The 115,343-nt window shown below is 37.8% G+C and carries 122 protein-coding genes, 1 pseudogene and 2 riboswitches (1 of these 125 running past the window's edge); of the genes and pseudogenes, 52 read left to right on the forward strand and 71 right to left on the reverse strand.

Features of this window, described 5'->3' with window-relative positions:
• Positions 1-455: 455 nt before the first annotated feature.
• Genes ACWM35_RS20665 through ACWM35_RS20680 form a run of 4 tightly spaced genes read right to left on the reverse strand, consistent with a single transcriptional unit; the run spans position 456 to position 2,884 of the window.
• A complete protein-coding gene (locus ACWM35_RS20665) occupies positions 456-992 on the reverse strand; it encodes a GNAT family N-acetyltransferase (RefSeq protein ID WP_454820780.1) in 537 nt (178 codons plus the stop codon).
• Positions 989-1,462: a hypothetical protein gene (locus ACWM35_RS20670; protein WP_454820781.1), complete on the reverse strand. Its 474-nt coding sequence runs from the start codon at positions 1,460-1,462 to the stop codon at positions 989-991. The genes ACWM35_RS20665 and ACWM35_RS20670 overlap by 4 nt, the downstream gene beginning before the upstream one ends.
• 33 nt (positions 1,463-1,495) lie before the next feature.
• Positions 1,496-2,164, reverse strand: a complete 669-nt coding sequence (locus tag ACWM35_RS20675) for an alpha/beta family hydrolase (RefSeq protein ID WP_454820782.1) — start codon at positions 2,162-2,164, stop codon at positions 1,496-1,498.
• Positions 2,165-2,176: 12 nt separating this feature from the next.
• The gene (locus ACWM35_RS20680) at positions 2,177-2,884 is read right to left on the reverse strand and encodes an MOSC domain-containing protein (protein WP_454820783.1); all 708 of its coding nucleotides are present in this window, start codon (positions 2,882-2,884) and stop codon (positions 2,177-2,179) included.
• A 164-nt stretch (positions 2,885-3,048) separates the two neighbouring features.
• Here ACWM35_RS20680 and ACWM35_RS20685 point away from each other — a divergent pair, with 164 nt between their 5' ends.
• A complete protein-coding gene (locus tag ACWM35_RS20685; protein ID WP_454820784.1) occupies positions 3,049-3,414 on the forward strand; it encodes an SCP2 sterol-binding domain-containing protein in 366 nt (121 codons plus the stop codon).
• Between the two features lie 86 nt (positions 3,415-3,500).
• Here ACWM35_RS20685 and ACWM35_RS20690 read toward each other — a convergent pair whose 3' ends face one another.
• Both ACWM35_RS20690 and ACWM35_RS20695 read right to left on the reverse strand, forming a co-directional pair.
• A complete protein-coding gene (locus ACWM35_RS20690; RefSeq protein ID WP_454820785.1) occupies positions 3,501-3,635 on the reverse strand; it encodes a hypothetical protein in 135 nt (44 codons plus the stop codon).
• 143 nt (positions 3,636-3,778) lie between these two features.
• Positions 3,779-4,801 (reverse strand): phosphatidylglycerol lysyltransferase domain-containing protein, encoded by a 1,023-nt coding sequence (locus ACWM35_RS20695; protein WP_454820786.1) that lies wholly within the window; start codon positions 4,799-4,801, stop codon positions 3,779-3,781.
• Positions 4,802-5,049: 248 nt separating this feature from the next.
• On the opposite strand from ACWM35_RS20695, the gene ACWM35_RS20700 reads away from it, so the two are divergent.
• The 4 genes from ACWM35_RS20700 to ACWM35_RS20715 all read left to right on the forward strand — a co-directional run bounded on the left by ACWM35_RS20700 (position 5,050) and on the right by ACWM35_RS20715 (position 8,924).
• Entirely contained in the window at positions 5,050-5,193 is a 144-nt protein-coding gene (locus tag ACWM35_RS20700; protein ID WP_454820787.1) for a hypothetical protein, read from the forward strand.
• A gap of 196 nt (positions 5,194-5,389) precedes the next feature.
• Positions 5,390-6,139, forward strand: a complete 750-nt coding sequence (locus tag ACWM35_RS20705; protein WP_454820788.1) for a DeoR/GlpR family DNA-binding transcription regulator — start codon at positions 5,390-5,392, stop codon at positions 6,137-6,139.
• A complete protein-coding gene (gene pfkB / locus ACWM35_RS20710; protein WP_454820789.1) occupies positions 6,136-7,059 on the forward strand; it encodes a 1-phosphofructokinase in 924 nt (307 codons plus the stop codon). The genes ACWM35_RS20705 and pfkB overlap by 4 nt, the downstream gene beginning before the upstream one ends.
• Positions 7,056-8,924: a PTS fructose transporter subunit IIABC gene (locus ACWM35_RS20715; protein WP_454820790.1), complete on the forward strand. Its 1,869-nt coding sequence runs from the start codon at positions 7,056-7,058 to the stop codon at positions 8,922-8,924. The genes pfkB and ACWM35_RS20715 overlap by 4 nt, the downstream gene beginning before the upstream one ends.
• Positions 8,925-8,967: 43 nt before the next feature.
• Here ACWM35_RS20715 and ACWM35_RS20720 read toward each other — a convergent pair whose 3' ends face one another.
• Positions 8,968-9,798: an MBL fold metallo-hydrolase gene (locus ACWM35_RS20720; protein ID WP_454820791.1), complete on the reverse strand. Its 831-nt coding sequence runs from the start codon at positions 9,796-9,798 to the stop codon at positions 8,968-8,970.
• A 197-nt stretch (positions 9,799-9,995) separates the two neighbouring features.
• On the opposite strand from ACWM35_RS20720, the gene ACWM35_RS20725 reads away from it, so the two are divergent.
• The 5 genes from ACWM35_RS20725 to ACWM35_RS20745 all read left to right on the forward strand — a co-directional run bounded on the left by ACWM35_RS20725 (position 9,996) and on the right by ACWM35_RS20745 (position 14,562).
• A complete protein-coding gene (locus ACWM35_RS20725; RefSeq protein ID WP_454820792.1) occupies positions 9,996-10,598 on the forward strand; it encodes a DedA family protein in 603 nt (200 codons plus the stop codon).
• A gap of 186 nt (positions 10,599-10,784) precedes the next feature.
• The gene (locus ACWM35_RS20730; protein WP_454820793.1) at positions 10,785-11,894 is read left to right on the forward strand and encodes an ABC transporter ATP-binding protein; all 1,110 of its coding nucleotides are present in this window, start codon (positions 10,785-10,787) and stop codon (positions 11,892-11,894) included.
• Complete coding sequence (locus ACWM35_RS20735) at positions 11,884-12,687, forward strand: ABC transporter permease (protein ID WP_454820794.1); 804 nt, start codon at positions 11,884-11,886, stop codon at positions 12,685-12,687. The genes ACWM35_RS20730 and ACWM35_RS20735 overlap by 11 nt, the downstream gene beginning before the upstream one ends.
• Position 12,688: 1 nt before the next feature.
• Entirely contained in the window at positions 12,689-13,492 is an 804-nt protein-coding gene (locus ACWM35_RS20740; RefSeq protein WP_454820795.1) for an ABC transporter permease, read from the forward strand.
• The gene (locus ACWM35_RS20745; protein WP_454820796.1) at positions 13,489-14,562 is read left to right on the forward strand and encodes an ABC transporter substrate-binding protein; all 1,074 of its coding nucleotides are present in this window, start codon (positions 13,489-13,491) and stop codon (positions 14,560-14,562) included. The genes ACWM35_RS20740 and ACWM35_RS20745 overlap by 4 nt, the downstream gene beginning before the upstream one ends.
• 18 nt (positions 14,563-14,580) lie before the next feature.
• On the opposite strand, the gene add is transcribed toward ACWM35_RS20745, so the two are convergent.
• From add to ACWM35_RS20765, 4 genes are all read right to left on the reverse strand, one after another.
• Positions 14,581-15,576: an adenosine deaminase gene (gene add, locus ACWM35_RS20750; protein WP_454820797.1), complete on the reverse strand. Its 996-nt coding sequence runs from the start codon at positions 15,574-15,576 to the stop codon at positions 14,581-14,583.
• Positions 15,577-15,630: 54 nt separating this feature from the next.
• Positions 15,631-15,730: riboswitch (purine riboswitch) on the reverse strand.
• Between the two features lie 55 nt (positions 15,731-15,785).
• A complete protein-coding gene (locus ACWM35_RS20755) occupies positions 15,786-16,238 on the reverse strand; it encodes an SRPBCC family protein (RefSeq protein ID WP_454820798.1) in 453 nt (150 codons plus the stop codon).
• Positions 16,235-16,579, reverse strand: a complete 345-nt coding sequence (locus ACWM35_RS20760; protein WP_454820799.1) for a MerR family transcriptional regulator — start codon at positions 16,577-16,579, stop codon at positions 16,235-16,237. Before ACWM35_RS20760 ends, ACWM35_RS20755 begins: the two co-directional genes overlap by 4 nt.
• Positions 16,580-16,838: 259 nt before the next feature.
• Entirely contained in the window at positions 16,839-17,273 is a 435-nt protein-coding gene (locus tag ACWM35_RS20765) for an Rrf2 family transcriptional regulator (protein ID WP_454820800.1), read from the reverse strand.
• Positions 17,274-17,467: 194 nt separating this feature from the next.
• Between ACWM35_RS20765 and ACWM35_RS20770 the strand changes: the two genes are divergently transcribed.
• Both ACWM35_RS20770 and ACWM35_RS20775 read left to right on the forward strand, forming a co-directional pair.
• Complete coding sequence (locus tag ACWM35_RS20770) at positions 17,468-18,109, forward strand: NAD(P)-dependent oxidoreductase (protein WP_454820801.1); 642 nt, start codon at positions 17,468-17,470, stop codon at positions 18,107-18,109.
• A 237-nt stretch (positions 18,110-18,346) separates the two neighbouring features.
• Positions 18,347-18,892 (forward strand): GNAT family N-acetyltransferase, encoded by a 546-nt coding sequence (locus tag ACWM35_RS20775; protein ID WP_454820802.1) that lies wholly within the window; start codon positions 18,347-18,349, stop codon positions 18,890-18,892.
• A 22-nt stretch (positions 18,893-18,914) separates the two neighbouring features.
• Here ACWM35_RS20775 and ACWM35_RS20780 read toward each other — a convergent pair whose 3' ends face one another.
• From ACWM35_RS20780 to ACWM35_RS20790, 3 genes are read right to left on the reverse strand one after another with little or no spacing between them, the layout of a single operon-like run.
• Positions 18,915-19,463, reverse strand: a complete 549-nt coding sequence (locus ACWM35_RS20780; protein ID WP_454820803.1) for a flavodoxin family protein — start codon at positions 19,461-19,463, stop codon at positions 18,915-18,917.
• Positions 19,464-19,486: 23 nt separating this feature from the next.
• Complete coding sequence (locus ACWM35_RS20785; RefSeq protein WP_454820804.1) at positions 19,487-20,275, reverse strand: GNAT family N-acetyltransferase; 789 nt, start codon at positions 20,273-20,275, stop codon at positions 19,487-19,489.
• 22 nt (positions 20,276-20,297) lie between these two features.
• The gene (locus ACWM35_RS20790; RefSeq protein ID WP_454820805.1) at positions 20,298-20,768 is read right to left on the reverse strand and encodes a DinB family protein; all 471 of its coding nucleotides are present in this window, start codon (positions 20,766-20,768) and stop codon (positions 20,298-20,300) included.
• 503 nt (positions 20,769-21,271) lie between these two features.
• Here ACWM35_RS20790 and brnQ point away from each other — a divergent pair.
• Together brnQ and ACWM35_RS20800 are read left to right on the forward strand one after the other, a co-directional pair.
• A complete protein-coding gene (gene brnQ / locus ACWM35_RS20795) occupies positions 21,272-22,597 on the forward strand; it encodes a branched-chain amino acid transport system II carrier protein (protein WP_454820806.1) in 1,326 nt (441 codons plus the stop codon).
• A 179-nt stretch (positions 22,598-22,776) separates the two neighbouring features.
• On the forward strand, positions 22,777-24,027 hold the full coding sequence (locus ACWM35_RS20800) for a dicarboxylate/amino acid:cation symporter (RefSeq protein ID WP_454820807.1): 1,251 nt from the start codon (positions 22,777-22,779) through the stop codon (positions 24,025-24,027).
• A gap of 39 nt (positions 24,028-24,066) precedes the next feature.
• Here the strand turns inward: ACWM35_RS20800 and ACWM35_RS20805 are convergent, their stop codons facing one another.
• The 7 genes from ACWM35_RS20805 to ACWM35_RS20835 all read right to left on the reverse strand — a co-directional run bounded on the left by ACWM35_RS20805 (position 24,067) and on the right by ACWM35_RS20835 (position 29,446).
• On the reverse strand, positions 24,067-24,780 hold the full coding sequence (locus ACWM35_RS20805; RefSeq protein ID WP_454820971.1) for a response regulator: 714 nt from the start codon (positions 24,778-24,780) through the stop codon (positions 24,067-24,069).
• Positions 24,777-26,384 carry a DcuS/MalK family sensor histidine kinase gene (gene dcuS, locus ACWM35_RS20810; RefSeq protein ID WP_454820808.1) on the reverse strand — a complete coding sequence of 536 codons (1,608 nt, stop codon included), beginning with the start codon at positions 26,382-26,384 and terminating at the stop codon, positions 24,777-24,779. The genes ACWM35_RS20805 and dcuS overlap by 4 nt, the downstream gene beginning before the upstream one ends.
• 142 nt (positions 26,385-26,526) lie before the next feature.
• Entirely contained in the window at positions 26,527-26,787 is a 261-nt protein-coding gene (locus tag ACWM35_RS20815; RefSeq protein WP_454820809.1) for a hypothetical protein, read from the reverse strand.
• Between the two features lie 123 nt (positions 26,788-26,910).
• Positions 26,911-27,393: a DMT family transporter gene (locus tag ACWM35_RS20820; RefSeq protein ID WP_454820810.1), complete on the reverse strand. Its 483-nt coding sequence runs from the start codon at positions 27,391-27,393 to the stop codon at positions 26,911-26,913.
• A 29-nt stretch (positions 27,394-27,422) separates the two neighbouring features.
• Positions 27,423-28,121, reverse strand: a complete 699-nt coding sequence (locus tag ACWM35_RS20825) for a Crp/Fnr family transcriptional regulator (RefSeq protein WP_454820811.1) — start codon at positions 28,119-28,121, stop codon at positions 27,423-27,425.
• A gap of 37 nt (positions 28,122-28,158) precedes the next feature.
• Positions 28,159-28,584, reverse strand: a complete 426-nt coding sequence (locus tag ACWM35_RS20830) for a DMT family transporter (protein WP_454820812.1) — start codon at positions 28,582-28,584, stop codon at positions 28,159-28,161.
• Positions 28,585-28,813: 229 nt separating this feature from the next.
• Positions 28,814-29,446, reverse strand: coding sequence for an FMN-dependent NADH-azoreductase (locus ACWM35_RS20835; protein ID WP_454820813.1), 633 nt, complete (start codon positions 29,444-29,446; stop codon positions 28,814-28,816).
• Positions 29,447-29,850: 404 nt separating this feature from the next.
• Between ACWM35_RS20835 and ACWM35_RS20840 the strand changes: the two genes are divergently transcribed.
• The 5 genes from ACWM35_RS20840 (at position 29,851) to ACWM35_RS20860 (ending at position 34,595) form a co-directional block, all read left to right on the forward strand.
• Entirely contained in the window at positions 29,851-30,615 is a 765-nt protein-coding gene (locus tag ACWM35_RS20840) for an ABC transporter ATP-binding protein (protein WP_454820814.1), read from the forward strand.
• A complete protein-coding gene (locus ACWM35_RS20845) occupies positions 30,590-32,455 on the forward strand; it encodes an FtsX-like permease family protein (protein WP_454820815.1) in 1,866 nt (621 codons plus the stop codon). Before ACWM35_RS20840 ends, ACWM35_RS20845 begins: the two co-directional genes overlap by 26 nt.
• 123 nt (positions 32,456-32,578) lie before the next feature.
• Positions 32,579-33,337 carry a class I SAM-dependent methyltransferase gene (locus ACWM35_RS20850; RefSeq protein WP_454820816.1) on the forward strand — a complete coding sequence of 253 codons (759 nt, stop codon included), beginning with the start codon at positions 32,579-32,581 and terminating at the stop codon, positions 33,335-33,337.
• Positions 33,338-33,558: 221 nt separating this feature from the next.
• Positions 33,559-33,837, forward strand: a complete 279-nt coding sequence (locus tag ACWM35_RS20855) for a CD3324 family protein (protein ID WP_454820817.1) — start codon at positions 33,559-33,561, stop codon at positions 33,835-33,837.
• 107 nt (positions 33,838-33,944) lie between these two features.
• Positions 33,945-34,595, forward strand: coding sequence for a FusB/FusC family EF-G-binding protein (locus ACWM35_RS20860; protein WP_454820818.1), 651 nt, complete (start codon positions 33,945-33,947; stop codon positions 34,593-34,595).
• Positions 34,596-34,694: 99 nt separating this feature from the next.
• Here ACWM35_RS20860 and ACWM35_RS20865 read toward each other — a convergent pair whose 3' ends face one another.
• Together ACWM35_RS20865 and ACWM35_RS20870 are read right to left on the reverse strand one after the other, a co-directional pair.
• Positions 34,695-37,070: a M14 family zinc carboxypeptidase gene (locus tag ACWM35_RS20865; RefSeq protein ID WP_454820819.1), complete on the reverse strand. Its 2,376-nt coding sequence runs from the start codon at positions 37,068-37,070 to the stop codon at positions 34,695-34,697.
• Positions 37,071-37,490: 420 nt separating this feature from the next.
• A complete protein-coding gene (locus ACWM35_RS20870; protein WP_454820820.1) occupies positions 37,491-38,489 on the reverse strand; it encodes a LacI family DNA-binding transcriptional regulator in 999 nt (332 codons plus the stop codon).
• 367 nt (positions 38,490-38,856) lie between these two features.
• Here ACWM35_RS20870 and ACWM35_RS20875 point away from each other — a divergent pair, with 367 nt between their 5' ends.
• A complete protein-coding gene (locus ACWM35_RS20875) occupies positions 38,857-39,810 on the forward strand; it encodes a carbohydrate kinase family protein (RefSeq protein ID WP_454820821.1) in 954 nt (317 codons plus the stop codon).
• 11 nt (positions 39,811-39,821) lie between these two features.
• Positions 39,822-41,291, forward strand: a complete 1,470-nt coding sequence (gtfA, locus tag ACWM35_RS20880; RefSeq protein ID WP_454820822.1) for a sucrose phosphorylase — start codon at positions 39,822-39,824, stop codon at positions 41,289-41,291.
• A gap of 69 nt (positions 41,292-41,360) precedes the next feature.
• On the opposite strand, the gene ACWM35_RS20885 is transcribed toward gtfA, so the two are convergent.
• Positions 41,361-42,374 (reverse strand): LacI family DNA-binding transcriptional regulator, encoded by a 1,014-nt coding sequence (locus ACWM35_RS20885; RefSeq protein ID WP_454820823.1) that lies wholly within the window; start codon positions 42,372-42,374, stop codon positions 41,361-41,363.
• A gap of 160 nt (positions 42,375-42,534) precedes the next feature.
• On the opposite strand from ACWM35_RS20885, the gene ACWM35_RS20890 reads away from it, so the two are divergent.
• The 7 genes from ACWM35_RS20890 (at position 42,535) to ACWM35_RS20920 (ending at position 49,804) form a co-directional block, all read left to right on the forward strand.
• Positions 42,535-43,839, forward strand: coding sequence for an ABC transporter substrate-binding protein (locus ACWM35_RS20890; protein ID WP_454820824.1), 1,305 nt, complete (start codon positions 42,535-42,537; stop codon positions 43,837-43,839).
• Positions 43,840-43,931: 92 nt separating this feature from the next.
• Positions 43,932-44,813, forward strand: a complete 882-nt coding sequence (locus ACWM35_RS20895) for a carbohydrate ABC transporter permease (protein ID WP_454820825.1) — start codon at positions 43,932-43,934, stop codon at positions 44,811-44,813.
• A complete protein-coding gene (locus ACWM35_RS20900) occupies positions 44,813-45,649 on the forward strand; it encodes a carbohydrate ABC transporter permease (protein WP_454820826.1) in 837 nt (278 codons plus the stop codon). Before ACWM35_RS20895 ends, ACWM35_RS20900 begins: the two co-directional genes overlap by 1 nt.
• A gap of 112 nt (positions 45,650-45,761) precedes the next feature.
• Complete coding sequence (locus ACWM35_RS20905; RefSeq protein WP_454820827.1) at positions 45,762-47,432, forward strand: glycoside hydrolase family 13 protein; 1,671 nt, start codon at positions 45,762-45,764, stop codon at positions 47,430-47,432.
• Positions 47,433-47,545: 113 nt separating this feature from the next.
• Positions 47,546-48,034 carry a hypothetical protein gene (locus tag ACWM35_RS20910; protein ID WP_454820828.1) on the forward strand — a complete coding sequence of 163 codons (489 nt, stop codon included), beginning with the start codon at positions 47,546-47,548 and terminating at the stop codon, positions 48,032-48,034.
• The gene (locus tag ACWM35_RS20915) at positions 48,015-48,518 is read left to right on the forward strand and encodes a hypothetical protein (RefSeq protein WP_454820829.1); all 504 of its coding nucleotides are present in this window, start codon (positions 48,015-48,017) and stop codon (positions 48,516-48,518) included. The genes ACWM35_RS20910 and ACWM35_RS20915 overlap by 20 nt, the downstream gene beginning before the upstream one ends.
• A 461-nt stretch (positions 48,519-48,979) precedes the next feature.
• Positions 48,980-49,804, forward strand: a complete 825-nt coding sequence (locus ACWM35_RS20920; protein ID WP_454820830.1) for a sugar nucleotide-binding protein — start codon at positions 48,980-48,982, stop codon at positions 49,802-49,804.
• 41 nt (positions 49,805-49,845) lie between these two features.
• Here ACWM35_RS20920 and ACWM35_RS20925 read toward each other — a convergent pair whose 3' ends face one another.
• Positions 49,846-50,199: a hypothetical protein gene (locus tag ACWM35_RS20925; protein ID WP_454820831.1), complete on the reverse strand. Its 354-nt coding sequence runs from the start codon at positions 50,197-50,199 to the stop codon at positions 49,846-49,848.
• A gap of 315 nt (positions 50,200-50,514) precedes the next feature.
• On the opposite strand from ACWM35_RS20925, the gene ACWM35_RS20930 reads away from it, so the two are divergent.
• The 4 genes and pseudogenes from ACWM35_RS20930 (at position 50,515) to ACWM35_RS20945 (ending at position 52,914) form a co-directional block, all read left to right on the forward strand.
• A complete protein-coding gene (locus tag ACWM35_RS20930) occupies positions 50,515-51,243 on the forward strand; it encodes an amino acid ABC transporter ATP-binding protein (protein ID WP_454820832.1) in 729 nt (242 codons plus the stop codon).
• A gap of 18 nt (positions 51,244-51,261) precedes the next feature.
• Positions 51,262-52,068 carry a transporter substrate-binding domain-containing protein gene (locus ACWM35_RS20935; protein ID WP_454820833.1) on the forward strand — a complete coding sequence of 269 codons (807 nt, stop codon included), beginning with the start codon at positions 51,262-51,264 and terminating at the stop codon, positions 52,066-52,068.
• Positions 52,069-52,160: 92 nt separating this feature from the next.
• Positions 52,161-52,514: pseudogene (locus ACWM35_RS20940) on the forward strand (ABC transporter permease subunit); the annotation flags it as partial.
• A 1-nt stretch (position 52,515) separates the two neighbouring features.
• Complete coding sequence (locus tag ACWM35_RS20945) at positions 52,516-52,914, forward strand: amino acid ABC transporter permease (protein WP_454820834.1); 399 nt, start codon at positions 52,516-52,518, stop codon at positions 52,912-52,914.
• Positions 52,915-52,977: 63 nt separating this feature from the next.
• On the opposite strand, the gene ACWM35_RS20950 is transcribed toward ACWM35_RS20945, so the two are convergent.
• The 4 genes from ACWM35_RS20950 to ACWM35_RS20965 form a co-directional block, all read right to left on the reverse strand.
• On the reverse strand, positions 52,978-54,138 hold the full coding sequence (locus ACWM35_RS20950; RefSeq protein WP_454820835.1) for a DUF4317 domain-containing protein: 1,161 nt from the start codon (positions 54,136-54,138) through the stop codon (positions 52,978-52,980).
• 117 nt (positions 54,139-54,255) lie between these two features.
• Positions 54,256-55,710 (reverse strand): DHA2 family efflux MFS transporter permease subunit, encoded by a 1,455-nt coding sequence (locus ACWM35_RS20955; protein ID WP_454820836.1) that lies wholly within the window; start codon positions 55,708-55,710, stop codon positions 54,256-54,258.
• A gap of 288 nt (positions 55,711-55,998) precedes the next feature.
• A complete protein-coding gene (locus tag ACWM35_RS20960) occupies positions 55,999-56,454 on the reverse strand; it encodes a MarR family winged helix-turn-helix transcriptional regulator (RefSeq protein ID WP_454820837.1) in 456 nt (151 codons plus the stop codon).
• A 95-nt stretch (positions 56,455-56,549) separates the two neighbouring features.
• The gene (locus ACWM35_RS20965) at positions 56,550-56,975 is read right to left on the reverse strand and encodes an organic hydroperoxide resistance protein (RefSeq protein WP_454820838.1); all 426 of its coding nucleotides are present in this window, start codon (positions 56,973-56,975) and stop codon (positions 56,550-56,552) included.
• Between the two features lie 218 nt (positions 56,976-57,193).
• Here ACWM35_RS20965 and ACWM35_RS20970 point away from each other — a divergent pair, with 218 nt between their 5' ends.
• Entirely contained in the window at positions 57,194-57,928 is a 735-nt protein-coding gene (locus tag ACWM35_RS20970) for a MerR family transcriptional regulator (RefSeq protein ID WP_454820839.1), read from the forward strand.
• A gap of 54 nt (positions 57,929-57,982) precedes the next feature.
• Here ACWM35_RS20970 and ACWM35_RS20975 read toward each other — a convergent pair whose 3' ends face one another.
• Genes ACWM35_RS20975 through ACWM35_RS20985 form a run of 3 tightly spaced genes read right to left on the reverse strand, consistent with a single transcriptional unit; the run spans position 57,983 to position 60,206 of the window.
• Entirely contained in the window at positions 57,983-59,251 is a 1,269-nt protein-coding gene (locus ACWM35_RS20975; protein ID WP_454820840.1) for an FtsW/RodA/SpoVE family cell cycle protein, read from the reverse strand.
• A 6-nt stretch (positions 59,252-59,257) separates the two neighbouring features.
• Complete coding sequence (locus tag ACWM35_RS20980) at positions 59,258-59,668, reverse strand: PadR family transcriptional regulator (RefSeq protein ID WP_454820841.1); 411 nt, start codon at positions 59,666-59,668, stop codon at positions 59,258-59,260.
• 4 nt (positions 59,669-59,672) lie between these two features.
• A complete protein-coding gene (locus ACWM35_RS20985; protein WP_454820842.1) occupies positions 59,673-60,206 on the reverse strand; it encodes a sigma-70 family RNA polymerase sigma factor in 534 nt (177 codons plus the stop codon).
• Between the two features lie 154 nt (positions 60,207-60,360).
• Here ACWM35_RS20985 and ACWM35_RS20990 point away from each other — a divergent pair, with 154 nt between their 5' ends.
• The gene (locus tag ACWM35_RS20990) at positions 60,361-60,939 is read left to right on the forward strand and encodes a DUF2087 domain-containing protein (protein WP_454820843.1); all 579 of its coding nucleotides are present in this window, start codon (positions 60,361-60,363) and stop codon (positions 60,937-60,939) included.
• Between the two features lie 84 nt (positions 60,940-61,023).
• Entirely contained in the window at positions 61,024-62,235 is a 1,212-nt protein-coding gene (locus tag ACWM35_RS20995) for an MFS transporter (RefSeq protein ID WP_454820845.1), read from the forward strand.
• Positions 62,236-62,340: 105 nt separating this feature from the next.
• Here the strand turns inward: ACWM35_RS20995 and ACWM35_RS21000 are convergent, their stop codons facing one another.
• The 4 genes from ACWM35_RS21000 to ACWM35_RS21015 form a co-directional block, all read right to left on the reverse strand.
• Complete coding sequence (locus ACWM35_RS21000; protein ID WP_454820846.1) at positions 62,341-63,576, reverse strand: MDR family MFS transporter; 1,236 nt, start codon at positions 63,574-63,576, stop codon at positions 62,341-62,343.
• Between the two features lie 358 nt (positions 63,577-63,934).
• The gene (locus ACWM35_RS21005) at positions 63,935-64,060 is read right to left on the reverse strand and encodes a hypothetical protein (protein WP_454820847.1); all 126 of its coding nucleotides are present in this window, start codon (positions 64,058-64,060) and stop codon (positions 63,935-63,937) included.
• 233 nt (positions 64,061-64,293) lie between these two features.
• On the reverse strand, positions 64,294-65,262 hold the full coding sequence (locus ACWM35_RS21010; RefSeq protein ID WP_454820848.1) for an NAD(P)-dependent alcohol dehydrogenase: 969 nt from the start codon (positions 65,260-65,262) through the stop codon (positions 64,294-64,296).
• Between the two features lie 402 nt (positions 65,263-65,664).
• Positions 65,665-66,462 (reverse strand): lipid II flippase family protein, encoded by a 798-nt coding sequence (locus ACWM35_RS21015; protein ID WP_454820972.1) that lies wholly within the window; start codon positions 66,460-66,462, stop codon positions 65,665-65,667.
• A gap of 329 nt (positions 66,463-66,791) precedes the next feature.
• Between ACWM35_RS21015 and ACWM35_RS21020 the strand changes: the two genes are divergently transcribed.
• From ACWM35_RS21020 to ACWM35_RS21035, 4 genes are all read left to right on the forward strand, one after another.
• Positions 66,792-67,154, forward strand: coding sequence for an epimerase (locus tag ACWM35_RS21020; RefSeq protein ID WP_454820849.1), 363 nt, complete (start codon positions 66,792-66,794; stop codon positions 67,152-67,154).
• Between the two features lie 37 nt (positions 67,155-67,191).
• Complete coding sequence (locus tag ACWM35_RS21025; RefSeq protein ID WP_454820850.1) at positions 67,192-67,731, forward strand: hypothetical protein; 540 nt, start codon at positions 67,192-67,194, stop codon at positions 67,729-67,731.
• Between the two features lie 96 nt (positions 67,732-67,827).
• Positions 67,828-68,343 (forward strand): GrpB family protein, encoded by a 516-nt coding sequence (locus tag ACWM35_RS21030; RefSeq protein ID WP_454820851.1) that lies wholly within the window; start codon positions 67,828-67,830, stop codon positions 68,341-68,343.
• Positions 68,344-68,529: 186 nt separating this feature from the next.
• Positions 68,530-68,997 (forward strand): GNAT family N-acetyltransferase, encoded by a 468-nt coding sequence (locus ACWM35_RS21035; protein WP_454820852.1) that lies wholly within the window; start codon positions 68,530-68,532, stop codon positions 68,995-68,997.
• Between the two features lie 256 nt (positions 68,998-69,253).
• Here the strand turns inward: ACWM35_RS21035 and ACWM35_RS21040 are convergent, their stop codons facing one another.
• Positions 69,254-70,033, reverse strand: a complete 780-nt coding sequence (locus ACWM35_RS21040; protein WP_454820853.1) for a Cof-type HAD-IIB family hydrolase — start codon at positions 70,031-70,033, stop codon at positions 69,254-69,256.
• Positions 70,034-70,261: 228 nt separating this feature from the next.
• On the opposite strand from ACWM35_RS21040, the gene ACWM35_RS21045 reads away from it, so the two are divergent.
• Positions 70,262-70,822, forward strand: a complete 561-nt coding sequence (locus ACWM35_RS21045; protein ID WP_454820854.1) for a CBO0543 family protein — start codon at positions 70,262-70,264, stop codon at positions 70,820-70,822.
• A 52-nt stretch (positions 70,823-70,874) separates the two neighbouring features.
• Positions 70,875-71,258, forward strand: coding sequence for a DUF1398 family protein (locus tag ACWM35_RS21050; protein ID WP_454820855.1), 384 nt, complete (start codon positions 70,875-70,877; stop codon positions 71,256-71,258).
• A gap of 70 nt (positions 71,259-71,328) precedes the next feature.
• On the opposite strand, the gene ACWM35_RS21055 is transcribed toward ACWM35_RS21050, so the two are convergent.
• From ACWM35_RS21055 to ACWM35_RS21095, 9 genes are all read right to left on the reverse strand, one after another.
• Entirely contained in the window at positions 71,329-71,871 is a 543-nt protein-coding gene (locus ACWM35_RS21055) for a DUF1697 domain-containing protein (RefSeq protein ID WP_454820856.1), read from the reverse strand.
• 155 nt (positions 71,872-72,026) lie between these two features.
• The gene (locus ACWM35_RS21060; RefSeq protein ID WP_454820857.1) at positions 72,027-73,076 is read right to left on the reverse strand and encodes a DUF3231 family protein; all 1,050 of its coding nucleotides are present in this window, start codon (positions 73,074-73,076) and stop codon (positions 72,027-72,029) included.
• A 103-nt stretch (positions 73,077-73,179) separates the two neighbouring features.
• Complete coding sequence (locus tag ACWM35_RS21065; protein ID WP_454820858.1) at positions 73,180-73,914, reverse strand: ABC transporter permease; 735 nt, start codon at positions 73,912-73,914, stop codon at positions 73,180-73,182.
• Positions 73,914-74,624, reverse strand: coding sequence for an ABC transporter permease (locus ACWM35_RS21070; RefSeq protein ID WP_454820859.1), 711 nt, complete (start codon positions 74,622-74,624; stop codon positions 73,914-73,916). Before ACWM35_RS21070 ends, ACWM35_RS21065 begins: the two co-directional genes overlap by 1 nt.
• Positions 74,621-75,532, reverse strand: coding sequence for an ABC transporter ATP-binding protein (locus tag ACWM35_RS21075; RefSeq protein WP_454820860.1), 912 nt, complete (start codon positions 75,530-75,532; stop codon positions 74,621-74,623). Before ACWM35_RS21075 ends, ACWM35_RS21070 begins: the two co-directional genes overlap by 4 nt.
• Positions 75,533-75,627: 95 nt before the next feature.
• Positions 75,628-76,998 carry a histidine kinase dimerization/phospho-acceptor domain-containing protein gene (locus ACWM35_RS21080; protein ID WP_454820861.1) on the reverse strand — a complete coding sequence of 457 codons (1,371 nt, stop codon included), beginning with the start codon at positions 76,996-76,998 and terminating at the stop codon, positions 75,628-75,630.
• Positions 76,995-77,663 (reverse strand): response regulator transcription factor, encoded by a 669-nt coding sequence (locus ACWM35_RS21085; RefSeq protein ID WP_454820862.1) that lies wholly within the window; start codon positions 77,661-77,663, stop codon positions 76,995-76,997. The genes ACWM35_RS21080 and ACWM35_RS21085 overlap by 4 nt, the downstream gene beginning before the upstream one ends.
• 33 nt (positions 77,664-77,696) lie before the next feature.
• Positions 77,697-79,184, reverse strand: a complete 1,488-nt coding sequence (locus ACWM35_RS21090) for a PH domain-containing protein (RefSeq protein WP_454820863.1) — start codon at positions 79,182-79,184, stop codon at positions 77,697-77,699.
• The gene (locus ACWM35_RS21095; protein ID WP_454820864.1) at positions 79,181-79,675 is read right to left on the reverse strand and encodes a PH domain-containing protein; all 495 of its coding nucleotides are present in this window, start codon (positions 79,673-79,675) and stop codon (positions 79,181-79,183) included. The genes ACWM35_RS21090 and ACWM35_RS21095 overlap by 4 nt, the downstream gene beginning before the upstream one ends.
• A gap of 216 nt (positions 79,676-79,891) precedes the next feature.
• On the opposite strand from ACWM35_RS21095, the gene ACWM35_RS21100 reads away from it, so the two are divergent.
• From ACWM35_RS21100 to ahpF, 3 genes are all read left to right on the forward strand, one after another.
• Positions 79,892-80,401 (forward strand): hemerythrin domain-containing protein, encoded by a 510-nt coding sequence (locus ACWM35_RS21100; protein WP_454820865.1) that lies wholly within the window; start codon positions 79,892-79,894, stop codon positions 80,399-80,401.
• Between the two features lie 164 nt (positions 80,402-80,565).
• Positions 80,566-81,129 (forward strand): alkyl hydroperoxide reductase subunit C, encoded by a 564-nt coding sequence (gene ahpC, locus ACWM35_RS21105; RefSeq protein ID WP_454820866.1) that lies wholly within the window; start codon positions 80,566-80,568, stop codon positions 81,127-81,129.
• Between the two features lie 15 nt (positions 81,130-81,144).
• Complete coding sequence (gene ahpF, locus ACWM35_RS21110; protein WP_454820867.1) at positions 81,145-82,674, forward strand: alkyl hydroperoxide reductase subunit F; 1,530 nt, start codon at positions 81,145-81,147, stop codon at positions 82,672-82,674.
• Positions 82,675-83,284: 610 nt separating this feature from the next.
• Here ahpF and ACWM35_RS21115 read toward each other — a convergent pair.
• From ACWM35_RS21115 to ACWM35_RS21160, 10 genes are all read right to left on the reverse strand, one after another.
• A complete protein-coding gene (locus tag ACWM35_RS21115) occupies positions 83,285-83,791 on the reverse strand; it encodes a MepB family protein (RefSeq protein ID WP_454820868.1) in 507 nt (168 codons plus the stop codon).
• Between the two features lie 28 nt (positions 83,792-83,819).
• The gene (locus ACWM35_RS21120; RefSeq protein ID WP_454820869.1) at positions 83,820-84,917 is read right to left on the reverse strand and encodes a DUF418 domain-containing protein; all 1,098 of its coding nucleotides are present in this window, start codon (positions 84,915-84,917) and stop codon (positions 83,820-83,822) included.
• On the reverse strand, positions 84,910-85,500 hold the full coding sequence (locus tag ACWM35_RS21125; protein WP_454820870.1) for a TetR/AcrR family transcriptional regulator: 591 nt from the start codon (positions 85,498-85,500) through the stop codon (positions 84,910-84,912). Before ACWM35_RS21125 ends, ACWM35_RS21120 begins: the two co-directional genes overlap by 8 nt.
• Before the next feature lie 106 nt (positions 85,501-85,606).
• A complete protein-coding gene (locus ACWM35_RS21130; RefSeq protein ID WP_454820871.1) occupies positions 85,607-86,578 on the reverse strand; it encodes an alpha/beta hydrolase in 972 nt (323 codons plus the stop codon).
• A 112-nt stretch (positions 86,579-86,690) separates the two neighbouring features.
• Positions 86,691-87,848: an FAD-dependent monooxygenase gene (locus ACWM35_RS21135; protein ID WP_454820872.1), complete on the reverse strand. Its 1,158-nt coding sequence runs from the start codon at positions 87,846-87,848 to the stop codon at positions 86,691-86,693.
• A gap of 360 nt (positions 87,849-88,208) precedes the next feature.
• Positions 88,209-89,240 (reverse strand): S66 family peptidase, encoded by a 1,032-nt coding sequence (locus ACWM35_RS21140; protein ID WP_454820873.1) that lies wholly within the window; start codon positions 89,238-89,240, stop codon positions 88,209-88,211.
• 87 nt (positions 89,241-89,327) lie between these two features.
• Positions 89,328-89,843 (reverse strand): hypothetical protein, encoded by a 516-nt coding sequence (locus ACWM35_RS21145; RefSeq protein WP_454820874.1) that lies wholly within the window; start codon positions 89,841-89,843, stop codon positions 89,328-89,330.
• Between the two features lie 18 nt (positions 89,844-89,861).
• The gene (locus tag ACWM35_RS21150; RefSeq protein WP_454820875.1) at positions 89,862-91,166 is read right to left on the reverse strand and encodes a WD40/YVTN/BNR-like repeat-containing protein; all 1,305 of its coding nucleotides are present in this window, start codon (positions 91,164-91,166) and stop codon (positions 89,862-89,864) included.
• Between the two features lie 12 nt (positions 91,167-91,178).
• Positions 91,179-92,366 (reverse strand): hypothetical protein, encoded by a 1,188-nt coding sequence (locus ACWM35_RS21155; RefSeq protein ID WP_454820876.1) that lies wholly within the window; start codon positions 92,364-92,366, stop codon positions 91,179-91,181.
• 236 nt (positions 92,367-92,602) lie between these two features.
• A complete protein-coding gene (locus tag ACWM35_RS21160) occupies positions 92,603-94,354 on the reverse strand; it encodes a methyl-accepting chemotaxis protein (RefSeq protein ID WP_454820877.1) in 1,752 nt (583 codons plus the stop codon).
• 182 nt (positions 94,355-94,536) lie between these two features.
• Between ACWM35_RS21160 and ACWM35_RS21165 the strand changes: the two genes are divergently transcribed.
• On the forward strand, positions 94,537-96,339 hold the full coding sequence (locus tag ACWM35_RS21165; protein ID WP_454820878.1) for a dihydroorotate dehydrogenase: 1,803 nt from the start codon (positions 94,537-94,539) through the stop codon (positions 96,337-96,339).
• Positions 96,340-96,417: 78 nt separating this feature from the next.
• On the opposite strand, the gene ACWM35_RS21170 is transcribed toward ACWM35_RS21165, so the two are convergent.
• On the reverse strand, positions 96,418-96,918 hold the full coding sequence (locus ACWM35_RS21170) for a phosphoribosylanthranilate isomerase (protein WP_454820879.1): 501 nt from the start codon (positions 96,916-96,918) through the stop codon (positions 96,418-96,420).
• A 31-nt stretch (positions 96,919-96,949) separates the two neighbouring features.
• The gene (locus ACWM35_RS21175; RefSeq protein ID WP_454820880.1) at positions 96,950-97,441 is read right to left on the reverse strand and encodes a magnesium transporter; all 492 of its coding nucleotides are present in this window, start codon (positions 97,439-97,441) and stop codon (positions 96,950-96,952) included.
• Between the two features lie 401 nt (positions 97,442-97,842).
• Here ACWM35_RS21175 and ACWM35_RS21180 point away from each other — a divergent pair, with 401 nt between their 5' ends.
• Positions 97,843-98,634: an HAD family hydrolase gene (locus tag ACWM35_RS21180; RefSeq protein ID WP_454820881.1), complete on the forward strand. Its 792-nt coding sequence runs from the start codon at positions 97,843-97,845 to the stop codon at positions 98,632-98,634.
• 159 nt (positions 98,635-98,793) lie between these two features.
• On the opposite strand, the gene ACWM35_RS21185 is transcribed toward ACWM35_RS21180, so the two are convergent.
• The 4 genes from ACWM35_RS21185 to ACWM35_RS21200 all read right to left on the reverse strand — a co-directional run bounded on the left by ACWM35_RS21185 (position 98,794) and on the right by ACWM35_RS21200 (position 102,092).
• On the reverse strand, positions 98,794-99,786 hold the full coding sequence (locus tag ACWM35_RS21185; protein ID WP_454820882.1) for a zinc-dependent alcohol dehydrogenase family protein: 993 nt from the start codon (positions 99,784-99,786) through the stop codon (positions 98,794-98,796).
• Between the two features lie 373 nt (positions 99,787-100,159).
• Entirely contained in the window at positions 100,160-101,005 is an 846-nt protein-coding gene (locus ACWM35_RS21190) for a metallophosphoesterase family protein (protein WP_454820883.1), read from the reverse strand.
• 48 nt (positions 101,006-101,053) lie between these two features.
• On the reverse strand, positions 101,054-101,503 hold the full coding sequence (locus ACWM35_RS21195; protein WP_454820884.1) for a hypothetical protein: 450 nt from the start codon (positions 101,501-101,503) through the stop codon (positions 101,054-101,056).
• 88 nt (positions 101,504-101,591) lie between these two features.
• Positions 101,592-102,092, reverse strand: a complete 501-nt coding sequence (locus ACWM35_RS21200) for an NUDIX hydrolase (RefSeq protein ID WP_454820885.1) — start codon at positions 102,090-102,092, stop codon at positions 101,592-101,594.
• A 302-nt stretch (positions 102,093-102,394) separates the two neighbouring features.
• Here ACWM35_RS21200 and ACWM35_RS21205 point away from each other — a divergent pair, with 302 nt between their 5' ends.
• Complete coding sequence (locus tag ACWM35_RS21205; protein ID WP_454820886.1) at positions 102,395-103,309, forward strand: class I SAM-dependent methyltransferase; 915 nt, start codon at positions 102,395-102,397, stop codon at positions 103,307-103,309.
• 4 nt (positions 103,310-103,313) lie between these two features.
• Here ACWM35_RS21205 and ACWM35_RS21210 read toward each other — a convergent pair whose 3' ends face one another.
• The 4 genes from ACWM35_RS21210 to ACWM35_RS21225 form a co-directional block, all read right to left on the reverse strand.
• Positions 103,314-103,562: a hypothetical protein gene (locus ACWM35_RS21210; RefSeq protein ID WP_454820887.1), complete on the reverse strand. Its 249-nt coding sequence runs from the start codon at positions 103,560-103,562 to the stop codon at positions 103,314-103,316.
• A gap of 14 nt (positions 103,563-103,576) precedes the next feature.
• The gene (locus tag ACWM35_RS21215; RefSeq protein WP_454820888.1) at positions 103,577-103,717 is read right to left on the reverse strand and encodes a hypothetical protein; all 141 of its coding nucleotides are present in this window, start codon (positions 103,715-103,717) and stop codon (positions 103,577-103,579) included.
• A 75-nt stretch (positions 103,718-103,792) separates the two neighbouring features.
• Positions 103,793-104,047: a hypothetical protein gene (locus ACWM35_RS21220; protein WP_454820889.1), complete on the reverse strand. Its 255-nt coding sequence runs from the start codon at positions 104,045-104,047 to the stop codon at positions 103,793-103,795.
• 76 nt (positions 104,048-104,123) lie between these two features.
• On the reverse strand, positions 104,124-105,665 hold the full coding sequence (locus ACWM35_RS21225) for a histidine kinase N-terminal 7TM domain-containing protein (RefSeq protein ID WP_454820890.1): 1,542 nt from the start codon (positions 105,663-105,665) through the stop codon (positions 104,124-104,126).
• A 216-nt stretch (positions 105,666-105,881) separates the two neighbouring features.
• Here ACWM35_RS21225 and ACWM35_RS21230 point away from each other — a divergent pair, with 216 nt between their 5' ends.
• Positions 105,882-106,514 carry a LysE family translocator gene (locus ACWM35_RS21230; RefSeq protein ID WP_454820892.1) on the forward strand — a complete coding sequence of 211 codons (633 nt, stop codon included), beginning with the start codon at positions 105,882-105,884 and terminating at the stop codon, positions 106,512-106,514.
• Positions 106,515-106,612: 98 nt separating this feature from the next.
• Here the strand turns inward: ACWM35_RS21230 and ACWM35_RS21235 are convergent, their stop codons facing one another.
• Both ACWM35_RS21235 and ACWM35_RS21240 read right to left on the reverse strand, forming a co-directional pair.
• Positions 106,613-107,053, reverse strand: coding sequence for a cell wall hydrolase (locus ACWM35_RS21235; RefSeq protein ID WP_454820893.1), 441 nt, complete (start codon positions 107,051-107,053; stop codon positions 106,613-106,615).
• Positions 107,054-107,140: 87 nt separating this feature from the next.
• Positions 107,141-108,091: a glycoside hydrolase family 43 protein gene (locus ACWM35_RS21240; protein ID WP_454820894.1), complete on the reverse strand. Its 951-nt coding sequence runs from the start codon at positions 108,089-108,091 to the stop codon at positions 107,141-107,143.
• Between the two features lie 249 nt (positions 108,092-108,340).
• Positions 108,341-108,426, forward strand: a riboswitch (ZMP/ZTP riboswitch).
• 52 nt (positions 108,427-108,478) lie between these two features.
• Here ACWM35_RS21240 and ACWM35_RS21245 point away from each other — a divergent pair.
• The 4 genes from ACWM35_RS21245 (at position 108,479) to ACWM35_RS21260 (ending at position 112,714) form a co-directional block, all read left to right on the forward strand.
• A complete protein-coding gene (locus ACWM35_RS21245; RefSeq protein WP_454820895.1) occupies positions 108,479-109,318 on the forward strand; it encodes a bifunctional 5,10-methylenetetrahydrofolate dehydrogenase/5,10-methenyltetrahydrofolate cyclohydrolase in 840 nt (279 codons plus the stop codon).
• Between the two features lie 215 nt (positions 109,319-109,533).
• Positions 109,534-109,578 (forward strand): erythromycin resistance leader peptide, encoded by a 45-nt coding sequence (locus ACWM35_RS21250; RefSeq protein ID WP_115648277.1) that lies wholly within the window; start codon positions 109,534-109,536, stop codon positions 109,576-109,578.
• A 365-nt stretch (positions 109,579-109,943) separates the two neighbouring features.
• Positions 109,944-110,816, forward strand: a complete 873-nt coding sequence (locus ACWM35_RS21255; RefSeq protein ID WP_454820896.1) for a putative RNA methyltransferase — start codon at positions 109,944-109,946, stop codon at positions 110,814-110,816.
• 773 nt (positions 110,817-111,589) lie between these two features.
• Positions 111,590-112,714, forward strand: coding sequence for a GerAB/ArcD/ProY family transporter (locus ACWM35_RS21260; RefSeq protein WP_454820897.1), 1,125 nt, complete (start codon positions 111,590-111,592; stop codon positions 112,712-112,714).
• Between the two features lie 142 nt (positions 112,715-112,856).
• Here ACWM35_RS21260 and ACWM35_RS21265 read toward each other — a convergent pair whose 3' ends face one another.
• The 3 genes in view from ACWM35_RS21265 to ACWM35_RS21275 are tightly spaced (at most 51 nt apart) and all read right to left on the reverse strand, a layout consistent with a single transcriptional unit that may run on beyond the window.
• Complete coding sequence (locus ACWM35_RS21265; protein ID WP_454820898.1) at positions 112,857-113,957, reverse strand: GerAB/ArcD/ProY family transporter; 1,101 nt, start codon at positions 113,955-113,957, stop codon at positions 112,857-112,859.
• 51 nt (positions 113,958-114,008) lie between these two features.
• Positions 114,009-114,248, reverse strand: coding sequence for a hypothetical protein (locus ACWM35_RS21270; RefSeq protein WP_454820899.1), 240 nt, complete (start codon positions 114,246-114,248; stop codon positions 114,009-114,011).
• A 3-nt stretch (positions 114,249-114,251) separates the two neighbouring features.
• Positions 114,252-115,343, reverse strand: partial view of a Ger(x)C family spore germination protein gene (locus ACWM35_RS21275; RefSeq protein ID WP_454820900.1) — the 3' portion only. 99 nt of this gene lie beyond the right edge of the window; only the last 1,092 of its 1,191 coding nucleotides appear in the window; the start codon falls outside the window, past its right edge; the stop codon is at positions 114,252-114,254.

Here is a 115,343-nt window from a genome sequence, read left to right on the forward strand (position 1 = left end):
GGTTCGGGCATTATGGACCTCTCATAATGACCGGTTCATCTTTGTCTTTCGGGTTTCGGGCATTATGGACCTCTCATAATGACCGGTTCATCTTTGTCTTTCTTGATTCGGGCATTATGGACCTCTCATAATGACCGGTTCATCTTTGCCTTTCGGGGTTCGGGCATTATGGACCTCTCATAATGACCGGTTCATCTTTGCCTTTCGGGGTTCGGGCATTATGCACCTCTCATAATGACCGGTTCATCTTTGTCTTTCGGGGTTCGGGCATTATGAATCATTTTACGTGACCGGTTATACGAATTATTTCTATCCTTGGGCACGTAGGGGCCCTTTACGTGACCAGCAAAATCATTTTTACCAATCCTCGGTCACCTATCCCCTCTTTACGTGACCGTGAAATCCATTTTCGCCAATCCTCGGGCACGTAGTAGACCCCTTCTGCATAACTTCAATTAGTCATTCGGATTAATAATCGCTAACATCTGATGGTCTTCCCACTTTCCGTTAATCTTCACATTCTTAACGGAGATTCCTTCTTTATGAAAACCTGCTTTTTCAAGCACGCGAATCGATCCGATATTATGCGGCATGACCCCCGCTTCGATTCGATGCAGCTTTAAATCATGAAACGCATAGTTGACCAATAGCTTCGCCGCTTCGGTTGTGTAGCCTTTTCCGTTATGTTCTTGATCTAAAAAATACCCGATGAACGCACCTTGAATGGCGCCGCGTAATACTTGAAAGAGATTAATCGTCCCAATTAAAGTGCCATCATGTTTAAAAATGCCAAAGTTATAGCCCTCATCGTTTTTTCGATCAGCTTCCGACTGCTTAATCCGCTTCAACTGGGTATCGAGTGTATAAAACTCTTCGGTACGGTCCATCGCAAATTTTTGAAAAAAATCACGGTTTTTCAACTGCAATTCTAGTAAACTTGCAGCATCTTCCGTCGTAAATGGTCTTATGTAAATATTTTCGCCTTTTATCATCGTAATCTCCCTCTCCTCAACGTAAGTTTCCAAATCAATAATCCGAGTTCTAACAAAGCATTGTTAAGATTAACCCAGTCTTGGAAACAGCTTATTTCTATCTTTTTCTCAGAAAACTTTGCAGCCTCATCCTGAAGTATTTTCTCCTCAGATAACGTTGGCCCCTCATCCTCAAGTCCTGACATCGACTGTTTCGCCTGAGAAATCACTTTCACAAGTGCATCCTCTGAAAACTCTCTGATTGAAATCCAGCCCCGAGCATCAACCTTATACTCATTTTCTCTAATTGTTTCTTCCAACATATACTTTCCGATCACGTAGCCGTTCCCACTTGGATGTAATTGCGTTGCCAGAACCTGTCCCCTTTGTTTACTTTCCGGATAAACATAACTAACTCTTCCATTACTAATTTGCTTTTCTACTAAATTAAATGATCGAAAAATAGCCTTCTTATCCTCAAAAGATAACATCTGTCCAACTCCCCTTCCCATCCAATTCAGTGGTTAGAGTTCATGTAAACCCATAAAATCCTCAATACTTTTCATAACCACCATAATAGCTTCCAATGTATCAGCTAGATCACCTTTAACTTCTAAACCATGATCGGCATTTGGGATCAGGATCGTGCTGATCAGTGGATTATTTTTCAAAGAAGAAATTCGTTCTTCCAAGAAATGATGATCATGGTCTCCGATGACACAAAGGGATGGTATTTCCGTATTCAAAAGTGCCTCGTAAACGTTGTCATCTTTGATCAATGGTGTCAGCCAAATCCCAAAAGCGATTTGATTAATATGTCCCGCTTTCCATTCCATCGCCATTGGGATTGTACCAATCGACTTACTTAGAAGAAAACATTGTTCATAAACGTTTTCTTCTAAAACATCATCCAAAACTGCCTTTACATCCTCATACATCCACCGTTCTTGTTCTAGTTCGCTAAGCTTGGAAAAATGTTCATTTTTCACAAACTGATAATTCACATGGAGAATATCAACTTCATGTTTCATGCACACTCCAGTTGCATAATGAAAAAGCGGGCGCTGAGTGGTATAACCAAGCCCTGGAAGCATGATACAAAGGGTTTTATTAGGATTTCCGCCTCTGAATAACTGATAAGGAATGGTTGAAAATTCATTTCGTACCAATTCCTTTTCAAAAATTTGATACATCGTGTTCACCCCTTATTCATTAGGTCCATAAACTCGTTTTTTTATATTCGGAGTTTCTCTCGTCTTTATCCGTTTTTCTAACGTATCTCTTAATTTTGGTGCCAAGAATTCACAGGCGGCAAGCTCACGCATTTCCTCAAGATTCGGCGTTTTCGTATGTAAAACTTCATTGCATTTTTCGATGGTCCATTGCGGGTATGGACGATCCACCAGCAACAGCGGCATGCCTGCTTCAACATTCCCCTCTTTTAAAACACGAAAATACCAACCGGTTCGACCAGTATTTTGGATTAACAGCGCTAGGTTTTTGGTTTGGAAACGACGCGCTGGCTTCCAACAGGGTTGTCTTGGCTGGGATACTTGGACCACCGCCTCGCCAATTTGAAAGGTGTCACCAATCGAAATCATTCCTTCATTTATATGGTCAATAACAAAGTTTTCACCCATACCGCCTGAAGCAATCTCAGATATCCCATGTTCCTGTTGCCAGTAGCGATAGTGTTCAAGTGGATAAGCAAAAACGGCTTTTTCAAGCCCGCCATGATTCTCCAGATCCGCTTGGCCATCACCTGCTAATTTGGTTTTGCTAAGCCAGACGTGTCCTTCCACTGGCTCTTTAAATATTCCACTCGTCCATTCCCGTTCCATTGGATTTGCCGCCGTCTTTGTACCAACCGTTTTCGGCAAACCAGTAAAAACTTCTTTTAATAAAAAGTCCATCTTATTCCCCTCCCAGACTATTAATTTTATTATATCAAATTTGAGTAATTTTCCTAAAACAATGAACAATCGAAAAAGTTCAAAAAGATTTCACTCTCTTATTTTCGTAGCTGCTAGTATTATTAAATTATAGGAAATATTTTCATACTAAGGGGGTTATGTTCATGAGCAAAGCAATAAAAGAGTATGCTTTAGCAGATTTGATGAATCGAATTGAAGAGATTTTCAATGCAAACCCAAGACCAATTCAAGGCTTTAACGCGGTTGTTCAGTATGATGTTCTCGGGGAAGAAAACGGAACATACCAACATTTTTTTAAAGATGGAACGTTGACGATTAAAGAAGGGGTAACAACCACTCCCCACTGTACAATGCAATTGTCGTATGACAACTTCAAAAAATTTGTTTTAGGAAAACAAAGCGGCACGATGGCATTACTGACCGGTAAAGTTCGAGTATTAGGGAATCTCAGTACAGCGATGAGGATTGAAACGATACTTCGAGCCTACAATATTCGAGAACCATTTTAATAAGTAGAGGACGAAATCACCCGTGATTTCGTCCTCTTTATTTCACAAACAAATAGCCATGTCCTCTCGACATGGCCATGCTTTTTCTACTTATTCTTCCTGCTTTCCCTTGCTGCTTGTTTTCTTGCTTTCTTGCTAAGCCCTGTCTCTGCTCCAAACTCCGTATCTGCTTTACTTCCTCCAGTATGGGGCTGGTTTCGGTTGTCATTACGGTTTGTCATTGCCTCGGCTCCTTTTTATGTATTCATCATGATAATAGCTACCGGTTAAGAAACATCTTAACCGTAGCTATCCTTAGAATGCTCTGTAGTTCACTAACTATTCCGATATAAAGGAGAAAAGGACTGGTGAAAAATAGCAATCCTTAACCTGCCTTACTAAATAAATATTTGATTTTTTTCACCACATATTTCGGATGCGGCTGACTGTTGATGAGTAATACTAATTGAAGTAAAACAACTGGAAGCAACGTTTTTTTATAGGCTAAATACTTTGGTTCCCAGCCGCAGGCAAATTTGCTCTTAAATTCTTTTAGACCTTTGAAATTATAGAGTGAATTACCATGTTGATAGGCCATGCGAATTAATTTTTCACTCATGAAAGAATGTTTGCATTCTCCTACATTGGACAGTGGTGCCATACCTAAACTGCAGCTATGATAACCTCTTTCTTTTGCCCATTTAAAAATGTGGATAAATAACACATCCATCGTTCCATGAGGAGCATTAGCAATTTTCCTCATCAAATCAATTGCAATCGATGCTTTGTAATCTGTCGCTAAGGATGCAAAGGCCATGATCTGTCCGTTCTGATCTGATAAAAGTGCAATCGGAAAGTTGGATACATATTCCTCACTGAAAGAAACGACCGAGAAACCTTTCTCCTTCTGGTTTCCAAGCCATGAATCAGAAATTTCCCGTAGCTCTTTAAGAAGATCCTGAGAATAAGGCGGTTGAATAACTGAGAATGTGAAATTGTTCCGAGTAAATTTATTTAGCCTTGTCCGTAATTTGGCACCTTGTTTACCTTCTAACGTAAAGTTGGACAAATTAACAGTACCCTCTTCCCCTAACTTTAGAAAGCGAAAACCTGTTTCGTGATAGTAATGCATGTTTTGAGGACTTATTTGATAAAATACCGGTTTTAACCCTCTTGTTTCACTATATTCATTAAATTCTTTAATCGCGGCATGAATCCATTTTTCTTCACCAATTGGGTCACCGAGCACAATCAGTTTGTTGCCTATTTTTTTATAAACAATCAAAACTTTTTCTTCTTGAGCCCAGTACACATCTTTATCTTGCAATAGGATTAAATGCGAAATATGATTACCGCCATTGGCAATTAAAAAGGCGAGAATTTTATCCAATTGGATGTCTATGTCCATTGGAGATAAATCCTGATTATTCCTATATTGAAAATAAATAATGCCACAGACAAATAGGAAAATATATAAATAAATGAAATTAGTAGCTAACATAAAACAGCAGATACCCCCTGTTAAGAATTCATCCTCAATAAAGATACCATAAACGCTAGTGAAGAAACATAAAAATTCTTTTCCAATTTGCGAAATGACTAAAATCGAGAATTAGCTTTTTTTTTTCATCCAAACTAATAGATGGAGGTGACACAATGGCAAATAAAAATCCGATTGAGTATAACGGCAATGTTCTAGATCAAAGGAATACCCTTACTGGGCCAGACGATTCAGGTAAGACTTCCTACCCGAATAGACCGAAACATGTGGCTATTCAGCAAGCAAATAGAAAAAAATAATCCTATTAACAAGAGCAACGCTTTGCGGCGTTGCTTCTTTCATTACTTTCACAAAAAATTAGTCAATATCGTGAAGTTTTGTGAATGTAATTGAATGTAATTGAATGTTTTTGAAATTTTATGATTGATTTTTAGGTCTTTTGGCTGTAAAATGAAATCAATCAATAGAAATGAAAGCGTTTTAGGAGGTGATCGTTTGTTAGAGCCCGAACGCCATCAAATAATTTTAGAAGCACTGAAGGTAAAGAATTCAGTTAAACTTCAGGAACTCGTTGAATTAACCGATTCGTCTGAATCGACGATTCGCCGTGATCTCATACAATTAGAACAAGGGAAATTTTTAAAAAGAGTGCATGGCGGTGCTGCAAGGCTCCAGGGGAAACTTCAAGAACCAAGCATGACTGAGAAATCTTCCAAAAACCTTCAAGTAAAACGTCAAATCGCTCAATATGCTGGAGGTTTAGTGGAAGAAGGCGATTGTATCTATTTAGACGCAGGATCAACGGTTTATGAAATCATTCCATTTCTTCCTGAAAATATCGTAGTAGTTACTAATGGTCTTACACATGTAAACGAGTTGCTAGAAAAAAACATTAAAACCTTTTTAATCGGTGGCTATGCAAAGCCGACAACCAAAGCCATGATCGGCCGCGGGGCATTAGACAGTCTGGAGCATTATCGCTTTGATAAATGCTTTTTGGGAGTAAACGGGATTCATCCCCAGTTTGGCTATACAACACCGGATCCCGAAGAAGCGATGATTAAACAACTGGCCATCTCATTAACGCGTGAGGCCTTTATAGTAGCAGACGAATCCAAATTTTCGGAAATTGCTTTTGCCAAGATAGCAGATCTTCATCTGGCAACCATTATTACCAGTGAGTTAGACACTGATATGAAGGAGCAATTCCATAGTAAGACAAAAATTAAGGTGGTTACCTCATGATCTATACATTAACTTTAAATCCATCACTTGATTACATCGTTGAACTTGATCAAGTCTCGCTTGGCGAATTAAACCGAACAAAGAATGAATCTAAATTTCCTGGCGGAAAAGGAATCAACGTCTCCCAAGTACTCAAACGATTAGACGTTGACAGTAAAGCACTTGGTTTCATAGGTGGATTTACCGGTGATTATATAGAAAGTTTCTTACATTCACTTGAAATCCAAACAGATTTTGTCAGAGTGAACGAGGATACTAGAATTAACGTAAAGCTAAAGTCTGAAAATGAAACAGAAATTAATGCAAAAGGTCCTAACATTACAAAAGAGAATTTCGAAACATTAAAGACAAAAATCCGTGCACTGACAAGCGAAGACATTCTTGTATTAGCTGGAAGCATTCCTTCTACAATGCCGGCAAGTACGTATGAAGAGCTTGTAAAAATATGCAATGAAAATGGAACAAAGTTTGTTGTGGATGCTGAAGGAGAATTATTAAAGAAGGTACTCCCATTAAGGCCATTCCTCATCAAACCAAATCACCATGAGCTTGGAGATTTATTTGACACAGAAATCAATACCTGTGAAGAAGTCATCCCGTATGGTCAAGAGCTTATTAAACAAGGAGCTCAAAATGTGATTGTTTCTCTGGCTGGAAATGGAGCTGTCCTCATTAATAAGGACATCGCCATCATTGCCACTGTTCCTAAGGGAGAAGTGAAAAGCTCCGTTGGGGCAGGAGATTCCATGGTAGCAGGTTTTATTGCAACTTATAAAAAAACAAAATCCATTGAAGAAGCATTTCGATTCAGTGTTGCAGCTGGAAGTGCTACTGCTTTCTCGATCGGCTTATGCTCTCGTGAAAAAATGGAAAGTTTATTACCACAAGTAACATTAGAAATTAAGGGGGAATCAAGATGAGAATTACTGAGTTATTAACGAAAGCTACGATCAATCTTTCATTAAAAAGTACTCAAAAAGCAGATGCCATTGAAGAATTAGTATCGGTATTAGATGCTGCAGGAAAATTAACAAATCGCTCGGAATTTAAAAAAGCGATTTTAAAGAGAGAAGAACAAAGTACAACCGGTATTGGCGAAGGGATTGCAATCCCTCACGCCAAAACATCTGCAGTAAAGCAAGCAGCGATTGCCTTTGGTCGATCTAAGGCAGGAGTAAACTATGAATCACTTGATGGTCAACCATCCCATTTATTCTTTATGATTGCCGCTCCCGAAGGGGCAAACAATACTCATTTAGAAGCACTATCTCGTCTATCTACGATTCTTTTAAAAGAAGAAGTTCGTAACCAACTTTTAGCGGCAGCTTCTGCAAACGAAGTATTAAAGATTATCGACAGCTATGACAATGATGAAAAAGAAGAAACTCAGTCCATGTCAGGGAAGAAACAATTTATCGTTGCAGTCACTGCCTGTCCAACAGGAATTGCTCATACGTACATGTCTGCTGACTCTTTAAAAGCAAAAGCAGCAGAAATGGGTGTCGAAATCAAGGTAGAGACTAACGGATCCGGTGGCGCTAAAAACGTGCTGACTGCTTCAGAAATTGAAAACGCTGTCGCTGTCATTGTTGCTGCAGATACAAAGGTTGAAATGAATCGTTTTAATGGCAAGCATGTCATTGAAGCAGCGGTTGCAGATGGAATTCGCAAACCACAGCAGCTCATTGAAAGAGCATTAAAGCAAGATGCGCCAATCTATCGTGGAACTGGATCTAGTAATCAAAGCGAACAATCTGGCAGAGGTGTCGGAGCTACAATTTATAAGCACTTAATGAGCGGTGTTTCCAACATGCTTCCGTTCGTTGTCGGAGGTGGTATTTTAATCGCTATCTGCTTCATGTTCGGCTTTAATGCCTTCAAGCCTGATGATCCTACCTATCACCCTATCGCTGAAGCGTTAATGACAATTGGCGGTGGAAATGCCTTTGCATTAATGGTTCCAGTATTAGCAGGATTTATTGCGATGAGTATTGCTGACCGTCCTGGTTTTGCAGCAGGTATGGTAGGAGGTATGCTAGCTACTAGCGGTGGCGCTGGTTTCTTAGGTGGACTTGTTGCAGGTTTCTTAGCAGGCTATATCGTAGTTGGATTAAAGAAAGTATTTGCGGGAATGCCTTCATCTTTAGAAGGAATTAAAACGATCTTATTATATCCATTATTAGGTATTGCAATAACCGGATTTATCATGCTATTTGTTATTAATAAGCCAGTTGGCGCATTAAATACAGCGATTTCTGAATGGTTATCAGGCCTTGGAACAGGAAATGCCATTCTACTTGGGATTATTTTGGGATTAATGATGGCTTTTGACATGGGTGGGCCAGTCAACAAGGCCGCTTATGTATTCGGAACTGGGCTTTTGGCCAATGGTGTTTTCGAACCAATGGCGGCGATTATGGCAGCTGGAATGGTTCCTCCACTAGGAATTGCCCTTGCTACTACGTTATTCAAGAAAAAATTCAGCAAACAGGATCAAGAAGCAGGTAAAGTAAACTATATTATGGGATTATCCTTTATTACAGAAGGAGCGATTCCATTTGCAGCAGCAGATCCACTTCGCGTCATCCCTTCCATTATGGTTGGTTCTGCCGTTGCCGGTGCCTTATCGATGATGTTCAGTATTGGTCTTCGTGCTCCACACGGCGGAGTATTCGTCATCCCGCTCGTGGACGGCAGCTGGTTGCTTTATCTGTTAGCCGTTGTCATCGGTGCGATTATCTCTGCATTATTAATGGGTGTATTGAAAAAGCCAGTAACAGAATAAGTAGAAAAGCCCAATTTCCTTCCTCGAAGGAATTGGGCTTATTTTATACCACGTTTGAATTTCTCTGATGCTCTTGAATAATCGAATGGATGATATGCGAGGAGTCCCATTCCCTCGAGGAAAGAAAGGTGATGGGATATTTTTTTGGAAAAAGTGTTGTGGTAATTTGACTTGGTGATTGTCCCTCTTCGTGAAGCTTGATGATTTTTCCTTGGAGATCTGACAAGTAATCTAGCTTTCTTTGTAAAGCTGCACGTCCATCCTCTAAATAGCCAGCATGGCAGCAAAACACATCCCCAAAATCATAGGTTAAGACTCTCTTTAACGATGCAATCATCGATGGCATGCTTTCTTCACGTAAAACCACCTTCGTCTTTTCCTGACAATACAAATCTCCTGTAAAAAGCTGGCCAGTTTCTCGATTTAAAAATGCTAAATGATCAATCGCATGACCAGGGGTTTCAATTACGTCCCAAATTGCCTTACGAGATTGAAAGGTTTTGCCAATTGGCTTCGCATGGAACGGGCTCCGCTTACCCCAGAACAACTTTCGATACAGGGGATAATCAGGCTTTTTCTGACAATACTCTAACATAATTTCACTCATATAAATCGGCAGCTGCCGTTCTTTTTGTAAAAAAGCCGCACAGCCTGTATGATCTTCATGAAAATGGGTAATCACTACTTGATCGAGATCCTGTTGTTTAAAAAATGGGATAAATTCTGTTTCGATTGATTTTGCTCCGGTATCAATTAATACCCCATCCACGACAAAGCAACGAACATTTAAACTAACCCCAGGTAATGCTACAGACCCTTCCCCAATTTGAACTCCATTAATTGTCTGCTGGATAAACTTCTTCTTAGCCCTCATCCGCGTTCCCCTCCACTTAACCACCTTTGTTAAATATTAACACAAAATGAATGGTTATTCATTGTTATATTTTTGAGATAGCGAGAAAGTAAGTTGACTACTCAACATAGTTAGCATGGTAGATGATTGGATAAAAGTAATGAAATTAGGTAAAATAATTATTTAATAGAAATAGAATTCAGTATGGAGAAATTGTAATGGAAAATTTGATTATTAATGTAATGGAGCAATTTGGGTATCTCGGGATTTTCTTATTGATTATGGTGGAGAATTTATTTCCTCCGATTCCTTCAGAGGTTATTTTAACGTTTGGCGGGTATATGACGACACATACAAATTTGACAGTTATTGGGGTCATCATTACTTCCACAATTGGATCTGTGCTTGGGGCGATCATTCTTTATGGAATTGGATATCTCATAGATTTAAAGCGAATTGAAAATATCGTTGAGAAATATGGTCGGATCCTCAGACTAACGAAAAATGATGTTCATAAAGCAAACGATTGGTTTGCGAAATTTGGAGTATGGACCGTCTTCTTTTGCCGCTTTATCCCATTAATTAGAAGTTTAATTTCTCTGCCTGCAGGAATGGCCAAAATGAACTTTGGTGTATTTCTATTATTATCGACGTTAGGGACGTTCATTTGGAATGCGGTTCTTGTAAGTATTGGTGCCGCCGTTGGAGACTCTTGGGAAACCATTGTTGGTTATATGGATGTTTACTCCAATGTTGTGTATATAGGTTTAGCAGCGCTTGCTGTTGTGTTCATCGTACTATTTATTAGAAAAAAGAAATAGGTATGATGTAAGCCCAATTTCCCGATATGTTTGGGGAATTGGGCTTTTTTATTACAAAATTTGACCGTTATCGCAGAGATGATTGAATTTTACCTCGATTCATGTATAATTGTTCCGAATCTACCTTAAATCACGAGGATTTCCTTCGATAAAGCAAGTTAAATGAAGAGAAAAGGAGGCAACATAATGACAAATGCCACAATCATACATTTTAAAAATGTAACCAAACAATATGACAACGATCCCGTTGTTCTTGACGACGTCAGCCTAGAAATTGAACGGGGAAAATTTTATACCCTTCTTGGCCCTTCAGGCTGCGGAAAAACGACGATTCTACGTTTGATCGCAGGATTTACAGAAGCAACTTCTGGAGAAATCTATTTTAATGGAAAGAAAATCAATGAGGTCCCTGCCAATAAACGCCAGGTAAATACCGTTTTCCAAGATTATGCCCTTTTCCCTCATTTAAATGTATTTGAAAATGTTGCCTTTGGACTTCGAATCAAAAAGATGAAGAATGCCGACATCAAGGCGATGGTGAAAGAAGCACTCAGCTTCGTTAACCTTGAAGGCTATGAAAACCGCGAAATCAGAGATATGTCTGGCGGTCAAAGACAGCGAGTCGCAATTGCCCGGGCGATTGTCAACGAACCCGAGGTCATTCTCCTCGATGAACCATTGTCAGCACTCGATTTAAAGCTGCGGACCGAAATGCAGTATGAATTACGTGAACTCCAGCGTCGACTTGGGATTACCTTTATTTTCGTCACCCATGATCAAGAAGAAGCACTCGCGATGTCTGATGAAATTTTTGTCCTTAATAAAGGAAAAATTCAGCAGAGCGGCACACCAATCGATATTTATGACGAGCCGATTAACCGCTTTGTCGCGGATTTTATTGGCGAATCGAATATTGTCAACGGAAAAATGCTGAACGACTATCACGTTGAATTTGTGGGCAGACAGTTTGAGTGTGTCGACAAAGGCTTTCACCCGAATGAACCGGTTGAGATTGTCATTCGTCCGGAGGATTTAGAAATCACAACCTTAGAGCGCGGCAAGCTCCAGGTGCGGGTTGATTCACAATTATTCCGCGGTGTGCACTATGAAATCTGCTGCTATGATAAAGACGGGAATGAGTGGCTTGTCCATTCAACGAAAAAGGCAACTGTCGGCGCTGAAATCGGGCTTTATTTTGACCAAGAAGCGATTCATGTCATGCGCATTGGGGAAACAGAAGAAGAATTTGACCGCCGCTTAGAAACGTATACGGATGGAAATAAAGATGGAGAATAAATGGACCCAAAACCTATATCGAATCCCCTATCTCGTTTGGATTCTACTATTTGTTATTGCGCCTATTGCCCTTGTACTCTATTATTCCTTCTTTTCAATTGAAGGAAATTTCTCGTTTGAAAACTATCAAAAGTTTTTCACACCCGTTTATTTAAAAATGACCTTAAGCTCGTTTTGGTATGCTTTTTTAATTACCGCGATTTCCTTACTGGTCTCCTATCCGACTGCCTATTTATTAACGAAAACTCGTCATAAACAGCTTTGGCTCTTATTAATTATTGTTCCTTCATGGATTAATTTATTGTTAAAAGCCTACGCCTTTCTTGGTATCTTTGGTACCTATGGAATTGCGAACAGCTTTTTAGAGGTCATCGGAATTGGCTCCAAACAGATTTTGTTTACTGATTTCAGCTTTATCTTTGTATCGGTTTATATTTTTATCCCGTTTATGATTCTACCAATCTTTAATGCGTTAAATGAACTAAATCCAACATTGATCGATGCAGCTAATGATCTTGGGGCAACGCGCTTGATGACGTTCCGCCGGGTTATTTTTCCCTTGACGCTAGATGGGGTGAAATCTGGTTGCCAAGTCGTGTTCATTCCGGCACTTTCCTTGTTCATGCTGACACGATTAATTGCAGGAAACCGTGTTATCACTCTGGGTACCGCCATAGAACAGCACTTCTTGGTCACACAAGACTGGGGCATGGGAGCAACGATTGCCGTCTTTTTAATCATTATTATGGTGTTGATCATGTTTGTAACCAATACTAGAAAGCGAGGTGTGTAAGATGGATCGAAAAATAACGCCAATATCAAAGTTGTTTTTGCTGCTGATCTTTTTTATCCTTTATGCACCGATATTCTTTCTAGTTTTTTACTCCTTTAATAGTGGGGACACGATGTATGACTTTGAAGGATTTTCCCTTGATTGGTATCGAGAGCTATTCCAAGATACTCGGCTATTAATTATCGTCCTGAATACGCTGGTGGTTGCGTTATTATCTGCACTCATCTCAACAGTGATCGGCGTCCTTGGAGCTTTGGCGATTCATAATGCTAAAAAAAGACAAACGAAAAACACGCTGCTTTCATTAAACAATGTCTTGATCGTTAGTCCTGATGTCATCATCGGTGCTTCGTTCTTAATTTTGTTCACGATGGCTGGAATTAAGCTGGGCTTCTATTCCGTGTTATTATCCCATATCGCCTTTAGTATTCCGATTGTTGTTCTAATGGTACTGCCAAAACTATCGGAAATGAGTCCAACATTAATTGATGCGGCCCGTGACCTTGGCGCAAGCTCCTTAGATGTGCTGACCAAGGTTATTCTCCCGTATATCACTCCGGGAATTTTTGCTGGTTTCTTTATGGCGTTAACGTACTCATTCGATGATTTCGCTGTTACGTTTTTCGTAACGGGCAATGGATTTTCAACCCTTTCCGTTGAAATCTATTCCTTAGCCCGTCGGGGAATTGCCCTCAATATTAATGCCTTGTCTGCCTTGCTTTTCCTATTCACAATGATGCTTGTTGTCATTTACTACTTCATTACCCAGCGCAACAAGCCTAATGGAATGGGGGTTCGCAAATGAACAAACTAGTTCGGCTTTTCATCATGATTGCCGTTGCCTCAGCGGTTCTATTATTCGCAATTTCGCGGCTGAACGCCTCTCAAGGCTATTCTGGCGGCAATACGTTAACCGTGTATAACTGGGGCGATTATATTGATACCGATTTAATCGATCGTTTTGAAAAAGAAACAGGAATTAAAGTCATCTATGAAACATTTGATTCCAATGAAGCGATGATGACCAAAATCCAACAAGGCGGCACCAATTATGATATCGCCGTCCCGTCTGAATATATGATTGATAAAATGCGTAAAGAGAAATTGCTTATTCCTTTGGATCATTCCAAGCTTCCTAACTTGCAATATATCGATGAACGATTTATGGATCTTTCCTTTGATCCGAAGAATCTTTATTCTGTTCCTTATTTTTGGGGAACGGTCGGGGTTGTCTACAATCCTGAAATGCTAGACGGGAAAAAAATCACCAGCTGGAATGATTTATGGGACCCTTCATTGAAAAATGAAATTTTATTAATTGATGGTGCCCGTGAAGTTATTGGCATGGGCCTGAATAGCTTAGGTTATTCTCTAAATGACACCAACAAAGAGCATTTACAAGCGGCAAAGGAGCATCTCGATACCCTGACACCGAATGTGAAAGCAATTGTCGGCGATGAAATTAAAATGTTGCTCGCCAACCAAGAGGCCTCAGTCGGACTTGTATGGTCAGGAGATGCTTCGGAAATCATGTCGGAGAATGAGAGTTTAGATTATGTCGTCCCAAAGGAAGGCTCGAATCTTTGGTTCGATAATATGGTCATCCCGAAAACAGCGAAGAATATTGATGCGGCCCATCAGTTTATCAACTTTATGCTCGATCCTGAGGTGGCTGCGCAAAACACAGAATACGTTGGCTACTCGACACCTAATAAGGAAGCCCTCAGCTATCTGCCAGAGGAAATCGTTGAGGATGAGCGATTCTATCCATCACCGGAACTAACTGAAAAACTGGAAGTCTACGATAATCTCGGCAAAAAGAATCTTGCCTATTATAACGAGTTATTCCTACAATTCAAAATGCACCGCAAATGATGCGGTGCATTTTTTTATTTAAAAAATATATCTCTTCAATATCTCTTTCGTGGCTTCATCTGCAAAGGTTGCTTCCACGCTATTTAAGTAAATTTGCTTATAATCCTCAGCACTCATTTGGAATTCGTCACTTACTAAACCGCATTCCTTCGCCATCGTTGTATCCGATACTGTTCGATTGTCAGTATTTACGGTTACTTTTATTCCATCCTGGTGGAACGCATTGATTGGATGATCACTTAATTGATTTACGGCCTTTGTTTGAACATTACTTGTTGGGCACATTTCAAGGACAATTCCGTTTTCCTTCACGATGTCGTAGGCTTCCTCACAATCCCTGATAAACACACCATGACCAATTCTTTCTGCCCCTAACAACTCAACCGCTTCTAAAACATTTTTACCGATTCCGGTTTCTCCTGCATGAATGGTAACTCTGTATCCATACTCTCTCGCTAAAGCGATAGGTTCTACAAAATCATGGCAGAATCCCTCTACTTCAGAAGCACATAAATCGATGGCGACGACTCCTTTTCCAAGGAAGGCTCTCCCCTTTTCCACGACTTCAAATGCATCTTCCGCTGACATAGTTCGCATACATGAAAGAATGATATTTCCTTTTATATCAAATTGCGCTTCGGCTTCTCTCATCCCATCAATTACACTTTGAATGATTTCTTCGACCGTTAAACCCTTTGCCGTATGAAGTAATGGAGCAAATCGCACCTCCATATATTTCACATTTTCCTTGGCCGCATCTTCAAAAAGTTCAAACGTAATTCTTTTTAAATTTTCTTCTGACTGCATGACTACATTCGGTAACGCGAATCTTTTCAAATACTCATCAAGAGATTCACATTCCAGTGGAGCGATCAGATCCTTTTTAATCTCTTCCTTATCAAACGAAGGAAGTTCAATGCCCGCTCTCTTCGCAATATCTATAATCGTTTCCGGTCTAAGACTCCCATCTAAGTGGCAGTGAAGTTCTATTTTTGGTAATTGAGTAAAATTCATCTTATGATTCCTCCTAAATTTTCCATAAAAAAAATTCCTGATTACGAAGAAAATACAATCTTGTATCTTCTTCGTAATCAGGAATTATTGGTTCCTGGTAGAGACCTCCAAACCATATCATTGGAGTTATACGAAAAATGCTATATTTATTTACTTGCTATATTAGTATATTAGTAAAAGGGGTTTTCATTGTCAAGAGGAGACCACTTTTAAAGATGCAAGGCTTCCTCTTCCACTTTTTGCATAAATTCTTTCACAACCACATTATTACTCTTTTCACTGCCAAGCTTCAACATCGCTCTCCCGACAAAATTAACCCCTTTGTTCTGCCCTTGATAAATAAACCTTGTCTGTGTCTCATCAATTTTAAGTAAGGTAAATGTTAAGCTGATTTCAAAAGCTCTTCCCAATACAAATTGAATGGTCTTTAGCTTTTTGTTTGGTAAATTCTCATATGCTAATGTTTCAACAATGTAGGTTTCCACGCGCTTACCTTCACGATATTTTTGTTGATGCTTGGCTCCGACTTCTGCTTCCGTCTTTTCAATTAAGATATGTTCCTCCACTTTCGGCATTATTTTCTTAATATTTTCATCTAAAAACAAACTCCACACCGTTTCAATATTTGCTTTTATCGTCGTTTCTTCTTTCCATTGAATCATTCAGATTCCTCCTTCCCTGATGCAAGAAATTCATCGATCTCCTCCGTTTTCTGGTGAAGTTCTTCTATTTGCATCTGTATTTTCTCTCGTTTTTGGATCAGTAAAGCTTCTAAATTCGCGAAGGATTCATCCTCCATGACAGAAACCATTTCCTGTATCGTAAAGCCGAATCTTCGCAGTTTCACTAAGAGGATAGCGAGAAAATAACTTCCATCATCATAATAGCGGTAATTGTTCTGTGGATGAATGTACGCTGGTTCAAGTAGTCCTACCTCTGCGTAATATCTTAAAGTTTCTTTACTTAATCCCGTCATCTCAGCAAATTCACTAATCTTGTACATTTTCTCCCCTCCGCCTTTATCATAAACCGTGGGGTGCACCACACGGTCAATTATTTCTTTTCTATTTATTTTTACCATTATCCGATTTAAAAGAACCCTAGGCATAGATATCATATCCATGTCTAAAGATTTATTAAATAAAGCAAATCATATTGCAAGATAAATAAAAATAATTTTAAAGCCTGAATCCATGATTACTTGGTAATCTGGGTTTCAGGCTTTACTTTTTGGTAACTCATAATGTTTTAGAGTGTCTCATTCAACAGATATTTTCTTTAGTAGCAATATCCTTCACAACATCTTCTAATGTAACATTTTTTAAAACCTTCTCCATTGCGAATTGCGCCGAAGTGAATACTTGTTCTACTGTTTTCTGGATGTTCCTTCCTACTTTACAATCAGGATTTGGATTTTCATGTATGCTAAACAATTCTTTCTCTTGCACAACATCCACTGCCTTATAAATGTCGTACATTGTAATTTCAGTTAAGCTCTTTGCGAGTTTAGCCCCTGCTATACCTGGATGTACCTCAATCAGGCCCGCTTTTTTTAACATTCCCATTAGTTTTCTAACAACAGCTGGGTTTGTATTTATACTTGAAGCTAAGAGCTCAGAAGATGTTACTCCATTTTTATTTTCCTCAATTAGAGTCAGAATATGGATTCCGACAGCAAATCGGCTACTGATGGACATGTTGGTCACCCCACTATTAACAAATTGTTATATATTTTTTATTTTTTATCATGTAATTAGTTTGATTACAAGTTAATTATACCAAAACACTAATGAAAAATTAAATAGCACCCAATCTGTTGACAACTCAGTTACCTGTAACTATAATGATTACATGTAACTGAGTTAGTTACAAAACAAGAGGAGGAATAGAAATGAAAATTGGAATCATTGGTGCAAGTGGGAAAGCAGGAAGCTTAATTTTGAAGGAGGCTGTTAGTCGAGGCCATGAAGTGACAGCTATTGTAAGAGATGCGTCAAAGGTTGAAAGTCAAAACGTTGCCGTATTAGAAAAGAACATTTTTGATTTACTATCACTAGATATTAAAAAGTTTGATGTTATTATAAATGCTTTTAATGCTCCATTTGGTGAAGAACATCTTCATGTTGAAGCAGGGAAAGTTTTAATAGAAGCTCTTAAAGGTGCTGAGGAAACAAGATTAATTGTTGTAGGTGGTGCAGGAAGTTTATTTATCGATGATACAAAGACAGTACGAAAATTCGATACTCCTGAATTCCCTGAAGTATTTCTGCCAACTGCAAAAAATATGGGTAAAAACCTTGAAGAACTACAAACTACGAGTGGAATCCAATGGACGTATATAAGTCCAGCAGCATTTTTCGATGCTGAAGGTAAACGTACTGGAGCTTATCGAAAAGGTTCGGACCATTTAATCTTCAACTCAAAATCTCAAAGCTATATAAGCTATGCAGATTATGCTATTGCAGTAATTGACGAAATAGAAAATCCACAGCACTTAAACGAACGTTTTACTGTTGTTGGTGAAGCAGAGTAAGTTGTTTATAGTTCAGCTAATGAAAGATCAGGTCCTTTGAAAGGGAGTTTGATACTTTGAAGATAGGAATATTACGATATTATTCACCTTCGGGATGGGACCACTTATACAATTATTTTACTCAAAAATTCAATAGCTCTCAGGATCTTATCTAAACTGACTTATAAAGATTTCATTTCAACTTAATTTTGATACACTTGTTGAAGATAAATAACCTGTTATGAAAGGGTGTCAGGTGTGCTCAATTTTGAAATAAGAAGGCCACAAATCGAGGACAAGATTGCGTTAAATGTCTTTTTTAGAGCGGTTATTATAGATACGTTCACAAGAGAAGGAATTGGTGAGAAACTCGATGATATTGAGGCTGAAATTAACATAAAGAATCATTACCTAGAAACGGATTTCGCGAGTAATGGAGAGAAGCGATATTTCCTAATTGCCTTAACTGACGAGCAAATTATTGGTTCCATTGAATACGGACCGGCAAGCGAGCTGATTAATACTTGTACAAATAATGCTTTAATGGAGCTGCCGGAAATTGGTACCGTATTTGTCCACCCCGATTTCCAGAAAAAAGGAGTCGGGAATCAACTATTGAAGGCCATGTATGCTAGGTTACAAAATATAGGCATGGGTGAATTTTGTCTGGATAGCGGCTATCCCAGAGCACAAACCATCTGGAAAAAGAAGTTCGGTGAACCTGATTACCTTCTAAAAGATTATTGGGGCGAAGGGTTTGACCATATGATTTGGAGTGTCAGGTTCAACGGGATCAAAAAATAAAAAAGAGGGACTCAGCCCCCTCTTATATTTGGTCTTTAAGTTGTTGGTGAAGTTGCTCTGCAGCGAACAGTGCTTGTTTATCCTGAAGAATGTCACCTGGTTTGCTGCCTTTACCAATAAGGTAGCCGCCATATTCCATCCCCATAAAATCAAAGATATGCTTAAATTGCTGAATCATCGGCAGTCCTTTCAAATACGGCTGGTCACCCCCCACTGCAATGACATAGGCTTTTTTCGCAGCCATCGTTGCTTTGAAATCAGGGTAGTTGGCATCCCTCAATGACTGCGACCAGCGATCAATAAAGTTTTTCATCGACCCAGACATTGTGTACCAATAGATAGGCGTAGCAAATAGTAAAATGTCATGTGGCAAAATCCGATCAATGATGGAGTTATAATCATCGTTTCGATCCTGAAATCCCTCTGGTGAGTGGCGCATATCGATAATCGGCAGGATCGTATGATCTTTCAAGTAAATTCTTTCAGCGTCCATTCCTTGGATGACGTGATCTGCTAGCGTTTCCGTATTACCATTTGGACGGGTCCCCCCGTATAGAACAGCAATGGTCATTAATCATTACCCCTTTTCTGAATTCATGACTCCCGAATTTCTAAAATACCTCTTCCTCCTAAGTAGGCATGCCCCGTTCTTAGCGTTTCTATTGTTTGGAATCCATATTTTTGATAAACTTTCTCAATTTTTTCGTTAATCGGGAACACCCAAAGGTTTTCATAACCTTTCGCGACCGCCTCTATTTGTATATGACGAATCAGCTCTCCAATTAACCCTTTTCCCCGAAATTCCTCCAAGGTGGCGACACTTTCCATTCGCGCCTGCTTGCCATTGGCAAAAATACAGGCAGTGGCACAAGCGACTCCCTTATAGCGCAGGAGATAATGGATAAAGCTCGGATGATGAAATTCATGGTCAAAAGCTTTCTCCCTGACCACTCTTCCACCAAACTCCTTGATGCTGCATTCGATTTCCAGCGCCTCAGTATAGTTTTTTTCCACAACCATTTCAATCGTTACATCCTCATTATGTCCCTTTTCAATCACCTTGTGGTCCCACATTTGAATGGGGCTAACGAGCTCTTCGAAACCAAAATGATTAGCTTTTAATTGGGCAATCAATTCACGCTGTTCATCTAGGTTATAGAGATAAAATCTTGGAATAAGGCCTTCGGTTTGATAAAAATGAACCACTTCATCAATCACAACCTGTGGCTCTGGATAAAAATTTCGAATATGAGCATGATTGGCATCATAATAATCAGGTTGGTTTTCATTGCAAAATAAGCTTCCCCATCCCATGTCTGTTCGCGTCGTGAATGTTTCCAAATAAGCAAAATCCAAATCAAATATTTCATTTAACCGGTTCAACCAAGTTTCCCCCTTTATCTGTCTATTCAAATAATACTATATTTGGATCTTTCCTCATACTATGAACAAGCATAGCATGCAACTGTCCTCTATGATGATAGACATGAGATAATATTTCTAGCAGCCATTCCAATTTTGTATAGGTCGTACCCCAATAAGAAGGAAACGGTTGGTTCAGTTCCGTTTCATTTAATTTCAAATAATGGGTTTCTAGGGCCTGAAAATTTTCTAGCATCACAGCCTTGATCTCTGTTCTACTTTTTAAAGATACTGTCGAATAGAAATCTTGCATTTCCGTTTCTGTTCCCCCGTTTGAAATCAGTAAATCTGCCTTACAAATAACCGCAATATGGGCTAACAACTCCCCAACTGAGTGTTTATTGACGGTAGGTCTGACTTGTAAATCGGCTTCTTCTAAGGTATCGATCATCTGAATGGTTGTAGTTAAGGCGAATTTTATTTGATGCAAGACGCTTTGACAATACTTATCCATAGGTCCCCCTTTTTCTTACCTTGGTGAGATGACTTCCCATAACACTTCTTCATAAGAATGGCATCTCCTTCTTAAACTTCCTGGGCAATTATCAAAATTTCCTCATATAATTTAAAATGCTCATGGATCGTATCGCAGAATACACAGGAAACTGGCACTTTGAAAAATACATATAAGACGAGCAGTACATGGTAAAGGCGTCTACGTGACCCTTACTAGATATATTTTTATAAAACGGGCGCGTACAACTCCTCTACGTGACCTTACCTAGATATATTTCTATAAAACGGGCACGTTCAACTCCTCTACGTGACCCCTACCTAGTTATTTCTTCAAAAACGGGCACGTATAACTCCTCTACGTGACCCCTACCTAGTTATTTTTTCAAAAACGGGCACGCACAGTACCACCGCCCCCTTATGAAATGTCAATTTCACCCTTTTGATAAGTTATTTTGTTTTGTTATAATAGACTAATATTTTTTACAACTAAGGAGTTTTTTCATGAATTTTTCTGCCAAACAGATTGTCTTCATTAGTTTAATGTTATTTTCGATGTTTTTCGGGGCAGGGAACCTTATCTTTCCGCCATTTCTCGGGCTGTCAGCCGGGGAAAATCTATGGCCGGCACTAGCTGGATTTATTATTTCTGCCGTTGGTCTCCCGATTTTAGGTGTCATTGCTGTTGCGAAGGCGGGAAGTTTTCATCAGCTAAACCTACGAGTTCATCCCATTTTCGCCGTTATTTTCCCGTTTTTGATTTATATCGCAATCGGTCCTGGACTTGCCATTCCACGGGCAGGAAGTCTAGCTTTTGAAATGGGCGCAGCTCCATTCCTACCAGAAACTCTGGTAACATCACCTTTTACTTTGTTCGTTTATAGTATCGTCTTTTTTGGACTTGTTACATGGTTATGTATGTACCCTTCCAAGCTGATTGACCTTTTTGGAAAATTATTGACTCCGATTCTATTGGCTTTGATTGCGATTATTTTTGTAAAAAGCTTAATCGATCCTATTGGTTCCTTTAAATCAGCCACTGGGAACTATGAAGCAAACCCATTATTCCAGGGTGTGTTAGAGGGTTATTTAACAATGGATGCTTTGGCCGCTCTGGCATTTGGAATTGTCATTGCCAATACCTTGACCTCACAAGGAGTAGACGATGGTAAAAAAAGATCGTTATATATGATGTATGCCGGTCTAGGTGCAGGATTATTACTAACCGTGATTTATCTTATTTTAGGCTATTTAGGAGCTTCTAGTTCTTCCTTAGGACAAGCTGAAAACGGGGCAATTATTTTGTCCAACGTTATGACTTACTTGTTTGGAAAAAGCGGAACAGTGATATTAGGTGTTGTCTTTACGCTTGCCTGCTTCTGTGTGTCGATTGGTTTAGTGACATCCTGCAGCCAATTTTTCAACAATATGATACCTAAAATCCCCTATAAAATGTGGGTTATCATCTTAGCGGTCGTGAGTACAGCCATCGCTAACTTAGGATTAACACAAATCTTGCAAATTTCAGTTCCGATTCTTGGGATGATTTATCCAATTGCCATCGTTGTCATCTTCTTAGGACTATTTGATGATTTAATCAAACAAAATCGCTATATATATCGTACAGTAATCGGTATTGTCGCTATTTTTAGTATCGTGGATACAGTGAACAAATCATTCTTTGGAAATAGCATGCGCGGGGTCTTTGAAATCCTTCCTTTTTATACCGAAGGGCTAGGATGGATTCTTCCAGCACTGATCGGCTTACTGGTTGGATATTTAATTGGGATGGGAAAAGGGTCTTCCATTGTTCCTAAAACAAATAATTAGCAAATACGCCACAAGGGCATTTCCCTTTGTGGCGTATTTTATTAAATGCCTTCTCACTTACTTTAATTACAAAACGATTTATAAAGTTTCATTAACTATTTTCAATGTTCAAAAAATTGTAACATGTAAATAATTCAAAAATGAAATCGTTTTCAAAAGTAGAATGGGAGGAAGGCGAAATGAAGTTTAATATTAAAAGTCTTACAACTCAGGTCATTCTCGGAATCTTTCTTGGTATTTTGGTCGGCTTTGTGTTTCCGGAGATTGGCTCTCAGCTAAAGGTAATTGCAGATATTTTTATTAAACTAGTAAAAATGGTGATTGCTCCGATTATTTTCCTGACGATTGTCATTGGGATCGCGGGAATGGGAGACTTGAAGAAGGTAGGGAAAATCGGTGGGAAAGCGTTGCTCTATTTTGAGATTGTCTCCACAATCGCGTTAGCCATCGGAATTATTGTTGCCAACGTCATCAAGGCTGGGAAAGGGATTGATGCGGAAGCAGGCAAAGGCGATATCTCACAGTATACAGAGAAAGCAGCTGAAACCAGCCATGGTTTTATGGACTTTGTCCTATCCATTATTCCCGACAGCTTTATCGGTGCTTTTGCGAAAGGTGAACTCCTTCCAGTTCTCTTGTTGGCTATCTTATTCGGAGTTTCGCTCGCTCACTTAGGGAAAAAGGGCAAACCCGTTATCGAATTTTTTGAAAAGGTCGCTGATGTATTCTTCGGCATCGTCAATATTATTATGAAAGTTTCTCCTTTTGCGGCATTTGGTGCCATGGCTTATACAATCGGTGAGTTCGGACTAGAGTCATTATTCTATCTAGGTAAATTAATGGGCTCTGTTTATATTACAATGGCATTGTTTATTGTCTTAGTTCTTGGTGGAATTGCCAAAATGTTTGGATTCAGCATTTTCAAATTCATTGCTTATATTAAAGAAGAAATCCTCTTGGTAGTTGGTACTTCTTCCTCTGAAGCAGCCTTGCCAAAGATGATGGAAAAGCTTGAAAAATACGGCTGTTCGAAGCCTGTGGTAGGATTAGTGCTTCCAACTGGATATTCCTTTAATCTTGATGGAACTTCGATCTACCTTTCGATGGCAGCCTTGTTCATTGCTCAGGCTTACGGTGTTGACCTTAGTATAGCGCAGCAAATTACCCTGCTTGCTGTATTGATGCTAACATCAAAGGGTGCTGCCGGCGTAACGGGATCAGGATTTGTTACCTTAGCCGCCACTCTTGCCGTTTTCCCTTCGATTCCGGTAGAAGGAATGGCGCTGATCTTAGGTGTCGACCGCTTCATGTCCGAAGCCCGTGCAATCACAAACCTCATCGGTAACGGTGTCGCAACGGTAGTCATTTCAAAGACCGAGGGAGAATTCAATCCTGTTCATGAAGTTACTAAGAATAAAATTACTGCATAAAAGAAATGTGAGCCAGACTTAAATTTGGCTCACATTTTTTTATAGGAAACTATTTACTAGGTTGAGTTTGGCTTCCTTCAATTGATAGAAATAGACAGGTCTTCCAATCCCATAGGTTAAGGATTCTTCAAGGACACCCAAATCTGTTAAGAATTTCAAATACTTCCGGACGGAAACTCTTGATATATACGTACTCTCGGCAATATCATCCGTCGAAAATGGATTACTTCCTTTCGCTTGAATCACGTTCATAACGACCTGCAAAGTGCTGCTCGTTAATCCTTTCGGCAATGCACTCAAGTTTTCACCTATCTGTTTTGAATCCGTGCTAAGAATTCTTTCATCAAGACCCTCTTGAGTGACAACCGCACTTTGGGTAAAAAAGTGATATTTCTTTTGATACTGCATTAACGCTTGATTAAACCTTTCAAACTCAAATGGTTTGATTAAATAGTCAACTGCACCAAACCTTAATGCCGTTTGGATTTTATCTTTATCTGAAGCAGCGGTTATCAGAATGACATCGGTGTTGAGATTTTGTTCTCTAATAAATCGAAGCAATTCCAGCCCATTCGCCCCCGGCATATAGACATCTAGTAATATGAGTTCAACTTGCTCTCGTTTAAGATACTCCATTGCATCCTTTACGGTATGAACAAGACCGGCTAAACGGAATTCCTTTACTTCTTGAAGAAAACGCTTATTAAACTCAGCTACCATTGGATCATCTTCCACAATCAGCACCCGAATCATCTTTTCCACCCCTTCGCCTCATAAGGTATTCGTATATGAAATTCTGTTCCTAGTAAAATTTTCGAATCAACCTCGAACTCGCCGCCAAGCCTATCAATACTTTTCGAAACCAAATAGAGTCCAAAGCCGCGATTTTCCCCTTTTGTTGAATAACCTTTTTCAAAAATTTGCGTTTGTAATTCCGGAGAAATACCAGGTCCAGAATCTAGGACCTCGATTGTTAACCATTCATCTGTATAGTGAAGATTCACATCCAGCGTTTTTTCCTCTGTGTCAACCATTGCTTCCATCGCGTTGTCGATTAAATTACCGAGAATGGTAATTAATTCATGAGTGACCTGAGAATCCGCCGGCTCTGGAATGATCGTTTCACTATCAATCGAAAGCTCAACCTGTTCTTCCCTCGCATAGCTTAGTTTTCCCATCAGAAACCCTGCCAGTGCCGGGTCTTTAATCGACTGTGTAATCGTGCCGAGCTCTTGATTTCGATAGTTTACCAACGTACGAATATAATCTGATAGTTCATCATACACCTTCATTTGTACCATCCCCAGGATAACATGAAGCCGGTTCAAAAACTCATGAGATTGTGTACGAAGCGCCTCAGCATAAGTTCTTACCCCTGTTAATTGTTCTGCCAATTGATTAACCTCGGTTTTATCTCGGAAGGTGGAGATCGCGCCGACCACCTGGCCATTAACGACAAGTGGTACTCGATTGACGAGGATGGAAATCCCATTTATATTCTGTTCTTCATCCAGTTCAGGATTACCTGTTTGTATGACTTGATCCAACCGGGTTGATGGCAAATAATCATGAATATTCATTCCAACCGGCTCCTGAGTAAGACCAGCCTTTTGGAGAATTTGTAAGGCTGATTTATTAACTAAGGTAATCGTTGAATGTTGATCCACAGCGATGATTCCCTCATGAACAGACTGAAGCATCGTACTCCGCTCCTCGAGAATCTTGGCAATCGCAAACGGTTCGAGCCCAAGCAATATTCTTTTTATATACCTTGCAAGAATAATCGCACCGATGATGCCAATCAGCAACCCAAATGCCGTTACGACGAGAATGCTTTGATTACTCCGCCCAAGCGCTTTTTCAACACTTTCGAGTGAAATCCCAACAGCGGCAACACCTATTTGTTCACCTGTATCATTGTAGATTGGGGTAAAGGCACGGATCGATTCACCTAATGTTCCGCGAGAGGCTGAAATGTACACTTTTCCCTTAAGTGCCTCTTTTTCGTCTCCACCAACAAAATGCTCACCTATCTTTTCAGGATCGGGATGAGTCTTCCGTATTCCATCCATATCCATCACTACTATAAACATCATATTGGTAGAAGTTTGAATATCCATGGTATATTCTTGTAGTTCTTCTGCTTGGTGAGTGTTCTCGAACGCATTAATGACAATATGAGACTTTGCAACCGTTCTTGATACAATCTTCGCCTTCTCCTCTTGGTTAGCTCGAATATTTTCACTGACATCCCTGCTGATTAAATAGTCGGTAAAAATGAGCGAAGCAAGTACTACTAAACAAACGAAGAATATGATCACAGTACTTAATTTAAACTTGAACCTCGTATTGTACACGCGAAAACCCCCGGCATCCATATTCGCTTTTCCCTATTTACTTATTTTATCCTATTATTGCTAGTAATTTAAAAGAATGATTGTCTGTAATAGATAAAAAAAGTGGATGCCCCTCAAGTAAGGACACCCACTTCAAATTCTATTAAGAAAACCCTCCAACAAAAAGAGCCACTGCCAATGCGATTAAGATGAAAAGAATGATATAGCCAATTATGCTAATAATCGTAACAATCCATCCGATCAGTTTGCGGTCTGTTCTGATTAAATAAATCCCCATCGCAATCGCCCCAAAAAAGAAGCCAAGAATTCCCCATAGGATGGGGCTTTTTCCATGTTTGCGAGAATCAATCACTAAATAAACAGTGATGATAATATTTAAAGCCAGTCCAAAAAAACTTTCCAAATTAAACTCCCCTAACTAATAATGATAGTATTAAAATGAAATTATACCAGAAAATTCGGAGTTTAATGGGAAATTTTTTTATAAAATACAAGTTTTGGGGTAACCAGTTCATGCTTATAGACGTCATTTTGCTAGTTTCACAATATCCGTTGGCACTTTCTCTTTTTCCCTACTACCGCCTAATTTAAAGACGATGATGCCTGCAACAAATACCAACACCCCTGCCAGCCCGTTCAACGTAAAAGGGATCTTGTCTAAACCGAGCCAGCCAAATGAGTCCAATAATAAAGCTAATCCTAACTGGGATGTCATCGCAATCGATACGGCATACGTCGGACCTAACAGCCTGATCCCCTTGACGAAACAAGTAACGATTCCGACCCCGATAAAACCGCTAATCCAGTACCATGGCTGTATTTTTTCAAGAATAAAAAGTTGCTTCCCTTCAAACAGGAGTCCCATCATTAAAGAAGCCAGGAATCCTAACCCTAATACCAAGGTCGTCGTGGTCCACGAACCTACTCGCTCATTCACTTTACTATTAAAAATATTTTGCAAACCTACCAGCGAGCCTGCAGCAAGGGCAAACATGAAGCCAATCATCATATGCATAACTCTCCCATTCGGACAAAATTTTATTCATAAATATTCTCACGGGCACGCATCCTTAATCCTTCCGGGTCCTTAACAAGGATCATTCCTTTATTCCGCTCAAGTAGGCCCTCATAACAGAATTGTTTAATCACACGATTCAAATGCCGGTAACTGGTTCCAATTAAATTGGCTGTATCCATTAAACTATTTGTGTTGAGTTGCCCTTTAAAAAGAGAATCCTCTTCATCATAGGACATGGCTACTAGATAACTGGCCAAGCGGACTTCTACCGGATAGAACAAATGGAAGCTTAACGAATTAGATTTAGCCGATAACTTCCTCGTGATGATGTCCAATAAAAATTGCAGCAGTGGTGCATGATCACGTCCATATAGGTGCAACCACCGATATTCGATCCCAATCATCTGGATAGACGATATTGCTTCAACGGTGTTAATAATGTTGATATCTTGGACGTATTCTATATCTCCAATCACCTCAAGCGGTGTCTTGAACGAGAGAATGATCGTCCTTCCTTCCTCCGAGGTCGTGTAAATCTTAACCTTCCCCTTCACGAGCACATACAAAATCTCAGGACAATCTCCCTGGGAACAAACAAATTCTCCTGGTTCAAAGCTATAAAGGGATAGATACGGTAATAGTTGTTCATTAAAAATAGATCCAATTTGATGTGTGTGCAAATAATGATTTAATTTCTCCCGATCTTTTATTTCTTTCATTATTCTTTGACACCTCCGGTTGAACATCTTCAACCTATTAATACCTTAAAATGACCACACCCGCAATCATCATTCCGATACCAATGATTTGAGGCAGCTTCATTTTCTGCTTCTCTAGTCCAAACCATCCTTTACTATCGATGATAAAGGTCAGACATAGCTGGGAAATCAAAATCACAGAAACAGTTAGCGTGACACCAATCTTTTGAATGGCGATGATATTCCCAACAATAACAATTGCTGCATAGGCGCCGCCACTCAAATATAATGGCTTCACCTGCTTCATACTTTGCCAGTTACCATCACGGGCAATCAGTAATATAACCATAGCCAGGAGGAATCCAGCCAACTGGGTAATTGTTGTCGCTTGCCAAGTACCAATGTCTGCACTAATTCGAGCATTTACTACACCTTGGAGCGTAATAAAAACTCCTGCAACTAATGCAAAGAAACTCCCCTTCATACCTTCCACCTCAACTGAAAATATCTTTCTTTTATTAAAAGATATCTTTAGTTCCCTTGGAAAGGACATATGTCCTCAGCGGAAAAGTCAGACCTTTGTGGTAGTTAGTTTAAGTTTGATAGGCAGGATTGTTGATTAAGATTGTATGTTTGTACTCCATGCGGGCCAATTCCATTGGGAAAACGGAACAAATCAAAAAAGAAGCTTGGAATCCAAGCTTCTTTTCTTATTAAACAGCGACTGATGATACTTTCTTTGCAGCTTCTTTTACTTTTTCTAGACCTTCTGCAATAATCTTTTCTGCTTGATCCGGCATAGCATTATGACCTTCAATAATAACTTCGTCTACGATTTCCATACCGAATACTCCGCCAACAACGTTTTTAATATAAGTGGCTGCCATTTCCATTGGTGCTGTTTCTGGCGTTGAGTAAACTCCGCCTCGTGCACTAAGGATGATCGCCTTTTTGTCTGTCATTAATTGTACAAGCTGACCCTGCTCATTATATTTGAAGCTGAATCCAGCTTGGTAAACATAATCAATAAAGGTTTGTAATGGTGCAGGAATCGTTAAGTTCCATAGAGGGAATGCAAAAACAACTAAGTCAGCGGCCTTTAGAGCATCCATTGCTTTTTGTTTGGCAGCAAGAATTCTTTTTTCTAAATCTATCATTTCTTCACCAGATTGAGCTTTAGCAAAGGCGTTGAATAAATCTTGGCCAAAATAAGGCATGTCCTCAGCGAAAACATCAAATGTTGTTACATTCGTACCTTCAATATGCTCCATAAAAGTCTCATACATTTTACTTGATACAGCATCAGAAGCTGGTCGGTTGTTTGCTTTTACTACTAATACATTCATTATATATAAATCTCCTTTATCTTTAATTAAAGTATCTCGAACAAACAATATATTAATCTAATATATATTTCAACAATAATGCTCAAAACACAATTAAAGACCTAGATAGTCTATCAAACTATTATTCTGGACAAACTTTAGAACCATAGATAAAAGTAGTTCCATTTTCCTACTCTCCAGTCTTGTGATCAATTTAAAAAATAAACTATCGTATTATACGATGTAAGAAATTGTTAAATAACTAACAATATCTAACGGGTTGAAGGAAACACCTTTCGATTAATTTTCGGAACAACGCAAAACCTTACAACACTGTAAGGAAAGTGAAAGAAAACTCGATTTTTTGGAGATGAATTAGAGGATATACTAGTCACAAGTCAAAGGAATCGAAAGGAGTACTTGTAATGCTAACAGTGAAACAAGTAAGTAAGATTTATGAAGGAAAGATCGCCTACCGGGCGTTAACGGACATAGATTTAACGATTGAAGCCGGTGAATTTGTTGGAATCATGGGCCCATCGGGAAGCGGGAAAACCACGTTGCTGAATATGATTGCAACCATTGATGAACCGACCACAGGAGAAATCCTGATCAACGGCAGCAATCCACATACATTAAAAAAAGAGGAATTGGCAAAATTTCGACGACGCGAATTAGGTTTTGTCTTTCAGGACTTCAATTTACTTCATACCTTAACAGTGGAAGAAAATATTGTCTTGCCATTAACATTAGACGGGAAAAAAGTAAGAGAAATGAAGGAAAAAGCGTATGCAATAGCTGAAAAATTAGGGATAACAGGAATCCTAAAAAAACGGATATACGAAATATCGGGTGGTCAAGCGCAAAGAGCTGCTGTGGCAAGGGCGATGATCCATACACCTAAGCTATTATTAGCGGATGAACCAACAGGAAATCTTGATTCCAAATCCTCCAAAGATGTAATGGAAATGCTTGAATCCATCAATAAAAATGAGAAGGCAACGATGATGCTCGTCACCCATGATGCCCAAGCTGCGAGCTATTGTAATCGTGTGATCTTTATTCGTGATGGAAAGTTCTATTCCGAGATTCACCTTGGTGATAATCGCCAAGCCTTTTTCCAAAGGATCATTGATACACTTTCATTACTGGGAGGCGATGCACGTGACCTTTCGACAGTTCGCGTTTAATAACGTCATCCGTAATAAACGATTATATGCCGCTTACTTTCTTAGCAGTTTATTTACAGTCATGGTCTTTTTTACTTTTTCTATTTTTGCCCATCATCCGGTTCTAAGTGGTGAAGGTATGAACTTAAGTGTAACGAAAGGAATGAATGCGGCAGCGGGAATCATTTATGTATTTTCGTTCTTCTTTGTCCTATATTCGATGAGTTCATTTTTACAATCTCGAAAAAAAGAATTTGGCTTATTAATGATGCAAGGAATGTCAATGAAACAAATCAGGTTAATGGTGTTTTTAGAAAATATGTTCATTGGTTTTTTCGCCACATTAGGAGGAATTCTCCTCGGAGTTGTGTTTGCAAAGGCAATCTTACTATTAGCTGAGACTGTATTGATTATAGAAAGTGCGCTTCCATTTTATTTTCCAATGAAAGCCATCCTGATCACCTTTGTTTCCTTTATTATCTTATTTTTCTTTATTTCCTTATTCGTTACGTATATCTTGCGTAGTAAAAAGCTGATTGAATTAATTAAAGGGAATAAAATGTCTAAGGGTGAGCCAAAAGCAAATCTTTTCCTAACCGTAGCAGCCGTCCTCTTATTAGCAGGGGGATATACCGTATCCTTTCTCGTCAAAGGAACATTGGTTGTAGTGGCAATGGTACCAGTGATCATCGTTGTTTGTATCGGAACCTACCTGTTATTTACGCAATTAAGCGTGTTTATTATTAGAAGGTTAAAGAAGAACGAAAGTGTTTTTTGGTTTAAAACCAATATGCTGCTGTTTTCTGATTTAGCCTTTCGGATGAAGGATAATGCGCGGACTTTTTTCATGGTCGCGATGGTTTCCACTGTCGCCTTTTGTGCGATTGGTTCCTTATTCGGATTTCAAACCGTCCTGACTTCAGGCATAAAAAATGTGAATGCTACTGCACTTTCCTATAAAACCTATGAAATAGAAAATGAAAAACAGAATGTTGCGTTTATCAATCAGACATTAAAAGAAGAAAAGATTGAAACGGCTTCAGAGCATACTGTGCTCCGCTACTATAAATTTGGCGGGGACACCATTCTTATTAGTAATCAAACCGATTTTAATCGCTTTGCCGCACTCATTGGCGAAGATCCCATTGATTTAAAAGCTGGGCAAGCAATGGTAGTGGAATTCGAAGGGACTAACTTCGGGCAGCAAAAGGACTTACTGAATGAAACGATTCCACTTACTTCAGGTTCACCATTAAAACCAAAAGAAGTCATTCATTCAAAAGCCTTACCAGCATCAAGTTCGTATTTTATTGTGTCCGATGAAGACTTTAAAAAGCTTCCTGAACCAGAGGATCAACAAAGCTATTATGCTTGGGATATAATTGATGGAAAAGAAAGGTTAATGTCTGCCTCTGAAAAGTTATATAAGAAATTACCTAGATATGAAATTACCTCAGTAGACTATGAAATATATGAAATTATGAAAGTCTATGGCCCTATTTTATTTGTTGGATTATTTATCGGGATTGTCTTTTTTGTATCTGCTGGCAGCTTCCTATACTTCCGACTTTACATGGACTTGGATGAGGATAAACAAAAATTCAAGTCGATAGCCAAAATGGGGCTTACCAATAAGGAGCTGAAAAAAGTATTAAACAGACAAACCATGATTCTGTTTTTCGCACCAATACTCGTTGCTCTCATTCATGGAGCTGTAGCCCTAACTGCGCTGTCTAACCTGTTCTATTTCAACCTATTTAAAGAATCCGTTATGGTTCTAAGTGTTTTCTTAGCCATCCAGATTGTTTACTTCTTTATTGTACGCTTTTTCTATACGAAGCAGATTAGAGCGTCGATTTAAGAATACTAAGAACGAAAGGGCCAGACAGATCTGGCCTTTTTTTTATACTGTCTTTCATTTTCCACTTTCAAAAAATGGAAAAAAAGGGTAAAATCAAACACAATATAAAGGAGGGGTTAAGTGATGAACACACCAGACCAATGGAATCCAGGTTTATATGATTTGAAGCATTCATTTGTTTCAAAGTTTGGGAACGATTTAGTAGAGTTACTATCTCCTCAGAATGGTGAGCACATCCTTGACCTTGGCTGCGGTACAGGAGACCTTGCCAATAAACTGGCGGCACTCGGAGTAAACGTCCTTGGGGTCGATAACTCCGCAAATATGGTTCACCAAGCACAGCAGAAATACCCTAGCGTGAACTTTCGCGTTGCTAATGCACTGGAACTAAATTTCAACGAAGAATTTGATGCTGTTTTTTCTAATGCTACTCTACATTGGGTGAAGCCTCCAAGCCAAGCTTTAGCGGGAATTTATCGTAGTTTAAAGCCTGGCGGAAGATTTGTGGCGGAATTCGGCGGGAAGGGCAATGTCCAAAACATCACGGATGAGCTTATTCTGCAATTGAAAAATCATGGTCATACACCACCGTTTCCATGGTATTATCCGAGCATCGGTGAATATACCTCTTTGATGGAGCAGGCTGGTTTTCATGTTACCTTTGCCCACCACTTTGATCGGCCAACACCATTAGAAGGAGATCGCGGGCTGCGAAATTGGATTGAGATGTTTGCCAGTGGGTTCTTTGAAAGCGTGTCAGAGGCCAAGAAGGAATTTGTCCTCACAACAGTCGTAAACAACTTAAAGCCTCTTTTATATAAAAATGGAACTTGGCTGGCGGATTATAAGCGAATTCGCGTAATTGGCATCAAAGCCTTATAATTAAAATAGAAACAGCCTTTTAAGGAGGTGCTGCAAATTGAGAAATCAGTCTAGATTTCTGGATACTTCAGCCACTCATGCAAAGCCAAGTATTGGAAAGGCGATACTTTGCATGGGGCGAACTTTTTATTAATCAATCGCCCAGGTAAGTTTTTCATACATTTCTAATATGCGGCTTTGCACCTTATTTTCTCTATTTTAAAAATAAGGAGCTGGCAAGCATGAAATATGTAAATGCAAATAACATTCTACCTGAGAAACTAATTGAAGAAATTCAAAAATATATTCAAGGAGAGACCATCTATATCCCCAAGCCTGAGACTACCTATCGCAAATGGGGAAGCTGTTCTGGAGGCAGGAAATTCATTGACGAGCGTAACGCCTCGATTCGACGTGCTTTTAAAACGGGCAAAAGGATATCAGAATTAGCGGATGAACATTTCCTCTCCATCGAAACGATTAAGAAAATTGTCTATTCGAATAAGCAGAAGCACGGATGAGTTAAATCATCCGTGCTTTTTATGTAGAAATTGTTTCTCACCTATTCTCTACCTATAAAATGCTAAGATATTTCGATAAAATATTGTTGTGTAAGGAGGAATTTCTAATGACTGAAAAATTCATTAAAAATGATCAATATAATTTTATAAAAAACCAAGTCGCTTTAATCAAGGATAGCCAAAAGAAAAATTCCGACCCCACGGTGATTAAGGCAGTAAGAGAATTAGCGATTGCCAAGATCTATGAACTTTTTCCCACTTTAACCGCGGAACAAACCGAGCTGCTCGACCTTTCTAAATCGAAAACGGATGGTGAGCTCGATCAATACCTTCAACAACTTTCTCATCTTCTGATACCATTCGGTAAAATCACAGAACAGCAAGTGAAAAAGCTTTTTCCAAAGGTAAAGAAATTGAAGGTGCCAGATTTATCCTCATTTCAGGATATACCGTCCACCTACTTGAGTTGGACCGATATAAGTACGAATAAGAAGTTTATCGTATATGAACTCCATGAAAAAATGGTGGGTATTGAGTGCAAATACTCGTTGTTAAACAAAGACAATATCTGTTCGTTTTGCAATCGTTTCGGAAAGGTAGCTTTTATTTCAACAGTTACGAAAGCCAAAAAGAAGAAAAATCCCGATTACTATAAGGCAATTGGAAATTACATTTGCTTCGACAGCGAGGAATGCAATAAACGGATAACAGACGTATCCAATTTGACTACATTTTTAGAAACCTCTCTTCAGGAATAGCAAAAGCACGTTAGGTTAAATTGTCCTATTATGAACTCTTTTCGATATGAAGATAAAAAGCCTGATTCCATCGCGGAACCAGGCTATTATTCTTCCTATTTATTTTTCAAAAATCGCATTGGATAGGAGGCGGAATAGATAATCCGTATGATCACGGAAGCCTGCTTCTAGTCCAATCAAGGTAACGTCTTTATCCTTTTCTTTCACGATGACAGCCTGGCCCTTGGCATTACTGTTATTTCTCCAATGACCGGCAACAAAGAAATCATCTGCGTTTGCGATATTGGCGACTACTTCATCATTACTTGTACCTGTATACCAGACTGGGCGGTAGACAAAACCTAGGTCATTCTGATGATAACCAGCTGTTAAGCCAGATTCCTGATAGTTGACCTTAACAATGCCGTTACTGTTAGAGCCGCCAGTATTAATGATGTCATCCGTCAGCCCAAGTGTTTTCGTGGCTCTGGATGCTCCAGCACCAACTGCAATATATTTACCGCCACTGCTCACAAAGCTGGTAACATTGGCTTTGAAATCATTGAGTTGAGCGGCATTTTGGAAACCAAATTCTTTATTGGCTGCAGGTAAATTTGTGGAAATAAGACTTTCGGTTCCACTATAGACAAACACATCAAAACCAGCAAGACCGTTTTGAGCAACTTCAACCGGTGTCAGCTCTGTCACGTCATAACCAAGTCTTTTTAGTGCAAGCTTTGTGCCGCTGTGAGATTGGACTTTCCCCATGCCTCCATCCTTCAAAATGGCTACCTTTAATGTAGTAAGTTCTACCGCATCTGAAGCTGCATTCGCTACGGACTCGACCTTCAAGCCAGATGCTTTCACTGCCGCTGAAATGTTGTTGGCTGCAGCTTCAACTAAGAAATCGCCATTCGTGTCCCTCTTGACAGTTACTCCTTGCTTAAGCAAAGTATTGACTAGGTTGACTGCTTTAACAGAACTGTTTTGGATCAAGAATGGACCCTTTCCAGAAATCGATCCCTGCTCGCTAATTTGGTTTACCTTTGTCGCTGTAACTTTAACCGAACTTTCTACAGCTACCGCCTCAAAGCCCCAAAGCTCTGGCAGGCTCCATGCGGAAATATCGTACATTGAAGTTGTGTCGTTCGAGATGTCTTCTCCATCCCATAGCATCGTATTGGCTAACCCTGCCTTTGCTTGGTCCATTTTTACAAGATAAGTACCTTTCGGATAGGTTTTCCCTTCGGCTTCAAAAGCTTTTGCAGCCTGAACGACTTCAATATCATTGTTTAGTAAATGATTAACTGCCTTGTGTGTAACAGTTGGGTCTTTCTCATCTACTGGCAGGATATAGGCATTCGGGAAGAAGCCCTCTTCATGGTATGGATGATCAAAGTTGATTCCGCGTTTAAACATTTCAATTTGGTCGGCAATCATTTCCTGCTTGTTTTCTGTGGCAAACTTCAATGCACCCATTATGGCATTATACTGCCAGCGAACTCCATCCCAATCATTGGTTGGTGCTTCAAGTGTATGACCGTAGGCACCATGATACATCGCATACATTGGGGTGAAAATTGGCGGATAATCGTCCCAGCCTTCAGCATCATCGCGCTGTGGAACATAGGCACCGACCATATCTTTATAGAGGCTGCCTGTATAGCTTGCCTTATCTCCCATGATTTCTGCTTCCATCGCTTCAGCTTGGCCATAAGCCCACTTATTGTAAAGATCGTACTCATAATTTGGATTATGCGGCGGAGTACATGGCTCAATCAATCCCTGCATATTCGGTGCATAATTTTTAACATATCCGTGTGTATCAAGAAACACCATCGGGTTCCATTCTTTAATCAATTCAACGGTTTCTTTCGTTTCCGGCTGTGACTGCGTGATAAAATCACGATTCAAGTCGATTCCCTCACCATTAAAACGGGTTGCATCAACACGCCCGTCAGGATTTTGCACGACGTTAAAAATTAAAATGTTATTGGCTAAAATGTTTTTTGTTACTTCATCATTTTGGGTCGCAAAACGTTCAATCAGTTGAAGAATGGCATCGCTTCCTACGAACTCCGTTCCATGAATCGAACCATTGATCATGATTGGTACTTTAAAGTCCGAATTGCTGGCAATCCAATCCTGGGCTTTGCCCGGATTTTTAAACATTTGTTTTCTTAAAGACTGGATTTTTCCAAATTTCCCTTGTGTGGTTGGATCCGCAATCGTAACAACATACAGCGGATGACCATCGGCGGACGTGCCTCGCACTTCCACTTTCACACGGTTAGATTGTTTCTCTATCTCTTTCAATTTTGCATTGATTTGCGAGAATTTGACAAAGTCATAGTTTTCACTATTAAACAAGCTTCCGTCCTGTTCCTCGTAGACATTGACGTTTGTCCACTTTGGCGACTCAGCAAAACCAGCAGTCAAAGGAACAGAGGTTAATAATCCAAATACCAAAAGACCAGCAACCTTATTCTTTTTCATCTTTTCCCCCACCTTTTCATAGATATAAAATTACTAACTTTTGCGAGACTATCTTTTCATTTCTATGTATGGTCATTCCAGCCTTCATTTTAGCAAACTATTACAAATCGATAAAACACAAAATTCCGACTATTCAAGATATATTTCGACGCAAATTTCAATTAATCTTCCTTTAACATCCCCTAAAGCCCAAAAGGTTTAAGAAACTAATTAAAATAAACGAAAACAATGTCGTATAAGAAAGAATAATATATGGCATATGTGAACTTCATCATGTTGTATTTGAAATCACCATTCCGAACTAATACCAAAAATTGCAAAAACCCTATCCTATCCTATATGGGACGATCGATTAACATTGAAAGAAAAATAAAACATGAGCCAACGATTTCGCTCATGTTTTTACCATTTTAACATTCCTTATATTCTTTTGGTGGTGTCACCCTGGATTAACTCCACATCCACGATAGTGTTATTGATTTCCTCTTTATCCTTTTTTTCAATCAAGCCCAATAATGTGTTCATTAGGACTTTCGCCATTCTTTGAATAGGTTGCGCAACGGTTGTTAATCGAGGAATTTGTAACATTTTCGTAAAAGTATGATTGTCATAACCTACGATTTGCAATTGATCGGGTACTTTCATTCCATTCTGAGTTGCGTAAATATAAAGAGCATAGGCTACAATATCATTACTACAAAATACTCCGTCAAAATCGTTTAAATATCTTTTGACATCTTTATTAATAAAATCCCAATAATAATCGAACGTTAAACCATTCAGGGCTCCCTCTATCATTTGGTAAGGGACGTCATATTTCATACAAGTATGCCTGAAACCATCCGCGCGTCTATTTGACAGAACATCAAGCTCCAATGGACCGGATATATGAAGTAATCTCTTACATCCCCGCTCAATTAAATGCTTAGCAGCTATTTCACCACCGCGAAAATTGTCCGACCCCACATATGGATGATCATTAGAAATGACTCGATCAAATGAAACAATGGGTAAGGAAATATTTTTATAAACCTCAACATCCAGAGTATGACTGCCCATGATAATCCCATCTACTCTGTTTTGCCTAAGCATATTCAAGTATTTCTCCTCTTTTTCTGCATCTCCTAAAGAGTTGCATAGCAGGATTTTATAATCAAGTTCATTTGCATACGTCTCAATATATTTAATTAAGTCAGAAAAAAAAGGATGATTAGAATCCGGTACGATAACCCCAAGAAGATAGGACTGATTTTTTTGTAGTGCTCGGGCAAGCTGATTGGGCTGGTAATCGATTTCAGCCATTGCCTTAAGGACCTTATCGCGAGTTTCTTTGCTTATATAACCTCTATCATTAAAAACTCGTGAAACAGTTGTTACTGAAACACCTGCTTTTTTTGCAACATCCTTAATATTTGCCATTGTTTTACTCCTTCTGAACTACAAATGTCAATATAAGTTTATTGCAAATCGCTTTAAGAAGAAAGTGATTTATTATTATTTCTCCACTCATATAGGAAAACGTTAACACAAAAATTAGTGCATTTTATAAAAAAACGAATGTATACTCTCTACTCTTTACCAAATAGAGGAGTTAAAACATGAAAAAATTAGGATTTGATAACTAAATGTAACAAAAAATTTGAATTTTTCAATATGAAAACGTTTGACATATCATTCAGGTAAGGAGTAAAATCTGATTGTAAATACTTTCTAATATCCATGTAATTAACAACGCATCAAAACAACTGTGAATTAGTAGAAACATAGACTGTGGAGGAAAAAGAAGTTGAAGTTTAATCAGCAGCTAGATATTCCGATAAAAAATTACGACATCTTAACAGTTGGGGAAATTCTTATTGACATGATTTCAGCTGATTATGATGATCACATCCAATGTAATACGTTTCATCGATTTTTCGGGGGATCACCCTCCAATATTGCGATGAACGTTAAAAAATTGGGAATCAAACCTCTTGTTGCCTCGGCTGTGGGGAATGATGGTTTCGGAACTTTTTTACTCAACCAATTACAAAATGAAGGCATTGATACAAAATTAGTCCAGCGAGTAGATGAACCAACAAGTATGGTAGTCGTATCAAAAAGCAAAGCAACCCCGGTCCCTATTTTTTATCGTGGGGCAGATTATCATTTATCCTATACACCTAAGCTTGAAGAAGCTATACATCATTCCAAAATTCTACATCTTTCCTGCTGGCCGATTTCAAGGCTGCCGATTCGTCATACGATTGAAAGACTCTTGGTAGAGGCAAGAAAAAGTCATTCCTTGATTTGTTTCGACCCAAATTATCACCCTATGATTTGGAAAAAAGGCGAAGATGGTGTTGAATATGTGAAATCCATCATACGAAAAGTGGATATTGTTAAGCCCTCTGAAGATGATGCTGAGAGATTATTTGGAAAAGATACGCATGAAAAGCAAATTCAAAAGTTCCTACAGCTTGGAGCAAAGCTTGTGATCATGACAGTTGGTAAAGATGGCTCTATCGTTTCCAATGGTGCCGAAACACTCAGATTTGACTCATTAGCAACAGAAGTAGTGGATACGACAGGTGCAGGAGATGCATTTTGGTCCGGCTTTTATACAGCCGTCATAAAAGGCTATACCATTAAAGATGCCTTAAACTTAGGAATGGCAGTCAGTGCCTATAAATTAAAATTTTTTGGTGCAGTTGTCGATCTTCCAAAGCTTGAAACAATTAAAGACTTGTATGGACTGTAGGAGGCAATAAAATGGCAGTGAAGAATCAAGTTCAGTTAATTACCTATCCAGACTCTCTAGGTGGGGATTTAAAGGCACTCAATCAAATTCTATTACAATATTTTTCTGATATCTTTAAAGGCGGAGTTCATATATTACCTCCCTTCCCTTCCTCTGGGGATCGGGGTTTTGCACCAAAGACTTACTTAGATATTGAGCCCACCTTTGGTACTTGGGATGATATTCGAAACATTGGTGCCAACTTCGATGTTCTAGTAGACTTAATGGTCAATCATATTTCCCAGCAGTCTGTATATTTTCAGGACTTTCTTAAAAAAGGCAGAACATCCGAATATGCTGATCTTTTTATCACCTTAGATAAGCTTTGGGAGGATGGGAAACCTCTTCAAAACGATATTGATAAAATGTTTCTACGAAGAGCTGTGCCATATTCTACCTTTACTATTGAGGAAACAGGAGAAACAGAAAAAGTTTGGACTACCTTTGGTAAAACCGACCCTTCTGAACAAATTGATTTGGATATTCATTCAGAAAGGGTAAAACAGCTGCTCACGGATTTCTTTATCAATTTTAAAAAGCAAAATGTAAAAATCGTAAGACTAGATGCGGTCGGGTATGTGATCAAGAAACTGGGGACGAGCTGCTTCTTTGTCGAGCCTGAAATTTATCAGTTTCTAGATTGGATCATAAAGCTAGCCAAATCAGTAGATATCGAATTACTCCCTGAAGTCCATAGCCATTACACCCTTCAATATAAGTTAGCTGATTATGGTTGCTGGATTTATGACTTTATTCTTCCCTATCGTGTTCTTGAAACCTTATTTAACAAGAATAGTAGGCATCTAGTTTCTTATTTAAAGAATCGCCCACACAAGCAATTTACGATGTTGGATTGTCATGATGGTATTCCAGTAAAACCTGATCTCGATGACTTGATTGACGAGAAGGAAGCAAGAAAAATAGTCGATACCTGCCTAGAAAGAGGATCAAACCTTAGTTTGATTCTATCTGAGGAGCACAAGGCAGATGATGGTTTTGATGTTCACCAAATTAGAGGGACTTTCTATTCCATCCTTAATCATGATGATGATGCCTATCTAGCTGCTAGGGCTATTCAATTTTTTGCACCAGGAATACCGCAAGTCTACTATGTAGGTCTGCTCGCAGGAGAAAATGACTACGATCGGGCTGAAGTAACGGGAGATGGGCGTGAACTCAACCGTCACAATTATGATATGGAAGAAATTGAACAATCGCTAAAGAAAGAAGTCGTACAGCGCTTATTAACTCTGATTAGATTTAGAAATGAATATGATGCTTTTAATGGGGAGTTTAGCGTTCTGGATTCTGCTGAGGATAGAATTCAACTTTCATGGCAAAAAGAGAATAGCAACTGTACATTATTTATTGACTTAAATACATACAAGTCAGTTATAAGCTATATCAATGAAGTTGGGGAAACAGTTCAATATATTATTTAACCATATAAAAGACCTAATCTTACAACGGATTAGGTCCTGAATGAAAAACGGCCAACACTGCCATTCAATCTAATTAGGTTTGATAGCCCGGGTGCTTTCGCGTGTAACCAGATGATGTAGCACATTGGTATGGTTCGCAATTTGATCCTGTTCACCTTTGCTAAGTTTTATCAAATTTCGTGTAGCAGTCATCCCAATTTCCACCGCGGAGTATTCGATTGTAGATAACCTTGGTCGTATAAGTTTTGATAACTCTATACCATCAAAACCAAAAACGGATATATCATCTGGAACTTGATAACCTTGTTCGGTGAGATAATTGATAGCACCAATGGCCATTGCATCCGTGAAGCAAAAAACAGCCGTTGGAAGGGTACCTCCTTCAAGGATGGCCGCCATTGCGCTTCTTCCACCTTCAATGGATAAATCGCTTTCTACAACTAAACTTTCGTCCATTGAGATACCAGCATCGGTAAGAGCGTTTTGGTACCCTCTATAGCGATCTTCCTTTATGGTTTCACCTGTATCTCCACGAATCATCGCTATTTTCCGGTGACCATTTTGAATGAGATAAGTGACTGCTTCATAAGAGGCAGTAATATTATCAACATGTACAGATGGGGTGGATGGAGAGAACGAGACTTGCCCAACCAGGACAACCGGGATAAAATTTTTCCTGGTGATTTCTAAGTGTTGTTCATTCCACTTATTTCCCATAAAGATGATCCCTTGGACAGACAAATTACTAAATAAATTCAGATAATGCAGTTCATTCTCGACTGTATCATCTGATAAACCAATTACCGTATCATATCCATACAATTTACAGACTTTATTAATGCCCACCATTAGGTCGTCCAGAACCGTATTGCTGTACTGCGGGCATATAACTCCTATTAATTGAAGGTTTTGCTGTACTGGAATGTTTTGTGCAACATAAGGAAGATAATTTGTTTCCTTTAACACATTCAAAACGCGTTTGCGAAGGTCCTCATTTACATGCTTACTATTGTTTATGACCCTCGAGACAGTTGAAGTTGAAACACCTGCCATAGCGGCAATTTCTTTGAGTGTTACTTTCATATGATCACATCCTGTTAATCTAAAGATATCACTAAACTTATTATATTTCTAAATAAAAAATATTACTATTGACCTAGGAAATATTTTTTCATATAATCTGAATATAGGCAAGAAATTTTCCTGAACAGGAAACTTTTTTCTTAAAAAAGGAGATGATTTAATGAATATCAAAGGTCTTATGAAAAAGTCTGCAGTTATTGGAGCTGCTGCTGCCTTAACACTATCATTAGCAGCTTGCAGCGGAAAATCAACTGACGAAGCAAATGGTTCCAAAGATGGCAAGGTTAATATTATCGTAACAAATGCTAAAGGTGAAATTGACGCCCAGTTCAAACAAGCAGCAAAGGATTTTATGAAAGCGAATCCAGAAATTAATCTTCAAGTAAATTCAACTGCTGTTGGGGATACATTAAATGTATTTGATAAACTAACATCTTCTGGTAAAACAGTTACATTAGCAATGTTTGAGCCATATGCTGCTCAAAATAAATACAAAGATGTTGGCATTGACCTTTCAGACGAGAAATGGAATGCAGATACAGATGTTGCACTCAAAGATGCTGATGGTAAAGTTGTAGGCTTCCCATTTGCCGTTGAAGGTATGGGATTAGTTTATAACGAGAAAGTAGTAGAAAAAGCAGTTGGTGGAGAATTTGACCCGTTCTCCATTAATACAAGAGATAAATTTAAAGACCTTTTAGATAAAATTAAAGAATCTGGTGTTAAGTTTCCAGTAGCTTATCAGTCAGAAGCATGGTCTGTCGGTAACCACTACAGCTCATTATTCTTAAACCAGGCTGAAAATCTTAATAGTTATGTAGATGAATTAAAAGCTGGCAAAGAGGACCTTGCTAAGAATGATGTTTGGAATGGCTACTATGATACTATGGATCTATTAGCCTCAAAAGATTATAACAAGTACGGTGACCGTCCAGTTGGACAATACTATGATGCAGCACACGTTGCTGTAGGTAACGGTGAATCGGCTATTCTTTTCAACGGAAACTGGGCATTTGATTCTTTAAAGGCGCTTGAAGGTTCTAATTTCGGATTTATGCCGGTACCAGTCGACAACAATCCTGACAATGAATTAAACAATAAGATCGCTGCTGGTCCTACACAAGTATTTGTTATTAACAAAAAGGCTTCAAAAGAACAGCAAGATGCAGCAAAGAAATTCCTTGAATGGCTTGTATATGATGAAGCTGGTCAAGATTTTGTCGTAAATGAAGCGCAAATTATTTCTGCATTCAAGAACAATTCAAATAAAGTAACCAACCCACTTGGTATTGCAATTGGTAACGCTATTGAACAAGGTAAGACAGTACCATTTAGCACCAACTATATTAATGCTTCCGAGTGGTCTACAACAGTGGGACCTGAAGTTCAAAAGTATATTGCAAAGGAAACAACAAGAGCAGATTTGGCAAAATACCTTGAAGAGAACTTCAAAAACCAAAAATAATTTTTGATCTGATGTTACATTAGTAAACCACTAAAGTGGGCGAGTAGTGATATCTCGCCCACTTATTAATTTAAATTTAGGATGTGAAAGAAATGAAGCGTGGAAGCAAATTTGCTAACTGGGGCAATTCGCTGTTATTCTTGGGACCAACAACATTGTTTTTTGCGATTACCGTGATCATTCCATTCCTGTATGGAATTTACCTGACATTCTTCAAAATGGATAGCCCAATTGACCCGATGGTATTTTCTGGTCTGGAGAATTATGTAAGTGCGATGCAGGATACTGATTTTTGGGTGTCACTCTGGCTAACACTTAAATTTGTTTTAGCGACTGTCTTACTTGTAAATATTGTTGGTTTTGGATTGGCTTATCTGGTTACCTCCGGAATGAAAATTCAAAACTCCTTGAGAACCGCCTATTTCACTCCTAATCTAATTGGTGGATTATTACTAGGATATATTTGGCAGTTTGTATTTGTCCAAACTTTACCTGCAATTGGTGAAAAGTTAGGAATTAGCTGGTTAGAACTTGGCTGGCTTGGCGATCCAGACCTAGCATTTTGGTCGCTTGTCATTGTAACCATTTGGCAAACATCCGGTTATATGATGATTATTTTTATTGCTGGGTTAATTAGTATTCCAAAGGATTTGATGGAAGCAGCAACCATCGATGGTGCTGGTCCGTTTAGAAGACTGCGTAATGTGACACTGCCGTTAATGGTTCCATCTTTTGTCATCACCATATTCTTGTCACTAAAAAATGCCTTCATGGTATATGACTTGAACTTTGCCCTCACGAAAGGCGGTCCGTTCGACAGCACGAAGATGGTCTCTATGCACGTGGTAAACAAAGCCTTTGTTGAATCCAATTATGGAACCGGACAAGCAGAGGCGATTATTCTTTTCGTGATTGTTGCGGTAGTTACAGGTATTCAGGTTTTTTCTAGTAAGAAAATGGAGGTTGAGGCATAATGGCTAAACGAAAAATACTCTCATCTACCTTCACTTATATTGTAGCGATTATTGCATTAATTTGCTTTATCTTTCCATTCTATCTACTCATTATCAATTCATTTAAAGATAATGGAGAAATCTTGGTAAATCCTTTCTCCTTACCAACAAGCTGGGATTTTTCTCAGTTTGCAGATGTAATCGAGAAAATGAATTTTTTAGTCACCTTTAAAAATACGTTTCTGATTACAACCATTAGTACGCTTTTGATTGTATTCTTTTCAGCAATGGCGGCCTATCATCTTGTGAGAAAACCATCGAAATTCAATAAACTGTTTTTTACTATAATAGTAGCTTCCATGGTTATTCCGTTTCAATCGTTGATGATTCCGCTTATGCATATTTATGGGGCAAAGCTTCAAATCATTGATGTGATCCCGATTCCGTTGTTAATTGCTTTTTATATTGGCTTCGGCAGTGCACTGTCGATCTTTATGTATCATGGCTTTATAAAATCTATTCCGCTTGAGATTGAGGAAGCAGCAAAAATTGATGGATGTAACACACTCCAAACATTTTTCCTGATTGTTTTACCAATGCTTAAGCCTATTACAGTAACCATTGCGATTTTAAATGTACTATGGATCTGGAATGATTACCTCCTTCCTTCCCTAGTCTTAAATAATGAAAATGTCTATACAATGCCTGTGCAAATGAAAGTTTTCAACGGGACATATATGAACAACTGGGAATTGCTTATTCCAGCGATTCTTCTTACAGTCATTCCAATCTTAATTATGTACATGCTTGGTCAGAAACAAATTATCAAAGGTGTTATGCAGGGATCAATCAAATAATTAAGATCACAAAGGAAATGAAAAGCCGGAAATACAGGAGTTCAGCTAGGAACATGTATTTCCGGCTTTTTAATAGAGTAGAGATAATGAATATAGTACTTAGAGGTGCATTATGACAAAAAAATGGTGGAAAGAAAGTGTTGCCTATCAAGTGTATCCACGTAGTTTTATGGATAGTAACGGCGATGGGATTGGAGATTTAAAAGGAGTTACCAGCAAATTAGATTACTTAAAAGACTTAGGAATTGACGTCATCTGGTTGTCTCCTATGTATAAATCCCCTAATGATGATAATGGTTACGATATTTCAGATTATCAAGATATTATGGATGAGTTCGGCACAATGGCTGATTTCGATGAACTCCTACAAGAAGTACATCAACGCGGGATGAAATTGATCCTCGATCTAGTAATCAATCATACCAGTGATGAGCATCCCTGGTTTATCGAGTCGCGTTCTTCAAAGGACAATCCAATGCGTGACTGGTATATTTGGCGGGACGGCAAAGATGGGAAAGAACCGAATAACTGGGAATCCATTTTTAATGGACCTGCTTGGAAATATGATGAAGAAACCAAGCAATATTTCATGCATATTTTTTCTGAGCGCCAGCCCGATTTGAATTGGGAAAATCCAGAAGTAAGAAATGCTTTACACACAATGGTCAATTGGTGGCTGGATAAAGGGATCGACGGTTTCCGAGTCGACGCCATCTCTCATATTAAAAAAGAGCCAGGTTTCCCAAATATGCCGAACCCAGAAGGCCTAGATTATGTTCCTTGCTATCCTTACATGATGAATGTTGATGGAATTGATGAATTCCTTACGGAGCTCTCCAATAAAACAATCAAAAATTATGATGTGATGACCGTCGGTGAAGCGAATGGTGTGGGAATTGATGGCGCCGAAAAATGGGTTGGAGAAGAAAATGGCTATTTTAATATGATTTTCCAATTTGAGTTCCTTGGCCTTTGGAAAAAAAATACCGAAGAAAAAGTGGATGTACCGGCACTTAAAAAGAATTTAACAAAGTGGCAGCTTGCCTTAGAGGGTTCAGGCTGGAATGCCCTATTTATTGAGAACCATGACCAGACACGCCGGGTTTCTAGTTGGGGAAATGATAAAGAGTTCTGGAAAGAAAGTGGCAAAATGCTTGGTGCCCTTTACTTCCTGATGAAAGGAACGCCATTTATCTATCAGGGCCAAGAAATCGGAATGACCAATGTCCAGTTCGCTTCCATTGAAGATTACGATGATGTCGGTATGGTTAATTACTATAACATCGAAACTGCTAAAGGCCGTCCTCACGAAGAAGTAATGAAAGTGATTTGGGAAACAGGTCGCGACAATTCTCGTACTCCAATGCAGTGGGATGCCAGTAAGATGGCAGGTTTCACAACAGCCGACCATACTTGGCTGGGAGTGAACCCTAATTATCGGGAGATTAACGTCGAGGCGCAATTAAACGACTCTGATTCCATTTTATCTTTTTATAAAAAGTTAATTCGCCTGCGAAAAGAAAACCCTTTGTTTGTGTATGGTACCTATGAATTGTTATTGGCAAATCATCCCAAACTCTTTGTTTACACACGAAAGATGGGCAGTAAAAAAGCCATCGTTATCAATAATTTTAGCCAGAAGCCAACTCGTTTTAAGGTTCCATCCAGTGTATCCTACACAGCATCTAACCTAGTTCTTAGCAATTATGATGTGGAGGATCAGAAATTAAGAAAAGAATTCACCTTAAAACCTTATGAAACAAGAGTATATCTGTACAGATAACCTAAGAAAAATTAAGCATGAGCGCAATTTATGTCGCTCATGTTTTTTATTTTTACATATGTATAACATCAAAACCCAGCGAAATACTATGAAAAAAGTGATAGGTGATTTCTATGGTATTAGTTATCTTCACCATTCTATCCTGGCTGGTATTATTGGTATTTTATTTATTGCCAAACAAAATGCCACCAATCGTAAATTTCCTAACCTATATGGGACTATCGATTATCGATATTAATAAATGGACATTATTATATTCGAAATATCACTTTTTTCAACTAAGTACAAATAAAGCAGCATTCCTTTCTTATATTCTACATCGTGATATTGTTTTTTCATTTATTCTTCTAATAATGGTCAATCTTTTTTTTAATGTAAAGAATCGAATCATGAAGTTCGGAATACTACTTATTTCCTATATCATGATATTTACTTCCATTCAATTGTTAAGAAATTTTAAGGTTATTACCTTTTTAAAATGGAACACCTATAACGAACTCCTTCTACTATTAGCGATGATTTTTATTACTCTAGGTTTAGGATCTCTTTTTCGAAAAATTTATAAGAAAAAGGACACGCAGAATGAAAAACATTATCTATGATACCGGTTTTAATTTAAATGAATGGTTAGTAATTGGGTTTATTGTCGTAGGATTTGCCGTAGTCCTCTTACTTCCTAAAATCTTTTCGTCAGCAGCAGCATTATTTTGTCTTATGTTTGGTGTTACCACCGGTTTAATGTTTGATCATACGATTGCCGTTCCCCCCTTTGATTATTATGATGTTGGTGATTTATCGGATTATCAATACTTTGACATCTTTAGTTACCTGATGTATGCTCCTTTTGGATACATTTTCATTTTTCTCTATTTAAAACTAAATGTTACTGGCTTCAAGATTGTCTTCTATATCATCTTATGGACAGCTATTGGTATTGGCATTGAATGGGTATCAAAAGAGGCTGGCATCTTCCATTATAAACATGGATATAGACTGCTCTACTCCATTCCCATCTACTTATTTGTTCAAAGTATTCAACTTGTTATATTTCAAACCTTATTTCAAAAAAGAACAACTACACTTTAATAAGTGCGATGCGGGATCATGATGCATCGCACTTATTTATTTTGGCTGTCTTCACAAATTTTGTTGTTTTTCCTATCTACCATCTACATTATCGTTTCTGCACTTAGTAGAACTGATTTATCAGGTTTAATTGGGAATCATGTGGGACCACTGATGCCCATTCACATACTTTTCCTTGTAAAACGGGAATCAGACGTCTTCTCTGTTGCCCGCCCATGTACTTTTTCTTGTAAAACGGGAATCTGATGTCTTCTCTGTTGCCCATCAAAGGAAATTTTGAGTTCCACTGGAATCACTCTGGAAAATCTACAAGAACGTGCTTTTTTGTATTTATCCGGTGAATCCTCGAGAAATAATTGAAAACAACATTCTTTTAGAAAAGAGCCTTTATTTTTTTCACCCGTATCTTTTTGAAGTGGTCATTCGTTTATAGAAAGAGATGAGTGATTGGGGGAATTTTTATGGAAAAAGTACTTATACTTGGCGCAAGCGGTCTTGTAGGCAAACCTCTAGTGGAGGAATTAAGAAATCACTTTGACGTTTATGGAACATATTTTTCGAGGAAAACCACACTCCCTGATGATAAGCAGTTTCCATTAGCTGTTGGTCAAATTGATAAACTAAAGGAAAAAATGCAGCTAATTAAACCGGATATTGTGATTTCCTGCCTGCGAGGGGATTATCCACAACAGCTCCAATTTCATCGGGAATTGGCATTGGAATTACGTAATACCAATGGTCGTTTGTACTATTTTTCAACCACGAACGTATTTGATGGTGATTTCTCAAAGCCTCATATCGAATCCGATCTGCCAATTTCTGAAACGGATTATGGGAAATTCAAAATTGAATGTGAGCATATGCTAACCGAAATTCTTGGCGAGCAAGCGATGATGATTCGAATCCCGGCGATATGGGGAAAGGATTCACCACGATGGAACGCTGTTAATGAAAGTATTCGAGAGAATAAAGTCAACGAAGTTTACAGCAATTTAGTTTGTAACCATCTATTAGATGTTCAGCTAGCCCGTCAGTTGCGACACATCATTGAGAATAAGTTAACCGGCATCTTCCACCTTGGCTCTGTTGACCATATGACGCAAGCTGAATTTTATGAGATCATTTTGACCCAACTCGGCAGCACCAATAACCTGCTAAAATATCAACTGTTAGAAGATGACCCTGCTACATGTTACTTTACTTTGGATTCAACCCGTGATGATCTTCCAGCCTCGCTCAAAACGACGAATCAAGAGATCATTGATTATTTGCTAGGGAAATCGTAAGAAAAGCTGCCTCGATTGGCAGCTTTTCTTACTGAACAAATTTAATTAATGACAAATTCATCAATTGTTTCTTTATTATCTCCGATGGAAAAGGTTGTAAAAGTGACCGTACTTCCAATCTCCACTTCTTTTGCATCCAACTGCTCTTTCGCCTTATCAGACAGACGGTATTGGACATCTTGACCGTCCACTGTGACCATAACTTCGTCTGCTTCAATATTCTCTATTATCCCAACGATTTCAGGAGCTTTTTGTCCCGCGAGTACAATTCCACTTGCACCATCCGATACTCCTCCCTCTGTTTCTACTTTCAATTCCTTCGTACCCCCGCACGCAGCTAAGATGGATAGGAACAAGCTACAAACAACCATTAAAGCAACTTTCCTTATTTTCAACACGAAATCCACCTCCTAATTTATTCCACATACTAAATTAGTCGATGGAAATTTTGTTTTCGTTACAAGCTTTCGATCTATTCTATCTGTATGATTCATGCTGAACCAGGATATCCAACTGTGAGGACAACTTATAAACCCCCTAGTCCAATAATCTTACTCCATTCTACAAATCACGATAAAATACCCACATTGAAAGAGGGTATTTTGTCACTAATTGACTATTATGACAAAATATGACTATAATTTACTTAATTCTGAAAATTTTTAAAAGTACATCTACATATTTATAGGTTTTAGATCAGGAGGTCAAGAATGATTGTATTTGATCATGTAAATAAGTTTTATGGGGATTTTCAAGTTTTAAAAGATATTAATCTCACAATCAATCAAGGTGAAGTAGTTGTGGTAATAGGACCATCAGGTTCAGGAAAAAGTACCTTACTGCGCTGTATCAATCATCTAGAAACCATCTCCGACGGGACTCTCACTGTAAGTGGTACATCCGTAGGGGATAAAAAAACAGATATCAATAAGCTAAGACGCAATATTGGGATGGTTTTTCAGCATTTTTATTTATATCCTCACAAAACCGTGCTTGAAAATATCACACTTGCACCAATGAAAGTACTGGGCCAATCCGAAAAAGAAGCAAAGGATACAGCCCGACACTATCTTGAAAAAGTAGGGATTTTAGATAAGGCTGATTCCTATCCTTCCCAGCTTTCTGGGGGGCAGCAGCAGCGGGTTGCGATCGCCCGTGGTCTTGCCATGAAACCGGAGATCATGCTTTTTGATGAACCAACCTCAGCTCTTGATCCCGAAATGATCGGAGAGGTCCTAGATGTTATGAAGACCCTCGCCAAGGAAGGCATGACAATGGTGGTCGTAACCCATGAAATGGGCTTTGCCAGAGAGGTTGCTGACCGAATTGTATTTATGGATGGTGGTCGTATTTTAGAAGAAGCAGTTCCGGCTGAATTTTATGAGAATCCGCGTGAAGAACGGGCTCGTTTATTTCTCAGCCGTATATTAAATCATTAAACAAGGGGGAAAAAAGAAATGTTCAAAACTAAAAATTTCGCAAAAATGGCAATTGTATCTGCCATGGCTGCCCTAATTCTTGCTGGGTGTGGCGGGGATAAGACTTCTAATGAGAGCAGCAAAGATGTACTTGCCCAGATCAAGGAAGATAAAAAAATCGTATTTGGTGTAAAACATGACACTCGTTTATTTGGATTAAAAAATCCATCAACAGGTGAAGTGGAAGGATTTGATATCGATCTTTCCGCTGCGCTGGCAGAAGAAATGTTTGGTGAGGATGTTAAGCCTGAGTACGTAGAGGTTACTTCAAAAACGAGAGTAGGACTCTTAAACAATGGTAAAGTGGATGCGGTTGTCGCAACCATGACTATCACGGAAGAACGCAAAAAAGAAGTAGATTTTACCGATGTATATTTTGATGCTGGGCAATCCTTGCTTGTGAAAAAAGGCAGCAAAATCCAGAGCATTGATGACCTGACAAAAGGCACTACAGTGCTTGCGGTTAAGGGCTCCACATCTTCGATCAATATTCGTGAGAAAGCTCCAGAAACAACCGTACTTGAATTTGAAAACTATGCAGAAGCCTTTACAGCCTTAAAGGCTGGCAAGGGTGACGCCCTTACTACAGATGATTCTATCCTTTATGGTATGGCAGAAGAAGATTCTTCCTTTGAACTAGTTGGTGGAACCTTCACGGAAGAGCCTTACGGAATCGCTGTGAAAAAAGGCAACCAAGAGCTTGTAGATGAATTAAATAAAGCATTAAAAAGCCTAAAGGATTCAGGAAAATACGATGAGATTAAGGATAAATGGATTAAAAAATAATTTTTAATATCAGGTTTCTCATCAGGATGGGTTGTAATCCGTATGCAAGATTTTCGGAACTGCTCATCCTGATTATTTAGGAGGAGAAGATTTTGCTGGATTTCTCGATACTAACAACGAATATGGACTCATTTTTGGAAGGATTAAAGATAACAATCATTGCTAGTTTAATAGCTTTATTTTGCAGCTTTATTTTAGGGACACTCCTTGCGATCATGCGCATTGCCCCATTTAAACCTCTTAACTGGTTAGGGACGGCATATGTTGAATTTATTCGTAATATTCCTGTGCTGGTTATTGTGTTCTTTGTTTACTTGGCAGGTAACTTTGGCGGGATGTTTGCAGGTACCATCGGCTTAACCATCTATACAGCGGCTTTTATTGCCGAAGCCATCAGGGCCGGAATTCTCTCTGTACCTAGAGGGCAAATGGAAGCTGCCCGCTCGAATGGAAATAACGACAGCAGCCATTGCAGCATTGACGGTTTTTGAATCAGCAATGCTTGCAGAAATAATCCGAAGCGGCTTAAATTCCATTGAAAAAGGTCAAATTGAAGCAGGACGAGCGTCTGGCCTGAATTATATCCAGACATTACGTTATATCATCTTACCACAGGCACTGAGAAGAATGGTTCCTCCAATCGTCAGTCAATTTATTTCATTGCTTAAAGATACATCGTTAGCTGTTGTAATCGCACTTCCTGATTTATTGCACAATGGACAAATTATTTACGCACAAAAAGGATCTTATGTAATACCAGTATTTGTTATTGTAGCGTTGATGTACTTTATTGTTAATTATGCGTTATCACTTGTTGCACGAAGGTTAGAATTAAAACAGGCATAATTGATATATATTCTCCTGTTAACAAAAAAATCCGGCCCATTCATTGAGCCGGATTTTTACAATTTAGAGTGTTGCTGATTCTAGTCGGAATCCTTCTACTACCACTTCCTCATCGACCTCCAACAAGAGGCAACGTTTTCCTTGGTAGGTTATATATTTTACATTTTTCAGGTCTTTCGGATTGATTTTCACTTCTGCAATCTTCGTATCAATTTTAATTGATTTAGGAACTAAACTGCTAGCTTTGAATTCATGTTTTTCATCATCGATAATTGATTTAAGTGCATGTTCGACTTTCGCGGTATCGACATTTTCGACTCCGCTTACCGTTAAGATCCGTTCGATGTCCTGAGAATCTAATGTCGGAATTTCACTTTCTTCCTCTTCCTCGTTCACCTGGACAATCTTATCGATTTCCTCATAAACATTGGCAATGACCTGGGTATCCACTTCGTCTCCCATGACCTTATTTAAAATCAACCCAAAGATTTCCTTATCTTCCTCGGAGGTAATAATGCTTTCACATGTGAGAACCTCTTCGATAAATGAATAATTTGGCTGATTCGCTTTCCCTGCACAATAAAGGATATGGTTCACATCTGCTGCATTATCATTAAAGGCCGGAAACAAAAAGCCGGATAATGGAGAAGTTAAATTAATAATCGGATCAAAAACCGTATTCGGTTTGAATTCTTTTTGGATATAATCAAATAGCAACGCCTTTTTTGGCTGATCCATTTTATTCACACTGCAAAGGATTAACTGGCTAGAATAAACCTCATCATCCCCGCCCTCTTCCGAATCAGCATCACGTTTTCTTGTAGGCTTTTGGTACTCCCCGCGGATGAACGTCACCATCGTATCAAATTCATAGACTGTTTGTGCAAACATCTTCCCAACAATCTCCAGCATTGATTCAATCCAATCTTCAGTATCCTCCTGTTGTATCCCTTCAAAGAGGATCGTTTGCGTACTCTCCGGAACATCGCGTCTGAATTTCAATTCAAAAAGCTTGCTATCGAGTTGACCAGTTAACACCTTTTTGAAGTTGATCAAAAATAACTCCTGTGTTTCCTGCTCTAGCATTTGGAATGGTTGACAGACATGATGATAGATCTCACCAGTTTCCCTCTTCACATAAACATTGAAGATTTCACGGATTTGCATATTGTGATTGTCTAATTTAAATTGCTTTCGTATATTCGCAATGTCATTTTTATTCATTCGTATCAACTCCCATTCCTGATTATACTGTTCAGATAGAAAAAAGAGAAATACTAGATAACTTCTACATTAGTAAAAAAACAGCGAAATTTCCTTTTCGTATCACTAAATATTCTACTAACTGCGTACAGCTTCTGCTGCTTTCACCACAGCTGGAGATTTTTCCTTAACTGGGCTTGAATTTTTAACAAAGAAAGAAGAGAGTAAGCCAATTACTGAAACCGTTGTAGTAAAGTAGAACGCATATTTTATTCCTGCAGCTAATACTTCTTGCTGGGTGGCATCAGGAAATTCCATTGCATAACTGTTTTGACCACTTGTAAACAGTGTAATCGCGATGGCCGTACCGGCTGCCCCAGCTACTTGATTCAATGTATTCATCGCTGCTGACCCGTCCCCATATAATTCACGTGGTAATTGATTCATCGCATTGGTTTGTGCTGGCATCATTACCATCGTTAAGCCAAAGAATAAAATCATAAACGCCACGACAACTTGCCATGCAGGTGTTTCACTTGAAAGGGTTGAAATAAAAACGATATTCCCAATTAAGACAAAGATGAATCCTGTAATTCCAAAACGACGTGCTCCAATTTTATCAAATAGCCCACCAACAATCGGTGATAGAATAAAGTTAACGGCATTACCAGGAAGTAAGAGTAAACCAGCTGTCGCCGCACTAAATAGTAAAGTACCTTTTAAATACATCGGTAATAAAATTCCTGAAGATAAAATGATTGATATCCCAAGGAACATGGTTAACGTTCCTAATGTGAACATTGGATATTTAAAGACACGTAAATTAACCATTGGCTGCACCATTTTCGTTTGACGAACACCAAATACTATAAGAGAGATAATCCCTGCAAATAATGGTGCCCAAACTTTAGGTGATGAGAAGGATACTTCTGCCATCGTTGCTAATGAATAAATTAATCCTCCAAATCCGATTGTTGATAAAAGAATTGAAGCAAGATCCATTTTTGGTTTCGTAATTTCTGAAACATTTGTGATTTTTGCAAATGCGACCAAGATCAATAACACATAAGCAATAGCGCTAAACCAGAAAATATAAGGCCAGCTTAACGTACTTATAATGACCCCAGAAAGAGTTGGTCCTAAAGCTGGTGCTAATGTAATCACCAGACCCATCAGCCCCATAACCACTCCACGTTTCTCAATAGGAAAAATGAGCATCATTACACTTAGCATAACCGGTAATAAAAGTCCTGTTCCGATCGCTTGTACGATACGCCCCAACAATAAAATTGGGAAATTTAAAGATAACGCTGCTAAAACTGCTCCCATCAGGGAAATCATTAAACCCCCAATTACTAACTGTCTTGTCGTAAACCATTTCATCAAGAGGGCTGAAACCGGCACTAAAATCGCCAATACCAATAAATACCCCGTTGTCAGCCACTGCCCAGTAGCTGCTGTGATCGAAAATTCTACCATTACATTCGACAATGCCATGTTTAAGGCGGTTTCCCCAAATAATCCAATAAAGGCACCTAACATTAAAATAAAGGCCATTGTTTTTGGACTTTTCACTTGAATTTGTGTACTCATATAAATCTCCATTTCCCCTTGTTTTCTGCTTAAAAAAATATGTCGTGCTCTCGGAAGTCAACGATAAATCCATTCCCGCAGCATACCTCCAATGCACGATTTGTTTACTATATCAAAAATTTTTCTCTAACGTCAACTAGGTTGACAAAATATTTTTCTCGGGTTATTATCAACTTAGTTGACGATAATTTTAAGGGCGAAATTAATAGCAATGGGGATTGGGTCGTCGTCTATAGAAATAGGAAAAACCCCTGCTTCGTCAATTTGTCAGAGACTAAGCGGGGGTTTTTAAATATCCCAATCTAGTTTTAAAATTTCTTTGATTATCTTTACTTGCTCAGTGCCGATTTTTTGGGCAATTTTATTTTCAAGTTGGGCTTTAAGAGCTTCGTTCTTTTCATAACACTCTTCGCCTAATGCGGTAAGTTGAATACATTTTTCCTTCTTATTGTTTTCCACATTGCTGATTTCGACTAACCCTTTTTCCGAAAGCTTTTGGATAAACTTATGGATTGCCTGCCGGGAAATCTCTACATTCTTTGTGACATAAGAAATGGTCGGCTGCTTTTTATAAATTCTCGCCATAATATACCATTCAGAAGTGGAAATATAAATCTCACTTTGATCATTCCATGCCTTCTCCGAGATCTTTCGCATCAATCCATGCCGCTCACTTAATAGGTCAATCAAATCTAAATTTTGTAATTCAGCGTTTGAAATCAAACGATTCACTCCAATCCTCATCTTCGCCCTTACTATACAAAATCAGGTTTTAGATGTCAATTTGGTTTACTATTTATAAAAGCAAAAGGTGCCAATAAAATTGGCACCTCATCTATTTATTCTACGACCTCTAATGTAACCTCAATATTTCCTCTTGTTGCTTTTGAATATGGACAAACATGATGTGCTTTTTCCACAAGTTCTTCTAACTTCACACGCTCAATCCCAGTTCCTCTTACTTGTAGCGTAACGCCTAATTTAAATCCTTGATCGGCTTCATCTTTTAAAAGACTAACGTTTGCAGTTACTTCAGATTGGAAGGATACACGTTCTTTTCTGGCTACCAATTGTAAAGCAGAATCAAAACAGGCGGAATATCCAGCTGCAAATAATTGTTCTGGATTTGTAGCTTCTGGTACTTCTCTCTTTCTAGGAGTACCCGGCATAGCGATATCAAGAACAAGATTTCCCTCTGAAGATTGAACCTTTCCTTCTCTGCCTCCAATTGCTGTTACTGATGCAGTAAATAGTGCATTTGCCATCATTGATCTCCTCTTTCACCATTTTATTTTTCTGTAATTAGGTTGTGCACAATTTAATTTTATAAAATTAATTAGTTTTTAGCAACCATTTTGTTTATGAAAAACTTTTCTTTAATATCTCCCCCAATGGACGTTATTTTAAAGGTAAAAATAGATAATATAGTTATTGACTCTCCCCTTAGGTAATACCTCATGATTGAAAATGAAAGGAGGTCCACGTGAAATTTACGGTAAAAGAATTGTCTCAAATTGCAAAGATTACCATCAAAACGCTTCACCATTATCATAAGATCGGATTGCTTATCCCTCAGGAAGTAAGTGATGCCGGATATCGCTACTATGGTCCAGAAGAACTAAAAAGATTACAAGAAATCCTTTTTTACAAGGAGTTAGATTTCCCATTAGTAGAAATAAAAAAGCTACTGGATGACAGTACGAATCGTACTAGTACCTTAGAACAACAGCAAACCTTGTTCGAAAAGAAGATCGAGAAGTACCAGCAATTAATTTATACCCTGAAAGTGTCTTTAGACTACACGAAAAAAGGTGAGAGAATGGATAATAAGTTAATGTTTAATGGATTTGAAACAGAGGAAGATTGGAAAAATTCGTTGGCGGAACAAAATAAGCATTTAAAAGAAGAATATCATTTTGAAATTGATACAACCTCGGTGAATGTGGATGAGATGAACAGACTAGCGGTCGAGGCTAAGAATTATTTAGATGGAATGGCTGAGTTTTTAAGAAATCGAGTGAAATATGACGATACGGAAGTACAAGCCTTTGTAAAGGAACATCTCCACTTCCTGAAAAATAACGGACATCCCATTACAGAAGAGGATTATTTGAATCAAACAAGATTTTTCTTACAAGATGACTTTCATCGAGGTATGCTTGAAGATCAGCAAATCGGCTTAGCGTATTATTTAGTTCTTGTAGCTGAAAATTTATAAAGATTACCGAGAGTGACACCACGCTGCCACTCTCGATTAGTTACATATGATACCTCAATGGTACAGAGGGAAATAGTGTTTTCTCCGATAAACACTTAATGCTGTCCCAATCAGGAAAGAGTTCAAGACGGTTGGAGTCATACCATAACTGATAAAAGGTAAGGATATAGAAATGATTGGCAGGAATCCAAGAACCATTCCAATATTGTAGATAAACTGCGTGGAGAATAAGGCACAGACACCTACGATAAGTTGTTTGCCAAAGTGATCCTGAATCTGTAAGGAAGTTATGACCATTCTCACTAATAGTAAAGTAAGAACAATGACGAGAAATCCTGCTATGATCCAACCATAGTAATAGGTAATATTAGCAAAAGCTAAATCGGTCTGCATCTCTACTACATGTTTCGGGTGAGTGGGATTACCGAACCATCCACCACCAGTAATTAACTCTTTTACCTTAAGGTACATATATCCGGCACTTTCAGCGTAGTCCTCTGGATGTAGAAAGGCGAGAAGTCTTACCCTTTGATAGGCTTGAGTAGTAAATAAGAAGAGTAATATCAAGATAACCACTAAACCGGCACAAACGCCAATGGTTGTATTTATGGTTTTCCTCTTAAAAGAACTTCCATAAAACAAAGCTAAAACAAGAACACAATAAATAACTCCATTAACCATGTCTGGCAAACCCATAAACAAAGACAATGTAAATAAATAAACTCCAAAAGTGGTCAACAGCTTCGGTTTTTCTTTTGAGAAATAAGAAGCCCAAAACATCAATAACAATGGTAAGGCTGTCGTTCCACCAAAGGTAAGACCCCCAATTCTAAAATATTTGACTCCGTTAAGAATGACATTTGGTATAAAGTTTATCACCAGCAATATGAGGATTGCGCTGCCTAGAAAAAGCCAAGTGAGCTTTTCCAACTTGCGATAATCTACAAACATAACGATTAGAGCAACCGCTGTCCCTATAACAATATAGATCGTTTGTTTTAAAAAGAAATTTTCAGCATATTCCCCCTGAACATTTAGTGTTGGCAGCAAGCCCATCACAATTGTAATTAAAAAGAGAACGAGAAGGATCCAATCCATTTTCGGACGATAAATGTTATTAAAGTGCTGACCAAGCTCTGTTGGGCTCCCCATTTGTATGACTGATTTTTCCTCGGCCTCGCTTTCCGATAATCCTTTAGATAACATTTCAGACTTGGACTGTTTCAAATGATAACTAAGTTCCTTATGAACGAGTTCCTTTGCTTCCTTTGATTTTATATTGTGCAATACTTCATGTAAGAAATGTTCCTTCACATTTTTCATCGATGGTCACCCCTCTAGTAACTCATGTAAAACGGTTTTTCCGTTATATTCTTTCTTCTCGGCTTTCGCCAATAACTTCTTACCCTTATTAGTCAGTTGATAGTATTTGATGTCTCCTTCAGCCCAGTAAGATTGTAAGTAGCCTTTTTGTTCAGTTCGATGTAAGAGCATATACAATAAACCTTCTTCTTTTTCAAATCGTTCAATTCCTCTAGCACGAACGAGTCTACTTAGTTCAAAACCGGTTTTTTCTTTCACCAATAATTGGAGAATCGCCAAAAGGATTTCCTCATCTGGAGTCGTAGGTAACTTCTTGATTTGCTGTCTAACATTGTTTTTCTGTACATCGGTAAATTCTAAATCATTGAACAGGTTCTTTTTCATGGCTTTTTTTAAGTTCTTTAACTGCTCCTCCATGTTTTCACCCCTCCAAGCTTTCTCGTAATAATTCTTTTGCCCGCTTAAGCCTTGTTTTGATTGTATTTTGATTTAACTTAGTAAGAGCATGTATCTCCTTGATTGTGAAATCCTCGTAATAATACAAATAGATTACTTCTCTGTAGGGATCGGGTAGTTTCATCACCGCAAGGGCAAGCCTTTCATCATCATATTTTTGAATGACCTTGCTCTCCACTTCTTCCTTGTGACTTGCCGCCCCTCTAGCTTTCTCTTCAGAAACGACGATATGTTTACTGTGCCAGCTTTTCAAGTAATCCTTACAATGATTAATGGCAATTCGCCATAGCCAAGTTTTCAAGGAGGACTTCTGGTTATACTGGTGAATTTTTTGATAGCATTTAACGAAGACCTCTTGGGTCAAATCTTTAGCAACTTCCTTGTTCCCTACATAGGAATAGACGAGCTGCAACAACTTTTGTCCATGAACTTCCATTAACTGATCAATCAGGGCTTCTCTATCTTGAATTTTGATTTGTTCGATTACATTCTCTTGCACGCCTCTTGCTCCCTTCCCCCATTAGACGAGCCTGCAGACAAATAGGTTTTTATTTTAAAAAGAAATATTTTTAAAAGACACAATTCCCTCTTGATTGCTAATTGTAATTCGATTATTATCTAATTAGATAATGATTAAAGTAGGTGGATTGATCATGCAATTAAATAAAATCGTTGAGTTTCATAAAGCTTTAGGAGATCTTACCCGAATACGAATTGTTGCTTTACTTCAGCAAGGTCCTTTGCATGGGCAGTCGATTGCTGGAAAGCTCGGACTTAAACCTCCAACCATTACCCATCATATCGCAAAACTGCGGGAAGTCGGATTAATAAAGGAACAACGGGATAAAAATACTATTTATTTTTCACTTAATACTAAAATTCTGGAGAGCAGCGCCAAGGCGATTTTAACAGTGGGAACGGGAGGAGATTCAAGTATGGAAATGGAAGTAACTCCTGCGGAACGGGCAGCCATTATTCATAATTTCTTTACGAAAGATGGAAAACTGAAAACCTATCCAGCGCAACGAAAGAAAAAACTTGTTGTCCTCTCCCATATGGTCAAAGGTTTGGAATTCGGGAGAGTTTATCAGGAAAAAGAAGTCAATGAGTACTTAAAGCAATACCATGAGGATTATGCGACATTAAGACGCGAGCTAATTATGTGCCAATTTATGTACCGGGAAAATAATCAATATGAGTTAAATCCAGTTGAGTTATGGTGGCTAAGTTAATTGGGTGTCTATTGGCACCTTAATTTTTTTACCTACCTAATTAGATGATTATAAAATTAGATTGATATTGAAGGAGGTGGTCGAATGGATAAACAGTATCAAAAACTATTTCTTGCCGGGATTGTTAACGGAATTGGCGACCGCTTTAGTTCTGTAGCCGTATTCGCAATGCTGCTTAAGGTTACAGGATCGGGATTTGCCGTGGGATTAACTCTGGCGATTCGTCTGATCCCCTACCTTATTTTTGGACCTCTTGGCGGATGGTTGGCAGACCGATTTTCAAGAAAGGTGATATTGGTCACCACCGATCTCGTTCGAATTGTCTTTGCCTTGTCTTTCTTACTTGTTGATAGCAAAGAAGACCTGTGGATTGTCTATGTTAGCTCCTTCATTTTAGCAGCTGGAGAAGCAATCTATGCTCCGACAAGAAAATCAGCAATCCCGCTGCTCGTGAACAAAGAGCATTTCGTTAAAGTAAATAGTTTGGAACAAGTTATGATTGGGATTGTACTAATTGTCGGGGCCTTTTCAGGAGGAATCGTGGCATCTATTTTTGGAGCCCATGTAACGTTTTGGTTCAATGCCGCCTCCTTCTTAGGAGCAGCAGCCATACTCTCGACCATAAACTTTCCTGAAAGGAAATCTGTTATCGATATAAAGCTTCCCGAAAAGCAGACGCTATGGTTTGTATTTAAGCGTGTAATTTGGATCTCCGTGCCTGTACAAATCCTTTTTATTGGTGAAATCCTCATTGCATTTATGAACGGAATCGATAATGTTCTTATCAGTGTGTATGCCGTAAATGAGTACCAGCTGGGAGATATCGGGGTCGGACTTTTTTATGGCGCGTTGGGAATTGGTTTAACCTTAAGCTACTCCGTGGCTAATAAGCTGCGAAAAAATTTCTTCGTTACCGGATTACTCTGTTTATTGCTGGAAGGAACCTTTCTATTATTATTGAGCAGAACCCATTTTGTCATCTTTGCGTTTCTGTTGTTTTGCGGTGCGGCATTTATGTCCGGAATTGGCAATGCCTGCTTTGATACCATCCTTATGAAGGAAATCCCTTCTGAATATCAGGGAACGATGTTTGGATTGTTGGCGACATTAAGCAACACCATTTTGGGAATCTCGATGTTTTTATCCGGATTGGCACTCCATTATCTTTCACCACGTTCTATGGGTTTACTTGGCGGGATTAGCTATATTCTAATTGCCATTTTTCTATTAGCTATCATGTCAACGAAAATCTATCGGAAGAAGAGACCAAAACAGAGTGGCACAACCCCGCTTTAATAATCGAGTAGGGATTTGCATTCAAAAATACCACTAGACCTATTATTGTAATTAATCAACAAAAAAATAAAACACATAGAAAAGGACGTGAGTTCACGTCCTTTTCTATGTATGCAATTTCTTGTTTTCATGAAGCATCATTTTCTTTTGTAACATGATTTTTACAGAAAATAATATTGGAAATCCTAGGGCGCACAAAGCCGCTAGATAGGAAAATACAACAGCCCCGCTTGCATATCCATAATAACCTAGAAGCAATCCGCCTAGCCACGGCCCGATCACTCCCCCGAAACCTGAAAAGCCCATAGCGCCAAAGTATGTTCCTTTTAGGTGCGGGGCGGCAATCTGATCGATAAATAAATCTGTCATCGAAAACATCAACACTTCGCCAATTGTAAACAATACGGCACAAGCAAATAAGAGCGGTACGGATTTTAGCATACCAAATCCAAGTAGTCCTAGGCTCACTGTCACCGTTCCAAACATGATAGAGACAATGGGAGAATATTTTTTCCCGATGCGGGTTACGGGATATTGCACTAAGAGAACCGTAATAGCATTTAACACTAGTACATGTGAAAAGAGTTTCACACCTTCTTTAAAAGCTGGCGCATTTGCAAAGTATTGTGATAATGTTGAGGAAAATTGAGAATAGCCTGCATTGCCTAAAATAATTCCGATAAGCGCCAGCAAAAATACAGTGTCTTTCCCCAATACTTGAATGGACTGTTTCATCGTTACTCGTTCTTTTTGTATGGCTATTGTATCTCCCAAATCATATTTCCGAAATTGTACCAACAGAGAAATCGTGTAAAGGAGGTAGACAAATGCAGCAATTAAAAACGGTAATGTCGACTTCGCGCTTCCTAGCTGTAATCCGATAAGTGGGCCAATCGCCACTCCAACGTTGATTGCCGCATACCGTAAATTAAAGATTAACAGTTTGTTTTCCTGTTTTGTCATATCTGACAATAATGCGCGTGACGTCGGTTCAAAAAAGGATTTACAAACCCCGTTTAATGCATTTAAAATAAAGAACCATGCCACATGGTCGGCAAATGCAAATCCGACAAACACAAAAATCCATACGATGATGGACCCCATCATGATCCACTTTCTCCCGTACTGATCGGACAAATTTCCACCTATATAGCTGAAAAAAACCCCTACCAACGCACTTACTGCAAGGATTATCCCTGTCATCGCAGGAGAGATGCCTTTTGTCACCGTTAAATAGATAGCCAAAAACGGCATGCTCATGGAACTTGCCAGTCTTGCAAACAAGGTCCCGATAATAATATTCCATCCCACCGGGTGGATGGAATTCAATTTACCACTCATCTAACCACCAGCTTTCCAATGAGTCCAAATAGTTATATTGTATTAATCACCACTTACAATACATCACCATTTTTAAATTTAATTCACAGGATTTAATATCTGCACCATTGTAGTTTACATTACATCAAAACCGTATGAACTTAATTGTTACTTCAAATTTTATACCAATTATTTCTATAAAAAAATATGAAAAATATTATTTATAAACATAAGTATTTCTTATTGAATTATTTTTGAATAAGGATTTTGTTAAACATCATTGCTCTTTACACATTGAAAGGGGCACTATTCTTAAGGAATAGCGCCCCTTTACAGAAGATCAATATGAAAGATACAAGCTGTTGAATGTAACTATTATTTACTTATTTTGACTTTTTTGCGCTTTTAATGCAATTTTTTCAAGTCCACTTTGTGCAAATTCTACGTCTGTTTTTCGTAAAGGTTCTTTACTCTTCTTAGCTTGATTATTCTTATTTTTACCCATTTTTTCACCCACCTTGTAATTTGAAGGATGGCAATGCATCCACGATATTAGTTTGCTTGCATTCATCCTATTTATGAAACTTTTTTTCCCATTTTCACGTAGAAACAGTAAAGAAAAATGGGGGGAATCATCAGCTCGGGTGTTTAACCTGATTCCCAACTGATAAATAAGAAAGCACCACCCGAAAACAGAACCCGTTACCTTAAAAGAAATTACTATATTCATTAGTTTTTTTACACAAGAATAACGACATTCCCCTTCTTATGTCCTTTCTCGACATATCGATGTGCTTCGACGATTTCCTCAAATTCATAGGAGCGATCAATGACAACCTTTAACTTCCCTGACTCTACTAAATCCTTGAGAGATTCTAGTGCTTCAGACGTTTCCGGTGAATTTTGACTTAATATAAGTTTCTTGCCGCTCGTTAATTTCGTCCATACCATTCGAGCATTTGGCAGTGGTACCGTGACATTAACATAGGTTCCGCCCTTCTTCAGCGATTTCATACAGGCTGAAAAAGAACTCTTATCCACCGCTTCAAAGATCACATCATAGGTTTCAGATGAGCTTGAGAAATCTTCTGCAGTATAATCAATGACTTTGTCTGCTCCCAGAGATGTAACCAAATCTACATTCTTATTACTAGTTACCCCTGTTACGTGTGCTCCAAAATACTTCGCAAGCTGAACGGCATAACTTCCTACACTCCCAGAAGCACCATAGACAAGGACCTTTTGTCCGCTCTGAATGTTAGCTTTTCTAAGAAAATGCAAGGCAGTGCGGGCTCCAATTGGAATTGCTGCCGCTTCAGCAAAAGTGATATTGGAAGGTTTAATCGTTACTGGGCCATCCTCTTGTATGCATTTATACTCGGCGTATGCACCAAAACCAGCCAAAGAGGCTGCATAAACCTGGTCCCCTACATTAAATTTCGTAACCCTTTTCCCAACGGACTCAACTACACCTGCTAACTCCATTCCTAATATTTCTTTCTTCGGTTGCCTAAAACCGAGCGATACTCGGGCAGGAAGCCAAAATGCCGGAGGAACAGTAAAACCTCGTGCCCGAATATCTGCCACGGTTACCGTTGTCGCTTTTACTTTTACTAAAATTTCATGATCTTTAGGAATCGGTTTTTCTACCTCTTTCAACTGAAGGACGTCGGGGGGACCGTACTCCGTATACACAATGGCTTTCATCTATTTCTCCTCCATCATTCTTATATCTACGACTAATGAGTATTCAGCTGTTTAAATCAACATTCCATTTTAATTACGATAATTTAGTAAAATAGTTTCATGATTCCATTCACAATAAACCAATTTTACCTACAAATAACGTTAATCCTTCTTAACGTTATTTGTGATATAAAAAAACGTCCAATCCCATATATACCAAGGATTTAGACATTTTTATAATCAGTATTATTCATATATTATTTAATTATATGTTGTTCTAAACTTTCTCCCTCAAAATGAGTTAAATAATCTGCCTCGACCTATGCTATGTGTTACAAAAGAGTACCAATTGAATGTCTTTCACCTATTTTTCTGTCTAGAAAGCTTTTAAACCAGCTCCTGTTTTTAAAACATTTCCGTTCTTTATCCAATGAATCCACTTACCCACGAGATCAACCAAGCAGAAGGAATCAACAATAGATGGGCAAGTAGTGTACCGAAAAACCTTGCTATCATTAACCAAGCATAAGTCTTAGCTATTTCCTCTGTTCCATTTTCTTGATTGAAGGCACGTTCTGTCATTAAAGCGATTTGAGGGTCAAGCAAAAGTGTTAAAAGAATAGTTGCTATCCCATTTACTACACCAGTTGCCATATTCGCAGTTGTACCGTGTTCTGGATTCAATATAGATGCATACAATGCTGCCAGAATTCCAGAAGTATAAATTGCGGTAACGACCATATTTATGAGCATAATACGTTTAGGAATTCCGCCAACCCGAAGTCTATGGATCATTTGAATCCTTGGGCGTCTTACATAAGAGCTTGTTCTCCTTAATTTATGAATATTCGATGTTTTCATTAAAGCTATGGCTGAGCCTTCTATTTCTAAGCGTTCAATCATTAACATCGCAAGACGTGTGCCTGTAGGATATAAGAATAAGGCCAACAAAGTACCGATAGAAGCCGAAAATAATATTATATGGAATATCCCTAGTACATCAATAGTTGGATCAGATTTAGCTTTATCTACGATTCCGCCAATTATGGGAGCTTGAAACATATTAGACGTACGAGCAATAAGTAAAACGATCCCAGTAAGAGACAAAGCAACCGCAATTTTTTTTAGTCTTACACCCCCTAAACGAATACTATATGCCAACGTTTCGGTTGCGTGGATAATGATTGTTAAGAAAATAATGATTGTTATTTGTACAGTCAATTTGTTCACCGTCAATCTCTCGTTCTATAACACTCCCCATATTATACCAAGTTAATATTATTCTCAAAACCCTTTTCAGTAACGGATTACGTTAGTCACAAAAGGATCGTTGAAAAGACCAACTTCTTTTGTGCCAATAAACTGAATCGCGAAAATGTTTACTCCACACGCAATATTGTGAAGAAATGTACTTAAAGTAACGGAGCAGTTTAGTTCAATAGGAAGGATAAGTTTTTTATTTAGAGAATATATATTTAACTTTACTCCTTAGAGGAAGTAAAGCTTTTAATTTTATTACAAAAAAATAACGACTAAGAGGTTTGATACGAATGAATAACAAATTTCTAGATATATTCGGTGAGATATTAATGCAAAGAGTTCGGGATGAAGCTATTGAACAATGGGAAAAGACTCTTGAAGGAAAAATGAGGAGTGAAAATAGCCAAAGATTATCTAATCTTATTGCTGCTAGTGGTCAAAGTGAATTAATAAATGAACTAATTCCTCAAATTGTAGATACAACTTTACATCACTTACTTTGGACGATAGAACAAGAAGATTTATTAGATATTTCAGTAATTGTAGACTATACAATGGTTAGTCTTAAAGATTTAAGTGACGGTCTACCTGGTGAACTTTATACAGAAGACGGTTGGATCTCTCGGTTTAGCAATAAATCAAAGCATATTTAGCTTAGGGCGGATTAATTTAAAAACAAGGAGTTAAAAAATGAACATTTTTGATTATTTAGATGAATTACAAGCAGACTTATTAAGTAAAAATCTAGAAGAAATTGAAGATAAATATTTTAATATATGTTCAAGACTAGCTGGGCAAGATAGTTCAAATAAAATAAGAGAAGTAAACTTAGAAGGCTATGAACAAGAATTAACAGCACTACTTAATGAATCAATTGAACTAGCACACAAACATAAGGCTAAAGCTATATATTTTGAATATGATTTAGATAATAACTGGGATAGTGCATTTTTTGTTTGTGGGGATTATAGTCCATTAGAAAATGAAGACGATGATTGGGCAAGTGATTGGTATGAGGATTTAGAAGGTCCAAATCTTGAACATTTTGGTGAGATTTATGATATAAACGGATTTGATGAAAATGATGCAGCAAGAGGATCAACAATTTACTTAGTAGCTAGAACTGTAATATCCTTTATAAGAGCTTATAATAATCTGCCTACAGAAAATTCGCTTGCATTCTGTATAGCATTTCACGACCAAGATCCAATTTTAAGAGTGAAAGATTAATACAAGTGCTTATTGCACTAAAGGAGCAGTTTACTTGAAGAAGGATTATTAAGTTAAAACATTAAATATTCTAATGAATGCAAAGAGGATTAGTTAATGGATAAGCCAGTGATAATTGAGGATTTTAACGCAGATTGGTCAAAGGGATTTGTTCAAGAAAAAGAAAAATTAATGAATATATTAGCTGACAAGATTATATCCGTCGAACACATAGGGAGTACATCGATTGAGGGACTAGGGGCTAAACCTATTTTAGATATTGCTGTTGGGGTAGATGATTTGGATGTTGTAGATGAGTTCATCGAGCCTTTAAAACAAATAGGATATGAATTTGTATATCATAAAGATTTTCCCGAAAGGCGATTTTTTAGAAAAGGAAAATGGAGAGCAGGAACTCATCATTTACATTTTTACGAGTATAAAAGTGAACATTGGAATAAACAACTCCTTTTTAGAAATTATTTAAGAAATAATACTGAGGTAATTAAAGAATATCATCAGTTAAAGAAGGAATTAGCTGAAAAATATCGCTATGACAGAGTGTTATATACTGAGGCAAAAGCACCTTTTATACAGAATGTATTAAAAAAAGCCAAAAGAGAAAACGACTAAGTATAAAAACTAATTCTGCAACGGGGGCATTACTTGATGAACTGGCTGCCATTGCGCTGGCCATTTATTATTGAACTAAAGTAACGATGCAGGATAGTTGAAGAAGGATTGACGCTCTTTTTGTTGAATTTGGTATATTAACGAAGCAGGATTAGTTGAAAACTTAGTAAAAAAATGAGGTGTAGTATGTCAGAAATATGTATTAGATTAATAAGTTCAGACAATTGGAGAGAAGCACTTGAACTATCCGTACACGATGAACAACAGAGGTTTGTTGCATCTGTTAATCCTCCTGTTGCTATTGCTCTTGCTAAAGCATATATAAGACCAGGTGGAAAAATGGTGGAGCCATATGGAATTTACAATCAAAATGAGATTGTAGGCTTTTTCAATCTGCATTATACACCGAATAGTAAAGATGATTACTGGCTGTTTCATTTTTTCATAGATAAAAGATTTCAAAGAAACGGATTGGGCTCAAAAGCATTAAATGAATTAATCAAACATATTAAAAATAACAATCCTTCTTGTAACCGTCTGAATTTAACGGTTCATCCTGAAAATGAAGGAGGGAGATTATTTTATTTAAAATTTGGTTTTTCAGAAGAAAATATAATGACCTTCGATGAGCCCACTTTTTCTATATTGATCTAACAATACTTTGGAGTATTATATATTTTTATTGGACTAACGGGGTGCGTTACTTCAACAGTAACCATAAAATGGATATATTAAAAATGGACTCAGTGTAAACTGAGCCCATTTATTTTTATTGCAAAAACATCTACAAAAGGCAGTACAAATTGGGTTACATTTTCGGATTTTGTGATAGGAAACGAAACCCCTCAGCATCAGTGACCTTCAATGTATGTTTATTTTGCAGGCAAATCCATCCCTCTTTCATTCATTACTATAATAAACCAACCATTTTCAGACCATGAAGGATTCCATCATCCTCCACGGATTTCGTCACATATTTTGCAACTTCCTTTACTTTATCTTCCCCATTCCCCATAGCCACACTATTTTTTACCGTTGAAAGCATTTCGATATCATTCAGCCCATCCCCAAACGCGTATTGACGTTCTTCAGGGAAACCTAGTTTTTGAACAAGTTTTTCAATCCCTTTTGCTTTAGAACCGCCTTTTGGAAGTATATCTACTGATACCGGATGCCATCTAATAAAATCAAAGTCCGGATACTCTTGGACATATTGTTTCTCTGCATCCTCCGGGCAGAAGAGCAGCGTTTGATACAAATCGCGTCCTTTGTAGTAGTGAGGATCATGGGTAGGAAAAACGCCGATTTTTAAGGTATCGATACTCTCCTTAATATAATCATGTTCAGGGACGTTAGCCCTCATATCTTCGTGGTCCATGAAGACTACTGGATGACCATTTTCTAGAGCAGCTGCCGTTATTTTTTCAAGAGATGAAATCTTTAATGGATTGGTATAGATTACTTCACCATTTAACACGACATATTGCCCGTTGTAACTTACATATGTATGAATGTCTAATTCTTTGCGTAAATCTTCAAACATAAATGGAGCGCGCCCTGTTGCAATCGCGACAATATGGCCATTTTCTTTTAGTTTAAAAATCGCTTCCTTAGTAGTTGGTGGCAATTTTTTATCATGATCAAGCAAGGTTCCATCAATATCGAAAAAAATCACACATTGTTCAGTCATTTTCGTTCCCTCTTTCATGTTGTATTTAGATTAGGGTTCACCATTCATGCCCTTCCTATTTCATCCATTCAATTTCTTTGTTTTGAGTGTACATTATGAAAGGCGTTTCATGTCAAATCTTAATTCGTAATCAAGTCCGTGTAACGACTAGACGGGAACGAATCATGCCAATTGTATAAAAAATCCAACATACTCAAACGATAAAATAAAATGAGGTGGGGTGAAATCATGGATAAAGCTGAAAAAGTAGAAAAAATTGGTGATTTATTTGCGAAATTCCATGAACTGCATGAGGAATATTGGCATTTATGGGTGGATGAAACCTTTCTCCATTGGGATTGGTGGGGGTCTGCAGTCTTAGCCATAGGTCCCTGGGTATTTTGGTACTTTTACAGAAAAAAGGAAAGTACACATCGCCTTCTATATGCAGGTGTTTCTGTTATGCTGATTTCCTTATGTTTGGATTATATTGGAGTCGCACTTGGACTTTGGTATTATTCCGGTAAAGAAACCCCGTCCTTTCCGGCATGGTTACCTTTTAATTTTTGTATGCTGCCAGTTTGTATCATGTTTTTAATTCAAACGAAGCCCCATATCCATGCATGGAAGAAAAGCCTGTTTTTCGGTGCCTTGACAGCTTATGTAGGAGAGCCTATCTTCGTATGGGCTGGTTATTACGTATTAACTGGCTGGAAATATACCTATTCTCTTCCCATTTATGCACTCATTTTTTTATTCGCAGACTGGCTGACAAAGAGAAGCACATTTTCGGATGCATGCTGTAAATGAAACTTAAATGGCTCCCTTCTCGAACAAGAAAAGAGTACATGGAGGTAAAAAAGTGATTTATACATTAACAGAGGATGAATTTCAAAAAATCATCCGCAGAAGAAGCACCGGGTCTATAACCTTCACTGAATTTTTGGATGAATTGTCTCAAAAAGGGATCTCTGAATATATAATAGATGTTGCCACAGGACAAGCAACCTATAAAAGCATGGATTCAGAATTTAAAACAGATTCTCAAGTTAACTACGGTGTCGCCTCGCAATTTAATAGGGATAAAGCATTGAAGGCAATCGCTAACATCTCTCTACCCTTTTTAGAATTTTTAAAAGAGATGGCTGAAGCGGGTATTGTCCATTACCGTGTGAACATCGGAGAAAAAACAGTAACATACAATGGTATCGAAGGAGAAAAAATCGAAGAACAACTTAAAGTTTAAAAAACGACAATCTAAAAAAGCGCTTCACGCGCTTTTTTGTCATTCCAATTTATTAAAACCCGTATCTTTTTCAATTTTGAGCTTCCATCAGTTCATAGATCTTTCGAGTGGTGTTGACATTTCGTACTGTCACTTGTTTGTATATTTTTGATCCAATGATCTTTGACATTCCACTTTTGGTAACATTCACCTTGTCAACCGACCACAGAATCGCACCAGGAACATATTTCACAGTATCAATATTTGGTTTTATGACTAAGTTCTCCAGAACAGATTCATCATCAATTTCTTCCCATAAAAACATGACATCACTTTTCATATCTTTGTCATTTTTCCATGTATCTGGAATTTCTCGAATGATTTCTCTGACATCATCCATGCTACGAACGACTACTTTAATTTGTAAACCGAAGTCATGATGTATCGCTTCTTCCAAAATACTTGATAGTTCATTTTTTGATCGGCCGTTTATTGAAAAAATAATATTACCGGTATTTATGTAGATAACCACATCTTTCATCCCGACCCTTTCAAACGTTTGTTTAAGCTGCTTCATATCGATTTTATTATTTCCACCCACATTAATCCCACGAAGAAGAGCGATAAAAACCATAACCAGCCTCCTATCAACTTTAAATCTATTATTTTCCTATTGGCTATACTAGTTATCCTAACCTACATAAAATTAAAAAAAAAGTGTATGGAGAAAAATTTACCAATTTTCAATGACAAAAAAAGACTTCCCCAAAAAGAGGAAGCCTAGGCGATTTAACTTCGATCAAACGCTTTTGGTGGTGATTCCATCCATCCTTTGTCAATGAGGATATTGGCCGCATCATCAACAAAGACACCAACATTCGTCATGGCTCTTAGATATAATGCACCTATATCCCTTCTTCCATTTACCGCCAATGAGTTTCCAAACGAGCGAATCTTGATGGTGAACATATCCAATTTATGAAATAGCATAATTTTATCAGAAAAAGGTGGATTATCGGATGTTGTAACCAAATGATCTATGTAAGACGGTGTTGGTAGGTTTTCTTTTTGAAGCTTTTCGATACATTGCTTTACTGCTTTATCCGTAATTTCTAAACCTCTTTTAAACAAAGCTTTTATTTTTTCATCTTTAACGGTTTGATAAAATCCTAATAATAACGCTTTACTAGTTGTGTTATTTTCAATGTTATCGTATAGATGTGTAATTTCCATTACATGTAGAGGTCTAACCTCTCCAAACCAACCAGTTAGGTAGCTTTGTTTATTAATAATATCAGGTTTTTCTGGTGTTGGAATAATAGGGGGTTTTGAAATCAAGTGTTTTTCAAATAAGACATTATTAATTTGCCCCAATAGGATAGCGGTACAATCATTGACATAAACGAAAAATTCTCTTATATCTTCCCTCATTACTAACGGAATGGCGATTGCGTATAAGCTGAGCCCCGCCTTTGCTGCATATTTCAAATAATGGACATAAAATTCATCATCATATAAGCGGGGGGCATCAAGATTTACATCATCTTTTGAAAATCCAACAGGAATAGGGAAATTACTCTTTTCAAAAAATACTTCGATCCTTCGAATGAAATCCTTACTTAATGCTAATCCGTTTTCCAATAATGTCCTTATATATTCATCTTCGCAATGTTTAAGAAAATATGACAAGATTTGAGTAGACATACTGTTCCCGACATAAGTAGCCCAAAGTTTAGCCATTTCAATAGACGTTAATGGTTCCGTTTCATCTAAGTCTTTTGAACTTAAATGAATGGGCTTAATAACATCCATGGGGTTTAATATTTTATCAGTTGTCATACCTCATCCCCCTTTACCTTCATTTTTTCTTAGGTTTACCGTATCCCTAACATTTCATTCCAACACACAATACTTTCATTGTTCTTTCAAAAATGGAATGATATCATACCAGTTTCCGTTGAAAATAAAGATATCCAGCGAAGAAGAACAGCACGAAGCTTCCACCGACAACAGTCAGGACCTGTGCCCAAGGAAAAGAGAATACCCCTTGATCCAGTCCATCTACATACATCATCGAAAAAGGCTGTGCCCACGGATAGTAGGGTCCAAACTTTTCAGAATTGACCACCAAAATGGTAGGCAAGGTGAAAATGACATTAACCGCAAACGGAGCCGCAAAGCTCTTCCACATCACCGAAAGCCATAGCTGCAAGGCCACTAATGGGAATGTAGCAAGCCAGCCGCCAAGGATACTTTTCCACACAATCGTCATCGGAAATGGGTCGTTGAAACCGTTGATTAAACCCACGGCATAAATCGCACCAAGGTAGCATAGCTGCATCACAAGCACAATCATCATTAATAAGCTATACTTGGCAAAAAACACACTGCCTCTTGTAACAGGCAGGGCCAACAATTGTTTCCAGCCTCCCGCTAGGTGTTCATACCGGCAAATAAGACCTGCGAGAACACCTGTAATCAAGGGTAGAAACAATAAACCATACGTCAAGTTCATTGATATCATCGTTAAATACCACTGATTGATTTTCACTCCATCGGGAATCATATTGGCTGAAAAACCAATGATGCCTCCAAATACCGGTCCTGCTAGAACAATGGCTGTGATTTTGGATTTCCGCAATTTAAACCATTCAGATTGAAGAATCGAAAAAAACATTATTTAACATCCCTTCTCACAAAATCAAACATCCCTGCCAAATAAATGAATAAGCCAAAGCCGAGTCCGAGCATGACATTTACGAGCGGTTCATTCCAGTCATTCATCAAGGTGGGCCACTTCCAAGGCATCCAATCAGGTAATCCATAGGCTGAATAGGTCAAGATTGTCCCGATAATCCCGGTCGTAATCGGAATTCCTTGATTGTTACTGACGGTGGCAATCCACAGCTGTAATCCCAATACAGGCAGAACCGCCATGTAGGGAAAATAGCTAAACTTTAACAACTCTCCGATGGGGGGCTTTGCACCAAAATCAAGAAACATTCCATAAGCAAGTGTGAAGACCAGTAATAGACTAGAAGAAATAAATAACAAGATCGCTAGCACAGTAAACTTTGATAAATATACTTTTGTTTTTGAAACGGGTAAAGCTAGCAACTGCTTCCATGAATTCGTTTCATTTTCAATACTTGTGATAAACGATGTTAGGATGGCAATCCCTAATACGAGTGCCAAGGCGGTAAAAGAATTAATATACTCCAAATAGTAACCCCAATCATCCTCACTTTGCTGCAATAAATAATCTTTACGGACACCATAGTTGACCATCTGCAAGGCAACCACGCCAATGGGTCCTAAAAAGGTCAAGAACCAAAAGCCTTTGCGTTTTATTTTTAAGAAATCAGCCGATAAAAGTTTCGTCATCATCCCGCTTTCGCCTCCGCCGTCATTTGCAGAAAAATTTCCTCTAATGAACGCTTTTCTTCTTCAACCCGGTAAATCGAAAACCCATCTTGTACAAGCATATGGACAATCCTTGCGATATTCTCTTCTGAACGTTCATGCAAGATTATCTTCTCATCTTTGCATTCCGCTTGAATGCCTCTTGCCAGCAAAGAGCGCCAAGCTTGATTGACTTTGCTCACACGTAACAGGATTTTTTGCTGCGATTGCTGGCGCATCATTTCAATCGAATCCTGAAAAATCATTTTCCCTTTAGAAACAATGCCCACTGTAGTGGCCATTTGGTCAATCTCTGATAAAAGATGGCTTGAGATTAAGACCGTCATGCCGCTTTCAGCCGGGAGCCGCTTAATCAAATTACGAATCTCGATAATTCCCGAAGGATCAAGTCCATTTGTCGGTTCATCCAAAATCAGCAGCTCAGGTTGGTTTAGCAGGGCGGCAGCAATGCCTAATCGCTGTTTCATTCCAAGTGAAAATCCTTTTACTTTTTTATTGGCAGCCTCTGTAAGTCTCACTATTTCTAACACTTCATCAATTCTTGTTTTCTTTGCACCCACAATTTTTCGTAAAGCTTCTAAATTTTCAATCGCAGTTAAATGCGGATAATAGGAAGGATTCTCAACCAGTGATCCTATCTTTTGTAAAATCACTTGCTTATCCTTGTTTAAATCTTTATTAAAAATTTGGATGGAGCCATTTGTTGGTTTCATTAGACCTAATAGCATCCGAATGGTGGTGGTTTTTCCGGCACCATTCGGGCCAAGGAATCCATAAATTTCTCCTTTAGGTATTTTCATATTCAAGCTAGTAACAGCCTGTTCTCGTCCAAATTGTTTGGTTAAATTCTTCGTTTCTACGATATATTCCATCTCTCTCACCTCACTTTTTATCATACAGGCACAAGGTTAAATACAAGTATCGAAGAAGTTTAAATTTTGTTTAAAAAAAGCGAACCCGGAGAATATTAATTTTTTTCTCCAGGTTCGCCCTTTTTATTTCGTTTAATTTTTACGATGGTTCCCCGTTCGCTTGATTGGATTTCCCATTCCAGCTTCATTCCCTTTACCATCATGTCAATGATGGATAGACCAATTCCTGCACCACTTTCCTTTGAGCTATTTGCCATCCCCGGGCCGTGATCGGAGACAATAATCGCATCATACTCGGTTGTTGATTCGGTCGATACACCGACATATGCCCCCGTTTTAGCATGGCGCACAACATTTTGAAATAGATTATCAAAAACTCGTCCTAGCCACATCGGATCAATCATCCATTCCTTTTCTTTAAACGGTGTTAATTGAATATCAATCTTAAACTCCTCTTTTTCAAATACAGGATACCAAGAAGCTAATGACTCACGGACGAAGCGGATAATATCCTTTTCCTTCGGTTCATATTTATATTTGCTTGCCACTAACAAGGTATAAGACATTAAGTTTTCAATCAACCTGTCCACTCGATTAATCGATTCCACCATAATTTTAATCGACTTTTTTCCTTCCAAAGACATCTCTTCCTTAGCAATGGAATAAGTGTGTGCGAGCAGTTTCGTTAAAGGTGTTCGTAGATCATGTGATAGATTCGCAATCAATTCTCGCCGGAGCTGCTCTTCTTCTCGTTCCCTCTCTTTGCTGGCCCTTAATTCTCCAACCATGACATTAAACGATTGCTGCAGCTGGCCAATTTCATCCATCTTTTTTACATTAATCTGAATAGGTAGGCCATCAACATCTCGTACCTCCATCGCTTCCTGAAGATGCAATAATCGCTTTCGAATCCCACGGAAGAATAGAAAGGAAACCACGATAAATAGAATAATGATTGCAGCAGCGATGATCAAAATCAAATTCCCGTATTTTTGACCACCAGGTTGTTCTAATTCCTTTCTAGGAAGCTCCAAAACGATAAATCCTTCTTGTTGTTCTGTTCCAACAAAGGCTATGACCGTGAAAGGGTCGCCCTCATATCGCTCCTTAATATATTTTGCCGTGTAGACAGATGTCCACTCCTCTGGAAGGTCCTCTTTCACTGCCGACTGGGCGTTTAGCCTTCCATTCTGATCGACCCAAAACATCGAAGCACTAGGATAGGATTCGTGCCATTTGTCAAAATGCTGCATGACAGTTTCTGCTGTAACCCGCTGCATAGCATTAGCTTCGGTATGCCAGTTTTTCTCGATTTCAACAGGCTGAGTTTTTTTATCTTGATGAAATATATTTTGATCAGCATTAAAAATAAAGAAGGCTGATATCAGGTAAGTGATTTGGATCAAGAAAATGGCCGTGAGGATAATAGCCATATATTTTACTAGTAACGACCGAAAGAACTTCATTTTTTCACCCGGTAGCCAATTCCGCGAATGGTTTCAATAATCGTAGGATTCGCTGGATTCAACTCCAGCTTTTCCCGTAAATATCGAATATGGACCATTAATGTTTTATCACCTTCAATAAAACTTTCTCCCCATACGCCTTCATAGAGCTGTTCTTTTGTTAAAATCTGATTCAAATGACGGAGAAAGTATTGGAAAATTTGAAACTGCTTTCCCGTTAATAGAATCTCTTCACCTGTTTCTTGGTTGATGATTTGCTGATCCTTCAAATGGATGGTTAAATGCTGGATCCTGATTTCATCCATCTTTTTCTCAAAGCGCCTTAATAAAACCTCCAGCCTTGCAGCCAGTTCCTCCGGATGAAACGGCTTGGTTAAGTAATCATCTGCGAAACCTAAACCTTCTATTTTATCCTCCACAGCCGTCCTGGCCGAGAGCATAAGAATCGGTAAGTCACTATGCTCCTTTTTGATCCGCTTTCCGATCGAAAATCCATCTAAGCCCGGCAACATAACATCTAGAACAACAATATCAGCCAATTCCAGATACTTCTCGATTCCTTCTCCAGACTGAAGCCAGGTAACCGAATATCCCCTCTCGGTTAAATCAGTGGTTAACCAACTGCCAATCTCGCTTTCATCTTCTATGTATAATACTTGAAGCAACTTATTAACCTCCCCAAAAAAACCTGAAAATTATTATTCAACCTCAACTTCTCTTCTTCTTCCCTGATACCATTGGTAGAAGGCCTCGGCAAATTCAACTGGTACATCCTCAATTTCATTATGCTTTACTGGCTTGGCTCGATTAATTGTCTCAATTGAGGCCAAGCCTAACCACTTTTGAAAAAGATTCCTAGTCACTTGGATTTCAATGACTTTATCCCGTTTGGAGACAAATAAGGATGTAGTTAATCCACCCGTTTTAAGTTGAATAAATTTGTCATTCAGAATATAACGGGTCTGCATAAAATCAAGCCATCTTATAACCGAGATGAATAGTAAAAGGACGGCTGTCAATATCCACCAAGACTGCTCCACTTCAAGGACCACCGGCTTGAAATAAAATAGTGCAGCTGTCGCCAATATCCAAATCCAACTTGGGCTAAACATCCGAACCCAAAATGATTTTTTAGGGAGCCGCTTCATCTGTGACGTGACTTCATAAGCTGGCAATATTTCCGTAATCATTTCATAGACCTGTTGTATTGGAAGAAAAGGATATAGAGAATTAACCTCCAGTTTCTCCTCTCCTAAACTAAAACTCCCGGCGCTAGTGAGTTTCACTTCTGCAAGGCCAAGCAACCGTTTCATAAGCGATTGATGGATTTCAATGGCTTGTACCCTATCTTTGGCGATCGAGAAAGCCGTTTCATCGATCACTCCTTTCGTGATATAAATACGATCTGAATCAGAAGATATTTCATACTTCCCATACTTAAGAAATGTCCTTACCATTCCAAATGCAATTGAAGCAATCATAAGTACGATTACAATGGTTGTCACCAGCCACCATGAGCTGATAATGTAAGAAAAGATTCCTTTTGCTTCCCTTTCCACATGAAAAATATCATCTAACTTGGAATAAAAACTAAACAGGACAGGAATCAAAAAGATAAAACTTAAAGAGGTAAAGCTCGCTTTTAACGTGTCTTTTTTCGTTGGTCTAAAATGAATGGTACGGTTGGAGTCCAGCTCTTCAGCTTCATTATCCTGGAACGGTAGTGTGGGCTCATCATTCCCTGTTGACCTTGCCAAATGCTCTTCCATCAGATTTGCTTCCGAATTAGATATCACCTTAAAAGTAACAGCTGCTTCATCTCCGCTCATCCCTGTTTCAAAGCTGATCGAGGTGACATCAAATAACCGATGGAAAAGACCTCTATGCCGATTGATATTTTGAATTTTTGAAAAAGGAATCGTTCTTTCCGTTTTGCTGATTACCCCTTGATATAGATGAAAAGACTGCTCATCCAGTTCATACTTATGAGTTAACCATTTTACCAATATGTATAGAACGCTCACACCTAAGAAGATTAGAAAAACATACCTTCCATATAAGACAAAGGAGGATTTATAATCGGCTTTTATCACAAATAAAAAAATAAACACAAAAAAAGTACTTTTTACGAGCCCCCACAAATCAAACAACATCAGAAGCGGTTGATATCGTTTAGCCCTTATCATGATTCCACTTCCTTTAGTTTTGCGTATTGGGCAATTTGATTCCTTAAGCTCTCAGCAACCTCCTTAGGCAAGGCCGGGATGGCATGAGATCCCCCCATCGTATCAACAGTAACCGTGCAAAGCCCGTACTTTCTTAATATAGGCCCTTGATTGGTAGCTACCGATTGTATTTTTGTCATCGGGACGAGTTGATATTTTTCATTGAATACTCCTAATTTCAATTGTAAAAACTCTTCGTTGACATCATACCGCCAGCTTTTGTAAAGCAATAATGGACTAATAAATGACCAAATTACGCCAAGTATAGTAAACAAAACTAACACCCATAAAATCCAGCCAATCCATTCTTTCCATGAAAACCAATAGTCAAGATAAAGTAAAATACCAAGGATGATAAATCCAATAAGATTGTATATCGTTTCACTTATCATCCACACCTTCACAGCGTCCTTAGACAATTTTTTTTGAGGTTCAATCATTTCAGAATACATAAACATCACCTTTGTTTTATTCTAGAAGAAATTCAACTATTTCCCAATTCTTACTACGATTTAATAGAAAATAAGTTTCATTGACTCTGATTTTTACGTGATTATCATCACGAAATGATTGACACATATGGCGTATGCTTTTAAAAGAGTGAATAAGATATGACCGAAGCTAACATGCAGATGAATAGTGACGGAATGATAAGGAGATAATTGACGATGGAGGATTCAAACGTTTTTTTAAGTACCCCACTACAACAATTAATGGGAGAGCATGTGTCATTGAGGGCAGATATGGATCGTTTCTATGAGATCATTGAAGACATCGAATTCGAATCCGGACATGCTGTTGTTCAACTATTTGTGGAATTATCCAAGCGGGTTTCGGCATTCACAATTAAGCTAAAGGCACATTCAAAACGAGAGGAAGAAGGTTTATTCCCTTTGATGACACTACACCTCGAAAAGAATGACCGAATAATCGAAGAAATGGAATGGGAACATGAGAAGGCAGAGCAGCATCTAGAGGATTTTCAAACAGAAGTAGCCAAGGCTGGCGCAAACATTAATGAAAACGATGTCCAATGGATTACAACATACGCCTTCCAAGCTCATGCTACCTTAATACAACACTTTGCCAAGGAGGAAAAAGTGCTGTTTCCATTGGCAGAAAGTATCCTATCCGATGACGAGAAAGTCCAGCTAGAGCAACTGCTGCAAGTTGAATAAAGTATCACTGCCCAAGAAAAATGCAGAAATTTGTAGATTTATGACTTGACTTTGTGAATCAATTAACTAATAATAAATATTGTATTATAATTATTATAAATAACATTTTATTTGGATAAGCTATTTATTGGTCCAAATAAATTACCCTTAGGAGGAATTTGATTATGTCATTAATCGGAAAAGAAATTCAACCATTCTTAGCTCAAGCCTACCAAAAAGGAGAATTCATCCCTGTTTCAGATGCAAGCTTTAAAGGACAATGGAGTGTTGTTTGTTTCTACCCTGCAGACTTTACATTCGTATGCCCTACTGAACTTGAAGATCTTCAAAACCAATATGCAACATTAAAAGAATTAGGAGTAGAAGTATACTCTGTATCAACTGATACTCATTTTACACATAAAGCATGGCACGATCACTCACCAGCAATTGGTAAAATAGAATACATTATGATTGGTGACCCATCTCAAAAGATTTCACGTGCATTTGACGTCCTTGACGAAGAAGAAGGTCTTGCACAACGCGGTACTTTCATCATCGATCCAGATGGTGTTGTTCAAGCAATGGAAATCAACGCAGGCGGAATTGGCCGTGACGCAAGCACAATTGTGAACAAAATTAAAGCAGCACAATACGTTCGCAACAATCCAGGCGAAGTTTGCCCAGCTAAATGGCAAGAAGGCGGAGAAACTCTTAAGCCAAGCCTTGACCTTGTAGGAAAAATTTAAGGAGTACGATAAAAAATGTTACTAGATGCAGATATTAAAGCACAGTTATCCCAGTATCTACAGTTGATGGAGGGTGATATCCTCCTCAAAGTATCCGCAGGAACCGATGACGTATCCCGCGACATGCTTCTTTTAGTAGACGAATTGGCTACAATGTCGCCAAACATTAAAGTGGAAAAAACAGAATTAGAAAGAACACCTAGCTTTAGTGTAAATCGTATCGGTGAAGACACTGGCGTAACCTTTGCTGGTATTCCTCTAGGACACGAATTTACTTCATTAGTGTTGGCTCTCCTGCAAGTTAGCGGAAGAGCCCCTAAGGTTGATCAAAAAGTCATCGACCAAATTAAAGCGATTAAAGGTGAACATCACTTCGAATCTTATATCAGCTTAACCTGCCACAACTGCCCTGATGTGGTACAAGCACTCAACATTATGAGCGTACTCAACCCTGGGATTTCTCATACTATGATTGACGGTGCCGCATTTAAACAAGAAGTGGAAAGCAAGAACATCATGGCAGTACCAACTGTTTTCCTAAATGGTGAAAGTTTCGGCAGCGGCCGAATGACGGTTGAAGAAATCCTCGCTAAGATGGGCACGGGTGCTGATGCATCAGATTTTGCTGATAAAGAACCATTCGATGTCCTTGTTGTTGGCGGCGGACCGGCTGGTGCAAGTGCAGCCATCTATGCAGCACGTAAAGGGATTCGTACAGGAATTGTCGCTGAACGCTTTGGCGGTCAAGTGATGGATACGATGGGAATCGAGAACTTTATTGGTACGAAATACACAGAAGGTCCGAAAGTCGCAGCAAGTCTTGAAGAGCATGTGAAAGAGTACGACATTGATGTGATGAACCTACAACGTGCCAAACGTTTAGAAAAGAAAGACTTAGTAGAAATTGAACTTGAAAATGGTGCGGTTCTAAAAAGTAAAACTGTCATCCTTTCAACGGGTGCTCGCTGGCGTAATGTTGGTGTCCCTGGCGAAGCTGAGTTCAAAAATAAAGGTGTAGCTTACTGCCCACACTGTGACGGTCCTCTATTTGAAGGAAAACGCGTTGCTGTAATCGGCGGTGGTAATTCCGGTATTGAAGCAGCTATCGACCTTGCTGGTATTGTTAAGCATGTAACAGTTCTTGAGTTTGCAGCTGAATTGAAAGCTGATGCAGTCCTTCAGGAACGTCTTAACAGCCTACCAAACGTTACAGTGATTAAGAATGCTCAAACAAAAGAAATTACTGGAACAGACAAGGTAAATGGCATTTCTTATATGGATCGTGAAACAGAGGAAATTCACCATATTGAACTAGAAGGTATTTTTGTTCAAATTGGTCTTGTGCCAAACACAGATTGGTTAGGCGATTCGATTGAACGTACTCGCATGGGTGAGATTATTGTAGACAAGCACGGCGCTACTAGCATCCCTGGCGTATTTGCTGCCGGAGACTGTACAGACAGTGCTTACAAACAAATCATTATTTCAATGGGATCAGGTGCTACAGCTGCCTTAGGCGCGTTCGATTACCTAATCCGCAACTAATTCTAGTAAACTTGAAAAAGACAGTCGCTGACTGTCTTTTTTGTTTAGCTGTATGATTTTAGAGCTTCGTGAACTCCCACTTTTCTACTGTGACCGAACTGTTCCTCTTTTATAAGTTTGGGTAACTCCAGAGGCTCTGCTTTGACCGAACTGTTCCTCTTTTATAAGTTTGGGTAACTCCAGAGGCTCTGCTTTGATCGGACTGTTCTTCTTTTACAAGTTTGGGGCACTCCAGAGGCTCTGCTTTGACCGGACTGTTCTTATTTTACAAGTTTGGGGCACTCCAGAGGCTCTGCTGTGACCCAACTGTTCTACTTTTATCAATTTGGGTAACTCCAGACCCTCTGCTACCGGACTGCTCCTCTTTTACAAATTTGGGGCACTCCAGTCCCTCTGCTGTGACCGGACTTTTCTTCTTTTACAAGTTTGGGGCACTCCAGACCACCTCCTGTGACCCAAAAGTTTCATCATTTGGCGGATGATATCGGACCAGAAGCCATTGCAAGGCTAAATGTGGAGTGGAGCAGATTATAATTAGATGCCTCCCGAGTTAAAAAAATGCTCATTGGTGAAACATACTGGTTGGAATAGAGATTAGGGCTATCCAATTTTAGTTAGTATATAACTTTAATAGTTCTTGTATTGAATTATTTTTATTATTCACCTCAACAAAATATCTTAATTGCCATTCTTGTGTTTCGATAGCTTGTTTGCTACTGGGATTTTCCCATCTAGGGTAAACTCTAATTGCCATTTTTCCTTTTGTAGTGGCTGTTTTAAGGATATTGTGTTTTACAAGAACTTCTTTTGGAAAAACGAATTGTCCAAAATTATTTTTACTAGTAAAGGTATTGATAACCAAAAAATCAGTAGCCTTTTCATATGAAAAGGCTTGGTTTTTATTATTCCCATCTTTTTCCCAAAAAGCAACAAACTGTCCTATCTTAGTAGGTGTTTTCTTTGCGACTCTAAATCTAACCGATTTTGAATTTAGTTGGAATATACCCGCCCCATATTCTGAATTTTGAGCTTCTTCTCGGATCGCTTTAATAATGAAGTGATTGGGTTTATAAAATATTTCATTTACATATGTTAACGCCTTATAAAATTCATTCACTGCTTTGTACCCCATATTTTTTTACAAATTAGTTTACAAGCTTTCTCATTATCAATTCAATTGGACCTCTATTAAACATTTTTCTCCATACTATTGAAAACAAAATACTACCCACAAAAAACAAGATGGAAAATAACAGTGAAAATTCAAGTGTCTGATTTTCCAATCTACTTAATAAAACCAAGATTCCAATACCAACAAATACGTGACTTACATAATGAGTTAACGTTAGTTGACCTGTCTTAACGAGAGCAGTTATTAACCAATTCCCAGAGAATTTTCTAGAAACATAAATGGAGATTGCTACTACAAGTACAGCTGAAGAAGTATTTGATATTAGATAGAATAGATTGGGAGGAATAGGTCCAGTTTGAAATAAATATCTTGCACTTTCTATATCTAATAGTCTTAAAGAGGAATGGAGAAGAACTTTGGATATGAATTCAGAAATTATTAAAAGTAACAAGGAAGTTATCCCCATTTTCTTAATTATTATCTTATTTGTCAATTCGAGTCTACCTATTATCATACCTAATAAAAAGAAACAGATCCAAGGAAATATAGGGTGATATCCATTAAACAATAAATTTCTAAAAAAACCTTCGACAGTCCAGAAATCTGTGTATTCTATAAATGGTTTATCGCGATTCCAACCTTTTAAATAGTTACTTGAAACCTGCATAATTTGTGCAATTAAGCCAAAAAGGGAACAGATGATTATAATCGTCTTGTTAGAAACAGTAATGAAAAATGATGCGATAAACACAAACACACCATAGTAATGTAGAATATCTCCCGTCCAACCAACTACATATAAAACCATACCTAATAAAAATAGAAAAGCAGATCTTTTCCAGATATTTTGCTTGCTCTTCCTTATTAGTAAATCAGAATCACCATTTCTTGCTTTCCTGGTCATTAGTGATATTCCAATTCCAGCTAGCAATACAAAAACTGCAGATGCTCTGCCTTGAAAAAGATCTGTAAACCAAATGATCCACTCTGAGCCATTCCCCTCAGCCTCAACTATAACTTTATAGTTAACAACAAACATTCCAAATAACGCCAATGATCTAGCAACGTCCAGTCCCTCTATCCGTTGATTTTTGATTTGAAGTTTAGTCATTTCTAACACTCTTTAGCACGCTTTTCACGGCTTCTTCCCATATACCCTTGTAATCTAATTCAAGCCCTGTAAGTATAAAATTACCGATATTATCAATAACCATTACAAGCATATTAGATTTGGATTCTACATTTTTTCCATCGACAACACCAATTTTAACACCATGATTCATTAACCTACTAAAGTTTTCAAAATAACCCCTCTGTATTTTATTTAATTGAATCATGTATTTCTCTTTCCTCGTTGCTAATAAAATGTACTCATTAAAAATTTTATTAAAATAAACATCCTTTTCCTGTTCCTCGATCATGTTAAATCCAATGTTAAGCAGAAACTGTTCAAAGTTATTCATTGTCAAATCATCAATCGTTACTGTATATTGATTCACTATTTCCTTGCAAATTTCTTCAAATAGAAAATCAATTAATTTCTCTTTCGAGTCGAAATAATAATAAATAGCTGGCTTTGAAATACCTACTTCTTTTGCGATCACGGCTAAACTCGTTTTATCAAATCCATTTTCCGCAAACATCTTATAAGCTGTTTCTACAATAAGACCATATGTTTCTTCCCTATTTCTCATATCTTCACCTCATTATTTACTTACCGGTCGGTAAGTAAATAATAACATGGATTACAGATAAATAAAAACATTTTTTTCCAAAACTCACTTTACGATGATTTCCCTCTTAAGCTTTTTCAACCTTATTTTCTATTGAATGCAAAAATTTAAGGATGGCTGTTTTCATTTGTTCCACACCCGGCTGTTCTATCGGAAAGTGACCTGCTCCTTCTAAAATTACACAATTTTTTTCATATTGTAATCGGTTATAAAAAGATTCACTTAATCTATATGGGGTCATTGGATCTACTTCAGGATGGATGAGCAGAATAGGGCAAACATCGAAATTTTCAGGCTCGATTATTGGTTTCATATTTAGGAATGTTCTCAAAAAGCGTAAAGAAACTTTTGTCCCTGCCGCTCTCGGATCGTTCATAATAAGTCGTGTTAAATCATCGTTATTTGTAATTAAATTAATTCTCGATACTTTTGAGACAGATATTCGAAACGAGTCCAATACAAAGGAGAAATTATCTAGCGTGAATTTACCTAAACGGCTAATTAGCTTATTTGTGGCAATTTGATCACGAACCTTCTGATTGCTTGTATCCACGAATGTCGTTACAACCAACCCTTTTACTTGTTTGCATAGACTGGCAACATGATAGGCAAGCATACCTCCGATGCTCGCCCCCAATAAAACGATTGGCTTTCCGTCTCGATCAAATTCCGATCCAATGAACTCAGTCATTATTTTTATCCATTCTTGATATTCCATGTATTTTAATGACTCTGAGTAACTGAGACCATAAGGAGGGAGATCTGGAGATACAATTTCATACCCCTGCACTTGCAGCATTCTTGCGTAGGGAGCGAAAAGTCTCCCGTTTCCCCCTGCACCATGAATAAAGATAATTTTTACTTTCGAATTCGGTACAGACATTCTATCTAGATGGATATGATAACCATTCCAAGTCCACCATTGTTCAGTTGGAAGATTATTTTCATTTATTCTTAGTTCTTCCGGAAAAAACCTCTGATAATCTTTCCAATAAATTTCGGTTTCATTGTATGTTAAATTTCTTGTAATAGAATTCACTCTCTTTTCCCCCAAACAATATTATCTGGCTTGCTATTAATCTATAACTTTATAACAAGGGTAATTCGTTCGTGTATTCTCTTATCATACCTTGTATCTATTATTTTGTTTTTTAATCAAGATTAATGTCGTAAAGAAACTTCAAACTTTTTAACTGACTTGCTGAAGATACACGTCTTAACAAAAAATCTCTTATTTTTATAATGATACGGTTTCTTGACTGGGCTACCTTACCAATCTGTCGTGACATTTTTATTATTTTAGCTGTTCTCTTTACTCTCAATTTTTCAAAATGCTTAAAGGCATCTTCAATACTAGAAAATTTATTCACGCATGATGCTAGAATAATGGCATCTTCTATTGCCTGACTAGCTCCCTGCCCCATATTGGGGGTCGTAGCGTGTGCTGCATCCCCAATTAGAAGGATTCTTCCGAACGCAAATTGCTTAATGGGAACAATATCGATAATGTCGTTATGAATAATGGCTTCATCTTTAGTTATATTGATTAGCTCAGGGATAGGAGAATGATAATCTTTAAACAGAGCAAAGATATCATTTTTTCTGAACTTTGCAGTTCCAGAATCATGATATGGGGCATTTACACAAGCGAACCAATATACTTTATCTCCGGCTAGTGGAACAATGCCAAACCTCCCATTCGTTCCCCACGTTTCTGAAGCTACGTTCTGATAAAGTTTACTTTGATCTACATCGGTAACCCCTCTCCAGCACGTATAACCGGCATAACGGGGATATGAATGAGGGATAAGCTTTTTGCGGAATACAGAATGAATTCCATCTGCTGCGATAACATAATCTGCGGTTGCTTCTGAACCATCCTCAAAAGTTAACCTGACTACATTTTTGTCTTGAAAAAAATCCACGCACTTTTTCCCGCATGAGACGGTATTTTCCTTAAGAGTTCTATGAAGAATTCCATGCAATGCAGCTCTATGGATGGTCACATTATCGGTACCAAATCGTTCACTGATCAACTTCGTATCCATTTTATTTAACTGTTTTCCATTTGCATCATAAATAATCATGGCCTCAAGTATTCGTCCGGCATCAATTACATGTTGATCTAAGCCGAGTTTTGCTAATGCTTTTATTGCATTATTGCCTATACCTAAGCCCGCTCCCACGGACGTAATTTCTGTTGAACTTTCAAAAACGATGGTCTCTATCCCTGCCTTTTGTAGTGCAATTGCCGTACATAAACCTCCGATGCCTCCACCAACAATAGCAATTCTTCCATTAAAGCCCATTTCCTTCACTCCTTCTGTGGGCTATCTAATTATCGATAGTTGCTAAAATAACACTTATTTTTTTTGTTCAATTATCCCTAGCCCCTTTTTGGTATATAACATCAAATTCATTTACCTTGATAATGGATCTTTAGTTTTAGAATGCTCCTTCCATAACCATTATCTATTTTAACAGAAATATCCAGTTTACTTATAATTGTTATTATCGAAAATGGCCCATAAATAAAAAAAGTCTCAACTCAGTCACATCAATGGGTTGAGACTTTTTAAATACAATCAACGAGTAGCGTTAAAGAGTTACAAGAGGTGCGAAAAGCAGAATAGTAATATACTTTACTAGGTCTCCTCTTACATTTTCATTCATTCCACACCACTGTCGACAATCGAAAAAGTTTTCTGTTCACAATTTATTTCTGCCATCGCTCCATATGGCAAAATAAATTTTGGTTCGGTATGACCAAAATTCAAGTTATAAAGAATCGGCAACTTCTCCAAATGAAATTCCTTCATGACCGTTAGAATCGCTTCTTTATACTCATCATAATATTTCTCATCTTGTGGTTTAGCAAAAATGATTCCATTTGCTTTTTGCAGAATACCTTGTACAGCATAATTTCGCAGCCAATATTTAATATAAGATGGCTCTGGCTTTTCTTCAGATGTTTCAAAGAAAAGAATACTGTTATCCCAATGTTTCTTATCAGGCCAAAGCTCTGTCCCTTTCGCGAACTCTAGTACTTCAATACAACCGCCAATCAACTGACCTTGGACGTTACCTGAACCTTGAAGAAGCTCGTAGCCGTGATTTTTTCGCATCGTTCGTCTACTATTCTTATTCTCTTCGATCCATTCCAAACGTTCACTTGTCCAAGCCTTGGCTGGTTCAATTTCACCAATCCTTTCATTTGAAAAAAGGGTTCGATTCACCAATTCAACCGTATAAGGGTCCATTTCAACATTCTCAGCAAAATCTGTTAAAATAGCAGGACCGTAAAAGGAAGAAATCCCTGCTTTATGACAAAATAAATGGGAAATCGTCACATCAGAGTACCCCATAAATATTTTAGGGTTTTCACGGATAACATCAAAATCAATATATGGAAGTAAACGAATACTATCTTCACCACCAATATTGGCAAAGATACCTTTAATCGTTTCATCTTTAAATGCCGTCATCAAATCTTCCGCACGAGCCTGTGGATTTTGATAAAGATAGTCACTTCCTTTTAAACTATTTGGCATCGGGATAACTTTCAAGCCAAAAACTTCTTCTAATCGCTTTACCCCTTGCTCATAGCGCCATTTAAGTTCAGGATCACCTGCCCCTCCCCATGACGGACTTACGGTTGCCACCCGATCTCCCGGCAGTAATTGCTTTGGTTTGATTAACATGATTTCTCCCACCTTTATAGCTATGAAGATATAACATTCATATTACTACAACTTTAACAAATTTACTTTTTGTTTTTTGAAAATTCCCTAATTAATAACTAAATCATCTTCCATAAGGAGAAGCAGGTTTTCTGCCTTATCAATAAAGGCTTTCCAATCTTTATTGATTGTCATATTCATTGCGAAACCTACTTTTTGGAGTTTCGATTGTAAATCAACAAAATTGTCTTTATCATTCTTAGTTAAAACGCTAAATTTATACAATTCATCATGAGGGTATTGTCTTAATGCATAATCAAGATGCTCTATTTTCGTCAGATCATCCTTTGAAAGCCAACCTGAATATTTACCACTATTCATTGCAACATCAATTCCGTTTAAAACATCCCCTAACTGGGTGGTCACTAAATTTGGTTCCGTCCAATTATTATTAATTTGATGTTCTAGTAAACCCTCAAGTTCAACAAGTTTATTTAGCACTTCTGAGTAAAATAGCTCTTTGTGTACTAAGCTCATTTTTAGGTACCCGATAGCTAAGCAAATGAGAAAAATTGCGTTTAATAATAAGGAACTTCTCAAAATAGCTTTCTGCTTTTTACTCACATTACTCCCCCATATTTTTTATTTTGGACGAAGCACCCCATCTGGATCGATCAAACCCGCAAACGACCATGTTTTCCCCTGATCCTGTGTGGTATACTTCGCCAATACCTTTCCACCCAAATAATCACCCATTTCACCTTGATTCACTAACAAAGTTCCTTCCGTTCCATGAAAAGTAGGAATCTCAGCTATTGTGAAATAGTTCAGATATTCTTCAGGTATTGGAACCTCCACGCGTTCCCAGTTTGCGCCACCGTCGGTAGTACGGTACAAATTTGGAACAGGAGGCAGGTCTTCATAGCGATATTCACCAAAGGAGATAAATCCTAATTGATCATTAATAAATCCCCCGTCTGTCACTAAGCTATAAGTGTCATCCACTGGTCCGACGTTGTACCATGACTGTCCACCATCATTTGTTTTAAATATTAAATGTACCTCACTACTCATCGTTTTATCTCCTGTTACGATGAGATAACCATCCTGTTTCGACGTGAACCCAAGTTTTAGCATGCGTAAAAATGGCAGTTTATCCGAAACCACTGCCTCATTCCAAGATTCCCCTTTATCCGTACTTACCAGAACCCGCATCCCTTGGTTAAGGACAAACGCTGTTATCTCCGGAGTCATCACATAGCTACCACTAACTAATTGTTGTTCCGTATCGTTTGATTCACCAGTAAATAAATCTCCCCTCGCAACAGGCACAACCTGCCAATCTCTCCCATTATTATAAGTAACCCTAAGCGTTTCACCCTTAATTTCATACCTTATGCTTTCCGATGGTTCCTTTATTCCGGCTTTCTTTCGATATTCTTCCAACGATTCAACAGGAGGCAAACCGATTTGCGTATCGGTTGTTCTTTCAATATTTGTTAATGTGTATGTTAAAGGATCAACCTTATGAATCGTTAGTTTCCAAACGATATTGGGGACGATACGATTATCCTTTACCTCTCCCCAGCCGTAATCGACCTTGGGTGTGGTTTCTGACAACTGAACTTCAAAAACGGCTGCTACCACGAAAGAATCGACATCCTCCGATAACTTCGCAAATCGAAGATAGAACGCATCAGCAATTGCTCCCTCGCTTTCAAAACTACCCATGAAATCAGACCATATTCGGGAAGCAACCGATTCTGGTTTGATTGCCTCTTCATTTACCTGCACTGTAAAAGGGAGTTTGCTGTTTATATCTGCCTTCTTTACTTCGACTGGTTTCGAATTCGGTTTTTCATTCTCCTCTTTATTCATTTGAAAAATAATGAAGATAACTATTAATATTGAAATGAAAATTAATATACTACTTTGACCCTTTTTCATTTGAATCCTCCTTCATTCAACATCCTCTTCATCAAAAAATGGTTTATAAATATATCGCTTCGGGGTAATCGTCTCCTCCTTACCTGGTATATATAAGGAGACCGTTGGACCATAATTTCCTGGATCAGCAGTGATAGGAATCGACTTACCATTTTCATTAAAATAGCGAATCCCCTCATCAATAGCACCCCAGTTTCTTATTCCTTTATACAGGACAGCATTCTTCTCTTCATTCCAACGATTAACTTCCTCTTTTAAGGGAATCCATTCTAGAATATTGATAACAATCGATAAATCGTTATTAGGATCATACACCGTTGTTTTTTCCCCTTTCCAATCTTGTTTATGTATCCTTACCTTATTGCCCTTTGCTTTATCAGTAAAAATTAAATAGGTTGATTGTAAATCTTGATTTTGATCAAACCCGTAAATAAACATATAAATATCGGTGATCGTCCCATCCTTTTTAAACTCTATTTCTATATCATTGGACATTAAATACGGTTCTAGTTCCATCTTCGCTTTTACAGAATCTATTATTCCATTTAGCTTTGTGTTATAAAAATTATCATTCTCTAGCTTTATTCTTGTCTCTGTTTTTAACTCATGGATTTTCCAGGCCAATTCCCCATTAAAATTGACAGCATTTGAACCAACATAATATCCTCCAACAGCGGTAAACAGAGAAAAGGAAAGAACCGTCCATTTCCAAAAAATCGGTTGGATCGGCTTAAAAATCGTAAAATATTCTTTAATCTGTTCAAGAGAAGGTTCTGTTTTCTTTGAAATGGGGATAAACGTTTTATCTTTAAAGTATAGAAAATACCATTTTTTATTTCCTTTGATCGTTGTTAAACTATCCAATGGAAAAACATGATGATCCTCGGAATCACTTGACACAATAACCAATTGCCTCTCATGGATTTCAATCTGACTATCAAGCTGGAATAGATAGTCTTTTGCCATATGCTTTCGATAAACTACAAAAATATGAATAAACACGAATATCAATATTAAGCTAATTCCTAAAAATATTGGTACATTGGTTTTCAATTGTCCTATTTTTGTAATCGTGTACAAAACCCTCCACAACAGTACATAAAGTAGAAGGCTGATCAAGCTACTTTTACTACCAAATAATAAATCTCGTAAGATCAGTCTTCGATATAGTTTTTTTGTCAATTTATTTTCTACTACCATTCCTATCACTCCTTTCCCTCCATTTAACAACGTAACCAATTTAATAAATTTTTCCAATTAAATCGTAACATAAAAATTAAACATATTTTAATAAAATTACATGTTATGCATGATATAAAGGACAATTCCCTTTTAACGAACGGACTCCTTCAGCAATCAAAAAAGGAGGCGCTTCAGCGTCCCCCCCTTTTAAATTCTTATACGTTATTTAGGATAAAGTAATAGTGTTTTCTTTATTAAACTACGAATCTTTCACACTCTTCTTTTAAAAGAGATGCAGATGACTTTAAATCCTTAGTCCATTGATTAATTTCTTCAGTGGAGCCACTTATTTGCTGACCGGATGCAGCCACTTGTTCAATACCAGCTGCATTTTGTTCAGCGATTGCAGCGATCTCTTCAATTGAGTGGTTCATTTTACTTTGCTTATTTACAAGGTTTACCATTTGTTCACTTAGAATAATATTTTTACTTGCCATGCTCGTGATGGTTTCCGATATTTCTTTAAAGGTAATACCCGTATTTTTAATATTATGTTGACCTTCGGACACCTTCTCTAAACCATCTCGGAGAGTAGTCACGACAACATTGGTACTCTGTACTACCTTTTCTACTATTCCTTGAATTTCATTGACAGAGTCGGAAACTCCCCCTGCTAATTTTCTTACCTCTTCGGCTACAACTGCGAAGCCTTTTCCTTGCTCTCCTGCTCTCGCCGCTTCTATAGCTGCATTCAAAGCTAACAGGTTTGTTTGGTCGGCAATAGAACGAATGAACGTGACAAGAGAAGAAACATCTTTTGTTTGTACAGCTAACCGTTCTACTTCTTCTGCAGTCAGATTAACAATATGTGATATATCATCCATTTGTTGAACAGACTGCTCCATAATGTCGTATCCGTTTTCCGTTAATTGTTTGACCTGCCTATTCATATTAGTAAGTTCTTCTCCTGTTGCATGAGCTTCATCAACTACTTTAGTGAACACTTGCATTTCATAGGATAAATCGGAAGAAAGACTTGCTTGTGTTTCTACACCCCTAGCCATTTCATCCATTGTTATAGCTATTTGTTTTGTGCCATGAAGCAATTCAATCATTGCTGTTTCTAAATTCATACTTTTGTCATGCACACTGATGGATGTTACTTGCATATTGTTTATTATCGATTCTAAAAGAGATGACATTTCTTTCATGGAATCACGAAGGTAACCTATTTCATCAGATGTTTTAAATGACAATCCTTCCAAAACTTCCTTTGATTTTGCAATATCCCCTAGCGTAATGGATTTAGAAGCTTCACTCAAAGTACTTAAAGGAGATAGTTTTTTGTCAAGATTGCGATACACAAATCCGAGAATAACTAATAGAATAACTACCAAAATTCCCACTAATAGTGGAACAATTTCCTTCATTGCATTTATTTGTATCGTTTGAACTTGTTCAGCTGCGAAATCCACTCCAATGATACCTATTAATTTACCCGTACGATCTGTTATCGGGGCAAAAGAGGACATGTAATTTCCATACTTTGGGTCTTCTACTATATCTGTACTACTTGTATTCCCCTCTAAGGTTGGTTCAATATCCCTATATGTGGTGGTTTCAGTTGGTTCACCAATTGGAGAGGTTTCCCCTTTGGGAGATCCATCCACCATAATTTCCAACTTTTTATTTTCCGTTATCGATAGCGTATACACATATAAAGCTCCACTTTTCTCTCTAAAATCATTCAGTTGTTCTCGAAGTTTATCATATGTTTTATTTTCTACTGGATCTTCTAGGAAGGATTTATATAGGTCGATATCGATCTTATCAGCAAACCTTTCTGCGTGAATACTATTATTATATTTTAATGTATCATTTATCGAACGGTGTGATGTGTAGACCACCATAGCACTGCTAATTAGAAAAAACAGAAGTACTATGCAAAAAAGGAAAAAGGTAAACTTCCTCTTAAGTGATTTCTGCTTAATTTCTCGATTTTTCATAATGGATTTTCTCCTCTTTAGTTAGATAGTCCTAATTATTATACAGCCTTACCCCGCCTTATTTCGACAATTTTCGCAATATGGTAAAATTTGTTGCTAGTTGACAAGCATAAAATGTTCAACATTTCCCTCTCCGTCAAGTGTGTTATTCTATATGTAAAATGTTTAGAAAGGTGATCAGGATGCCAGATTGGTCTTATCATACCTTATTCAAACCCATTCTACAGAAGCTTCCCCCCTCCCATAGTAGAGAGTTTATCCACCGTGGAATGAGTTTCCTATCCTCTACCTCTATCGGTGAAAAAGTAATTGAGTTCCTTGGTCATATGTCACCTTCAAAAAATATACAGAAACACCTATTTAATATACCGTTTACTTCACCTGTTGGACTAAGTGGGAAAATTGATCCCAACTTATCTGGACTAAAGGCTTTTCAGAACCTTGGTTTTGGTTTTATAGAAATTGGTCCCGTCTCCATACATGGATCGGTTGGTAAAGGAGACCTTCAGATTAATCCGAAAAAGGAACAGATTTTTGGAGTGCCTAACTCTTCTATCAAGCTATCAACCGTGAAGGATCGATTGGATTCGCACTTAAAAAAGAAGATTCCATTTTTCATTCGTGTTGAGGGAACTTTGCCAGAAATAAAACTGATTTGCGAAGATCTTTTTCATTATAGTGCTGGATTTATTATTAATCGCCATGCTTTTATTTCAGATGCTCAGTTCGATCAGTTTCGAGAACAGATAAATAAACCGATAATACTAGCTTGTTCAAGTAATCATCTTTATGAAATTGAGAAACTGGAAAACTATCATCCAGATGGAATTCTCCTTGAAGAGACCGGTACACCTGAGAACCTTAACCAAGCGCTTGCTGTAATTAAGAAATTAGTTCCGAGGAACATACCGATTATCACTTCAGGAGGAGTTAAAGAGCCTTCAGATGCCATTAAATTATTGGAAAACGGAGCGACTCTTATTATGTTAGGCTATGATTACGTGTTTGCTGGCCCAGGTCTGCCAAAACGAATTAATGAAGCATACAGTCATAGGCAAACGAAGGGTTTGAAGATGTGTCCAGGTTGGATATGGTATTGGCTATTTGGTTTAGCCATCACGATTGCTGGATTCATTGCCCTATTTTTTAGTATGACATCGGTCATTCTTCCATACGATGAAACCTTTTTAGGTATACTGCGAAAAGATATTATCGATTATAATCCTTACATTTTATCTTTTATGTCCCATGACCGGATGACACTATCAGGAACGATGATTTCTGGTGGAATCATTTACATGCAGCTTGCCCGATACGGAATTAAAAATGGACTGCATTGGGTCAGAAAAGCAGTAAATATAGGGGGTATAATTGGTTTCCTTGGAATCCTCTTATTTATCGGTTATGGCTATTTTGATTGGCTCCATGGATTGTTTTGGCTCATTTTATTACCTTTTTTTATCGTAGGATTTGTAAAATCAAGAACGGCACAGGAATCACCTACAAGCATAAACCTATTCAATCATAAATCCTGGAGGCTGAGCTTATACGGGCAGCTTTCCTTTATCCTATTAGGAGCTTCATTAGCCGTTGGCGGAGTGGTGATCTCGCTTGTTGGAGTATCGAGTGTGTTCGTCCCTACGGATATTTCTTATATATGTATGACTCCAGAAATGCTGAATGATTTTAATCAACGATTAATACCCGTAATCGCCCATGACCGTGCAGGATTTGGAAGTGCGCTATTAAGCGTCGGCCTACTTGTGTTGATGCTCGCGCTATGGGGAATTCGTGAAGGTGAACGTTGGATTTGGTGGACCTTTACAATCGGTGCCATTCCAGCATTTGCATCCGGGATAGCCACTCATTTTTTCATTGGCTATACCGATTTTGTTCACTTATTACCTGCTTATATTGCATTACTTTTATATGTGAGTGGGGTTATTTGCACAGCGCCATTTTTATTAAAAAATATTAAAAAATAAACAAAAGCCCTAGAATACTAGTTTGAAATAAAAACTTGTATTTTGGGGCTTTCAACTATAATGTTAATATTTTTAAAATTAAGGCTCTATCATACCTATTAAGAAATCTATTTTTCTAAAATCTTTATTATTATTTTTATCTGCACGATAACTATCACAAGAGGAAGATTTGTAAACACTTAAATATTGCTCAGGGTTTAGTAAGTAATATTTAACATTTCCCATATGATGTATTTCTAAGTCCTTAAGTTGTACTCCTGCGAAATTTGGTAATGTGTCAATAATGCCAAACTCCACTGATAACCCCTCTTTAGAGAACTCATGTTCATGCGAATCAACTAGAATATATTCCAATGAATTCATGATTTTCAAAATATCATTCCAATTATGTATAGATTTTTCAGGTGGCACTTCCCATCCTCTTTTATCACCAGGAACATGAATGTCTAGGTCCTGAGCATCCCAGCACTTGCCTGTAATGACTTCTAAACCGACCGAACCCATTAATAACGGAATGATTTCTATTTCATTTAGTTTTTTGGCAATCTTTATAAACTCAGCAAACTTGTGATTTTCCAATCGTCCTTCCCCTTTGACACAATAACTAGTTTTATCTTTCTATTACTAAACAATCTTGCGCTTTATATTTTTCATTCTTACAATTATACAATTGTATCAAATGATTTAGAGATAATTCTTCATACTTACATCTAGTATATGGGATATTAACTTCTTCATCTTCATGTCCCATCCATACTCTCCATAATTCTAATATCTGTCCTTCTCTAAAATTTTCTTTTAGGTACTCTAATAATTGCTTTGCCCTTAATTCTGAAAAAGTAAAATTTACTTCATAAATGAATGGATAACTTGTATACCCACAATCTCCAAAAGATGTTTCCTTCGAGATGATCAATTCATCTAAATCGTCTTCATTTTCAACAAATAATATTTCGGCATTTGGGTCCATCTCCTCCCAAGGTAGCAACTCATGTGGTTTTATTCCTAAATCAATAGCCTCTTGCACCGTAATATTCTTCGCCTTTGTATTATCTACTTCTGGTATTTCATAATTTGTTGCTATAAATGAATATGAACTCATTTAACCTCATCCTAAATAAATTTTATTTTTTACGTTATTTCTTAAATGAAAAAACAGCCCAATGTTAAATATTCTCCTATTTGTTTTTCAACTTAACTGCAATTTATTCCTTCCTCTGTACCTGAATTTGAAATAGTAGTAACTAAGGTTTCTCAAATTTTAAGAAGTTCCCCCTCGTTGTTTTAGTTTTAAAAAAATTTCGCCATGTACAAATTCCAGGCTTTTGAATGTCAGTCTAGGAATATTTTAGAATACAGAAATGCTGAAAACCGCCACGATTCATTCTAAAAAACCCATTCCTTGCCTCCCACTAAACTTAATTTAATTTGAACACGGAATTTACAATTTTTTAATATTCAGCTGATATGATTGGTTTACTACCGAATGAGGAGGCAGAATAAATGAATGTGCGTGCAATATTTATTGATATGGATGGTACACTACTAAAAGCCTCAAACATCATTTCTCGCAGAAATATGGAAGCCATTCATAAGCTCATGAATCGGGGAGTCAAGGTTTTTCTAGCTACTGGTCGTCATTATGAAGTAACGGCTCCCTACCATAAAGAAATGGGATTACAAACTCCGATGATCTGTTTGAATGGTGCCGCTATTCACCATGCAGAAGGAAGAACTCTACACACGCAAACCGTCAAACTTAACGAAGAAAGATTCCACCATATTACCGCAGAAAATTTTTGTAACGTGATGATCCATACAGCAGATGGCCTTTATTGTAAGGAAATGAATGAAGAAATCGATTATTGGACAAAAGTTGGGCAAATTCCGCCCCTTTATATTGGAGATTTAAGACAGGCAAACTATCAAGATGTACTTAAATATAGTGTCCGAACAGGTGCGCCTTGCCATGAATTATCTGCGTTGTTTAAAAATGAAGCCGAAGTCATCAATTGGAATGACGGGTTTGAAATACTCGCTCCTAATGTTTCTAAATGGTCTGGTATAAAAAAACTACTTCGAGCATATCGAATGAGTACAAATGAAGTCGTAGCCATTGGGGACGGTCCCAATGATATAGAGATGCTCCGTAATGTCGGTACTGGTGTTGCAATGGGGAATGCCAGCGAAGAGGTTAAAGCAGCAGCTGACTTTGTTACAGGACACCACGAAAATGATGGATTAGCTGAATTTATAGAACGTTATCTTCTAAAATCATATGAATCTGTCATTTAAGCTAATAATGGCAGGTATGATCATATTCTGATTCATACCTGCCATTTTTTTATCATCAATATAATTAGATTGTAAAACTGATCAATACGAGTTCAAAGATAGTTATTATACACACTGAGAATTTTGAATAAGAAACGGCAATTCTTCGACAAGAATGACTCAGTTACTTGTTAAAAATACTTTCCCATTTGTTTTTTTAGAAGATTCAACAGCGTCAATCGCCTTTTTTATATCCGACAAGTCATACGTAGAATCGACCATCATCAAACGTAATTTTTTATCGTCTATTAGCCTTATCAATTGTTTAAAAGTTTCTTGCCATTTTATTGCTGTGACCTCTTTATTCCAATTTCGCAAATGAAACATATTCACATTTACTTTTGCTCGATTTACAATATCCGCCCAGTTTACTTGTACCCCTGATAAAAGACCGATTGTTAAAAAATGTCCATTAGGGCGGACACTAAAAGCTAATTCATTACCATCCGAACCCCCAACAGAGTCAATAGCAGCATCCGCACCCATTCCATTTGTTAATTCCATAACAGTTTCATTTAGACGAATAATAGAGGTATCTATCACATAAGTAGCACCGAGATGAAGTAATTCCTCTGTATATTTATTATTCCTAGTGACTGCAATTAATCGAAAACCTAATATCTTCGATAATTGAGCAAAAATATGCCCAATAGAAGAACCACATGCGTTAACCAATAAAACATCGTTTGGCTTTAATTTTAAAACTTCCGTACAAACCACCCATGCTGTAATGGGATTAATATACATTTGTGCTGCAGTAAAATCATCAATAGAATCGGGAATAGGAACGGCAAATTCTGCTGTTGTCTTGACGAACTCTTGCCATGTACCTTCCCCACGCAAAGGTAAAACCCGTTTACCAATTAGTTTTTTAGAAATGAAAGGACCTACATCCTCTACAATCCCAACTCCTTCATAACCAGGAATAGTAGGTAAAGAAATTCGATGAGAATACGCCCCTCTAATTGGAATTAAATCAGAAGGATTGATAGGTCGTGCCAACATTCGAACAAGTACTTCATTATCTTTTGGTGGTTCAATGGTTTTATATTTAATTTTTAACACATCTTTAGGACTGCCGAATTCATAGAAATTAATAAATTTTGCACTCAAAACGATAGACTCCTTACTGTTGAATGATCTGCCTGTTATAACTGAATGTTGATGTTGCTATGTTTGAAAAATAAACGAATAATTTTCGTTTAAATTGGGAAATACCCGTATTTCCTTAATAATAAAGGAAGTTTTTTCGCCTATATGATCTAAGTCCTTGGATTTAGACATATTAAGTGCATTTAAGCGAAATTTCTTCGCTTATATTGGCTTCATAGGCTTCCTTTATAGGCATTAACGGAAAAATTCTTTTCTTATGAATTCTCCTACCAAAAATTTTGTTAGAATATTGAGCCGTTACAAGGATAAGAAGAGCGATCTTTCATTATTTAAGCATCGCACCATTTAGTTTGCATAAGGTTCATTTATTTTCTTAAGTCCAATAATTTTTTTCAAAAAAATTAATTATTTCATCTTTATATTGATATCTATCATTGAGTTTTTGTAATAATTTAATATCATGGGTATGAGTTTTTCCTGTCTCGAGCATTTCTTGATATAAGTCAATATAAGGAATATTCTTAATAAAAGCGTTTTTTAATTCCTTTTCTACGTCATAGGAAATTTTTTTAAATCTCACCTCAGCAATCCCTGTTTCATCAATTTCAAGAATTGCATACTGAGCTCGCAGGTCATTACGGAACTTGTCCCATCTATAAAAAGGCTGACCGATAGTTCCTGGGTTAATGATTAGTTGTCCAGCGCTACTATAGCGTAACAATTGGTGATGAGTATGAGCATAAATCGCAATATCGTAATCATACTCAAATAACTGATCAAAATTTTCCTGAGTATTAGTTGGCCATAAATCTCCCCCATAATTTTTATTTTGTAGATTATGACTAATACTGATTGATAGATTATTAACTTGTTTTGTTTGGTGTAATGGTAAATTCTTTATAAGATTAATATAGTTCTCATCCAAATTTTCACACTGATACTGAACTAACCGAGAAACATAGATATCAGTGGGGTTATTAAAATCTATTTTTTTATTCAGTACTTCACAGAAGCTGTCTTCCCAGTTTCCTTGAACATACGTAGCAACTTTAATACGATCTAATATTTCAAATAAATCATTTGTTCCTGGCCCAGGCATGATTAAATCTCCTAAAAACCAATAGTCAGTGACAGATTCTATGATAGAATCTTCGATAACTGCATTTAAAGCACTTGCATTTCCATGGACGTCTGCTAATAAAGCAATTCTATGTTTCATGTTTTTATTTTGACCTCCTCCGCTCACTCTACTGAGGGGAAAATTCTATTAATAATATAAAATTTTTGTTATTCCAAACTCTGTAACTAATGTACGATGTTTTAATTCTTCTAACCAACTTTTTTCAGTCAATTTAAATAAACCATATTCATTTTCATATGTATAATTTCCAATATTAATTGTAATATGATTTGAATTTCCGCGTAATTTTCGTAAGGAATCTTTATACCAGTGTTGAACCGGAATTGTATATAATTCGAGAACATCTCCTAGCTCCATGTATTTATCTAAATATATCCAAAAGTCTCGATTGCCTAATCCGCGTGCTTCATATAGATATGGCATCGTAAATATTGGTTGAACAATCTTAACCCAATATTCATCTAAGGTATGAACACCAAAGCTTAACCCATTTTCAAATATAGTACTACCATTTTCATCAATTTCCTTAGGAAGGATAAAATGCTTTGATGATGCTAGAAATTGAATTTCAGACAATGTTTCACTTCCCTCATATAAAATAATTGCATTTAAAAATATCTTCCTTTGACGAACAGTGCCATTTGCTTTGCTCAAAAAAGATAATTTAATAAAGTTTTTTTAACCACATTTCATTCCATTGAAAATATAATTCATTATTGTCTGATTGGGTAAATATTTGTTTGGGATAGGGTAAAGCAAGTTCTGGCATATTATTTGGATTAAAATACTGAAGCTCAACCGTTTCATCATCTACTGGACTAAGTATTCCATTTTGAATATCACAATCAAACATATAGACGTTATACTCCACCTGATGACCATTCGGATATTGGTAACGGAAATCTTCTCCACCAAAAACCCCCACTAATCTACTTGGAACAACATATAACCCAGTTTCTTCCCACACCTCACGGACAACAGCTTGTGCAGGTGCTTCACCCATTTCTATTGCTCCTGCGGGGAGGCTCCATTTCTCACCATTTCCCTTATTCTGCAGCAAAATTTCTCCTAGTTCGTTTCGAATAATTCCAGCTACACAAGGCATAAAAAGCAACTCATTGCCCACTTTTTCTCGTAGTCTTTTATAATAGTCAGACATTCCCAACTTGGTTCTCCACCTTAATTTAAAATAATATCAAGTAAGAGTTCTATAAAATGTTTAAATTTTCCTGTTTTCAACATTCCTTCTTCTTTAGCACAAAAATTAATAGTCGTTTGGGCGATTCTTATGACAGTTGTCTCGGTATACGGTATTCAGTACATTAATTGGCTTTAAACAATAGTCATCGAGGCAAAACATTTGACAAAATTTTTCATTTATGCTATAATTTACAATTATGATATATGCATATATAATAAGATTCTCCTGGCCAGGGGAATCTTATTTTTGTTTATGGGGGAAATGGAATGAAGAACAATGAATCCAGTGTCACTTCCTTAGTTTCGGCTTTCGCTCGTGCCTTTCACAGTAAATATGACACACCCAAAATTTTTGATGATTATCTTGCAAATGACTTAATTTCACCTCAAGAGTTTTCATACATTAGTGAGAATATGAAACAAGGAATACAGTTTTTCAACAAGGATATTGCTCAGAGATATCAGAATGATCCTGAAGAGATTCTTAAATGGATTACCCAAGTCCTGCTTTCTCCAACACCCTTAGGTCGTGCCGCCTTTTGCGAGGAAGTATTACGTAACGAAGTGATGTTAGGGGTAGAGCAGTATGTGATACTAGGGGCTGGCTTAGACACTTTTTGTTTCCGACATCCACAGTTCAATGAAACGCTTGAAATATTTGAAGTCGATCATCCAGCAACACAGGAAAACAAAAAACAAAGGCTGGTTACTGCTAATCTAAAAATTCCTGATAATCTTCATTTTGTTCCGATGGACTTCACAAAAAGTTTCTCGTTGCAATACCTTAGAAACGAAGGATTTGCAGACAAAAAAACTTTCTTTAGCCTCTTGGGGGTTTCCTATTATTTAACGAAAGAGGAACTTTCAGGCTTGATCCATCAATTATTTGAAATTGTCCCTATCGGCAGTTCGATCGTGTTTGATTATGGGGATGAAAATTTCTTTGAGGCAAAAGGACTATCTAATCGAGTAGAAAATACGATTAAAATGGCTGCTGTCGGTGGTGAGCCAATGAAATCGTGTTTCACTTACCTTGAAATCGAGCAGCTGTTAGAAAAATCTGGGCTACTAATCTATGAACATTTAACACCAGCAATGATCAATGACCAGTTCTTTCGCAATCGAACGGATTATTTAACTGCCTTTGAGGCGATTCATTATATCCATGCTGTAAAAAAATAGAATTCTAATGAAATGGGCCGCTCGAAACATTAGATGATTGAGCGGTTTTTTTCAATTTACTCTGATTACTATGTGCATTCCTTCTCTCTTCCATTCTCTGGCTTATCAGGTGTTGGATCTGGCCATGGAACATATTTTCATGGACAACAAGTGCTGAATCCTTTTCAGTTTTGTCCATGAACTCCATTTTCATGGACAAAAAGTGCTGGGCCTTTTCAGTATTGTCCATGAACTCCATTTTCATGGACAACATGTGCAGGATCTTCCTCAGTTTTGTCCATGAACTCCATTTTCATGGACAACATGTGCAGGATCTTCCTCAGTTTTGTCCATGAACTCCATTTTCATGGACAAAAAGTGCTGGGCCTTTTCAGTATTGTCCATGAACTCCATTTTCATGGACAACATGTGCAGGATCTTCCCTAGTTTTGTCCATGAACACTATTAACATTTTACTTCATCAACAACCATATTCCTTTTCTCCTAAGCTAAAAAGAAAAAAATGAGCTGCTGCCACAACTCATTCATTACTACAGCAAAATTTTCACTTTTTGATAAAAGTGTTGCTCTTTTAATACCCTCTGTGCCTACCATGCTTCCTACAAAGCCAATTAATACACTGGATGAAATGAATTTTAATAAATAATAAATACTTGAGCCCATCATACAATCAAGGATTATTAATTTTATAATTGTTGAACCTTTAATGGTGTAGAAAACCGCTCGATGTTTACTCAACGCTGTCACACACCTTCTTGTTTTTCAAAAAGATATGAAAAAATAGATTGTCTAATACCAGCAACCTGGTCCTTCTTTAACTAGAATATACCTGCACTTGATTGCGTCCTTCTCGTTTTGCAGAGTATAACGCTTGATCAGCTTTATTCAAAAGCTGATAGAGTGTCGCACCTTCCTCTTCCGTTGCTTCTGCCACACCACTGCTTAAGGTAACAGAAATCACTTCCTCGGTAGTAATTAAAGGCTCTGACTCTACTGACTTCTGCAGCTGATTCGCAATCGCTTCCCCCTCCAATAAAGTGTATCCCTTCAGTGCAAGAACAAACTCCTCACCGCCATATCGGGCAAATAACATATCATCCTTCAATTGGGTTTGGCATACCTTCACAACATGCTTTAGTAATTGATCACCGATATGGTGGCCAAAGGTATCATTCACTTTTTTAAAATAATCAATATCGATTAACAGGATTGTAAATGGCGATGAACTCTTTTGGGCTGTAGAAAAGTCTTGCTCACATTTTTGAAAAAAGGCCCGACGGTTATAAATTTGGGTAAGCTCATCATAATAGGCTTGATGCTCTAGTCTCATCTGTAAACTTTTCAGCTCCGTGATATCGGTAAATATAATGAGCTGACCTTTACGATCCTTCGCATGCTGCAAGGAGGAAGTTCGAACCTGATAAATTCGCTTGCAATGACAGATTTCTCGAGTGAATGGAGCTGTCTCTAATTTAGAAGGAAATGCATCACCTGACAGCTCAAACCAAACCTTAGCAAACTCCATTCCAAACATAGATTTATTTAATTGTGGGAACATCCCCTTACAAGCCTGATTAAACTCTATTAATCGATAAGATTCATCTAATACAATCACACCATCATTAATACTATTAAAGATCGCATCCTTCGCAATTGGCATAACGGTGAATAGACGAGATGAGCTAATCGACCATAGATATAAGAGCGAAGAAAGCCATAAGACCATTGGGACTGGATCGACTCCAGGTGGTGTGAGTCCGTTTAAATAAACAAAAGCTGTTACCATTGGAACGAGTTGTCCAAACATTAACGAGATTAATTGCAGCCGATATGCCTTGGCCGTTTCCTTCCAACGGGAGATTAATAGTAAAAAAGCAACAAACATAGAGAAAAATGTGTAGATGCCATGAACCACATACCAAATTCCGATCTCCTGATGAATAAAAGGAGCCCCTAAGCTTGGATCCACTTCAAACACCCTGTAATGAAAATGATGGAAATCATTCGTTGCCACCATCACTAGACTAATAAAGGGAATGGTTAATAGAGTGATACTCCTTTTTTTCGTTATGTTGATTCCCAAATACTGCATGATAAACAGTAACCCTAACACGACAGAGAACGGCATGCCGATATATTGAATAACCGTCCAAAACTTAATCTGCTCAAGCGTTATTGCGGTTAAGCCAAATCCCGAACCAAAGCAATAAATAGCAATGGACATAGCGTAGAGAATAAACGAATTGGCAATATTCTTATAATGATGACGCTTAAAAAATACGTATAAGCATAAATACAGGTTAAGTACCCCAGAGGTACATATAAGAGTAATATAAGCAGTTAGTTGCGAGTCCACGATTCAATACCTCTTTGTGATAATCCTTTTTCCTTTAATTTAACATAGATAAAAATAAATGTGGATTTATATTAATCTATCTCAGGAACCTTTTGTTCTTGGGTTGCTCGATTTTTAGAAAGTAAAGTTTATGTTCAAAAATCGGCAGAATTTTTGTATAATTCCATATAATAATATTTGCTCAAATCTTATCAAAATCAGAAAGGAGATACTAAAATGGAGAACTTTTACCTATTTGTCCTTATGTGTTTTTTTCTCATTATTTTACCCGGTCCCGATACTGCAATTGCCACAAAAAATACGGTCACCGTTGGGAAAGCTGGGGGTCTTAAAACAGCTTTAGGTACTTGCTGTGCTCTTCTTATCCATACATCGGCTGCTGTATTAGGGCTCTCTGCCATCATTGTTAAATCAGCTTTATTATTTTCTATCTTGAAATATGTAGGTGCGGTTTACTTAATTTATATGGGTGTTAAGGCTTTATGGTCTTTAAAGAAAAAGGAAATCGCAGCAAGTGCTGAAATAAACTCCAAAAGGCAGTTTGTCAACAAATCTTGTTTTAAACAAGGGTTCCTTACAAATATTTTAAATCCCAAAGTTGCCGTCTTTTTCTTAACCTTTTTGCCTCAATTTGTTGACCCTGGAAGCAATACCTTCTTACCATTTCTTATTATGGGCATCACTTATACGGTATTGACTGCCATATGGTTTTTACTTTATGTCTATTTAATTAATCAGATCAGTGCTTTTATGAAAAAACCTAAAACACAAAATATTATTGAAGCGATCACCGGAACAGTACTGATAGGTTTTGGAATAAAACTTGCTCTTGAAAAAGCACATAATTAGATCATCTTAATATTTTTAGGAAAGACCCTTGTAATCGAAGGGTCTTATTTTTGTTGCTGTACCAATTAATGCAAAAAAAACTCACTCTAGGAGTGAGCTTAACCTCTATAAACACTATCACATGTTCCGGCTTTGGGTTCATAAAAACAATGTTCTTTAAATTGACCAGATTGTGGTTGACCATACCACGTTGGAGGACATGCACCAGTTGGATTAAAATACCATAGAGCGAATTTTGCTGGGTGGTCTCTCCAATAATCTAAATTCTGTTTCGCTAATCTTCTTTCAACCGTCCTCGATCTTTGATAAAATACATTCCCTTTTTGAACGGCTTCAAAGGAATAATTTCCACCTTGTACTTGAAAAATCACTTGGGGAATGGTTCTTAAACCTTTAAAGTCTAAACAATTGGCTACAAGACGATTCACAATGACATTTCCAACATATAACATTCCCTGTTTTCCTTCACCCTCGGCTTCTGCTCTCATCATCCTTGCCATGACGTCAACGTCTGAACTTCGGTAATTGGCTCTTGGCATTTTATCACCTCCAAAATATAGTATGAAAAACACCCTACCTTCATGTCATTGTTTATTTAATAAGGAATGCTAACATCCCACCTTTATTCATTCCCCTGACGGCATTTCAATCTCACAATCTTCTGAAACAGGGACTCCGAACTCAGGTGTTCCGTCATGCTTCCAGCCAAATTTTTGAATACGGGTAGAACGTAAACTGGTGTCCTCGCCCGGTGCTGAAAGCGCATGATAAACAATCCAATCCTCCTGGTCATCCAGAGACTTGGTAAAACTATTATGGCCAGTAGCAAACACTTTGTTCTCGGCACTCTTTCGGAATACAGGTTGTTGGCTCTTGATCCATGATAATGGATTCATCGGATCAGAGGTCTCTTCCATCGTTAGCATACCAAGAGCGTAATCCTCAGACCATGTCGTACTAGCAGAATAAACGAGAAAAATAAACCCATTTCGCTTTAAAATAACGGGTCCTTCATTGATGGCCATGCCACCTTGTTTCTCCCACTCTAATGTTGGGGCCGTCAGTAAGACTTGTTCCCCATCCAATGTCCAAGGATTTGTCATTCTCATAATGTATATCGCTGAACCATAGTCCGGGAAGTGACCATACCCTGCATATAGGAAATAATATTGGTCTTGCCATTGGAAGACCGTACCATCCAATCCAGGACTTGGCGTCGGAAGTGCCCCCTTCCAAACCCACTCTCCCGTCATCGGATTATCCGCAGCATTCTCCAGAACACATACTCTCCTAGATTCATCTCCCCCACCATCGTTCGCTGTGTAGTAGATGTACCATTTGCCACAAAGCCGATGAATTTCGGGCGCCCATAGGTTATAACTAAATTTTCCGGACGGTTCGGGAACCCAGATTGTTTTCGTGTTCCCAGTAGCGATACCTGTCAAGCTAGTGGATTGTGTAAGCTCTAAACGGTCACGTTTTGTTACCATGAAATAATAATCATCATTGTGTTTCAGCACCCACGGGTCACCTGCATTTTTAACAATTGGATTCGTAAATGTTTTGGCTTTTATCATACGCTCTCTCCTCATATCCCTTCATTCCAATTAAGGTCTTTCTACTTCATAAATACCTACTTCTACAAAAATAACCAGAATCCTTTTTGAATAGTCTCTACCCACTTTGTTCAAAAATTAGCTGGTCACGCGCAGGTAACGATGAAAAGCACTTTGCAGGTATAAGACCATCTATCTCAAAACTCTTAAAAAAGCCAGTTATTTCATTGACATATCATCACTATATGTTATCTTTTTATTAGATAAGGAAACAGACACAGTGACTGACGACATTTGTGGAAATGACCACATGGAAGCTGTGTTTTATATATGGTCGGGTCGTCTGGGCAGAGATAAGGATTACTATCCTTATCTCTTTTTTTATTACATTTTTTAGGAGGCACTATTATGAAAAAGATCATTTTGGATGGAAATGTTGTTGCTAAAGAATTAAAAGACGGATTGAAAACACGTATTGAAGCACTAAAAATGAATGGAATCATACCATGCCTCGCAACGATACTAGTTGGTGATAATCCTGCTTCAGAGACCTATGTAAGAATGAAAGGAAATACTTGTGAAAAATTAGGGATGAAGTCCATTCGTGTGCATTTACCCGAAGAGACTAGTACATCAGAGTTGGTTGAAACGATTAACGAGTTAAATAACGATCACTCGGTTCATGGTATCCTCTTACAACATCCTGTACCATCACATATTGATGAACGCGCGGCTTTTGAAGCGATTGATATTCGAAAAGATGTAGATGGTGTCACAAGTGCGGGTTACGGACAGACTGCGTTAGGGTTCGGGGAATACCCTTCTTGCACACCAGCAGCCATTATGAAAATCATAAAACATTACCAGATCGAACTTGATGGAAAACATGCGGTGGTAGTGGGGAGAAGTCCAATCTTAGGTAAACCGGTTTCGGCTTTGCTTCTTAATGCAAATGCCACGGTTACCACTTGCCATTCAAGAACATCCCATTTACCTGAAATCTTGAAACAAGCAGATATTGTTGTAGCAGCAGTAGGAAAGCCTGAATTTATTCAAGGAAGCTGGTTAAAGGAAGGAGCCATTGTTTTAGATGCAGGTTATAACAAAGGGAATGTTGGAGATGTTGATTATCACTCTTGCTATGAAAAAGCTGGTGCTATAACACCTGTGCCAGGCGGTGTCGGTCCTGTTACCATTGCAACATTAATGAAGCATACGGTTGAATCAGCAGAAAAATCTTACTTATAAGTTAAAAATAAGCTGGTTGAGGAACCAGCTTATTTTGTTTCTAACACTTGTTGATTAGTTCAACAAGCCTATCCATATTTGAAAAATGGTTTCCCCTTCAACTACTACTTCATGCATGAGTGTCCAAACCGAAAACTTTATTTTCCTTTGACTTTAATAATAAGCAAATCTATAATTAACACTGTATTTTTCATTCCAAGGAGGATTATTAAAAAATGACACATTTTATGAGACTTCGATTCCCAACTTTGAACCAGTAATTGAATACGTTCAAAGGCTCTGTTTTGGGTAAACAGAGTAAACGGGATCAGTCTGTCCTTTTTTAATAATCTTCATTTCATATTAGAAACTGCACGTAATTTGCCTATACTGGCAAAATTCACGTGTAATTTTTCTGATACTATCGATGAGCAATGATAGTATAAAATATGTAATGTTTAGAAAGGCGGATCATTCTGCCTTTCTTTATTTATGTCAAATTCTCCTTCTTATGTTTTTCAAAAGGAAGGTTTATTTGCTGACGGCTCCGAATAGCCTAACCAAATAAGGATGGTTCTTCTTCCCTTTACTCTCAAATCACAGGCAGATTGCCTGTGATTTTTTATTTTCGAAAGGAAGAGAAAACATGACCAATAAGATGAAGAGTGCCAAAGTTTTTAGTGAATTTATCAATGTATTCAGATGCCCTCATTGTGAGGCTCCTTTGAAAGTGGTCGATTTAAAAAGCGTCATTTGCTCTAACAACCATACTTTTGATTTTACCAAACAAGGGTATGTAAACATGATGACTCGCCCATCCAGTAGTCATTATGATAAGAAATTGTTTGATTCTAGGCAAAAAATCATTAGCCATAGCCATTTATATTTGTTACTACATGAGAGGATTTCAAAGGCGATAAAGGAGCATATGGTTGATCCTAGTTTTCCATTTTTACTCCTCGATGCGGGTTGTGGTGAAGGCTCGCATTTACAAAGGATTATAGAAGATTACGGGAATACAGCCATGACAGGAGTTGGTTTAGATATTTCCAAGGACGGCATCGTCATGGCCGCTAAGAAATACAAAGAACCGATTTGGCTTGTCGGGGATTTAGCAAAATCGCCTTTTGCGGATCAATCGTTTCATTTCATTCTTAATATCTTATCACCTTCCAATTACAAGGAATTTAAGCGGATATTAGTTCCCAATGGTCTCGTAATAAAAGTGGTTCCCCGTCCGAATTACCTAAAAGAAGTTCGAGAAGCACTTTTTGAAGACACGGATAAGCAGGTCTATAAAAATGATGAAACCGTGTTCCTTTTCAAAAAGCATTTCCAGCTAAAGGAAGTATTCAACTTGTGTTATACAAAAAAACTGGCTCAGGAGGAGTTGAATCATTTAGTTCATATGTCTCCACTTTCTTGGACATCAGAAAAAGCAGCTATGGATGCATTTATGAATCGGGTTTCTTCTGAGATAACCATCGATTTAGATATCTTAATCGGATTGAATCTATAATTAGACATCATGCAATGGAAAGTGACCCGAATCCTTCCACTAATCAGGATTCGGCATTATGAACCTTTCATTGTGACCAGATTCCTTCCACTAATCAGGGTTCGGGCATTATGAACCTTTCATTGTGACCAGATTCCTTCTACTAATCAGGGTGCGGGCATTATGAACCTTTCATTGTGACCAGATTCTTTCAACTAATCGGGATTCGGGCATTATGAACCTTTCATTGTGACCCGAATCCTTCTACTAATCAGGGTGCGGGCATTATGAACCTTTCATTGTGACCAGATTCTTTCAACTAATCGGGATTCGGGCATTATGAACCTTTCATTGTGACCCGAATCCTTCCACTAATCGGGGTTCGGGCATTATGAACCTTTCATTGTGACCCGAATCCTTCCACTAATCGGGGTTCGGGCATTATGAACCTTTCATGAAGACCCGAATCCTCCCACTAATCAGGATTCGGGCATTATGAACCTTTCATTGTGACCCGAATCCTTCCACTAATCGAGGTTCGGGCATTATGAACCTTTCATTGTGACCCGAATCCTCCTACTAATCAGGATTCGGGCATTATGAACCTTTCATGAAGACTCGAATCCTTCCACTAATCGGGATTCGGGTATTATGAACCTTTCATGAAGACCACTTTTCCCATAGGATTTTGGTCCAACATGAATCCATCTAATATTCAAACATGTAATAACAATAGGTTTATTTAACTAGAACATGGAGAAAATTGATCTATATATGACGATTAAGGTGATTTAATGGAACGGGAACGAATTTCTTTAACGCAGCTGTTTGCATTAACAGTTTTTTTTCAAATCGGAACGACTATTATATTTGGATTTGGTGCATCAGCAGGTAAAGATGCTTGGATCGTTACAATCATGTCTACCGCTTTAGGTTTGGCTGCCATTGGTGTTTATCTTTTACTCATGTATTTGAACCCAGGATTAACATTAGTCGAATGGTTTCCAGCGCAATTTGGAAAATGGATGGGGACTGTACTTGCTTGGAACTATCCTCTTCTATTTTTGTATGAGGCTGGAAGAGGTTTAAACGATGTTAAATATTTGGCCACATCACTCATTTTAGTGGATACCCCTTTTTGGGCTGTTATCATTCTAATGCTGCTTGCCATTGCATTTCTTCAACTATGTGGTATTGAGGTTTTAGGGAGAACAGGAGAAATTTTTTTGCCCTATTTTTTACTGATGATATTTTTAATAATCATCCTTCTATTTTTTAGCGATGTTTTAAAAGTTGAAAATCTCCACCCAATCCTAAAAGATGGATGGTTGCCTATATGGAAGGCTTCATTTCCCCTTGGTGCCAGTCAGGGATTTGCCCAGACTTTAGAATTTGCCATGATTTGGACGCTCGTTAATTCTAGTCCAAAAAATATAGCAAAAACTACTTTTTTTGCGACCCTGTTTTCAGGAATTGTTATCTTCATTACTGTAATTATGATACTAACCGGTCTAGGTGATTATTTTTATAAATCGGAAATTTACCCCATGTTCACCCTAGTATCGAAAGTAAATATTGGAGGGGTGATAAAAAATTTAGATGCTTTTGCTGTCTTACTTTTTATTTTATCATCGTTTTTTAAAATCACACTCCATTTGTTTTTTGCTATTCGAGGAATTCAACTGCTCGCCAACATCAAGGATCGCCGCAAACTCATCATTCCAATAACCATTTTATCCATTTATCTAGGTTATAGTTTGTCTTCAAATATCCAAGAACATCTAAAGGTTGCCTTTGAGGTGTTTCCATATAATTTATGGATTCCTTTTCTATGGATACTTCCGATTCTATTGTTATTTGTTACATTGATAAAAAAGCTATTTATCCAGAAAAAACAATTAGTAAAGTATGAGGAGTGACTGCAATGATCAATGAATGGTTGTTTCCTTGGGAATCACATATTATGCTCAAAAATCCATTTGCCTTACCCGTTTTTATGGTAATATTTTCTCTATTATTATCAATAATTACTTGGATAAGCCAACGAAACTCTAAGTAATTTTATAAAGCTTCTTTTTGGTTCATTTTCGTTTTAATAAATGCCACAATAAACAAAATGAATGGCAACAAAAAGAAGAAGGTCATCGCAAATGGAAGCCAACTTAGAATACTTTCTTTGAAAGATACGATATTGGGGTAATTGACCATTGAGTAAACCATTAACAGAAACCCTAAAGGAAAGGTCAAGGGTTTGAAATCATTCAATCCTAATATCTGTTTAATTCCAAATACTAAAACAAAAATATTAACGATTAATTTAAAAAAAATACAAAATACCCAACTGATTGCAACCAAAACTTCAATCCTTTCAAAAAAATCACCTATACTTATCATTTTCCCAAGCACATATGTGGGATACAAATTCCTTCCTGTAAAATCAGCTCCCAGTACTCCAAGGCACATGACAGTAATGATTGTAACGCTTAAACCACCAATAATTACACCTATGAAATACCCCTTTCTTGCCTTAGAAACATTATTTACATATGGTAAAATCATTAAAAAAACAACTAATTCATTAAATGGTACATTTAAGTACAGAAATACGGGTCCTAAAATAGGTCCAATTCCTTTTGCGAAATTAGGATCTAAGTTTTCAAATTTCATTTCAGGGATAAGAAATAAGATTAGAATAATTAATGTGGCTCCAGTCCATGGTAAAAAAATTTCACATGTCCTTGCCATCACCTCAAGGCCTCTTCGTATGACATAGATAGCGGCCACTAGAGTTAGTAAATGAATCGCATGGATAGGCGTTTCAACCATGACTTGTGTGGTAAAAAAATCTCCTATTTCTCTAAGATTTCCTGCTGTCATGACGAATACAGCGAACAAAAATAATATTGATAAAAGGTTACCGATCCATCTGCCAAAAACCATTTTATTCACTTCAACAAGTGTCTTGTCCGGAAAAAAGGTAGAAATTTTTACATATAGCAAAATAAACAATAAACCTATGAATAAACCTATTAGGGAAGATATCCATGCGTTACTTTTAGCGAAGGTTGCAAGGGTGGAAGGTATCAACAGGACAGAACTCCCCATTGTATACATGAGAACCAATAGGGTAAATTGCCGGCTGCTTATCTTTATTTTTTCCACTGTTAATCCCTCCCTATAAACCTTTTACACTGTAAATAAAACACCAAGGTTTTATTTGAATTGTTTCAAATACGATTTAAATGGTTCTAATATCGGTCGATAAACATCGGCTATTAGTTCAAAAATGCTTAACAACTCAAAATGTAATGCCCACGCAATACTTAATGAAACTCCGAAAAATAGGGATACAAAAAACACAGCTGTCTCTTTTTTATTCCAATTCTTTGTTAAATTCGGTTTTTCTAAAAAGATAACAATAGCAGCGGCCACTAAAATCCCCAATACTTCCATTCCTTACTCTTCCTTTTCTTCTTGGAATGATTCAGATATAGTACCCGTTCTTCGTATTCTAATATCTGCTTTAACCTCCACATCTGAATCAATAAATATCTCACTCCAATTTTCTTTCAGCTTTTCCCACTTCTTTGGATCAGCCCTCCCAATGAGTTCGCCAAAACCGAATATATCCGACTTCAACTCTCTTGCTCTTCCAATACTACTTAACATAATTTCTTCTGTTTTTTTGTTCAGCTTTTTTTCCAAATCATGAATGGTTTCTGATTTTGATAAATCTATTGGGCATTCGACATCTGAAATGTTCGCCTCTGTCATCACTTTTATGTTTATTTTGGGTTTCCCGTTTTTAATCGTTCCTTTCCTATCTGTTTTACTTCGAATCGTTTCAACGGTCACCGTTCCCCCGCCATCACATTCAATAAATCCAACCGTTTTATTAATATTATCTGTAATATAATTAAACCCTTTACTTTCGCTTTCATCCAACCATTCAATCAATTTATCGCCTTTAAAAACCCCCAGAGAGTCGGTTTTTATTGTTGTTGCAGCCTTTACTCTTTGAACATTTTCGATCCTGCTGCCGGTTTCTGGATCACCAATGATTTCAAGTCCAGTAATGACTGGCTCTTTTCCATCACTAACCAACGAGCCGATCAACTCATCTAACAATACGATTTTAGTCGGCGCCCAATTTTTCTCTGCCGTCTCGATGGTTGAAATAATTTTATTAGCTGATATTTTCTCCATTGGAGTTAATACTTTCAATTGGTCCTCGGATTTCATCCCCTTAGCGACGGCAATAACAAAGTCAGTCCTCATTTCATGTTCTCTTGATAAAAAATCTAAAGGTCTTCTAATACCTGCTCTTGCAACTTCCTCACCTAAAATAACAACCCTTAAATGAGACAGATAGGGCTTCCTAGGCGTGACCGTTGTTAACTTTCTGACTGCTTCTGCAATACTTCTTCCTTCAGCAGCGAAAACCGTCATCCCTAACCCAGATCCACCTTTTTTGGCTGCTATTTCCCCAGGATTAACGATTTGAACAGATACTCGATACCCATCCTCTGTCATATCGATACCAAGTGC

Source organism: Neobacillus sp. K501, from assembly GCF_053749995.1.

Coding starts and splice junctions, on each gene's coding strand:
- ACWM35_RS20665 (WP_454820780.1), bottom strand. CDS start 992: ATGATAAAAGGCGAAAATATTTACATAAGACCATTTACGACGGAAGAT.
- ACWM35_RS20670 (WP_454820781.1), bottom strand. CDS start 1,462: ATGTTATCTTTTGAGGATAAGAAGGCTATTTTTCGATCATTTAATTTA.
- ACWM35_RS20675 (WP_454820782.1), bottom strand. CDS start 2,164: ATGTATCAAATTTTTGAAAAGGAATTGGTACGAAATGAATTTTCAACC.
- ACWM35_RS20680 (WP_454820783.1), bottom strand. CDS start 2,884: ATGGACTTTTTATTAAAAGAAGTTTTTACTGGTTTGCCGAAAACGGTT.
- ACWM35_RS20685 (WP_454820784.1), top strand. CDS start 3,049: ATGAGCAAAGCAATAAAAGAGTATGCTTTAGCAGATTTGATGAATCGA.
- ACWM35_RS20690 (WP_454820785.1), bottom strand. CDS start 3,635: ATGACAAACCGTAATGACAACCGAAACCAGCCCCATACTGGAGGAAGT.
- ACWM35_RS20695 (WP_454820786.1), bottom strand. CDS start 4,801: ATGGACATAGACATCCAATTGGATAAAATTCTCGCCTTTTTAATTGCC.
- ACWM35_RS20700 (WP_454820787.1), top strand. CDS start 5,050: ATGGCAAATAAAAATCCGATTGAGTATAACGGCAATGTTCTAGATCAA.
- pfkB (WP_454820789.1), top strand. CDS start 6,136: ATGATCTATACATTAACTTTAAATCCATCACTTGATTACATCGTTGAA.
- ACWM35_RS20715 (WP_454820790.1), top strand. CDS start 7,056: ATGAGAATTACTGAGTTATTAACGAAAGCTACGATCAATCTTTCATTA.
- ACWM35_RS20720 (WP_454820791.1), bottom strand. CDS start 9,798: ATGAGGGCTAAGAAGAAGTTTATCCAGCAGACAATTAATGGAGTTCAA.
- ACWM35_RS20725 (WP_454820792.1), top strand. CDS start 9,996: ATGGAAAATTTGATTATTAATGTAATGGAGCAATTTGGGTATCTCGGG.
- ACWM35_RS20730 (WP_454820793.1), top strand. CDS start 10,785: ATGACAAATGCCACAATCATACATTTTAAAAATGTAACCAAACAATAT.
- ACWM35_RS20735 (WP_454820794.1), top strand. CDS start 11,884: ATGGAGAATAAATGGACCCAAAACCTATATCGAATCCCCTATCTCGTT.
- ACWM35_RS20740 (WP_454820795.1), top strand. CDS start 12,689: ATGGATCGAAAAATAACGCCAATATCAAAGTTGTTTTTGCTGCTGATC.
- ACWM35_RS20745 (WP_454820796.1), top strand. CDS start 13,489: ATGAACAAACTAGTTCGGCTTTTCATCATGATTGCCGTTGCCTCAGCG.
- add (WP_454820797.1), bottom strand. CDS start 15,576: ATGAATTTTACTCAATTACCAAAAATAGAACTTCACTGCCACTTAGAT.
- ACWM35_RS20755 (WP_454820798.1), bottom strand. CDS start 16,238: ATGATTCAATGGAAAGAAGAAACGACGATAAAAGCAAATATTGAAACG.
- ACWM35_RS20760 (WP_454820799.1), bottom strand. CDS start 16,579: ATGTACAAGATTAGTGAATTTGCTGAGATGACGGGATTAAGTAAAGAA.
- ACWM35_RS20765 (WP_454820800.1), bottom strand. CDS start 17,273: ATGTCCATCAGTAGCCGATTTGCTGTCGGAATCCATATTCTGACTCTA.
- ACWM35_RS20770 (WP_454820801.1), top strand. CDS start 17,468: ATGAAAATTGGAATCATTGGTGCAAGTGGGAAAGCAGGAAGCTTAATT.
- ACWM35_RS20780 (WP_454820803.1), bottom strand. CDS start 19,463: ATGACCATTGCTGTTCTATACGGGGGGACCCGTCCAAATGGTAATACG.
- ACWM35_RS20790 (WP_454820805.1), bottom strand. CDS start 20,768: ATGGATAAGTATTGTCAAAGCGTCTTGCATCAAATAAAATTCGCCTTA.
- brnQ (WP_454820806.1), top strand. CDS start 21,272: ATGAATTTTTCTGCCAAACAGATTGTCTTCATTAGTTTAATGTTATTT.
- ACWM35_RS20800 (WP_454820807.1), top strand. CDS start 22,777: ATGAAGTTTAATATTAAAAGTCTTACAACTCAGGTCATTCTCGGAATC.
- ACWM35_RS20805 (WP_454820971.1), bottom strand. CDS start 24,780: ATGATTCGGGTGCTGATTGTGGAAGATGATCCAATGGTAGCTGAGTTT.
- ACWM35_RS20820 (WP_454820810.1), bottom strand. CDS start 27,393: ATGATGATTGGCTTCATGTTTGCCCTTGCTGCAGGCTCGCTGGTAGGT.
- ACWM35_RS20825 (WP_454820811.1), bottom strand. CDS start 28,121: ATGAAAGAAATAAAAGATCGGGAGAAATTAAATCATTATTTGCACACA.
- ACWM35_RS20830 (WP_454820812.1), bottom strand. CDS start 28,584: ATGAAGGGGAGTTTCTTTGCATTAGTTGCAGGAGTTTTTATTACGCTC.
- ACWM35_RS20835 (WP_454820813.1), bottom strand. CDS start 29,446: ATGAATGTATTAGTAGTAAAAGCAAACAACCGACCAGCTTCTGATGCT.
- ACWM35_RS20840 (WP_454820814.1), top strand. CDS start 29,851: ATGCTAACAGTGAAACAAGTAAGTAAGATTTATGAAGGAAAGATCGCC.
- ACWM35_RS20850 (WP_454820816.1), top strand. CDS start 32,579: ATGAACACACCAGACCAATGGAATCCAGGTTTATATGATTTGAAGCAT.
- ACWM35_RS20855 (WP_454820817.1), top strand. CDS start 33,559: ATGAAATATGTAAATGCAAATAACATTCTACCTGAGAAACTAATTGAA.
- ACWM35_RS20860 (WP_454820818.1), top strand. CDS start 33,945: ATGACTGAAAAATTCATTAAAAATGATCAATATAATTTTATAAAAAAC.
- ACWM35_RS20865 (WP_454820819.1), bottom strand. CDS start 37,070: ATGAAAAAGAATAAGGTTGCTGGTCTTTTGGTATTTGGATTATTAACC.
- ACWM35_RS20870 (WP_454820820.1), bottom strand. CDS start 38,489: ATGGCAAATATTAAGGATGTTGCAAAAAAAGCAGGTGTTTCAGTAACA.
- gtfA (WP_454820822.1), top strand. CDS start 39,822: ATGGCAGTGAAGAATCAAGTTCAGTTAATTACCTATCCAGACTCTCTA.
- ACWM35_RS20885 (WP_454820823.1), bottom strand. CDS start 42,374: ATGAAAGTAACACTCAAAGAAATTGCCGCTATGGCAGGTGTTTCAACT.
- ACWM35_RS20890 (WP_454820824.1), top strand. CDS start 42,535: ATGAATATCAAAGGTCTTATGAAAAAGTCTGCAGTTATTGGAGCTGCT.
- ACWM35_RS20895 (WP_454820825.1), top strand. CDS start 43,932: ATGAAGCGTGGAAGCAAATTTGCTAACTGGGGCAATTCGCTGTTATTC.
- ACWM35_RS20900 (WP_454820826.1), top strand. CDS start 44,813: ATGGCTAAACGAAAAATACTCTCATCTACCTTCACTTATATTGTAGCG.
- ACWM35_RS20905 (WP_454820827.1), top strand. CDS start 45,762: ATGACAAAAAAATGGTGGAAAGAAAGTGTTGCCTATCAAGTGTATCCA.
- ACWM35_RS20910 (WP_454820828.1), top strand. CDS start 47,546: ATGGTATTAGTTATCTTCACCATTCTATCCTGGCTGGTATTATTGGTA.
- ACWM35_RS20915 (WP_454820829.1), top strand. CDS start 48,015: ATGAAAAACATTATCTATGATACCGGTTTTAATTTAAATGAATGGTTA.
- ACWM35_RS20920 (WP_454820830.1), top strand. CDS start 48,980: ATGGAAAAAGTACTTATACTTGGCGCAAGCGGTCTTGTAGGCAAACCT.
- ACWM35_RS20930 (WP_454820832.1), top strand. CDS start 50,515: ATGATTGTATTTGATCATGTAAATAAGTTTTATGGGGATTTTCAAGTT.
- ACWM35_RS20935 (WP_454820833.1), top strand. CDS start 51,262: ATGTTCAAAACTAAAAATTTCGCAAAAATGGCAATTGTATCTGCCATG.
- ACWM35_RS20945 (WP_454820834.1), top strand. CDS start 52,516: ATGGAAATAACGACAGCAGCCATTGCAGCATTGACGGTTTTTGAATCA.
- ACWM35_RS20950 (WP_454820835.1), bottom strand. CDS start 54,138: ATGAATAAAAATGACATTGCGAATATACGAAAGCAATTTAAATTAGAC.
- ACWM35_RS20955 (WP_454820836.1), bottom strand. CDS start 55,710: ATGAGTACACAAATTCAAGTGAAAAGTCCAAAAACAATGGCCTTTATT.
- ACWM35_RS20960 (WP_454820837.1), bottom strand. CDS start 56,454: ATGAGGATTGGAGTGAATCGTTTGATTTCAAACGCTGAATTACAAAAT.
- ACWM35_RS20965 (WP_454820838.1), bottom strand. CDS start 56,975: ATGGCAAATGCACTATTTACTGCATCAGTAACAGCAATTGGAGGCAGA.
- ACWM35_RS20975 (WP_454820840.1), bottom strand. CDS start 59,251: ATGAAAAATGTGAAGGAACATTTCTTACATGAAGTATTGCACAATATA.
- ACWM35_RS20980 (WP_454820841.1), bottom strand. CDS start 59,668: ATGGAGGAGCAGTTAAAGAACTTAAAAAAAGCCATGAAAAAGAACCTG.
- ACWM35_RS20990 (WP_454820843.1), top strand. CDS start 60,361: ATGCAATTAAATAAAATCGTTGAGTTTCATAAAGCTTTAGGAGATCTT.
- ACWM35_RS20995 (WP_454820845.1), top strand. CDS start 61,024: ATGGATAAACAGTATCAAAAACTATTTCTTGCCGGGATTGTTAACGGA.
- ACWM35_RS21000 (WP_454820846.1), bottom strand. CDS start 63,576: ATGAGTGGTAAATTGAATTCCATCCACCCGGTGGGATGGAATATTATT.
- ACWM35_RS21005 (WP_454820847.1), bottom strand. CDS start 64,060: ATGGGTAAAAATAAGAATAATCAAGCTAAGAAGAGTAAAGAACCTTTA.
- ACWM35_RS21010 (WP_454820848.1), bottom strand. CDS start 65,262: ATGAAAGCCATTGTGTATACGGAGTACGGTCCCCCCGACGTCCTTCAG.
- ACWM35_RS21020 (WP_454820849.1), top strand. CDS start 66,792: ATGAATAACAAATTTCTAGATATATTCGGTGAGATATTAATGCAAAGA.
- ACWM35_RS21025 (WP_454820850.1), top strand. CDS start 67,192: ATGAACATTTTTGATTATTTAGATGAATTACAAGCAGACTTATTAAGT.
- ACWM35_RS21030 (WP_454820851.1), top strand. CDS start 67,828: ATGGATAAGCCAGTGATAATTGAGGATTTTAACGCAGATTGGTCAAAG.
- ACWM35_RS21035 (WP_454820852.1), top strand. CDS start 68,530: ATGTCAGAAATATGTATTAGATTAATAAGTTCAGACAATTGGAGAGAA.
- ACWM35_RS21040 (WP_454820853.1), bottom strand. CDS start 70,033: ATGACTGAACAATGTGTGATTTTTTTCGATATTGATGGAACCTTGCTT.
- ACWM35_RS21045 (WP_454820854.1), top strand. CDS start 70,262: ATGGATAAAGCTGAAAAAGTAGAAAAAATTGGTGATTTATTTGCGAAA.
- ACWM35_RS21055 (WP_454820856.1), bottom strand. CDS start 71,871: ATGGTTTTTATCGCTCTTCTTCGTGGGATTAATGTGGGTGGAAATAAT.
- ACWM35_RS21060 (WP_454820857.1), bottom strand. CDS start 73,076: ATGACAACTGATAAAATATTAAACCCCATGGATGTTATTAAGCCCATT.
- ACWM35_RS21065 (WP_454820858.1), bottom strand. CDS start 73,914: ATGTTTTTTTCGATTCTTCAATCTGAATGGTTTAAATTGCGGAAATCC.
- ACWM35_RS21070 (WP_454820859.1), bottom strand. CDS start 74,624: ATGATGACGAAACTTTTATCGGCTGATTTCTTAAAAATAAAACGCAAA.
- ACWM35_RS21075 (WP_454820860.1), bottom strand. CDS start 75,532: ATGGAATATATCGTAGAAACGAAGAATTTAACCAAACAATTTGGACGA.
- ACWM35_RS21080 (WP_454820861.1), bottom strand. CDS start 76,998: ATGAAGTTCTTTCGGTCGTTACTAGTAAAATATATGGCTATTATCCTC.
- ACWM35_RS21090 (WP_454820863.1), bottom strand. CDS start 79,184: ATGATAAGGGCTAAACGATATCAACCGCTTCTGATGTTGTTTGATTTG.
- ACWM35_RS21095 (WP_454820864.1), bottom strand. CDS start 79,675: ATGTATTCTGAAATGATTGAACCTCAAAAAAAATTGTCTAAGGACGCT.
- ACWM35_RS21100 (WP_454820865.1), top strand. CDS start 79,892: ATGGAGGATTCAAACGTTTTTTTAAGTACCCCACTACAACAATTAATG.
- ahpC (WP_454820866.1), top strand. CDS start 80,566: ATGTCATTAATCGGAAAAGAAATTCAACCATTCTTAGCTCAAGCCTAC.
- ahpF (WP_454820867.1), top strand. CDS start 81,145: ATGTTACTAGATGCAGATATTAAAGCACAGTTATCCCAGTATCTACAG.
- ACWM35_RS21120 (WP_454820869.1), bottom strand. CDS start 84,917: ATGACTAAACTTCAAATCAAAAATCAACGGATAGAGGGACTGGACGTT.
- ACWM35_RS21125 (WP_454820870.1), bottom strand. CDS start 85,500: ATGAGAAATAGGGAAGAAACATATGGTCTTATTGTAGAAACAGCTTAT.
- ACWM35_RS21135 (WP_454820872.1), bottom strand. CDS start 87,848: ATGGGCTTTAATGGAAGAATTGCTATTGTTGGTGGAGGCATCGGAGGT.
- ACWM35_RS21140 (WP_454820873.1), bottom strand. CDS start 89,240: ATGTTAATCAAACCAAAGCAATTACTGCCGGGAGATCGGGTGGCAACC.
- ACWM35_RS21150 (WP_454820875.1), bottom strand. CDS start 91,166: ATGAAAAAGGGTCAAAGTAGTATATTAATTTTCATTTCAATATTAATA.
- ACWM35_RS21155 (WP_454820876.1), bottom strand. CDS start 92,366: ATGGTAGTAGAAAATAAATTGACAAAAAAACTATATCGAAGACTGATC.
- ACWM35_RS21160 (WP_454820877.1), bottom strand. CDS start 94,354: ATGAAAAATCGAGAAATTAAGCAGAAATCACTTAAGAGGAAGTTTACC.
- ACWM35_RS21165 (WP_454820878.1), top strand. CDS start 94,537: ATGCCAGATTGGTCTTATCATACCTTATTCAAACCCATTCTACAGAAG.
- ACWM35_RS21175 (WP_454820880.1), bottom strand. CDS start 97,441: ATGAGTTCATATTCATTTATAGCAACAAATTATGAAATACCAGAAGTA.
- ACWM35_RS21180 (WP_454820881.1), top strand. CDS start 97,843: ATGAATGTGCGTGCAATATTTATTGATATGGATGGTACACTACTAAAA.
- ACWM35_RS21190 (WP_454820883.1), bottom strand. CDS start 101,005: ATGAAACATAGAATTGCTTTATTAGCAGACGTCCATGGAAATGCAAGT.
- ACWM35_RS21205 (WP_454820886.1), top strand. CDS start 102,395: ATGAAGAACAATGAATCCAGTGTCACTTCCTTAGTTTCGGCTTTCGCT.
- ACWM35_RS21210 (WP_454820887.1), bottom strand. CDS start 103,562: ATGTTGTCCATGAAAATGGAGTTCATGGACAATACTGAAAAGGCCCAG.
- ACWM35_RS21215 (WP_454820888.1), bottom strand. CDS start 103,717: ATGTTGTCCATGAAAATGGAGTTCATGGACAATACTGAAAAGGCCCAG.
- ACWM35_RS21230 (WP_454820892.1), top strand. CDS start 105,882: ATGGAGAACTTTTACCTATTTGTCCTTATGTGTTTTTTTCTCATTATT.
- ACWM35_RS21235 (WP_454820893.1), bottom strand. CDS start 107,053: ATGCCAAGAGCCAATTACCGAAGTTCAGACGTTGACGTCATGGCAAGG.
- ACWM35_RS21240 (WP_454820894.1), bottom strand. CDS start 108,091: ATGATAAAAGCCAAAACATTTACGAATCCAATTGTTAAAAATGCAGGT.
- ACWM35_RS21245 (WP_454820895.1), top strand. CDS start 108,479: ATGAAAAAGATCATTTTGGATGGAAATGTTGTTGCTAAAGAATTAAAA.
- ACWM35_RS21255 (WP_454820896.1), top strand. CDS start 109,944: ATGACCAATAAGATGAAGAGTGCCAAAGTTTTTAGTGAATTTATCAAT.
- ACWM35_RS21260 (WP_454820897.1), top strand. CDS start 111,590: ATGGAACGGGAACGAATTTCTTTAACGCAGCTGTTTGCATTAACAGTT.
- ACWM35_RS21270 (WP_454820899.1), bottom strand. CDS start 114,248: ATGGAAGTATTGGGGATTTTAGTGGCCGCTGCTATTGTTATCTTTTTA.